This window comes from Piscinibacter sp. HJYY11, assembly GCF_016735515.1.
Taxonomy (GTDB): domain Bacteria; phylum Pseudomonadota; class Gammaproteobacteria; order Burkholderiales; family Burkholderiaceae_C; genus Rhizobacter.
In genome coordinates this window covers 1-113649 of record NZ_JAERQZ010000001.1, presented here as the reverse complement: position 1 = coordinate 113649, position 113649 = coordinate 1, and the positions used below count along the sequence as shown (strand labels likewise).

Annotated in this window: 110 protein-coding genes and 2 pseudogenes (1 of these 112 only partly in view); 49 read left to right on the top strand and 63 right to left on the bottom strand. The window is 64.3% G+C overall.

From position 1 onward, the window contains the following. The 9 genes from JI745_RS00560 to JI745_RS00520 all read right to left on the bottom strand — a co-directional run. Positions 1 to 410: the start of a secretin N-terminal domain-containing protein gene (locus JI745_RS00560; RefSeq protein ID WP_201802948.1), read on the bottom strand. Its footprint begins 1552 nt before the window's first position; 410 of the gene's 1962 nt are visible here — the first part of the coding sequence; its start codon is at positions 408 to 410; the stop codon falls past the left edge of the window. Next, the gene (locus tag JI745_RS00555) at positions 407 to 958 is read right to left on the bottom strand and encodes a hypothetical protein (RefSeq protein WP_201802946.1); all 552 of its coding nucleotides are present in this window, start codon (positions 956 to 958) and stop codon (positions 407 to 409) included. Before JI745_RS00555 ends, JI745_RS00560 begins: the two co-directional genes overlap by 4 nt. 2 nt (positions 959 to 960) lie before the next feature. Continuing rightward, positions 961 to 1512 (bottom strand): hypothetical protein, encoded by a 552-nt coding sequence (locus tag JI745_RS00550; protein ID WP_201802945.1) that lies wholly within the window; start codon positions 1510 to 1512, stop codon positions 961 to 963. After that, positions 1509 to 2051 (bottom strand): hypothetical protein, encoded by a 543-nt coding sequence (locus JI745_RS00545; protein ID WP_201802944.1) that lies wholly within the window; start codon positions 2049 to 2051, stop codon positions 1509 to 1511. Before JI745_RS00545 ends, JI745_RS00550 begins: the two co-directional genes overlap by 4 nt. Beyond that, positions 2048 to 2764, bottom strand: a complete 717-nt coding sequence (locus tag JI745_RS00540; protein WP_201802943.1) for a hypothetical protein — start codon at positions 2762 to 2764, stop codon at positions 2048 to 2050. Before JI745_RS00540 ends, JI745_RS00545 begins: the two co-directional genes overlap by 4 nt. After that, complete coding sequence (locus tag JI745_RS00535) at positions 2745 to 4451, bottom strand: GspE/PulE family protein (RefSeq protein WP_310738432.1); 1707 nt, start codon at positions 4449 to 4451, stop codon at positions 2745 to 2747. Before JI745_RS00535 ends, JI745_RS00540 begins: the two co-directional genes overlap by 20 nt. Next, positions 4448 to 5599 (bottom strand): type II secretion system F family protein, encoded by a 1152-nt coding sequence (locus JI745_RS00530; protein WP_201802942.1) that lies wholly within the window; start codon positions 5597 to 5599, stop codon positions 4448 to 4450. Before JI745_RS00530 ends, JI745_RS00535 begins: the two co-directional genes overlap by 4 nt. 57 nt (positions 5600 to 5656) lie before the next feature. Next, positions 5657 to 6073: a type II secretion system major pseudopilin GspG gene (gene gspG, locus JI745_RS00525; RefSeq protein WP_201802941.1), complete on the bottom strand. Its 417-nt coding sequence runs from the start codon at positions 6071 to 6073 to the stop codon at positions 5657 to 5659. A gap of 84 nt (positions 6074 to 6157) precedes the next feature. Further along, a complete protein-coding gene (locus JI745_RS00520; RefSeq protein WP_201812278.1) occupies positions 6158 to 7438 on the bottom strand; it encodes a glycosyltransferase WbuB in 1281 nt (426 codons plus the stop codon). A 147-nt stretch (positions 7439 to 7585) separates the two neighbouring features. On the opposite strand from JI745_RS00520, the gene JI745_RS00515 reads away from it, so the two are divergent. After that, positions 7586 to 9346, top strand: a complete 1761-nt coding sequence (locus tag JI745_RS00515) for an alkaline phosphatase (RefSeq protein ID WP_201802940.1) — start codon at positions 7586 to 7588, stop codon at positions 9344 to 9346. Positions 9347 to 9361: 15 nt separating this feature from the next. Here JI745_RS00515 and JI745_RS00510 read toward each other — a convergent pair whose 3' ends face one another. Next, positions 9362 to 10363 carry a transporter gene (locus tag JI745_RS00510; RefSeq protein ID WP_201802939.1) on the bottom strand — a complete coding sequence of 334 codons (1002 nt, stop codon included), beginning with the start codon at positions 10361 to 10363 and terminating at the stop codon, positions 9362 to 9364. Between the two features lie 128 nt (positions 10364 to 10491). On the opposite strand from JI745_RS00510, the gene JI745_RS00505 reads away from it, so the two are divergent. Both JI745_RS00505 and JI745_RS00500 read left to right on the top strand, forming a co-directional pair. Continuing rightward, positions 10492 to 12324, top strand: a complete 1833-nt coding sequence (locus JI745_RS00505; RefSeq protein ID WP_201802938.1) for a phosphodiesterase — start codon at positions 10492 to 10494, stop codon at positions 12322 to 12324. 472 nt (positions 12325 to 12796) lie between these two features. Continuing rightward, positions 12797 to 14383 carry a carboxylesterase/lipase family protein gene (locus tag JI745_RS00500; RefSeq protein WP_201802936.1) on the top strand — a complete coding sequence of 529 codons (1587 nt, stop codon included), beginning with the start codon at positions 12797 to 12799 and terminating at the stop codon, positions 14381 to 14383. 337 nt (positions 14384 to 14720) lie between these two features. Here the strand turns inward: JI745_RS00500 and JI745_RS00495 are convergent, their stop codons facing one another. From JI745_RS00495 to imuA, 3 genes are read right to left on the bottom strand one after another with little or no spacing between them, the layout of a single operon-like run. Continuing rightward, positions 14721 to 17840, bottom strand: a complete 3120-nt coding sequence (locus tag JI745_RS00495; protein WP_201802934.1) for an error-prone DNA polymerase — start codon at positions 17838 to 17840, stop codon at positions 14721 to 14723. Beyond that, positions 17837 to 19153 (bottom strand): DNA polymerase Y family protein, encoded by a 1317-nt coding sequence (locus JI745_RS00490; protein ID WP_201812277.1) that lies wholly within the window; start codon positions 19151 to 19153, stop codon positions 17837 to 17839. Before JI745_RS00490 ends, JI745_RS00495 begins: the two co-directional genes overlap by 4 nt. Further along, on the bottom strand, positions 19095 to 19910 hold the full coding sequence (imuA, locus tag JI745_RS00485; RefSeq protein ID WP_201812276.1) for a translesion DNA synthesis-associated protein ImuA: 816 nt from the start codon (positions 19908 to 19910) through the stop codon (positions 19095 to 19097). The genes JI745_RS00490 and imuA overlap by 59 nt, the downstream gene beginning before the upstream one ends. 149 nt (positions 19911 to 20059) lie before the next feature. Here imuA and JI745_RS00480 point away from each other — a divergent pair, with 149 nt between their 5' ends. From JI745_RS00480 to JI745_RS00470, 3 genes are all read left to right on the top strand, one after another. Next, entirely contained in the window at positions 20060 to 21022 is a 963-nt protein-coding gene (locus JI745_RS00480; RefSeq protein ID WP_201802932.1) for an SOS response-associated peptidase family protein, read from the top strand. Then, the gene (locus tag JI745_RS00475; protein WP_201802930.1) at positions 21012 to 21299 is read left to right on the top strand and encodes a DUF3253 domain-containing protein; all 288 of its coding nucleotides are present in this window, start codon (positions 21012 to 21014) and stop codon (positions 21297 to 21299) included. Before JI745_RS00480 ends, JI745_RS00475 begins: the two co-directional genes overlap by 11 nt. A 273-nt stretch (positions 21300 to 21572) precedes the next feature. Continuing rightward, on the top strand, positions 21573 to 21800 hold the full coding sequence (locus JI745_RS00470; protein WP_201802928.1) for a hypothetical protein: 228 nt from the start codon (positions 21573 to 21575) through the stop codon (positions 21798 to 21800). 495 nt (positions 21801 to 22295) lie between these two features. On the opposite strand, the gene JI745_RS26210 is transcribed toward JI745_RS00470, so the two are convergent. Then, on the bottom strand, positions 22296 to 22616 hold the full coding sequence (locus JI745_RS26210; RefSeq protein ID WP_236674859.1) for a DUF3606 domain-containing protein: 321 nt from the start codon (positions 22614 to 22616) through the stop codon (positions 22296 to 22298). 34 nt (positions 22617 to 22650) lie between these two features. Here JI745_RS26210 and JI745_RS00460 point away from each other — a divergent pair, with 34 nt between their 5' ends. After that, complete coding sequence (locus tag JI745_RS00460) at positions 22651 to 22881, top strand: hypothetical protein (RefSeq protein WP_201802927.1); 231 nt, start codon at positions 22651 to 22653, stop codon at positions 22879 to 22881. A gap of 5 nt (positions 22882 to 22886) precedes the next feature. Then, positions 22887 to 25457 (top strand): DNA ligase D, encoded by a 2571-nt coding sequence (gene ligD / locus JI745_RS00455; protein WP_201802925.1) that lies wholly within the window; start codon positions 22887 to 22889, stop codon positions 25455 to 25457. A 272-nt stretch (positions 25458 to 25729) separates the two neighbouring features. On the opposite strand, the gene JI745_RS00450 is transcribed toward ligD, so the two are convergent. Further along, a complete protein-coding gene (locus JI745_RS00450) occupies positions 25730 to 27808 on the bottom strand; it encodes an ATP-binding protein (RefSeq protein WP_201802923.1) in 2079 nt (692 codons plus the stop codon). Between the two features lie 131 nt (positions 27809 to 27939). On the opposite strand from JI745_RS00450, the gene JI745_RS00445 reads away from it, so the two are divergent. The 3 genes from JI745_RS00445 (at position 27940) to JI745_RS00435 (ending at position 31091) form a co-directional block, all read left to right on the top strand. After that, positions 27940 to 28947, top strand: a complete 1008-nt coding sequence (locus tag JI745_RS00445; protein ID WP_201802922.1) for a patatin-like phospholipase family protein — start codon at positions 27940 to 27942, stop codon at positions 28945 to 28947. Between the two features lie 85 nt (positions 28948 to 29032). Further along, entirely contained in the window at positions 29033 to 30193 is a 1161-nt protein-coding gene (locus tag JI745_RS00440) for a DUF3616 domain-containing protein (RefSeq protein ID WP_201802920.1), read from the top strand. A 220-nt stretch (positions 30194 to 30413) separates the two neighbouring features. Beyond that, positions 30414 to 31091: a nitroreductase gene (locus JI745_RS00435; RefSeq protein WP_201802918.1), complete on the top strand. Its 678-nt coding sequence runs from the start codon at positions 30414 to 30416 to the stop codon at positions 31089 to 31091. A 153-nt stretch (positions 31092 to 31244) separates the two neighbouring features. On the opposite strand, the gene JI745_RS00430 is transcribed toward JI745_RS00435, so the two are convergent. Then, positions 31245 to 33176, bottom strand: a complete 1932-nt coding sequence (locus JI745_RS00430; RefSeq protein ID WP_201802916.1) for a PAS domain S-box protein — start codon at positions 33174 to 33176, stop codon at positions 31245 to 31247. Between the two features lie 56 nt (positions 33177 to 33232). After that, the gene (locus JI745_RS00425) at positions 33233 to 34186 is read right to left on the bottom strand and encodes a DUF72 domain-containing protein (RefSeq protein ID WP_201802915.1); all 954 of its coding nucleotides are present in this window, start codon (positions 34184 to 34186) and stop codon (positions 33233 to 33235) included. A gap of 57 nt (positions 34187 to 34243) precedes the next feature. On the opposite strand from JI745_RS00425, the gene JI745_RS00420 reads away from it, so the two are divergent. Next, complete coding sequence (locus JI745_RS00420) at positions 34244 to 36349, top strand: ATP-dependent helicase (protein WP_201802913.1); 2106 nt, start codon at positions 34244 to 34246, stop codon at positions 36347 to 36349. 145 nt (positions 36350 to 36494) lie between these two features. Here the strand turns inward: JI745_RS00420 and JI745_RS00415 are convergent, their stop codons facing one another. Genes JI745_RS00415 through JI745_RS00400 form a run of 4 tightly spaced genes read right to left on the bottom strand, consistent with a single transcriptional unit; the run spans position 36495 to position 42186 of the window. Then, a complete protein-coding gene (locus JI745_RS00415; RefSeq protein ID WP_201802911.1) occupies positions 36495 to 37121 on the bottom strand; it encodes a hypothetical protein in 627 nt (208 codons plus the stop codon). Positions 37122 to 37126: 5 nt separating this feature from the next. Continuing rightward, on the bottom strand, positions 37127 to 37831 hold the full coding sequence (locus JI745_RS00410) for an AHH domain-containing protein (protein ID WP_201802909.1): 705 nt from the start codon (positions 37829 to 37831) through the stop codon (positions 37127 to 37129). 18 nt (positions 37832 to 37849) lie between these two features. Continuing rightward, on the bottom strand, positions 37850 to 39091 hold the full coding sequence (locus tag JI745_RS00405; RefSeq protein ID WP_201802908.1) for a hypothetical protein: 1242 nt from the start codon (positions 39089 to 39091) through the stop codon (positions 37850 to 37852). Then, positions 39091 to 42186, bottom strand: a complete 3096-nt coding sequence (locus JI745_RS00400) for a type VI secretion system Vgr family protein (protein WP_201802906.1) — start codon at positions 42184 to 42186, stop codon at positions 39091 to 39093. Before JI745_RS00400 ends, JI745_RS00405 begins: the two co-directional genes overlap by 1 nt. Before the next feature lie 168 nt (positions 42187 to 42354). Here JI745_RS00400 and JI745_RS00395 point away from each other — a divergent pair, with 168 nt between their 5' ends. Then, a complete protein-coding gene (locus tag JI745_RS00395; protein WP_201802904.1) occupies positions 42355 to 42726 on the top strand; it encodes a hypothetical protein in 372 nt (123 codons plus the stop codon). 219 nt (positions 42727 to 42945) lie between these two features. Further along, on the top strand, positions 42946 to 43212 hold the full coding sequence (locus JI745_RS26680) for an AlpA family transcriptional regulator (protein WP_310738429.1): 267 nt from the start codon (positions 42946 to 42948) through the stop codon (positions 43210 to 43212). Positions 43213 to 43276: 64 nt separating this feature from the next. Here JI745_RS26680 and JI745_RS00385 read toward each other — a convergent pair whose 3' ends face one another. Further along, the gene (locus JI745_RS00385) at positions 43277 to 44305 is read right to left on the bottom strand and encodes a hypothetical protein (protein WP_201802903.1); all 1029 of its coding nucleotides are present in this window, start codon (positions 44303 to 44305) and stop codon (positions 43277 to 43279) included. Between the two features lie 283 nt (positions 44306 to 44588). On the opposite strand from JI745_RS00385, the gene JI745_RS00380 reads away from it, so the two are divergent. Then, the gene (locus JI745_RS00380; protein ID WP_236674858.1) at positions 44589 to 45101 is read left to right on the top strand and encodes a hypothetical protein; all 513 of its coding nucleotides are present in this window, start codon (positions 44589 to 44591) and stop codon (positions 45099 to 45101) included. A gap of 27 nt (positions 45102 to 45128) precedes the next feature. Here JI745_RS00380 and JI745_RS00375 read toward each other — a convergent pair whose 3' ends face one another. Together JI745_RS00375 and JI745_RS00370 are read right to left on the bottom strand one after the other, a co-directional pair. Then, on the bottom strand, positions 45129 to 46316 hold the full coding sequence (locus tag JI745_RS00375; RefSeq protein WP_310738428.1) for a FecR domain-containing protein: 1188 nt from the start codon (positions 46314 to 46316) through the stop codon (positions 45129 to 45131). 1 nt (position 46317) lies between these two features. Further along, positions 46318 to 46791, bottom strand: coding sequence for an RNA polymerase sigma factor (locus JI745_RS00370; protein ID WP_201802899.1), 474 nt, complete (start codon positions 46789 to 46791; stop codon positions 46318 to 46320). Positions 46792 to 47236: 445 nt separating this feature from the next. Between JI745_RS00370 and JI745_RS00365 the strand changes: the two genes are divergently transcribed. From JI745_RS00365 to JI745_RS26870, 27 genes and pseudogenes are all read left to right on the top strand, one after another. Continuing rightward, on the top strand, positions 47237 to 47542 hold the full coding sequence (locus JI745_RS00365; protein WP_201802898.1) for a hypothetical protein: 306 nt from the start codon (positions 47237 to 47239) through the stop codon (positions 47540 to 47542). After that, entirely contained in the window at positions 47539 to 48282 is a 744-nt protein-coding gene (locus JI745_RS00360; RefSeq protein WP_201802896.1) for a sigma-70 region 4 domain-containing protein, read from the top strand. The genes JI745_RS00365 and JI745_RS00360 overlap by 4 nt, the downstream gene beginning before the upstream one ends. Before the next feature lie 849 nt (positions 48283 to 49131). Beyond that, positions 49132 to 49449, top strand: a complete 318-nt coding sequence (locus JI745_RS00355) for a helix-turn-helix transcriptional regulator (protein ID WP_201802894.1) — start codon at positions 49132 to 49134, stop codon at positions 49447 to 49449. A gap of 415 nt (positions 49450 to 49864) precedes the next feature. Continuing rightward, positions 49865 to 52639, top strand: coding sequence for a class I SAM-dependent DNA methyltransferase (locus tag JI745_RS00350; RefSeq protein ID WP_201802892.1), 2775 nt, complete (start codon positions 49865 to 49867; stop codon positions 52637 to 52639). Beyond that, a pseudogene (locus tag JI745_RS00345) lies at positions 52636 to 52890 on the top strand (DUF1016 N-terminal domain-containing protein); the annotation flags it as partial. The gene JI745_RS00350 and the pseudogene JI745_RS00345, both read left to right, overlap by 4 nt. 122 nt (positions 52891 to 53012) lie before the next feature. After that, entirely contained in the window at positions 53013 to 55154 is a 2142-nt protein-coding gene (locus JI745_RS00340; protein ID WP_201802889.1) for a DEAD/DEAH box helicase, read from the top strand. Next, positions 55147 to 56367 carry a GIY-YIG nuclease family protein gene (locus tag JI745_RS00335; RefSeq protein ID WP_201802887.1) on the top strand — a complete coding sequence of 407 codons (1221 nt, stop codon included), beginning with the start codon at positions 55147 to 55149 and terminating at the stop codon, positions 56365 to 56367. The genes JI745_RS00340 and JI745_RS00335 overlap by 8 nt, the downstream gene beginning before the upstream one ends. A 290-nt stretch (positions 56368 to 56657) precedes the next feature. Beyond that, a complete protein-coding gene (locus JI745_RS00330) occupies positions 56658 to 57131 on the top strand; it encodes a lytic transglycosylase domain-containing protein (RefSeq protein ID WP_201802885.1) in 474 nt (157 codons plus the stop codon). 60 nt (positions 57132 to 57191) lie between these two features. Continuing rightward, complete coding sequence (locus JI745_RS00325; protein WP_201802883.1) at positions 57192 to 57488, top strand: TrbC/VirB2 family protein; 297 nt, start codon at positions 57192 to 57194, stop codon at positions 57486 to 57488. Positions 57489 to 57504: 16 nt separating this feature from the next. Continuing rightward, positions 57505 to 57837 (top strand): VirB3 family type IV secretion system protein, encoded by a 333-nt coding sequence (locus JI745_RS00320; protein ID WP_201802882.1) that lies wholly within the window; start codon positions 57505 to 57507, stop codon positions 57835 to 57837. Beyond that, entirely contained in the window at positions 57830 to 60301 is a 2472-nt protein-coding gene (locus tag JI745_RS00315; RefSeq protein ID WP_201802881.1) for a VirB4 family type IV secretion/conjugal transfer ATPase, read from the top strand. The genes JI745_RS00320 and JI745_RS00315 overlap by 8 nt, the downstream gene beginning before the upstream one ends. After that, positions 60298 to 60705: a hypothetical protein gene (locus JI745_RS00310; RefSeq protein ID WP_201802880.1), complete on the top strand. Its 408-nt coding sequence runs from the start codon at positions 60298 to 60300 to the stop codon at positions 60703 to 60705. Before JI745_RS00315 ends, JI745_RS00310 begins: the two co-directional genes overlap by 4 nt. 9 nt (positions 60706 to 60714) lie before the next feature. Further along, entirely contained in the window at positions 60715 to 61776 is a 1062-nt protein-coding gene (locus JI745_RS00305; protein ID WP_201802879.1) for a type IV secretion system protein, read from the top strand. 51 nt (positions 61777 to 61827) lie between these two features. Then, positions 61828 to 62523, top strand: a complete 696-nt coding sequence (locus tag JI745_RS00300) for a type IV secretion system protein (protein ID WP_201802878.1) — start codon at positions 61828 to 61830, stop codon at positions 62521 to 62523. A gap of 14 nt (positions 62524 to 62537) precedes the next feature. Next, on the top strand, positions 62538 to 63314 hold the full coding sequence (locus JI745_RS00295) for a virB8 family protein (protein WP_201802877.1): 777 nt from the start codon (positions 62538 to 62540) through the stop codon (positions 63312 to 63314). After that, on the top strand, positions 63311 to 64240 hold the full coding sequence (locus JI745_RS00290) for a TrbG/VirB9 family P-type conjugative transfer protein (protein ID WP_201802876.1): 930 nt from the start codon (positions 63311 to 63313) through the stop codon (positions 64238 to 64240). Before JI745_RS00295 ends, JI745_RS00290 begins: the two co-directional genes overlap by 4 nt. Then, the gene (locus tag JI745_RS00285; protein ID WP_236674857.1) at positions 64237 to 65601 is read left to right on the top strand and encodes a TrbI/VirB10 family protein; all 1365 of its coding nucleotides are present in this window, start codon (positions 64237 to 64239) and stop codon (positions 65599 to 65601) included. Before JI745_RS00290 ends, JI745_RS00285 begins: the two co-directional genes overlap by 4 nt. After that, positions 65598 to 66734, top strand: a complete 1137-nt coding sequence (virB11, locus tag JI745_RS00280; RefSeq protein WP_201802874.1) for a P-type DNA transfer ATPase VirB11 — start codon at positions 65598 to 65600, stop codon at positions 66732 to 66734. Before JI745_RS00285 ends, virB11 begins: the two co-directional genes overlap by 4 nt. Continuing rightward, complete coding sequence (locus JI745_RS00275) at positions 66731 to 68722, top strand: type IV secretory system conjugative DNA transfer family protein (RefSeq protein ID WP_201802873.1); 1992 nt, start codon at positions 66731 to 66733, stop codon at positions 68720 to 68722. The genes virB11 and JI745_RS00275 overlap by 4 nt, the downstream gene beginning before the upstream one ends. 11 nt (positions 68723 to 68733) lie before the next feature. Then, positions 68734 to 69369 carry an OmpA family protein gene (locus tag JI745_RS00270; protein WP_201802871.1) on the top strand — a complete coding sequence of 212 codons (636 nt, stop codon included), beginning with the start codon at positions 68734 to 68736 and terminating at the stop codon, positions 69367 to 69369. 31 nt (positions 69370 to 69400) lie between these two features. Continuing rightward, a complete protein-coding gene (locus tag JI745_RS00265) occupies positions 69401 to 70465 on the top strand; it encodes an LPD7 domain-containing protein (RefSeq protein WP_201802869.1) in 1065 nt (354 codons plus the stop codon). After that, entirely contained in the window at positions 70380 to 71501 is a 1122-nt protein-coding gene (locus tag JI745_RS00260; RefSeq protein WP_310738427.1) for a DUF1173 family protein, read from the top strand. Before JI745_RS00265 ends, JI745_RS00260 begins: the two co-directional genes overlap by 86 nt. A gap of 206 nt (positions 71502 to 71707) precedes the next feature. Beyond that, positions 71708 to 73327: a phospholipase D-like domain-containing protein gene (locus JI745_RS00255; RefSeq protein ID WP_201802865.1), complete on the top strand. Its 1620-nt coding sequence runs from the start codon at positions 71708 to 71710 to the stop codon at positions 73325 to 73327. Between the two features lie 64 nt (positions 73328 to 73391). Beyond that, the gene (locus JI745_RS00250) at positions 73392 to 74249 is read left to right on the top strand and encodes a phosphate/phosphite/phosphonate ABC transporter substrate-binding protein (protein WP_201802863.1); all 858 of its coding nucleotides are present in this window, start codon (positions 73392 to 73394) and stop codon (positions 74247 to 74249) included. A gap of 20 nt (positions 74250 to 74269) precedes the next feature. Continuing rightward, positions 74270 to 74674 carry a hypothetical protein gene (locus JI745_RS00245; protein WP_201802861.1) on the top strand — a complete coding sequence of 135 codons (405 nt, stop codon included), beginning with the start codon at positions 74270 to 74272 and terminating at the stop codon, positions 74672 to 74674. Between the two features lie 3 nt (positions 74675 to 74677). Next, positions 74678 to 76321 (top strand): GMC family oxidoreductase, encoded by a 1644-nt coding sequence (locus JI745_RS00240; protein WP_201802859.1) that lies wholly within the window; start codon positions 74678 to 74680, stop codon positions 76319 to 76321. Beyond that, positions 76237 to 77007 (top strand): annotated as a pseudogene (locus tag JI745_RS26870) (ferritin-like domain-containing protein); the annotation flags it as partial. The gene JI745_RS00240 and the pseudogene JI745_RS26870, both read left to right, overlap by 85 nt. 713 nt (positions 77008 to 77720) lie before the next feature. On the opposite strand, the gene JI745_RS00230 reads toward JI745_RS26870, so the two are convergent. From JI745_RS00230 to JI745_RS00205, 6 genes are all read right to left on the bottom strand, one after another. After that, on the bottom strand, positions 77721 to 78617 hold the full coding sequence (locus JI745_RS00230) for a dienelactone hydrolase family protein (RefSeq protein WP_201802855.1): 897 nt from the start codon (positions 78615 to 78617) through the stop codon (positions 77721 to 77723). 158 nt (positions 78618 to 78775) lie between these two features. Beyond that, positions 78776 to 79948: a CaiB/BaiF CoA-transferase family protein gene (locus JI745_RS00225; RefSeq protein ID WP_201802853.1), complete on the bottom strand. Its 1173-nt coding sequence runs from the start codon at positions 79946 to 79948 to the stop codon at positions 78776 to 78778. A 96-nt stretch (positions 79949 to 80044) separates the two neighbouring features. Then, positions 80045 to 81199, bottom strand: a complete 1155-nt coding sequence (locus JI745_RS00220) for an ABC transporter substrate-binding protein (protein WP_201802851.1) — start codon at positions 81197 to 81199, stop codon at positions 80045 to 80047. A 188-nt stretch (positions 81200 to 81387) separates the two neighbouring features. Then, on the bottom strand, positions 81388 to 82386 hold the full coding sequence (locus JI745_RS00215; RefSeq protein WP_201802849.1) for a tripartite tricarboxylate transporter substrate binding protein: 999 nt from the start codon (positions 82384 to 82386) through the stop codon (positions 81388 to 81390). A gap of 51 nt (positions 82387 to 82437) precedes the next feature. Next, positions 82438 to 83952, bottom strand: coding sequence for an alpha/beta hydrolase (locus JI745_RS00210; protein ID WP_201802848.1), 1515 nt, complete (start codon positions 83950 to 83952; stop codon positions 82438 to 82440). A 13-nt stretch (positions 83953 to 83965) separates the two neighbouring features. Further along, entirely contained in the window at positions 83966 to 85474 is a 1509-nt protein-coding gene (locus JI745_RS00205) for an alpha/beta hydrolase (protein ID WP_201802846.1), read from the bottom strand. A 159-nt stretch (positions 85475 to 85633) separates the two neighbouring features. On the opposite strand from JI745_RS00205, the gene JI745_RS00200 reads away from it, so the two are divergent. Then, positions 85634 to 86581, top strand: a complete 948-nt coding sequence (locus JI745_RS00200) for a LysR family transcriptional regulator (protein WP_201802845.1) — start codon at positions 85634 to 85636, stop codon at positions 86579 to 86581. Between the two features lie 111 nt (positions 86582 to 86692). Here JI745_RS00200 and JI745_RS00195 read toward each other — a convergent pair whose 3' ends face one another. Further along, positions 86693 to 87610: a relaxase/mobilization nuclease domain-containing protein gene (locus tag JI745_RS00195; protein WP_201802844.1), complete on the bottom strand. Its 918-nt coding sequence runs from the start codon at positions 87608 to 87610 to the stop codon at positions 86693 to 86695. After that, positions 87607 to 88173 (bottom strand): hypothetical protein, encoded by a 567-nt coding sequence (locus JI745_RS00190; protein WP_201802843.1) that lies wholly within the window; start codon positions 88171 to 88173, stop codon positions 87607 to 87609. Before JI745_RS00190 ends, JI745_RS00195 begins: the two co-directional genes overlap by 4 nt. Before the next feature lie 380 nt (positions 88174 to 88553). On the opposite strand from JI745_RS00190, the gene JI745_RS00185 reads away from it, so the two are divergent. From JI745_RS00185 to JI745_RS00175, 3 genes are read left to right on the top strand one after another with little or no spacing between them, the layout of a single operon-like run. After that, positions 88554 to 88928 carry a hypothetical protein gene (locus tag JI745_RS00185; RefSeq protein ID WP_201802842.1) on the top strand — a complete coding sequence of 125 codons (375 nt, stop codon included), beginning with the start codon at positions 88554 to 88556 and terminating at the stop codon, positions 88926 to 88928. Continuing rightward, on the top strand, positions 88925 to 89629 hold the full coding sequence (gene stbB, locus JI745_RS00180; protein ID WP_201802841.1) for a StbB family protein: 705 nt from the start codon (positions 88925 to 88927) through the stop codon (positions 89627 to 89629). Before JI745_RS00185 ends, stbB begins: the two co-directional genes overlap by 4 nt. After that, on the top strand, positions 89629 to 90084 hold the full coding sequence (locus JI745_RS00175) for a hypothetical protein (protein ID WP_201802839.1): 456 nt from the start codon (positions 89629 to 89631) through the stop codon (positions 90082 to 90084). The genes stbB and JI745_RS00175 overlap by 1 nt, the downstream gene beginning before the upstream one ends. Before the next feature lie 6 nt (positions 90085 to 90090). Here the strand turns inward: JI745_RS00175 and JI745_RS00170 are convergent, their stop codons facing one another. From JI745_RS00170 to JI745_RS00145, 6 genes are all read right to left on the bottom strand, one after another. Beyond that, positions 90091 to 90408, bottom strand: coding sequence for a type II toxin-antitoxin system RelE/ParE family toxin (locus JI745_RS00170; RefSeq protein WP_201802838.1), 318 nt, complete (start codon positions 90406 to 90408; stop codon positions 90091 to 90093). Further along, positions 90405 to 90770, bottom strand: a complete 366-nt coding sequence (locus tag JI745_RS00165; protein ID WP_310738425.1) for a YlcI/YnfO family protein — start codon at positions 90768 to 90770, stop codon at positions 90405 to 90407. The genes JI745_RS00170 and JI745_RS00165 overlap by 4 nt, the downstream gene beginning before the upstream one ends. 175 nt (positions 90771 to 90945) lie before the next feature. Continuing rightward, positions 90946 to 91806: a DUF932 domain-containing protein gene (locus JI745_RS00160; RefSeq protein WP_201802837.1), complete on the bottom strand. Its 861-nt coding sequence runs from the start codon at positions 91804 to 91806 to the stop codon at positions 90946 to 90948. A gap of 96 nt (positions 91807 to 91902) precedes the next feature. Continuing rightward, the gene (locus JI745_RS00155) at positions 91903 to 92436 is read right to left on the bottom strand and encodes a single-stranded DNA-binding protein (protein WP_201802836.1); all 534 of its coding nucleotides are present in this window, start codon (positions 92434 to 92436) and stop codon (positions 91903 to 91905) included. A 725-nt stretch (positions 92437 to 93161) separates the two neighbouring features. Beyond that, a complete protein-coding gene (gene radC, locus JI745_RS00150; RefSeq protein WP_201802835.1) occupies positions 93162 to 93689 on the bottom strand; it encodes a DNA repair protein RadC in 528 nt (175 codons plus the stop codon). A 961-nt stretch (positions 93690 to 94650) separates the two neighbouring features. Further along, positions 94651 to 95004, bottom strand: coding sequence for a DUF1801 domain-containing protein (locus tag JI745_RS00145; protein ID WP_236674856.1), 354 nt, complete (start codon positions 95002 to 95004; stop codon positions 94651 to 94653). A gap of 238 nt (positions 95005 to 95242) precedes the next feature. Between JI745_RS00145 and JI745_RS00140 the strand changes: the two genes are divergently transcribed. Both JI745_RS00140 and JI745_RS00135 read left to right on the top strand, forming a co-directional pair. Then, the gene (locus JI745_RS00140; RefSeq protein ID WP_201802832.1) at positions 95243 to 95437 is read left to right on the top strand and encodes a type II toxin-antitoxin system VapB family antitoxin; all 195 of its coding nucleotides are present in this window, start codon (positions 95243 to 95245) and stop codon (positions 95435 to 95437) included. After that, positions 95434 to 95835 (top strand): PIN domain nuclease, encoded by a 402-nt coding sequence (locus JI745_RS00135; protein ID WP_201802830.1) that lies wholly within the window; start codon positions 95434 to 95436, stop codon positions 95833 to 95835. Before JI745_RS00140 ends, JI745_RS00135 begins: the two co-directional genes overlap by 4 nt. Before the next feature lie 64 nt (positions 95836 to 95899). Here JI745_RS00135 and JI745_RS00130 read toward each other — a convergent pair whose 3' ends face one another. The 18 genes from JI745_RS00130 to JI745_RS00045 all read right to left on the bottom strand — a co-directional run bounded on the left by JI745_RS00130 (position 95900) and on the right by JI745_RS00045 (position 107661). Further along, positions 95900 to 96460 (bottom strand): hypothetical protein, encoded by a 561-nt coding sequence (locus JI745_RS00130; RefSeq protein ID WP_201802828.1) that lies wholly within the window; start codon positions 96458 to 96460, stop codon positions 95900 to 95902. A 16-nt stretch (positions 96461 to 96476) separates the two neighbouring features. Then, positions 96477 to 96902: a hypothetical protein gene (locus JI745_RS00125; protein WP_201802827.1), complete on the bottom strand. Its 426-nt coding sequence runs from the start codon at positions 96900 to 96902 to the stop codon at positions 96477 to 96479. Between the two features lie 69 nt (positions 96903 to 96971). Further along, positions 96972 to 97664 (bottom strand): penicillin-insensitive murein endopeptidase, encoded by a 693-nt coding sequence (locus JI745_RS00120; protein ID WP_201802826.1) that lies wholly within the window; start codon positions 97662 to 97664, stop codon positions 96972 to 96974. 509 nt (positions 97665 to 98173) lie between these two features. After that, on the bottom strand, positions 98174 to 98554 hold the full coding sequence (locus JI745_RS00115) for a hypothetical protein (protein ID WP_201802825.1): 381 nt from the start codon (positions 98552 to 98554) through the stop codon (positions 98174 to 98176). Between the two features lie 88 nt (positions 98555 to 98642). Further along, positions 98643 to 99113: a hypothetical protein gene (locus JI745_RS00110; protein ID WP_201802824.1), complete on the bottom strand. Its 471-nt coding sequence runs from the start codon at positions 99111 to 99113 to the stop codon at positions 98643 to 98645. Positions 99114 to 99217: 104 nt separating this feature from the next. Continuing rightward, complete coding sequence (locus JI745_RS00105) at positions 99218 to 99832, bottom strand: DUF4253 domain-containing protein (protein ID WP_201802823.1); 615 nt, start codon at positions 99830 to 99832, stop codon at positions 99218 to 99220. 75 nt (positions 99833 to 99907) lie between these two features. Then, positions 99908 to 100492, bottom strand: a complete 585-nt coding sequence (locus JI745_RS00100) for a hypothetical protein (protein ID WP_201802821.1) — start codon at positions 100490 to 100492, stop codon at positions 99908 to 99910. Between the two features lie 10 nt (positions 100493 to 100502). Then, the gene (locus JI745_RS00095; RefSeq protein ID WP_201802820.1) at positions 100503 to 101066 is read right to left on the bottom strand and encodes an HAD family hydrolase; all 564 of its coding nucleotides are present in this window, start codon (positions 101064 to 101066) and stop codon (positions 100503 to 100505) included. Positions 101067 to 101106: 40 nt separating this feature from the next. After that, positions 101107 to 101346, bottom strand: coding sequence for a protein-tyrosine phosphatase family protein (locus JI745_RS26865; protein WP_201802818.1), 240 nt, complete (start codon positions 101344 to 101346; stop codon positions 101107 to 101109). A 1-nt stretch (position 101347) separates the two neighbouring features. Next, on the bottom strand, positions 101348 to 101587 hold the full coding sequence (locus JI745_RS00085; protein ID WP_201802816.1) for a hypothetical protein: 240 nt from the start codon (positions 101585 to 101587) through the stop codon (positions 101348 to 101350). A 104-nt stretch (positions 101588 to 101691) separates the two neighbouring features. Then, complete coding sequence (locus JI745_RS00080) at positions 101692 to 102636, bottom strand: hypothetical protein (protein ID WP_201802815.1); 945 nt, start codon at positions 102634 to 102636, stop codon at positions 101692 to 101694. Positions 102637 to 102861: 225 nt separating this feature from the next. Next, positions 102862 to 103206 (bottom strand): hypothetical protein, encoded by a 345-nt coding sequence (locus JI745_RS00075; protein WP_201802814.1) that lies wholly within the window; start codon positions 103204 to 103206, stop codon positions 102862 to 102864. Positions 103207 to 103472: 266 nt separating this feature from the next. Further along, positions 103473 to 103844: a hypothetical protein gene (locus tag JI745_RS00070; protein WP_236674855.1), complete on the bottom strand. Its 372-nt coding sequence runs from the start codon at positions 103842 to 103844 to the stop codon at positions 103473 to 103475. A gap of 145 nt (positions 103845 to 103989) precedes the next feature. Continuing rightward, entirely contained in the window at positions 103990 to 104391 is a 402-nt protein-coding gene (locus tag JI745_RS00065) for a GFA family protein (RefSeq protein WP_201802812.1), read from the bottom strand. A 476-nt stretch (positions 104392 to 104867) separates the two neighbouring features. Beyond that, positions 104868 to 105290 (bottom strand): GFA family protein, encoded by a 423-nt coding sequence (locus JI745_RS00060; RefSeq protein ID WP_201802811.1) that lies wholly within the window; start codon positions 105288 to 105290, stop codon positions 104868 to 104870. Positions 105291 to 106193: 903 nt separating this feature from the next. Further along, positions 106194 to 106670, bottom strand: coding sequence for a CYTH domain-containing protein (locus JI745_RS00055; protein ID WP_201802809.1), 477 nt, complete (start codon positions 106668 to 106670; stop codon positions 106194 to 106196). 77 nt (positions 106671 to 106747) lie between these two features. Further along, positions 106748 to 107131 (bottom strand): hypothetical protein, encoded by a 384-nt coding sequence (locus JI745_RS00050; protein WP_201802807.1) that lies wholly within the window; start codon positions 107129 to 107131, stop codon positions 106748 to 106750. Between the two features lie 89 nt (positions 107132 to 107220). Next, positions 107221 to 107661, bottom strand: coding sequence for a hypothetical protein (locus tag JI745_RS00045; protein WP_201802805.1), 441 nt, complete (start codon positions 107659 to 107661; stop codon positions 107221 to 107223). An 18-nt stretch (positions 107662 to 107679) separates the two neighbouring features. On the opposite strand from JI745_RS00045, the gene JI745_RS00040 reads away from it, so the two are divergent. Then, positions 107680 to 107856: a hypothetical protein gene (locus JI745_RS00040; RefSeq protein ID WP_201802803.1), complete on the top strand. Its 177-nt coding sequence runs from the start codon at positions 107680 to 107682 to the stop codon at positions 107854 to 107856. A gap of 269 nt (positions 107857 to 108125) precedes the next feature. Here JI745_RS00040 and JI745_RS00035 read toward each other — a convergent pair whose 3' ends face one another. The 7 genes from JI745_RS00035 to JI745_RS00005 all read right to left on the bottom strand — a co-directional run bounded on the left by JI745_RS00035 (position 108126) and on the right by JI745_RS00005 (position 113480). Beyond that, positions 108126 to 108284 carry a hypothetical protein gene (locus JI745_RS00035; RefSeq protein ID WP_201802801.1) on the bottom strand — a complete coding sequence of 53 codons (159 nt, stop codon included), beginning with the start codon at positions 108282 to 108284 and terminating at the stop codon, positions 108126 to 108128. A gap of 664 nt (positions 108285 to 108948) precedes the next feature. Further along, the gene (locus JI745_RS00030) at positions 108949 to 109578 is read right to left on the bottom strand and encodes a LysE family translocator (RefSeq protein WP_201802799.1); all 630 of its coding nucleotides are present in this window, start codon (positions 109576 to 109578) and stop codon (positions 108949 to 108951) included. Continuing rightward, complete coding sequence (locus JI745_RS26860) at positions 109533 to 109964, bottom strand: DUF3703 domain-containing protein (protein ID WP_201802798.1); 432 nt, start codon at positions 109962 to 109964, stop codon at positions 109533 to 109535. Before JI745_RS26860 ends, JI745_RS00030 begins: the two co-directional genes overlap by 46 nt. 95 nt (positions 109965 to 110059) lie before the next feature. Continuing rightward, positions 110060 to 110404, bottom strand: coding sequence for a multidrug efflux SMR transporter (locus JI745_RS00020; protein ID WP_201802797.1), 345 nt, complete (start codon positions 110402 to 110404; stop codon positions 110060 to 110062). 713 nt (positions 110405 to 111117) lie between these two features. Continuing rightward, complete coding sequence (locus tag JI745_RS00015; protein ID WP_201802796.1) at positions 111118 to 112164, bottom strand: hypothetical protein; 1047 nt, start codon at positions 112162 to 112164, stop codon at positions 111118 to 111120. A gap of 85 nt (positions 112165 to 112249) precedes the next feature. Then, positions 112250 to 112735, bottom strand: coding sequence for a DUF6882 domain-containing protein (locus JI745_RS00010; protein WP_201802795.1), 486 nt, complete (start codon positions 112733 to 112735; stop codon positions 112250 to 112252). A gap of 313 nt (positions 112736 to 113048) precedes the next feature. Beyond that, positions 113049 to 113480, bottom strand: coding sequence for a GNAT family N-acetyltransferase (locus JI745_RS00005; RefSeq protein WP_201802794.1), 432 nt, complete (start codon positions 113478 to 113480; stop codon positions 113049 to 113051). Positions 113481 to 113649 lie beyond the last annotated feature (169 nt).

Below are 113649 nucleotides of genomic sequence, written 5' to 3'. Positions count from 1 at the left end.
TCGGCGTCGTCGTGCTTGCCTTGTGCGATGAGCGCCTGAGCCTCGTCGAGGCGCTGGGCGTGGCGGCGCGCGGTGTCCACCGCGTCAAGGCCCTGTTTCGCCCGTGAGTTCTGTGCGTCGATGCCGAGCACCCGGCGGTAGAGCGCGGCCGCATCGTCCAGCCGGTCGGCGGCGCGCTGCTGGTCGGCGCGCGCCAGGAGCTTGCCGACCTCGACGTCGCGCTGGCGGATGACGAGCATGCGGTACTCGCGGTTCTCGGGCTCGGCAAGCAGGCCCTTCTCCATCTGTGCAAGGCCCTCTTCAAGCCTGCCCTGCTCGATCATCTGCTGGCCGTTGCGAACGAACTCACGCCCCGGCGCGCAGGCGGCCAGCAGCGTCAGCACCATCACCGGAACGAGCCAGCGCCTCATCGCCCACCCTCCAGCGCCACGGTCATGGTTTCGTTGAGGGGCAGGTAGGTCAGGGTCATCTGCTGGTCGTTCATTTCGTCGATGCGGTAGGCGGCATCGACCACATCACCGGCCTTCACGGGCAGCACACGCTCCCCCTTCATGAAGAAGGCAGTGCGCACGCCGTCTTCGGACAGGCCGCCCATGTAGGGATAGGGAAACTGCGGCGCCGTCGGCTTGGGCGGCGGAGGCAACGGTGCCGTCTTGGGCGCGGGCGGCGCCCAGCCCACGATCTCGAAGAGGCCGCCGTGCTCGGCCGCGCGGGCGGCCGAAGCCGGCGGCGCCGCGCGCTGGGACAGCCGGTCGAGCTGCACACGCGCCATGGATGCAGACGCTGGCGCGCGAGGCGCATCGGCCGGCGCACGCTCACGCGTCGGCCTGGTCAGCTCCGGCTCCGGCGTGTCGTCGCCTGACAAGGCCACCACTTTCTGCACCAGCAGCACACTGCCCACCGCGACGACCAGCATCGCGATGCGCTTGCGCGCGGGTGACATTGGTGCAGCGGCCATCGTCATGGGCTCCGGTGGAGGAACAGAACGAAACGCAGCTGGGCCTCGACCTGTGCCGCTCGGGCGTCGCCGCGGCGCAGGCTCACCTCCTCCAGCGCAAGGCCGGGCAGCGTGCGCAGGGCGTCCTGGGTGAAGCGGCGCAGCGCGCGGTAGTCGGTCTTGACGGGCAGCACGATGGCATAGCGCCACAGCGGGTCGCGCGCATCGCCGCTCAGCTTGAACTCGGCCTGGTCGAGCTGAAGCCCGTGCTTGCGCGCGACCGCATGCAATGCGCCCAGCGAGCCGCCCAGGCTTTTTTCATCGCCGAAGCGCGTACGGAACTCCGCCAGCTGCTCACGCACGCCCTGTGTCCCGACCGCCTGGTCGCCAGCCGCGCCGTTCAGCCGGCGCTCGAGGCGCGCACGCTCCTCCTGCAGGCGCTCGGTGTCGTCACGTGCGGGCAACACGAGCGTGAGCCACACCGCGCCGGCCCCCACCAGCATCGCCAGCGCCGCTCCACCCGGCAGGCCGAGCCCGTTCGCCGCGCGGGCCAGCTCCCAGCGCAAGCGCTTCATGGCGCCACCTTCCAGCTGGCCGCGAGCGTGAACGAAATCAGCGGCGTGCCGTCCTTGACCACGGTGCTGTAGCCCAGCAGGTGAACCTGCCCGAGCAGCGGGCGTTCGGCCAGGCGAGCCACGTAGGCGAGCAGTTCGTCCATCTGCCGCGCCTCGCCGGCGAGGCGCAGCGTGTGGTCACGCGCATTCGGCGCCAGGGAGAGCACGGCCACGCCACGCGCATCGGCAGCTTCGAGCGCCCGGAAGAGCTCGTCCCACGGCACCGTCAGCTGGTCGATCACGGCATTGGCGCGTTGGGCGCCAGCCACGTCCTGCGCGTCTGCCATGCTGTCGGCCTTGCCGGGGGGGCGCTTGCGGAGCCTGTCCTGCCGCTCGGCCTGGTCGAAGCGCTCTTGCGCCTGCTCGCGCTGCACCGCGGCATCCTGGTAGGCATCCGACACCGGCACCAGCAGGGTCGCTGCCACGGCCAGCAACGTCCAGCGCCAGCGCGGCGCCGGTTCAGCGCGCACGAAATCGAAGTGGATCGGGGGTGCACTCACGCGGCCTCCTCCGAAGCCATCGGCACGGGCGACGCTGGTCCGAGCGCCGGCAACTCGACGATGTTCCACCCACCTTCATGCGTGGACAGCCGCTGGTGGCCCGCTACGCGCGCCAGGTAGACCGGACAGCGCGGGACGTCGATCGCGGCGAGGAACCACTCGCGGTCGAGCCACGTGGCAAGCGGCACAGGCGCAGACGGCAAGACCTTCAGGTGCAACGGCTCGCCCCGTCGCCACAACAGCAGCGTGGTCACGTCTTCTTCTTCCCAGACGAACCAGAACATGTCCGCCATGAATGCGCGGCGCAGCCTGTTGTGGGCGTAGGGCAGCGAGGGCTGCAGGCCTGCCAGCGTCACCCCCCGCGAAACGGCAGCCTCGCTCAGACGTTGCGCCCAGCTCGCGTCGATCGCGCAGGCCAACCCGGCGGCACCATGGCGTGCCACCCTGTCAAGCACCTGCCAGCCGCGCGAAGCCTCGCCATAGGCCTCGTGAAAGCTGCTGCACGCCAGCACCCGCCGCTGGTGCGGGCTGGTCAGTGCGTCGTTCCACGGCACTACACGGTAGCGCACGAGCGCGCCGCCGAGCACGCAGTTCACTTGCGCACGGCGGCGGGGGGCCAACGCGTCGAGCTCGCGCTCGAAGCAGGTCACGATGTCCTGGTCCTTGTGCGGCGACAGCCACACCGTGATGTGCTCAGGCCACCAGCGTGACACGGTTCACCTCCTCCAGCGTGGTCTCGCCGGCCAGCCACAAGGCTAGAGCCGACTCACGCAACAGGCGCGTGCCGCCCCTGCGCGCCGCCTCCTTGATCTGTCGCACCGGCGCCCGCGCGACGATGAGCTCGCGCAGCGCGTCGTCGAGCAGCAGCAACTCGCCCACCGCCTTGCGGCCCTTGTAGCCCGTGCCCCGACACTTGCCGCAGCCCTTGCCGACGCGCAGCACCCTGCCTTCCACGAGCGCCGGGTCGACGGTCGATTCGCGCAGCAACGACGGATCCACCCTCACCGGCTCGCTGCAGTGCAGGCAGTTCACCCGCAGCAGGCGCTGCGCGAGCACCCCCGAAAGCGCCGAGACGAAGCTGTAGGGGTCGACGTCCATGTGCGTGAAGCGCCCGATCACGTCGAAGGCGTTGTTTGCGTGCACCGTCGACAGCACGAGGTGCCCGGTGAGCGCCGACTGGATGGCGATCTGCGCCGTCTCGGGGTCGCGGATCTCGCCGACCATGATGCGGTCGGGATCGTGGCGCAGGATGGAGCGCAGCCCCCGCGCGAAAGTCAGCCCCTTCTTCTCGTTGACAGGGATCTGCAGGATGCCGGGCAGCTGGTACTCCACCGGGTCTTCGATGGTGATGATCTTGTCGTGCCCGTGGTTGATCTCAGACAGTGCCGCGTAGAGGGTCGTGGTCTTGCCACTGCCGGTGGGGCCGGTCACGAGCAGCAGGCCATAGGGATCGCGCGACAGTCGGCGGAAGGCGTGCAGCGTCGCCGCGTCGAAGCCGAGCACGTCGAGGCGCAGGCCCGCCACCTGGTCGGCGAGCGAGCGCTTGTCGAGCACACGCACCACCGCGTCTTCTCCGTGGATGCTTGGCATGATGGACACACGGAAGTCGATTTCGCGGCCCAGGGCGCGCACGCGGAAACGACCATCTTGCGGGATGCGGCGCTCGGCGATGTCAAGCTCGGACATCACCTTCAGGCGCGACAGAACCTGCTCGGCGAGTTCGCGGCCTTCAATGTGGCCCACCTGTGCAAGCGTGCCGTCGAGTCGGTACTTGACGAACAGGCCGTTCAGGCCCGACTCGATGTGGATGTCGCTCACGCCACTCTTGAGCGCGTCGTACAGCGTGGAGTGCACGAGCTTCACCACCACGCTCGTGCCCTCGCCGATGCTGCGCAACGTGAGCTCTTCGAGGTCTGACTCGCCGCTCGCCGTCGTGTCGGCGGCAGGCAGCGCGGTGTCAATCGCGCGCAGCGACTCCTCGTGCCGTGCAAGGAAAGCGGTGATGTCGGCCGACAGCGCGAGGCGCATCTCGAAGGGGGCACCGATCCGGTCGACACACCACGCATGCAGCGCGTCGTTGAAGGGATCGGCCCACACCACGACCAGCGCGTCGCCGTCGCGGAAGGCGAGGCACTCGCGGCGGGCCGCGTCGCCGTAGCCGATCAGGTCGAACGCTGGCTCCAGGTGCTGCAGCGCCGTGTGATCCGCGGTTGCGAGGCCCAGCGCCTGCGCAAGCGCCGGCAGCAGCGCCTCGGGCGAGAGCGCCAGTTCGTCTTCGAGTGCTGCAACCACGCTGCGCTGCTGGGCCGCGGCCTTCCCGCGCGCCAACCGCAGCAAGGCGGGCGTGAAGAGCAGCGTGGCCACCTCCGCCTGGACGGGCTTCTCGCTGTACGGATTCACTGCAGGCTCCCTGCCAGCTCGAAGATCGGCGCATACATCAGCAGCACGACGACGCCGATGATCATGCCGATCGCGACCATCAGCATGGGCTCGAACAGGCGGATGAACCACTCGATCGCCTGCGAGATGTCTTCTTCGTGGAAGCCGGCGGTGCGCTCGAGCATCTCGCCCATCTGTCCGGTTTGTTCGGCGGCGCGCAGCAGGCGCACAGAGACCGAAGTGGTGAGACCGTTCAACTCGAACGCCGAGGAGATGGACCGGCCTTGTTCGATCTCACGGCGCGCGTTCGACAGTGCCTGCTGCATGTCCGCCGGCAGCAGACCGCGCACCAGCTCCAGCGAGGCCACGATGGGCATGCCGGCCTGCTGCAACATCCCGAGTGCGCGGTAGAAGCGGGCCAGACGGTACACGCGGATGATCTCTCCAAGGTGTGGCAGGCGCTGCAGGGCGCGCGCGATGCGCAGCCGCACAGCAGGGCGCGTGAGTGCGTAGGCGACCGCCGCCAACGTGACGGCTGCTGTGCTGAGCAGCCCAGTTGCGTGCGCGTGTGCGAACTGGCCCCACTCGAGCAGGAGGCGAGAGCTCGCCGGGATGCGGTCGCCCAGGTCCTGGAACACCTGGCTGAACCGCGGCACAACATAGAAAAGCAGGAAGGCGATGACGAGGGCACCAACAGCCAGCACCATCGCTGGGTAGATGGCCGCACCGACGACCCGCTTTCGCACGAGGTCAGCCTGTGCACGGTAGTGGATGAAGCGTTCGATGGCTTCCTTGAGAGCACCGGTGCGCTCGTTGGCACGCACGCTCGCCACATAGAGCGGCGGGAACGCTTCGGGCTGAGCTTCCAGCGCCACCGAGAAGGAGCGTCCTTCTCGCAGCTGTATCAGCAGGGCTTGCAGCACACGGCGTGCTTCGGGCCGCGTCTCCCGTTCGGCCAGGGTCTCGATCGCCTCCACGACGGAAAGCCCGGCTTGCAACAGGATCAGCAGGCTCTGGTTGAAGTGCAGCAAGGGAAGCGCTGCAGCACGCCCGAGGCGCATGCGCGCGCCGGCAGTCCTGACGGCCACCACGGCGTAGCCCAGTGACTCGATCTGGCGACGCGCATCGCGTGCATCCACGGCCTCGACGACAAGGGACGCAGCTTGCATGTGGCGGACTGCCTCGACGGCGTATTGCATGATGAGGGACAACGGGTTCGCAACCGATCACCAGTTGGTGATGTCGGCGTCGGGCCCGTCTCCGCCGGGCCGGCCGTCGCGTCCCGCGGAGCTGATGTCCACCTCGCCGTGCTCACCGGGTGACACGTAGGTGTACGGGTTGCCCCAAGGATCGAGTGGCACGCTTTTTTCGAGGTACGGGCCATCCCAGCGGCTCAGGTTCGCCGGCCGTGTCAGCAGCGCCTGCAGGCCTTGCTCTGTGGTGGGATAGCGTCCGACATCCACGCGAAACTGCTGCAGCGCTTTCTCGAAAGACACGATCTGCGCACGTGCTGTCTTCACCTCGGACTTGCCGATCTGAGAGAAGTACTTGGGACCCACGTAGGCAGCCAACAATCCGATGATGACCATCACGACCAGCAATTCGAGAAGCGTGAATCCGCGAGCGCGGCGAGCGGTGGTCATGACCAGAAATCCGTGCGGTGTTTAACGGATTTGAAGTGTGGGTTGCGAATGTGACGTGGGAGTGAAGTGGCCCGCTCGGACTAGCTAGGTAGCTGAAGTCTCTGCAGCAGGTGACACAGTCGCCGCACCGATGGCGGCGCGTTTCTCCCCGAAACCATGGAGACGGAATTCGAGGCGGTCGAACACTTTGCGCGCGTCGAGCATCTGCGCCGCATACGCACGGCCGGCGTCTCCGAGACGCCTGCGCTCCTGTGCATCACCTGCCAGCTCGACAATGGCACGTGCAAAGCTCTCTGCACATTCGGGCTCGACGACGACGCCGCAGCCGGCCACGATGGAGGCGATCTCGGTGTCGGCCTGCGCCGCAGCCACCACCGGTCGGCCGCTGGCCAGCATGCCGGCCAGCTTGGACGGCATCACCAGATCGGCAGCGCCGCGCAGCTGCGGCAGCATGTGCACGTCGGCCATGTTGAGCAGCTCGTTCAGATGAGAGAGTGGCTGCAGGTCCATGAAGCGCACGTTGTGCATGCCGGCGGCCTGGGCCTCGAGTTCTGCTCGCAGCTCGCCGTTGCCGCACAGCACGAACACGACACGTGCATCGTGCTGCATCAGGCGGGCCGTCTCGAGCAGGACCGACAGGCCCTGCTTGCGGTTCATCGTGCCGGAGAAGAGGCACACCAGCTGGGACGGAGAAATGTCGAGCGACCGGCGCATGTTGCCGCCAAGGGCCCCAGCGTGGATGGTCGAAACATCGATCCAGTTGGGAAGCAACTCCGCCTCGTGCATCGGCACTCCCTTGACGGCCAGCTTGCGCATCATGCGGCTGGAGATCGTCGACACCACGTCGAATCGGCGCAGGATGGACCGCTCGACCGCGAGCGCGATGCGCCGCATCAGCGGCTGCTTGAGCATGCCAAGCTCGAAGGCGGCGTCGACTTCCAGGTCCTGCATGTGCAGCCAGGCGCGGGCACCGGACAGGCGCGCGGCGAGCCAGGCGAAGGGAGCGCATGCGAACGCTGGCGCCACGGCGAACACCACATGCGGCTGCCAAAGAACAAGGCGCAGCAGCACCGGCAACGACGTCAGCGCAAAGGAGGCGAGGTGCAAAAGGCGCGTGAGGCCGCTCAGCCGCTTGGGGATCCACACCGGGCAGCGATGCACCGTCAGGCCGGGCTGCATCTGCTGCGTCTGATAGCGGTCAGCGCGGTAGCCGGGCTGCACCTTCCAGCTCGGGTAATAGGGCGGCGCGCACACCACGTGGACCTCATGCCCGCGGGCCACCAAGTCCTCGGCCATCTCGCCCGAGTACTTGCCGATGCCCGTCATCTCAGGCGCATAGTTCATGCTCAGCAGCACGATACGCATGGTGCTCACTCCCCAGTGTCAGGGATCGGATGTTGTCGACCCGCGATGACTGGTACATGTCGCGCGGACTAGTCCGCCCAGGGCCGTCATGGCCCCGTCACCACGGCTGACAACACTGAAGGCATCCATCAACCTTCAGGACTTTCCATGACACAGAGCGCCCACCCGAACCGCCGTGACTTCATCCGCACCGTGGCCGCAAGCACCATCGTGGTCGGCAGCGCGACCGGACTCTCGGGCTGCGAAGGAGGCTTGTTCGATTTCCTGCACGGCGTGGCCAGCGGCGACCCGCTGCAGGACCGCGTGATGCTGTGGACGCGCATCACGCCCGATGCCGCGATGCTGGACGCGTTGGCCAGACTGGAGCGTGAGGCACGTTCCGACTCACGTGCGCGCGATCAACTCGCGGAGGCAAAGAACGTGCAGGTGCAATGGGAGGTGGCAAGCGACAGCCATTTCAGGCAAGTCGTGGCACGCGGCAAGGCCCACGCCACCGCCGAGCGCGACTACACCGTGAAGGTGGATGCAGCCGGGCTGCGCGCCGGCACGCGCTACTGGTATCGCTTTCAGTGCCTCGGGCACAGCTCACCGGTCGGACGCACCCGCACGCTGCCGCGCGGCGGCGTGGAGCAGGTGAAGTTGGCGGTGTTCTCGTGCTCGAACTACCCAGCCGGCTATTTCAACGTGTACGACGCCGCCGCCAAGCTGTCCGATGTGGACGCCGCGCTCCACCTCGGCGACTACATCTACGAGTATTCCAAGGACGGCTATGCCAGCGCGCTCGCCGAACAGCTCGGCCGCGTGAGCGAGCCCGCCGGTGAGTTGCTGACGCTCGCTGACTACCGCAAGCGTTATGCGCAATACCGTCAGGACGCCGACCTGCAGGCCGTGCACGCCGCCCTGCCCTTCATCGCCGTGTGGGACGACCACGAGATCGCCAACGATGCCTGGCGCGAAGGTGCCGAGAACCACACGCCCCCCATCGAAGGCGACTGGGTCACGCGCCGCGCCGCCGCGCTCCAGGCGTATCACGAGTGGATGCCCACGCGCCTGCCCGAGGTCAAGCGGCCCGAGCGCATCTTCCGCAGCTTCGACTTCGGCGACCTGGTATCCCTCCACATGCTCGACACGCGCGTGATCGGGCGTGACCAGCAGCTCGAACTCACAAGCTACATCGGCGCCAGTGGTTTCGATGGCGCGCGCTTCGCATCCGACCTTGCCAACCCCGCCCGCCAGCTGCTGGGCGCGGAGCAGGCCGCCTGGCTCGGCACGCAGCTGGCCCGCTCCAGTGCCCTGTGGCAGGTGCTGGGTCAACAGGTACTGATGGGCCGGATGAACGTGCCAGCGCCCCTGCTGCTCGGGCAGATCACCGTATCGGGCTACGCCGCCCTGGTGGCGAAGGCCAGCAGCCACCCGGGCTCACTGACGCCGCAGGAACTCGCGATCCTCCAGTCACCTGCCATTCCATACAACCTCGACGCCTGGGACGGCTACCCCGCCGCCCGCGAGACGGTGCTGAGAACCGCCCGTTCGCTCGACAAGAACCTCGTGGTGCTGGCCGGCGACACCCACAACGCCTGGGCAAGCGACCTCACGGATGGCCAAGGAAACGCGGTGGGCGTCGAATTCGCCACGCCGTCGGTGAGCTCGCCGGGCTTCGAGGCCATCTTCCCGAACGAGCCCCCCCTTGCGCTCGCCAGTGCGTTGCAGGAACTCATCGGACCATTGGTCTACGCCGACACCAGCCGGCGAGGCTTCATGCTGATCACCGCGACACGCGATGCCCTTCAAGCGCAGTTGACCTACGTCGACACGGTCACGAGCCGCCAGTACGGCACGACGCAGGGCCCGACCCTGCGCACCCTGCCAGGCGCCACGGGGCGTCGCATTCAAATCGACGCGGTGTGAGCCGGTCGGAGAGCCTCAATCGCGCCGCCGGAACGCCAGCCAGCCGGCGACGGCGGTGAACACAGCCACCAGAAGCACCACCAGCACGAAGCCGGCCGTGTGCTCCGCGAATGGAATGCCGCCGACGTTCATGCCAAAGAAGCCGGTGGTGATGTTGATCGGCAGTGCCAGCACGGTGACCATGGTCAGGGTGAAGAGGCTGCGGTTGGTCTGCTCGCTCACCTGCGCGGCGATTTCTTCCTGCAGGAGCTTGATTCGCTCCTGCAGCGCCGAGAGATCGCGGATGACGAGAGAGAACTCCTCGGTCGCCTGGCGCAGCTCCTCGAGGTCATGCGCCGGCACCCACGGCGGCGGCTGGCGCAGCAGTCGAAAGAGCGCGCCCGGCTCGGGCGCGAGCAGCCGCTGCAGGCGCACCAGCACACGCCGCAGGCTGCCGAGCTGGGAGCGCTGCTGCTGAAGCCGCCCGCGCAACAGGCTGTCTTCAATGCTGTCGACCTTGTTCGTCGCCTCACGCACGATGCGCACCAGCACGTCGCCCTGGTCCTTTAGCAGGTGGTTGAGCAGGTCGACCGAGGAGCTGAAACTCGCGCCCTGCTTCACCGCTTCGCGCAGGCGGTCGATCGAGCGCAGCGGGTGGGCGCGACAGGTCACGGCCAGGCGGGTGTTGACGCTCATCCACAGCGTCGCGATCTCCGACGGGTCGAACGAGAACTCGTAGGCGACGTCGTTGACGACGGCGATGAGCTGGTCCTGCGCATCTTCGATGCGGGTCGAACGCGAGCCCTGGCGCAGCGCTTCGAAGAACTCGCCCGGCAGTGGCAGGTTCGCCTGCATCCATGACTCGGCCGCGGCGGCGGTCAGGTCAAAGTGCAACCAGAGGAAGCCGCCGGCCTCGTCGGCCGGCGCGGCGAGCCACTGCACGGCCTCTTCCAGCGTGACGGGTCGGCCCGCGCCGCTGGCCTCGAAGCTGTAACCGTAGAGCAGGCCGTTCTGTTGTGCGCCGTACGAGATTGCCACGGGAGGGTTCCTTGTCGTCGTGCGGCGGGCGTGTCACACATCACATCCGGGCCCGCCTGTCATGAAGATGTCACATGCCGCCGTCGCGGCTGCGTACGCTGCGAGTATCGGCACAAACGTGCGACCCGATGTCCAACGTGTACTCCTTTCCCGACGCGCCGCATCCGAGCGGCACAGCACCCACCGCCCGCGCCGGCTCGGCCCGCGCGGCCATGCTGCAGCTGCTCTCAAGCCCCGGGTTGACGATGGTGTTCCAGCCCATCGCCGCCACGCGCGACGGCGAGGTGTTCGCCCACGAGGCGCTGGTGCGCGGGCCCGAAGGCACCGCCCTGCACACCCCGGATGCGCTGCTCGCCGCGGCGCGCGAGATGGGGCTGCTCCATGAATTCGAGCTGTGCTGCGCGAGGCTCGCGATCGAGACCTGGGGCCGCCGACAGGAACCCGGCCGCCTCTTCCTCAACCTGAGCGCCGACGCGCTGGTACGCACGCTCGCCGACAACCCCGCCGACACCCTCCGTCGCATGCTGCTTGGCCTGGGCGTGCAGCCGCGCATGCTGGTGCTCGAGCTCACGGAGCATGAGCGGGTGTCCAACATCGAGGGCCTGCTCCACGCCGCGCGTGCCGTGCACGCAGCGGGCGTCGCGCTCGCGCTCGACGATTTCGGAGACGGCCGCTCCAGCCTGCGCCTGTGGTCGGAACTGCAGCCCGACTACGTGAAGATCGACAAGTACTTCACCCGCGACGTGAGCCGCAAGGCGCACAACCTGCTCACGCTCAAGGCCCTGCTGCAGATCGCCGACACCTTCGGCACGGCCCTCGTGGCCGAGGGCCTCGAGACGGCCGACGACGCTCGGGTGATCCGCGACCTCGGCATCCCCTACGGCCAGGGTTACTTCCTGGGCCGGCCGTCGCTGCACACACGCCACCGCATCGAGACCGAAGCGGCCGAGGTGCTGAACGACCGCCGCGTGGCAGTGTTCCCCGAGCGGCGCCGCCCCTTCCCGCTCGCGCAACTGCGCGACGTCGCCATCGTGCCGGCACCGGTGGTGGCCCCCGGCGCGACGAACGACGACGTGGCCGATCTCTTCCTGCAGGCGCCCGAGCTGCATGCCGTCGCCGTGGTGGCCGACGACCGGCCGCAGGCCATCATCAACCGCACAGGATTCCTCAACAGCTACGCCAAGCCCTACTTCAAGGAGCTGCACGGTCGCAAGACCTGCCTGATGCTGGCCAACACCTCGCCGCGCATCATCGAGCGCGCACACGACATCGACGACCTGGTGGGCATCCTCACCTCGCAGGACCAGCGCTACTTGAGCGACGGCTTCATCGTCACCGACAACGGCCGCTACCTCGGCCTCGGAACCGGCGACCAGCTGGTGCGCAAGGTGACCGAGGCGCGCATCGAAGCGGCGCGCCACGCCAACCCGCTGACCTTTCTGCCGGGCAACATCCCGATCACCCAGCATGTGGAACGCCTCGTTGCGCGCGGCACCGACTTTGTCGCGTGTTATGCCGACATGAACCACTTCAAGCCCTTCAACGACCTCTACGGCTACTGGCGCGGCGACGAGATGATCCGACTGGCCGCCGAGCTCGCGGTGGCGCACTGCGACCCACAGCGCGACTTCGTGGGCCACGTGGGCGGCGACGACTTCATCTGGATCTTCCAGAGCGAGGATTGGCAGGCACGGGTGCAGCGCATCCTCGACGATTTCACACCGCGCGCGCGGGCACTGTTCGACCACGAGGCGCAGGCACGAGGTGGCATCGAGACGGAAGACCGGCATGGGGTGATGCGCTTCTTCCCGTGCACCACGCTCTCGGTGGGTGCAGTCAGCGTGAGCGAGGGCATGTACCGCAACGCCGAGCAGGTGGCCAACGCCGCTGCCTTCGCCAAGCAAGATGCCAAGCGACGCCAGTCGCCGCTGACATTCGTGGCGCCGGCACGCCGGAGCTAAGCCGCATACCGTCAGGCGCATCAGGACCGGCTCGCTGCGTGCCCCTGTGGCGAAGGTCGCGCCGCGAGGCGCCTACCCGGGGTTTGGCGTGCGCGGAGCCACCTGCCAATCCGTTCGGAGAAGAACCACTCTGTGCCCTGCATCGATCCGCAGCCGACGGGTCAGCGGACGAATGCGGCGTACGCCTTGCCACGTGGGAGCAGCAGCATCGAAGCCCGCGACCCGCCCACTGCTATCCTGTAAATCCACTCTGCTTGATGAGGAGTCCTCATGAGTCGCACCCACTGCGGTATTGGCACGGCTGAGCGAGCAGCGTCAATGCGCGCATGGCCGCCCACCGAGCGCGATTCACACCCCCGGGTGCGCGGGCACCAAGGCTGATGCTCCGACCTATCCGGCAAGGCTCCGATTCCTCGGCCAGAGTGGGCACCTCGTTGCTGGCCGCGCCCTTTGGGTTCTTCGGGAGGGATTGATGCGGACGCCCGGACTTCCAGGATGGCAGCTCCTCGGGCTGGCCCTGCTCGGGGTGTTGCTGGGCGGGTGTTCGCCAGAAGAGACCGAGCCTTCGCCCGTCGTCGAATCTGCGGTCGTCACCACGCAGGCCGGCAGGGTGCGCGGCGAGCAGGTGGAGGGCGTCGCACGTTTCCTGGGCATTCCCTACGCGGCCCCGCCGGTGGGTGCGCTCCGCTGGCGGCCGCCTCAGCCCCCGCTCCGCTGGGACGCCGTGCGGCCTGCGACGGCGTTCGGTTCACCGTGCGTGCAGTCGGCGATGCTGGAGGGCCCGGGCTCGGAAGATTGCCTGTTCCTCAACGTGTGGACGCCGGAGGTCCGCGCGGCGGCCGGGCGGCCCGTCCTGGTCTACGTCCACGGCGGCGGCTGGGCGCGCGGCGCGGGGAACATGTCGGTCTTCGACGGCATCGCGAACATGCAGGACGGCCATCGCCTCGCCCAGCAGGACGGTGTGGTGGTGGTCACGCTCAACTATCGGCTGGCGAACCTGGGCTTTCTCGCGCACCCGGCGCTCGCGGAAGCAGGCCAAGCCGGCAATTACGGCGTCATGGACGTGATCGCGGCCTTGCAGTGGGTGCAGTCGAACATCCGGGAGTTCGGCGGGGACCCTCGCCGGGTGCTGCTGTTCGGGACTTCAGCGGGAGGGTCGCAGACGTGTGCGGTCGCGGCCTCGCCGCTGGCCCGCGGCCTGTTCTCTACGGTGGCCAGCCACAGCGGTGGCGGCTGCGACTGCTTCCGAAATGACCAGAAGCTCGCCGCGGCACAGCTGGTGACCCAGCGCGTGGGCTGCGCGGGAGCGACCGACGTCGCAGCCTGCCTTCGGCGAGTTCCAGCCGCCGACTTCGTGTCGTTGCCGGGCGTCGGGGCCACGGCGGATGGTGTGGTGCTGCCGTCGTGCCCGCTCGAGATGTTCCGTGCCGGGGGCGGCCCGGCACTGCCGATGGTGTTCGGAACCAACGTTCACGAAGGCCTGGGCTACCTGGACGACGCGGCTCGTGCCCTGACCTGGGAGTCGCTGCGGCGGCTGTTTCAACGCTCCTTTCCCAGCCAGGGCGACGCGCTCGCCGCGCTGTATGGCCCGAGCCGCTACGACGTGGCGCCAGCGGCGTGGGCCGTCTTCATCGGCGATTGGATCTACCACTGCCCGGACCGACGCGTGCTCAGGGCGCTCGAGGGCCGTGCCACACCGGTCTTCCGGTATCTCTACGGCGGCGCGCTGTCAGATCCGCGCCACGCGGCCAGCCTGGCGGGCCATGGCGTTGACGTGCCGTTCGTGTTCCGCAACTTCGGCTCACTGGCAACCACGGCAGCCGAGCGAAACCTCTCCAGCGCCATGGCGAACCGCTGGGCGGGCTTTGCCTCGACCGGCCAACCTTCGCGCGACGGCAGCTGGCGCCCGTGGGACAACCGCGGCGCGCTGCTGGCACTCGGCCTCGACGAGATTCGCATGGGCGAGGGCTTCCGCGACGCGGAGTGCGACCTCCTGGACAGGATCCCTCCTCTCCGTGAGCAGCCCAGCGATCTGCTGCCGTTCCCGGCCGGCACCTAGCTCGAGGTCTCGGCGCCAAGCAGGTCGGAAACTTCGTGCCGACGCGGGTTCGCGTCACGCAACGCTGCAATTTGCTTGGGTGACTGACCATGTTTTGGTGCAGACGCGACAATGAGACGTCGCACAGCGGATGAGTCGCACCCGGGCTTCAATCGCCTCGAACGGGCGGCAGCAACTAGGTGACTGGACCGGCCCTACCCTACCGCCGTGCAGCAGCCATCGCGCATGCGGAAGTGCGTAAGACCGCTTTAGGTCCTTGCAGTCATTCAACGCTGGTCCGCGACCGGCAGCACGCAGTCTGGAGCGGACTGTCCCAATGCAAGCTGCCGATGGCACTTCACCGGAAATCCCGGCTAGAAGTCGCCAGCCGCCCGAGCAGTGCCGTGTGGTCGATCAAGCGCGCCGCGATGAGGTTGCCGCTCTCCTGCATCTGCCAGGTGCCGTAGACGGTGAGCAGCCGAGCTCGCAACAGCGCATCACGGTCACGGTCGCGTAGGCTCCTCCACACGATCACCTGCACCGAGCCGGTCTCGTCTTCCAGCGACAGGAACACCGTCCCGTTGGCGGTCGATGGCTGCTGTTTGACGGTGACGATGCCGCAGGTCTTGGCCAGGCGTCCGTTGGGAAGCTTGAGTAGTTGCTCCGCGGACCGCAGCCCCTGCGCTGCAAGCCGAGGACGTAGAAGAGCGAGCGGATGACGACGCAATGTGAGGCCCACCGCTGAATAGTCGAACACGATTTCCTCACCTTCTCCCGCAGGCTCGAGCTCAAGGAAGTCTTCGTCTACGGGTGCTTCCCTCAGCAGAACCGGCGGCCGCTTCATTGCACTGGCATCCCACACCTGCTGCCGCCGATGCCCGCTCAAACTCGTGAGCGCATCGGCAGCAGCGAGCAACGTCACCTCGTGCTGCTCCAGTTGAGCGCGGATGGCCAGGTCCTCGGTGCTTGCAAACGGCCGCTCACGACGGGCATCAACAACCCGCTGCGCCGATTCAGCCTTGAGCTTGTCGACCAGCCGCAAACCAAGGCGAACGGCGGGTGGATGGGGAAGTCCTTCCAGCGTGCAATCCACGTCGCTGAACATCACATCGATCGGCCTCACCTCCACGCCATGCCGCTTGGCGTCTTGCACGAGCTGGCTTGGCGAATAGAAGCCGAGCGGCTGGCTGTTGATGAGCGCCGCCAGGAACTCTGCGGGGTGGTTGTGCTTGATCCAGCAACTCGCATAGACGAGCAAAGCGAACGATGCGGCATGGCTCTCAGGAAAGCCGTACTCAGCGAATCCTTTGATCTGCTCGAAGATTGATTCGGCGAAGGCCTTGTCATAGCCGCGCTCGACCATGCCATCGACGATCCTGGTGTAGTACTTCTCCAGGCCACCCTTACGGCGCCAAGCCGCCATAGAACGGCGCAAGCCGTCAGCTTCACCTGGCGTGAACCCGGCCGCCAGAATGCTGATCTGCATCACCTGCTCCTGGAAGATCGGCACGCCGAGCGTGCGCCCCAGTGCTTCCTTAAGTGCCTCGCTCGGGTAGACGATGGGCTCCTTGCCCATGCGCCGGTTCAGGTAGGGATGCACCATCCCGCCTTGAATGGGGCCGGGCCGCACGATCGCCACCTCGATCACCAGGTCGTAAAAGCACCGCGGCTTAAGACGCGGCAGCATGCTCTGCTGTGCGCGGCTCTCGATCTGAAAAACACCGACTGTGTCGGCCTTGCAGATCATGTCGTAGGTGCCCGGGTCCTCTGCAGGGATGTCCTGCATCTCGAAGACATAGCCTTTGCGGTCACTGATGAAGGCCAACGCCTTGCGGATGGCCGTGAGCATTCCCAGTGCTAGCACATCGACCTTGAGCAAACCCAGGGCGTCCAGGTCGTCCTTGTCCCACTGCACCACCGTGCGGTCGGGCATCGAGGCGTTCTCGATGGGCACCATCCTGGACAACGGCCCTTTCGTGAGCACGAAGCCCCCCGGATGCTGCGACAGGTGGCGAGGCATGCCGATGAGCTCGCTCGTGAGGCGCTGCAACTGGAGAACGCGCAAGTCCTCGGGCGAGAGGCCCGCTTCGCACAATCGCTCGGCATCCACCTCCTGCTCGTCCCACCATTGGTGGCTCTTGGCCAGCCGGTCGACTTCTTCCAGCTCGAAGCCCAGCGCCTTGCCCACATCACGGATGGCGCTGCGGGGCCGGTAGCGGATCAGGTTGGCGGTCAGCGCAGCCCGCTCACGGCCGTACTTGCGGTACAGGTACTGGATCACCTCTTCACGCCGCTCGTGCTCGAAGTCGACGTCAATGTCGGGCGGCTCGTTTCGCTCACGGCTGATGAACCGCTCGAAGAGCACCGACATCCGAGCCGGATCGACCTCGGTCACGCCCAGGCAGTAGCAGACCACGCTATTCGCCGCCGATCCCCGGCCCTGGCAGAGGATGTGTTGCGAGCGCGCGAAGTTGACGATGTCGGCGACGGTCAGGAAGTAGTGCTCGTACTTCAACTCGCAGATCAAGCTCAGCTCATGCTCGATCTGGGCCTGGACCTTGGCAGTCAAGCCACGAGGCCAGCGCCGGCCGGCACCTTCATAGGTGAGCCGGCGAAGGTAGGACTCTGCGGTCTCACCCTTCGGAACCACCTCGGCTGGGTACTGGTAGCGCAGCTCCTCCATCGAAAAGTCGCAGCGCTCCATGACGTGCAGCGTTTCCGCGAGCAAGTCGGCGGGATAGGTCTGCGACAAGCGAAGCCGCGTCCTCAGATGCCGCTCCGCGTTCATCTGAAGATCGAACCCACACTCGGTCAACGGCTTCCCGACGCGTGTAGCCGTCATGACATCCTGCAAAGGCTTACGAGAGCGCACGTGCATGTGAACGTCGCCACCAGCCACGAGCGGCACGGCTGAGATCTCGCTGACCTCTCGCATGCGGTACAACCACGCCGCATCGTCCAGCTGACGCAGCATCGCGATCACAAACCAACATCGCCCCAGGAATTCGTTCAGCAGCCACTTGCCCGTCTGCAGCATGTGTTCGGGCCGGCTCCCTCGACGCGGCGCAGCCAGCACGACGCAATCGGCCAATGTCTGGCCGTCGATCTCGTCCTGGCTGACGTGATAGGTGCCTTTCCCAGAGCTGCGCCGAAGTCGAGTGATGAACTCGCACAGGTTGCCGTAGCCATTGAGATTGCAGGCCAGCACGACAAGCGTGAACGGCGCTTCGACCTGCCTTCCGGGCGCCACCTCGAATTGCGAACCGACCAGCAGACGCATGCCGTGCTCCTTCGCTTCGACGTGCGCTCGTACGATGCCCGACATCGAGCATTCGTCAGTGAGGGCGATCGCCTTGTAGCCCAGCTGATGCGCTCGCTCGACCAGCTCTTCCGGAAAACTCGCACCCCGCAGGAACGAGAAGTTGCTCAGGCACCAGAGCTCAGCGTAGTCGGGAAGAGTGCTGCGCGTGGCGGTCATGCGAATCGCCCCTGCAGGTACCAGGCGGTCTGGTCGTCGGCGAGCCTTTCCTGGTAGATCCAGAGCGTGCCGGCGTAGGCACTGTTGGCCACCCAGTAGTCGCGCTGGACGTTGAGCGCCGTGGCGCCCTCCTCCGCTGACACACGGTGCCACCAACCCCCTTCGACGCGATGCGGACCGGTGATGAGCTGAAGCGGCCCTTGGAAGCGCGGCCGGTTCTCGTGGGTGTCCAGGCGCAGCGGCTTGTCGAGCAGGAAGTTCGGTTGCGGCAGCTCGTCCTGGCGCGCGAGTTGGCGCGGGTGAGGCAGCGGTGCTGGCTGCCAATGGACGCTCCATTCGGGCCGGTGATCTTCGCCCGTCACCGGCCGCAGGACCTTGTCAGCGCCAAGTCGCGCGGCAATGCGCTCGAGTACCAGGGTCAGCGATTCGTCACCTGCGCGTGGATCTGGGATCAGAGACGCGCTGCGCTCCTCCAGCGGGATGACATCGTCTGCCAGCAGCTCCAGGTCACCGACGGGCGCCTTGAGTTCGACCTTGGCCAGGTGCTCGGCGAGAAGACGGCTCAGGTGCTCCAGGTCGCGCATCGGCTCGGCGGTGCGGATGGTGAGCTCTCCACCATCTCCAGCCGTCTTCGACCGCATGACGTCATGGCACCACTTCAAGGTGCAGGTGGTGACACCGGCATGCCGAGCGGTCAACCAGCCGCACAACTGCATCAACAGCCGACGTGCCCCGAACAGGATGGCCGGTGCGTGCTCGATGCGCGAAGGCAATTCGAGCCGGGAGCGGAAGGTCTCTGGCATCACCACCCGTTCGTGAGCTTCCGGCAGAAGCCCATACGCCTGGTCGAGCTGGCAGAGCAGTTCCTTGTCGAAGCGGCGGCTCAGCCCACCTCGGGGCAGTTTCCGCACGTCGCCCAGGGTGCGGCAGCCAATGCGCGACAGCGTGGCCTCATGGCGCGTAACGCCCACCAGGCATGACATGGGCAGACGATCGAGCAGCCGATCGAGAGGCTCTCGAAAGCCATTGGGCACGCCAGCGCGTGCGAACGCCACGGCGGCCAGGCTCGTCGGAGCCCACGACACCTGCGTGACGCCCAGGTCCTTGGCTTCCTCCTCGACGCGGGCACGCAAGGCCTTGCCGCCGCCGAAGAGGCGCACGCTCGCCTTGAGCTCCATGACGACGGCGGATTCTTCGACGATGGCGACCCGGGGCGTGAACTGCAGGCACCAAAGCGAAAGACCTCGGACCGCATCAATGGGAGGCGACTCGGCGTCGGGTGCGGATGGCAATAGCAGTGCTGCCCACAACATCGGCATGCACCTCGTGACGAGAAGGGGTGAGAAGACTTGGGCGGAGGGTGCGCGGCGTCAGCACCGTTTCCAGGCCACCCGGGACGGCCGCCAGTTCCATGACACCCTCGTGGACCGGCCCGCGGCGCTTCAGCACCTGCACCTGCAGTTGCCAGTCGGTCCCGAGCGAGGCGTGCACGCGCAGTGGTGCCGCCGACGCTTCATGACGCGCCCGCTCCGGTCGGCACAGCACCGCCATGCCTTCAAAGCGCTGTGCGCACACCTGCAGCCTGCGGACCTGCTCCGGCCGCACCTGATCCAGCCATGCCACCAAGGCGCCACAGGCGTTGGCCTTGAGCATCTGCTCCACGGACCAAAGACGGTGAGCGGGGGTTTGCGCATCGATCCAAATCAGGTGCCGCTCGCTCAGGCCCAGCTGCTGCAGCCCTGGCATGTGCGGCCGCATCGGTGATGCAATGACGACGACCGTCTGGTGACGCGCGGTCACGTCCCTCAGTGCCGGCGAGAGCAGCCGCCACTCGAGTACGGAGGGCTGGGCTTGGAGGAGTTCAGTGAGCGCTTGGCAAGGCCACCCGCCACCCGGAAGCTCTTGATCGAGAGCAGCGAAGCCGCTTGACACCACAGCATGCGTTGATGCGCCGAGCTCGTGGCCATGCCAAAGCGCCGCCTCCACGGCGGGCGGCAAAACAGGTCGACGAGAAGGTGGGGCACTGGGCTGGAGCGGCAAGGGCTCCTGCCAAGCTGGCAGCTCTGGCATGGATAAATCGCTATACTGGATGCCCATACAGTACCCGTCCGGCTGCGAAAAAGCCAGCCCGTTACACCGTAGGAAGGGTCGGACAACGCCCAATCACCCTGCGAGCGGTGAATTCGCACAATGGCGACGTTGCAGTCACTGGAGATGCCATGTGCTACTCGGCGCTTGTGTGGTCTGACTATCGAACCTACGTTCGAGACTTCAACGCGCGCATCAGCATCAAGGAGTTCTACGACCTCTTCTATCGGAGACTGTCGGACCCCAAGATCTCCGTGCCGAAGGCCATCGAAGCGTGGTTCTCCAACCCGACCAATGATGATGAGCGCCAGGTCAAGGAGTTGATCGACCGCTTTGCAGCGCAGCAGCAGCTCGAGTTCGAACAGCGCCTGTTCCAGCAGCGCACCCGGCTCGCCAACGCCGAGCGCAAGCTGCAGACGAAAACCACCGACGCGGCGCTCAATGATCAGCGGATCGCCACCAACAAGATCCGGCAGATCATGGGCTGGATCGACGACCTCAAGCGCACGGAACTGCGGGAGGACGATTCACGCATCTACCCGATGCACTACGTCCCCGTCATCGTGCTGGAAGACGGACAGCGCGTCGTGAAGCCGATGCGCTATCAGTGCCTGCCTGCGGGCAAGGCTTTCGAGAACGACAGGAAGTTTCCAGGCACCTACAACGCTCGGCGAGACAGCCTGAATCGGTATTGGAAGACGACCTTCGGCACCTCGCACGGCGTGATGCTGGCCACCAAGTTCTTCGAGAACGTCGAGACCCATCGCATGGAAGGCCGGGAGTTGCGGCCGGGCGAGAAAGTCAGCAACACCGTGCTGGAGTTCCAGCCGCGTGGACTGCCCTTGATGGTGGTGGCCTGTCTCTGGTCGCAATGGACCGGGCCTGAGATTCCCGATGGCTTGCTCTCGTTTGCAGCCATCACCGACGAACCGCCGGCAGAGGTGTCGGCTGCCGGCCATGACCGTTGCATCGTTCCGATCCGGGCTGAGAACCTCGATGCGTGGCTCCAACCAAATGCCGCCGACCTCAATGCGTCATATGCGGTCCTGGATGACCGGGAGCGGCCGTACTACGAACACCGTCTTGCTGCGTGAGTTCGCGATGTCGAAGGGTCAATTCACGAGCGCAACGATCGAGGCGAAGATCTTCGAGTTGCTGGCTGCACGCAGACCCGGCGCCACGATTTGCCCTTCCGAGGTCGCTCGCGCGCTGGAGGCTGAGGCATGGCGCCCTTTGATGCCGCAGATTCGACAAGTGGCGCAAAGTCTTGCGGACGCGAACCGCATCGTTGTGACGCGAAGCGGCGCTCCTGTCGACGCGACGCAGCCAGGCGGACCGATTCGACTACGAAGCGTCTCCAACAACGGCTAGTTAGCGGCGGCTGGTGCGTACGACGACTTGGGTGCCAGGGAGAACCGAGGATCTCTGTGGGCATCTTCTGCTTGAACCATCGTTCGGCCCATTAACTCCTGACGAACACCGGCCTCCACAAGAGCGGTGGTGTTGGATGCGTAAGCGGTCTTCGGGTGATGAGCGTGGCACGTCGGCTGCCAAGAGGTCACCTGAGAGGCGGATATTCCGGTATCTCACTACGGCCCGGTGCTCTCACAGGCCGGCGTTTTGAACACACGACATCGGAGTGCTATGACTCATTTCGCAAGAATCGCCGGCACCGTGACCTATACGCCTGGCGATGGTGTCCCTATGGAGATTCCCCAAGGCCGCGTGGAGGTCGACCTGGCGCCAGACAGTGCAACGCTGAGCTGGGAGGCTGAAAAGGGGATTGTTGGATCGGCAGCGATCCCTCGGACCTCTTACGAAGAGTACGTACGCTCCGGCAAGATCGTGCCCGAGAGCGAGGTCGACAAGTGACGTGTGGCTTCAAAGTCTGAAGGGAAGCGACCCTGGAACCCCTGCTGGGAGTGTCTCGTCCGTGGCCGGGGTGAGCACGACTGAGAAAACGACTCGTCCATCTTGAGAGGCAACGTCGACCGTCCCACCGTGACTTCGCAAAATCTCGCGCGCCACGCAGAGGCCAAGCCAAGGGCAGCGACAGCAAACGCCGCGTGGTTGCACCTGAGCTCCTGCGGCGTGACCACATCGGGCTTCGCCGTCCATTCATGCGAGAAGCAGTGGGAGCCGCTTGCGGATGTCGTTGACGTTCCAGGTCGCAAGGCGTCGGGTCATTCTGCGGATGCCTTGCGTCTTTCGGTCGCAGGTGCGGAATCTTCCGCGCGCCTTGGCGGCTTTCGCTCTTCCACTCGAAGCGTCGTCAACAACGCTTCGATCTCCTTCGCCAGGCACTCGCCGCAGCGAGAGCCCCACTGTGGTGAGACGGCCGCATAGTCGCGGCCGCAGTTCGAACACTTAGCCACGCTCCCCACGCTTCAGGTGGGCTTCCACATCCTTGGCGCGGTCGCCGACCTTGGCCACCGCCTTCTTCAGCTCGTCCGGGCTCACCTGGTACTTCTCGGCCCAGTCGCGAAGCTCGTAGTCCTGGTTGACGTTGATCCGTTCGCGGTCCTGGCCGCCGCTTTGCTGCTTGTTGTCCGACATGGTGGTCTCCGAATACAGGGAGCGATCAAGGTAGAACAAGGAGCCGCAGGCTTCCGTCAGCGCAAGTCGCAAGCTGCCGTAGGAGCGTGCTGCCTTCGTCTCGATGCCGCGCTGCGGGGCCATCTTCGGCATGCACGTTGCTGGTGTTCTCCAGCAGGAGAAGCACATGGAACTTGAGATGCACATCAAGGGCGCCCTCGCCCAACTACCCGGCGACTTCGTCTCCGACGGACAATTCCGAACCGAACTGGAAAGACGCGGCCTGGCACCAGGTGATGCCGAGCAAGCGATCGAGAAGGCCCTGCTCGAGGGCTGGGTGAGCAGGACCGGGGATGGGCTCACCAAACTCGGCCGCGCACGCTCCGGGGCCGTGCCAGGCAACCTGGCCCAGTCCTAGGCACCATGTCCACACGCCCTGCCCGTCCTTCGGCGCGCGCTGAGGCGAGCGAGGATGCGCTGCACCGGTACCGCACCAAGCGCGACTTCACCAAGACGCAGGAGCCGCCAGGCCTTGCCGCACCGCCGCGCAAGGACTTGAGTTTCGTGATCCAGAAGCACGCCGCGAGTCGCCTGCACTACGACTTCCGTCTGGAGCTGGACGGCGTGCTGCTGAGCTGGGCCGTCCCGAAAGGTCCGTGCTACGACCCGAAGGAGAAGCGGATGGCGATCCACGTCGAGGACCATCCCGTGAGCTACGGCGGCTTCGAGGGCACCATCCCGCCAGGCCAATACGGTGCCGGCACCGTCATCGTCTGGGACCGCGGCACCTGGGACCCCGTCAGTGACCCGCGCGACGGCATGCGCAAGGGCAAGCTCGTCTTCCGACTCCACGGCGAGAAGCTCGCAGGCCTGTGGGAGCTGGTCAGGATCCGCAAGCCAGACGACAAGCAGGACCCGTGGATGCTTTTCAAGAAAAGAGATGAATGGGTGCGGCCGCTGGACGAGTACGACGTCGTCAGGGCGCTGCCTGACAGCGTGATCGCCAAGCCGCTGGGGTTGGTGGAGGCGCGAGAAGGCAGCTCGAAGGATGGGACGACGTCGCACCAGACAGGGCAGTCCACCACCCTGACTGGCGCCGTCAAGGCCCGGCTCCCCGCCACACTCGCCCCACAGAAGGCGACATTGATCAAGGGCTCGCCGCCGGCGGGTGACTGGATCTACGAGATCAAGTTCGACGGCTATCGGATCATGGCGCGCATCGACGCCGGCAAGGTCAAGCTCATCACCAGCGGCGGCCATGACTGGACGCACAAGCTGAAGCCCTTGGCTGCGGAACTCGAACAGCTCGGCATCGACTCGGGCTGGCTCGACGGCGAGGCGGTCGTCATCGACGAGGACGGCCGCACCGACTTCAACGCGCTGCAGAACGCCTTCACGACGTCCGGAACTGAATCGATCAGCTACTTCCTGTTCGACATCCCCTTCCTGGGCGGCTACGACCTCCGGGCAGCGCCGCTCTACGCCCGCAAGCAGCTTCTGAAGCAACTGCTCGAGGGCAGGCTCAGCGACCGGGTCCGCTACAGCGACGAGTTCCCCGCCGACGCGGGTGCGGTCGTGCAGGCGGCGTGTGCGCTCAAGCTGGAAGGGGTCATCGCCAAACGGCGGGACGCGCCGTACACGTCGGGCAGCCGCACCGAGACCTGGCTCAAGCTCAAATGCAAGGAGCGGCAGGAGTTCGTCGTGCTCGGCTTCAGCGACCGGTCGGGTGCGCCCGGCGAAGTCGGTGCCTTGCTGCTGGGCTACCACGAAGGCGGCGGGCTCGTCTATGGCGGCAGCGTCGGCACTGGATGGGACCACCCCACCGGGGTCGCGCTGCGCAAGGCCCTCGAGCAGCTCCGCAGCGACAGGCCGTCGGTCGACCCAACGTTGATCACGCCGGGACGGTGGTCGAAGCGCAAGCCCGGCGACGAACACTGGGTCAAACCGCAGATGGTGGTCGAGGTGACGTTCTCGGAATGGACGCCGGATGGAAAGATCCGCCACGCCACCTTCCAGGGGGTGCGCAAGGACAAGCCCTGGACCGCCATCACGAAGGAGCACGCCGTGACCCTGGCGCAGCCCGGTCCGGCGACGACGAAGTCGAAGCCCAAGGCGTCCTCGGTGAAGGTCTCGAACCCGGGACGTGTGATCGATCCCACCACCGGCCTCACCAAGCTGGACCTGGTGCGCTACTACGAAAGCGTTGCCGAGTGGATGCTGCCCCACCTGAAAGGCCGACCTGTGTCGCTGGTACGCGGACCGCAGGGCATCACCGGCCAGCTCTTCTTCCAGAAGCACGATGACAAGCTCAGCATCCCCGGCATGAAGGAGCTGGACCCTGCCCTCTGGCCAGGTCATGCGGCCCTGCTCGAAGTGCCCAACGCGCAGGCACTGGCCAATGCCGCGCAGATGAACGTGATCGAATTCCACACCTGGAACTCGGTGGCAAGGAACATCGACTACCCGGACCGGGTCGTCTTCGACCTCGACCCCGGCGAGGGCGTGAAGTGGAACCGGGTGCAGGAGGCGGCACTGCTCACGCGCACCTTGCTCGAAGAGTTGAAGCTCGAGGCATGGCTCAAGACCAGCGGCGGCAAGGGACTGCACGTCGTCGTGCCGCTCGGCCAGAAGCACGACTACGAGACCGTCAAACGCTTCTCCCATCTGATGGTGCAGCACCTGGCGCGCGTGATCCCGGACCGTTTCGTCGCCAAGAGCGGGCCCGCCAACCGGGTCGGCAAGATCTTCGTGGACTACCTGCGCAACGGGCACGGCCAGACCACGGCGGCCGCGTATTCAGCGCGGTCGAGGCCAGGCCTCGGGGTGTCCGTGCCGGTAGCCTGGGAGCAGTTGAACGAGCTCAAGAGCGGTGCCCACTGGACCATCGCGACACTTCGCGACTACCTGTCGTTCCGCCAGGAAGACCCCTGGAAGGCCTACTTCAAGAAACGCCAGACCATCACCCAGGCTTTGCGGCTGCTGACCTCGGGCTGATGCAATTCACGCCTGCATGGACGCAGTGCCGATTCCAATTGAAGCCGACTCGGCCTCCTCTGATCTTTTGAAGCGAGCTGCTGTAGCGGCCAGTTCATTTCTTGGAACGGCACACGGGGGCGCGAGCCTCTGCTCAACAGGCCTCGTTTGGCGAAACTCGTCGGCGAGCTTCCTCAAGGCAAGCGCACGTCCAGGAAACGCTGGGAAGGCGACCAGCTGACATTCAGCCTCGCCACCCGTGCTACCGCGGTGGCCGGCGATGTCCTCCAAGGTCATCGCCGCCCGCCCTGCCCTGCAAGTCGGGCCAGCAGCGAGAGCAGGGTTTGCGGGTCAGCCGGTTTCACGATGTGCTCATCGAAGCCTGAATCGAGCGCGCGCCTTCGGTCTGACTCCTGGCCGTAGCCAGTGACGGCGACGTATCGCCCCTGCGCTGTATCGGCACGCGCCCGCAGGCGTCGCACGACCTCGTAGCCGTCCATCGACGGCAGGCCGATGTCGATCAAGCCGACCTCCGGAGGGTGCTCGGCCGACACATGCAACGCCCGGTGCGGGTCGTGCTCAACGCGCACACGATGGCCGGCGTCTTCGAGCAGCAACCGCAACGTCTCGGCGGCGTCTTCGTTGTCGTCGACGACCAACACGTCGAGGCTGCGGCTGGGGCTGGGCTCAGGTGCGCCGGCCTCTGAGATGGGCCACGGCTTGCGAGACTTCAGCAGCGGCAGAGAGATGGTGAAACGGCTGCCGGTGCCCGCACCCTCGCTGAACACCGACACCGTGCCCTTGTGCTGCTCGACCAGGCTCTTGACCAGCGCCAGGCCGAGCCCCAAGCCCCCTTGCGACCGGTCGGGTGATCGCTCGGCCTGCGAGAAGAGATCGAAGATGCGCAGCTGCAGGTCCTTGGGGATGCCGATGCCGTCGTCCGTGACACGCACCAACACCTCGTCTCCCTTCATGGTGAGCCCGATGTGGATGTGCCCGCCCGGTGGCGTGAACTTCGCGGCGTTGATGAGCAGGTTGCCGACCACCTGGACGAGCCGTTTGCCGTCTCCGCAGACGAAGGTGGCTTCGGGTGGCAGGTCGAGCGTCACCTGGTGGCGGTTGACCTCCATGAGCGGCCTCACCTGCTCGCTGGCGTTGGCGAGCACGGTCTTCATGTCTTGCGGCGACTCATCGAGCGTGACAACGCCGCGGGTAACGCGAGACACGTCGAGCAGGTCGTCGACCAGGCCGGACATGTGGCGCACCTGCCGCGCGATGATGGCGCTCGTCTTCTGCAGGCGATGCTCGTCGAGCTGGCCGCGCACCAGCAGTTCTGCAGCAACGCGGATCGGCGCGAGCGGGTTGCGCAACTCGTGGGCGAGCATGGCGAGGAACTCGTCCTTGCGGCGGTGACCCTCGCGCAGCTCGACCTGCGCGCGCGCGTTTTCTGCGGACGCCCAGGTGCGCTCGGCCACGTCGATGGCGAGGTCGATCTCGGCGTCGTGCCAGGTCCGAGGCTCGTCGTGCTGCAGGCTCAACACCAGCGTGAGCCGGCCTGCCTTCACGAGCGGTATGGCCAGGTTCGAGCGCACACCAATGTTGGCGTAGGCAGCCGCCTGCTCGCGCGTTCGCGGGTCGGTGCGGACGTCGACGATGACGAGCGGCTCGCCGCGCCGCAGCGTAGCGACGATCTCGGCCCCGAAGTCCTCCAGGTGACGCCTCTCCGAGACGGGCTCGGCACCGGACTCGCCGACCCAGTGCCGCTGGACGAAGGTGCCTGCGACGTCGTCCACCTCGACATAGGTCGCCCGCTTGATGTTGAGCCTGGCCCCGAGCATGGAGGTGGCGGCGGCCGCAATGTCGTCGGGCGATGTGAGGTGGCGCAGCCGGTCCACCAGCCGCAGCTGAAACTCCTGTCGATCGGCGCTGCGCGCAAGGGCCTCCGACACTCGCTGGCTTTCGGTGACGTCTTCGGTGCGGTGGGCAATGCACACCAGTTCGCCCGAGCCGTCGAAGATCGGAATGTTGACGGCGTGCCAATACCGCTCCTCAAAGACCTCGGTGCCATCTGGTTGCGTCACCCGCACGGGGTAGCGCTGCAGCGCCATCGACTGCGACTGACCGGTTGCGATCACGTGGGCGAGCGAGGCGCGCAGGGCGGCCACGCCGGTGTCGCCGGTGTCGTCAGGGTTGCCGGGGAAGGCGACGAACAGGTGTTGTCCGAGCAGGCTTTCGCGCGTGCGCGCCGACGCTTTGAGGAAGGCATCGTTGACCGCCAGGATCACCGGGTCGTCGCTGGGCGACAACAGGTACTCGCCAATCGGCGAGCCATCAAACACAGCCTTGTAGATCGAGGGTGGAAGCAAAGGCAATCGAGAGGCTCCTGGATGTCTCGAAGGTACTCTCAACGACGCTCGGAAGGTCACCCGCTGCGGTGTCGGAACAATCTCACTCGACACGTGCCGCGCGACGTATGGCATGCCGCCTGCCATTGAGAGGCACCATGCCAAAAACCTACACCGATCGGCCTTTATTGCAACTGGCGCTGCAAGGAGGCGGGGCGCACGGCGCCTTCACCTGGGGCGTACTCGATCGTCTGCTCGATGAGCCGCACATCGACATCGGGCACGTCAGCGGAAGCAGCGCAGGCTCACTGAATGGCGCTGCGCTGGTCAGCGGGCTTGCCACCAGCCGCACTGCCGCGAAGGCAAGTCTGCAGTCCCTGTGGACCAAAATCGCAGAGGCGGGCTCTTTGATGACGTTCCTGCTGCTTCCGTTGCGCAAGCCGGGCATGGGCCTGTGGGACGACGCGATGCCCCTGCTCTCCCCGTATCAAACCAACCTCCTGGGGATGGAGCCGCTTCGCTACGTGGTCGAGCAAGTGATCGACTTCGACGCGCTCAATCGCGCTACGGAGCGAACGATGTTTGTGAACGCCATGAACGTGCGCAGCGGTTGCGCCCGGGTGTTTTCGGCTCCACATCTGTCCACCGACGTGCTGTTGGCGTCGTCCTGCGCACCGCTCGTCTTCCAGGCAGTCGAGATTGAAGGAGATGCCTATTGGGATGGAAGTTATGCGGCAAACCCGCATCTCTGGCCGCTGTACCACCGCGAGCCGGATTGCGACATCCTTCTGGTCGAGCTGACGCCGCTCAATAGGCCAGAGAGGCCAACGACGGCCAAGAACATCTTGAATCGCATCAACGAGACCGCTTCCATCAACGGGCTGATCAGTGAGCTGCGCGCCCTCGACATCGTCAATCGCACCGCGCGAGGTGCGGACGTCCGCCTGCATGTCGTGAGTCTCGATGACACTGGGAGCCAAGAGCAGAGCGAACCGTCGGTCAAGCGAACGGTCAGCCGGGTCCTGTTCGAGCGGCTCCGACTGGCCGGCAGCGAGGCATGCGAGCAGTGGTTGAAGAGCCATGGGGCGAAGCTGGGAAACGCCTCGACGGTCGATATCGTCGGCAGGTACCTTGCCCCTTACGCGCAGCCGCCGGTGGCCGACTGACACACCGTCTTGAAATATTGGCCAGCGGCCGCCCATGGGCGGCGTGGACGCCGCACCGACCTCCCGACACGACAAGAACCAACCCATGGAAAAAACCCTCATCCCACATGGTGTGCGCCTCGAATTCGATGCGGACAGCCTGGCCTGCATCAACCTTTCAGGTGCGGCATTCAGCGGCGAATGGCTGTGGGTGGTGGGCGACGAGGCGGCGGCTGTCGAGCTAATGCAGCGCCAAGCCCCGGTCAGCGGGGAGGCGCTGCACTACGTGCGAGCAAGGTCGTTTCCGCTGTCGGCCCTGCTGGAATTGCCGGGTGACGCAGACGACGAAGCCGATCTCGAAGGCATGGCCGTCTGTGACGGGTGGCTCTGGCTCGTCGGCTCGCATGGCTTGAAGCGCAAGAACGCGAAGGCCGCCCGGTCGGACGGTGCCAACGCCAAGCGCCTGGCCTGCGTCGAACTCGACGGCAACCGTCGACTGCTGGCGCGGGTGCCCATCGAGTGGGATGCGTCCGGCATGCCACGCCTCGTGGCCGAAGCCGCCGATGGGCGGCGTGCCATGCGCCTCAAGGGAGACGCCAAGCGCAACGGCCTGGTGGACCTGCTGACGGAAGACCCGCACCTCGCGCCGTTCCTCCACATCCCGGGAAAAGACAACGGCTTCGACATCGAGGGTCTCGCGGTCAACGGCAACCGCCTGCTGCTCGGGCTGCGCGGCCCTGTGCTGCGTGGGTGGACGCTGCTGCTCGAAGTGGCCATCGAGGCAGGCGGCAAGTGGCTGCACCTTGCGCCTCTCGACGACGAAGGCACCCTGCTGCGCAAGCATTTCCTGCAGTTGGGCGGCCTCGGCGTGCGCGACCTCACCTTCGATGGAGACGACCTCTTCCTGCTCGCCGGCCCGACCATGGTGCTGGACGGCGAGGTGCGGCTGTTCCGCTGGAAGCAGGCGCGCCAGACGCTCGACCTGAATGGCCAGCCAATGCGCTTCGAGCACGAGCTGGCCGAGGAAGTCGAGCTGCCACATTCGCCCGGCCACGACAGGGCCGAAGCCTTCTGTGAACTCCCCGAGGGGCTGCTTTCAAGCGGCGCTGGGTGGCTCGTGCTGTACGACTCACCGAGCGCCAGGAGGCGTCCTGACTCGGGCACGGTGTTTGGCGACCTGCTACGCCGCGGAGAGAGCCTCGATGCCAGCGACGACGCGAACAACGAGCGGTCATCGCGTCGCCCGAGCTCGACGCGCAGCACCTGACGGATTCACGGCATCGTCGTCGAGCGCTGCATCGGCGCTGCAGGGCCATTTCGCAAGTCCGGACGAGGCGGAAACGGATGGGTCGACCGACTCGGCGGCGCCAAACCCTGGGAAAGCGATCGGACGGGCCTGAAGCACGGCGTGACGTCCGAGCGACAGCGCCGGCGTAGAGCGGCTCCTACCATCGCACTCCCGCAACATCGCCCGTCATGTGAACAGCATGGAGTTCGACAATGTCATCCTGGGCCGCCGCAGCATTCGCGGCTACAAGCCCGACCCGGTGCCGCGCGTGCTCATCGAGGAAATCATCACGCTCGCCATGCGGGCACCGTCGTCGATGAACACGCAACCCTGGAACTTCTACGTCATCACAGGTGAGCCGCTCGAGCGCATCCGCAAGGGCAATACGGAACGAATGGCCGCCGGCGTGCCGCAGTCGCGCGAGTTCCGCATCGGTCAGCCATTTGCGGCTCAGCATCGCGAGCGTCAGGTCGGTGTGGCCAAGCAACTGTTCACTGCGATGGGCATCGCTCGGGATGATCAGGCAAAGCGCCAGGACTGGGTGATGCGCGGATTCCGCCAGTTCGATGCACCTGTCTGCATCATCGTCACCTATGACGGTGTGCTCGATGGAAGCGACGACACCCCTTTCGACTGCGGTGCCGTGACCACGGCGCTCGTCAACGCGGCCTGGTCGCGCGGCCTGGGCTGTGTCATCAACAGCCAGGGGATCATGCAGTCTCCGGTGGTGCGCGAACACGCGGGCATCGCGGACGACCAGGTGATCATGAAAAGCATTGCGCTCGGGTGGCCCGACGAGACGTTTCCCGCCAACGCGGTGGTGTCCGAACGCAAGAGCGTCGCCGACGCTGCAGTTTTCGTCGGCTTCAACGACTGAGGACCGCGCCCCCTCCTGCGCCGAGGCAGGGGGATGGCCGGTGAGTCACCATAAGATCAAAGACTTCTGCCTTCGTGCCAACGGCCGGGAGTTCCACGCCTGCGCCGCAGGCCCCAAGGACGGCCGATCAGATCTCACACCGTCGCTGCCGAACTACGACGCGTGCGGCACAGAGCATGCAACCACCTGCGACAGCTCTGCCAGATCTGCCGGCTTGACGAAGTAATGATCGAATCCCGCCGCCGCACCACGCTGTCGGTCGACATCGCTTCCGTAGCCCGTGAGCGCGACATAGGTCGCCGGCCTGCCGCCAGCCTGCTTCCTGATCCGCTCGGCGAGTTCGTAGCCGTCGAGGCCCGGGAGCCCGATGTCGAGGACGTAGACGTCGATGTCGTGCCGAGCCGTGGAGATGGCTCGCATGGGATCTTGCTCCACGATGACCGTGTGCCCCAGGCTTTCGAGGAAGAGACTCAGGGTCTCCGCCGCGTCCCGGTTGTCGTCAACGACCAGCACCCGCAGGGCCCGCGCGGCAGCCGCAGGTTCCGCACGGGCTGCGGGTGCGTTTCCAAGCAGGCGGTCCGAGTCCAGAAGCGGGAGCGACACGATGAAGCTGCTCCCCTTCAATGGGCCCGCGCTTTCGGCGCGCACGCTGCCACCGTGGAGCTCGACCAGGGTCTTGACCAGCGCCAACCCGAGCCCCAGGCCGCCCTGCGAGCGGTCTGGCGTGCGCTCGCCCTGCGCGAACAGATCGAACACATGAGGAAGCAGGTGCGCATCGATGCCGATGCCAGAGTCGACGACGCTGATGGTCAGGCGATCGCCCACCTCCAGCGTCACGCGAAGGGCGCCGTTCGATGGCGTGTACTTGGCGGCGTTGTTCAAGAGGTTGGCCACCACCTGAACCAGCCGCGTGCGGTCTCCCAGGATGTGGATGTCACCCGACGCCATGCGCGTGGTCAGCTGATGGCCGCGCGAGTCGACCAACGGACGTACCTGCTCGATGGCGCTCGCCACCACGCCCTTCATTTCCACCGGTAGCTTCTCTAGCTCGACCAACCCGCGCGTGACGCGCGAGACGTCCAGCAGGTCATCCACCAGTGCTCTCATGTGCCGCACCTGGCGGTCGATGATGGCGGCCGAGCGCTCGACCCGTGACGCGTCATGCGGTGCGGTCTTCAGCAGGTGGGCCGCGGTGCTGATCGGCGCGAGCGGATTGCGCAGCTCGTGCGCCAGCATCGCCAGGAAGTCGTCCTTTCGCCGATTGGTCGCCAGGAGCTCGTCTCGCACGCGCTTCTGTTCATCGATGTCCGTGCAGGTGCCCATCCAGCGGATGATCTGCCCGCCGTCGTCGCGAATCGGCAGTGCCCGCCCGAGGACCCACCGGTATTGCCCCGATCGATGTCGCAGTCGGTATTCGATCTCGTAGGTTTCGCCAGTGGACAGGCTGCGCCGCCAGGTTTCCCAGGCCCGATCCTGATCGTCGGGGTGGAACATCCCATTCCAGGATTCGCCGTCCGTCGAATTCCGGGGCACGCCGGTGAATTCGTACCACTGCCGGTTGTAGTAGTCGTGGTAACCATCCGGGCGCGTCGACCAGACCATTTGCGGGATGGCATCGGCAATGGTCCTGAAATGTTCTTCGCTGGCCCGGAGTTCCTGGTCGGCGAGAACGCGACCCGTCACGTCCTCGTGGATGAGCATCACCTCCAGCACGCGACCCTCGTCATTTTTGATGGGACGCGCTGTGGCCTCCACCCACCGCGAGGCGCCCGGCTTGCCGAGCGCTTTCGGGTCATACAGGATCGTTGGCAACCGCACTGCCTCACCAGCAAACGCCCGCCTCAGCAGCGGCGTGACGCCCTTGGCCTCGAGCTGGGGGTCGGTGAGCATGTTGTAGTCGGAGAGCACGAACTCCAGGAGCGGATCGCCTTCCTGGCTCGCCCACAGATCCTTCCATGCCTGGTTGACGCGCAAGGTGCGTCCATCGAGCGAGAGCAGCTGCACGCTGAAGGGTGCCTGCTCGAACAGCGTCTGGAAGCGGTGTTCTGTCTCGAGGTCCGCGGAGGTTCGTTGCTGGGGTGTCATCACCCGCCGATTGTGCGCCCGCCCGCCCGTCTGGCAGGCGAGGCCCGTGCCCTGACCTAGGCGGCGTGACGTTGTGCGGAGGGGATGGAAGACGGCAGCACCACGTCGGCGCCATAGGCCTGCAGCGTCTCGAACAGCTGTCGCCCGTTCGCCTGTGCAAAGTCTTCCGCGTTGTTGTTCATGACCACGTGAAGGTTGAGAGAAGGAGCGTCGAGCTTTGCGATCTGCGCAGCAAGACCTTCGAGCTCTGCATCGTCGTACCGGTAGTTGAACCGTCCTGACGAGCTCGCGCCGTGGTGGTTCCAGGTGTGTTCATTGCGACCGTGCATGCGCACCAGCGCATGCGTGCCATGGGTGACCTCCCAGATGGACGGAACGCAGTTCGCAAACCCCTGCGGCTCGTCGACGATCGTGTGCACCACCCCGAGCGCGCGCTGCAAGGCCATCGTGTCCCGTGCGTTCACGCCATCGAACCAGCTGAAGTTGCGGAACTCCACGCTGACCGTGTGACCCGGCATGCGCTCGACGCAATGCGCAACATGCGCCCGGCCGGCCCGGTTGCGGACGACCCAGGGCGCAAACTGGAAATGCACCAGGCCAAGCCTGCCTGCGTGCCGAAGCGGCGCGATGCCGTCGACGAAGCGCGCCCACAGCACGTCGCGCAGCTCCGGCGGCACATCGCGGTAGTACAGGATGGACTTGTCGCGCAGGGCGACGGGGAGCGCGTCGCGCACATCCGCCGGAAGCGCCTGGGGCGAGGTCTGGTGGCCAGTGAAGAGCCTGAACGCCTTCACGTTCATGACGAAGTCGTTGGGTGTCCTCTGCGCCCATTGATGCGCCATGGAAGGTGGCGTCATCGCATAGAAGCTCGAGTCGACTTCGACCAGCGGGAACTGCATGGCATAGAAGCGCAGCCGCTCTTCGGCGCTCATGTGCTCCGACGGATAGAAGCGCCCGGTGTCGATGAGCGCAGGGTGCGACCAGGAGGCAGTACCGATCCGGATGCTCATAGGAAACGCCATTAGCTGTAGATTCATACAGTATATGATCCGGCCCGAGATCCAGCCATGGGCGAGCCCAACGCATTCCCCGAACCATCGCCGTCAGCCAAACCTGGTACGGCGAAAGACGTGTTCGCGGACCTCAACGACCAGCAACGTGCTGCTGTCGAACACGGATTGCTTGAGGACGCGCCGCGCGGTCCGCTGCTGGTCATTGCCGGCGCAGGGACAGGCAAGACCAAGACGCTGGCCAGCCGGGTCGCGCGGCTTGTGCAGACCGGCGCGGACCCGCACCGCATCCTCTTGCTCACCTTCGCCCGCCGCGCCGCCGGAGAGATGGAGCAGCGCGTCGGTCGGATGCTGCATCGGCTCCTCGGGTATGCGACGACCCAGGCCCCGCCGCATTTCCCGTGGTGCGGCACCTTCCACAGCGTCGGGGCGCGCCTGCTGCGCGACTACGCCGACCGGATCGGCCTCGCGCCCAACTTCACGATCCTCGACCGCTCGGATGCCGAAGACCTGATGGGCATGGTGCGGCAGGAGCTCGGTCTGGCCGAGACCGTCGAGCGATTCCCCCTCAAGGGAAGCTGCCTCGCGATCTACTCGCGGGTTGTGAACAGCCAGTCGCGCCTGGATCAGGTGCTCCAGACCCACTACCCGTGGTGCTTCGCCGCTCACGATGGACTGAAGAAGTTGTTCAAGGCCTATGCGCAGGCCAAGCACCAGCAGCAGGTGCTCGACTACGACGACCTGCTCCTCTACTGGTCACACATGATGGCGGATGCGGGTATCGCGGAAGACGTGCGGAAACGCTTCGACCACGTGCTGATCGACGAGTACCAGGACACGAACCGCCTGCAAGGCTCCATCGTGCTGGGGCTGAAGCCACAGGGCGAGAACCTCACGGTGGTAGGGGATGACGCACAGGCCATCTACTCGTTCCGCGCCGCCGACGTCGGCAACATCCTCGACTTCCCGGACCAGTTTAACCCACCGGCACGCATCGTGGCGCTGGAGCAGAACTACCGCTCCACGCAGCCGATCCTGGCGGCCTCCAATGCCGTCATCGGCCTGGCGAAGAAGCGCCACACCAAGGACCTCTGGTCGAACCAGCCCTCCAGCGAGCTGCCACGCATCACGGCGATGCCCGACGAGGCGAGCCAGGCACAGTGGGTCGCAGATCAGGTACTGCGAAAACGCGAAGAAGGCATCCGCCTGATCAAACAGGCCGTCCTGTTCAGGACCTCGAGCCACAGCGCTCCCCTCGAGCTCGAGCTGACCCGCCGCAACATCCCGTTCCGCAAGTTCGGTGGGCTCAAGTTCCTCGAGAGCACGCACATCAAGGACGTGCTGAGCATCCTGCGGTGGGCTCAGAACCCCCGCGGCCGCCTCGCCGGGTTCCGCGTCTCGCAGTTGCTGCCCGGCTTCGGACCGGTCAGTGCAGGCAAGCTCCTGGACGAGATGGAGCGCCAGGCCGATCCGCTGACGGCCATTGAAGGCTTCACGCCACCAAAGGCTGCCGCGGAGGACTGGTCCAAGCTCGCCGCATTGGTCGCCAGCCTGAGCAGGGAAAGCGAATGGCCGGCCGATCTCGAACGCGCGATCGAGTGGTACCAGCCGCACCTGGAACGCCTCCACGATGACGCGGAAGTGCGCCTGGCCGACCTGGAGCAGATGGCGCGCATCGCGCAGGGTTACGGCAGCCGGGAGCGCTTCCTCACCGAGCTGACGCTGGACCCGCCAGAAGCCAGCAGCGATGAGTCTGGCGCTCCGCACCTCGACGAGGACTACCTGATCCTCTCCACCATCCATTCAGCCAAGGGGCAGGAGTGGAACGCGGTCTACGTGCTCAACGTCGTCGATGGCTGCATGCCTTCGGACATGGCCACCGGCCGCGAGGAAGACATCGAAGAGGAGCGGCGCCTGATGTACGTGGCCATGACGCGTGCCAAGCACCATTTGGCCTTGATCACGCCGCAGCGCTTCTACGTGCGGCAACAGCGCCGAGGCGGTGACAGCTACATCAACGCGACACTGACGCGGTTCATACCCGGCAAGGTAGCCCGACTTTTCGAGCAAGTCACGCCAGTGTCGGTTCGCGGCGACCCTCGCATTCCAGTTGCAGCATCCCCGATCGATGTGGGCGCCAAGCTGAGAGCGATGTGGGACTAGGCGGGCAGATTCCAGACGACCAAGCCCCCATCATCGGCAGACCTTCGCTCAAACCCGATTTGGCTCGTCGCCCGACGGCACGACACTCGCTCCGTCTTCGCAGACACGCATTGCAGGAACCGTCGACGGCCAGGACTGCGCCTCATCAAGGCCGATTGGGATAGTCCCGGATCGGGATGACCAACGCACCGTTGTTGCCATCACCTCTGAAGAATCCCGCAACCGAGCGATGTGCAACCACAACGCTAGGCAAGCTGTCCATCTGGAACAGCAGGCGATCCTTCAAAGGAATTTCGCTTAGACGTTTTTCGTCGAGAGCGAAGTCATAGACGGTCTGCAGCGTGTCGCTGCCGACAGGAACCCCGCGGCCGAGCCGTGACTTGTTCACATCCCAATAGCGATGCGTCTCAAGAAAGGTGAGGAACCAGTAGTCCTCATGCCAAGTGTCCCAGTCGTCAATGAAGATGGCTGGCTGAAGCACAAGGTCTTGAATGTCCAGAGCCAACAGCTTTTCCCGCACAGTGCCACGGACCAGCGGGTTGTCTCCGTCGAAGAGTACAGAGGGTGGTGACTTGACTGTTGTCATGCCCTTTCTTTGCCGCGACTCTTTCAACGCGTTGATAAAGATCAGCGGCTTGTGTCCTAGCGGCAATGCCTCGTCACGGTACTCGAGATCCGCGGTGTCTTCGTCGGGGCCGAGTGTGGGAAGGAGATCGTGCCGCTGATCATCCTGACGCGGACGCGTCACCACATAGTATTCGTCGTCAAGCATGAGCGTTACTGGCTGGGTTTGGGTACGTAGTGTTCGCTGCTTTGATACTTGATGCCTTCGTCTTTCTGACCCGTTGCTCGGCGGCCCTTCAGATGGTTTCTTCCGACTTGGCACGCCGTTGAATGCTTGTGGTCACCCACGCTGTCGGCACCTGAGCATCCGATCTTCACTCCGCGCTTGAAGTACTCGGCGATGCTGGTCAAGCGAAGCTCGGACGGTTCATCGCTGAGCGTCTCGAGAATGCTCTTGCTCAAGCCGTTGATCCCCTTCCGAAACTTGCTGCTCATGTCCGGGTCACCGTCGCACTCTCGCTTCAGCCGGCGAACCGTCGCGGCAAGCAGCTTGGCGACGTGGACGTGATAGCTCTCGGGGTGGTCATCGTCATCGTCGTAATCGTCCTCACTGAGATTGAATACCTTCAATGTGGGTCGATCGCTCTTGGCCGTGTGGTCACCTCGATGCGGCTGTATTCCCAGGTGGCAAGCACCCTGCAACGTGCACGGCAAGAAGGCGAGGTTTTTCACATGGTCGATGTTGTAGCCCATGGAGACAAGCTTGGCGCCCAGGCCGGAGATCCGAACCCCTTCCTGTGACACCAGATGGTGCGCCTGCATCTTGACGCCATGGTGCCGAGGATGGCTCGGGACCTTGAGGATCTCAAGCTTGAGGTCCTTGAGATAGGTGGTTCCCTTGACAACGCTTCCGATCATGAACCGTTCCTCCCTGTGCTACCTGTAGACAACGTTTCCGAGTTCATGGCGGGGTGTCGTGTGTTGTGCGCTTCCGCAGATTTGGCATTGCCGATCGCGTTTGATGGCTTGCTTCCGCGCCGCGACCGTTGTCTTCGTGTTCCCCCGCAAGACGACTCCGCGTTGGCGGGCCCTCCGAAGCTTGTCGCCCAGGGCTCGCAGGTCGGTTGCGGCCTGGTAGAAGTTCTCGACGGCGCGAATCAGAGCGTCAATAGCTTCCTTTGCGCGCTCGATCTTTTTGGCGGCGTTGGCCAGTTTTGCGCTGCTGGCAGCCAGGCGTGCGACCAACGACGCCACGCGTGCCGCAGCTGCTGCCCCTGCGGACAGAATCGCTGTCACGAGTAGCAGCACCAGCTCGATGAGCAGGTAGACACCACCTTTCGCGGCGGCATAGCCCAAGAAGTTCGGCGGGATCGCCTCGATCATCAGACCGACGTAGGCGAGGTAGGCAAGGATGCTGTCGTGATCCGCGATCAGCTCCAGCACCATGTAGAAGTTCGGATCATTCTTGATCTCCTTGGCGAGCTGTGGGTCGATGTCCATCAGCACCGTGTCGACAAACGCCTGCACGGGCTTGGGATCTCCCTTCACCAGGAGCTCAGGCAGGCCAAGGATGGCCTCACGGTGCTTGTACGCCTTTTGCGCCTTCTTGGCCGCCTCGGAGAGCGTGTGCGCCGTGGCCTGAGCAGACTGCACATAACCGTCGACCTTCTGCGTGAGTGCCTTCTGGGCCTCGTCGGCCGCTTCTTCGACGTTGCGCTGCCACCAGCCCCAGTTGTAGATGGTCTTGTCGGGGTTCTCCAGTACCTTGCCGGCACGCCTTGCGGCCGCTTCGGTGCTGGCTGCGATGTCGTTGTAGACGCCCTTGCTGTAGTTGCCCGCCGCATCAAGAGCGCTGCCGGCCAGGTCCTTGATCTTCACGCCGAGGTTGGTCCACATCTCCTTGCTGAACATCTCGGCGAAGTCATCGCCCCACTCAGACGCACCGGCCGCGGCACCGGCGCGCACGCTGGTGATCAAGGCGGTGAGCGGCCCTGCATCCCATTCCTTCTGGAACGGAGCCATGCGATCAGTGAGGTTCAAGTAAGCGGCGTCGAGACGCTGCTTGATCAGTTGACGATCGTCGTGGATTTCTTTTTCACTGACGGTCGGCTGTGCCGTGACCAGCACCGATCCATCATCTGGCGCCAGCACCTGGCGCCCGAACTGAGGCTCAGCCATCAGGCAATCTCCTGCGTCATGTCGACGGTGACTGACTTGGCCACCGTGCTGCCATTGATGTCGACCTTCAGGCCATCGAGCGGCCAAGCGGTGTTCCAGGCATCTTCGTAGCGGCCTTCGAGGTTGACCCACGAGATGTCATCCTTGGGCATCACTGGCAGCACGTAGTCTTCTTTCGCTCCTCCAACGAAGCTCTTGCTCGCTGCCTTGACGGTGATCTTCCCGGGACACTGCACAGTGATCCCCTCACCACTGAGAACAATCTGCGCGCCACCTGACGTGGTCAGGGTGATCTTCTTCGCCGCCGCCCAATCGATGTGGGCATTGGCGGTCTGGATGTTGACGAGATTCTTGGCGGCGACTTCGGCTTGATCGGCCTGCGCCTGCATCTGCACAGGGCCCTTTCCGGCGATCAGGGTCAGGCCGGTGCCTTTGGCGCCCTGGCCTGCCTGCACCGCGCCGGCGAGGATGCCGATGCTCTGGCCGGTGTGTACACGCATCTGCTGGCCACTGCCGAGATGAATGTCCTGTCCCGCCTGCCAGCTGATCACTTCTCCACTGGCCACCTGAATGTCTTGGCCAGCTACGGTCGCAAGCCCGGCCTTTGCCGTGATCGCGACGATCGGGTCGGTGGTGTGCGGCAGTTTGCCGTCGCTGGCCTGCGTCGCCTTGTTGCTGGCATCGGTGATGGCCTGCTCCAGCGACGCAGCGCTCACCATGCCACTCACCGACTGGTGCAAGGCCTTCATCGGTGCGAGCTGGTCTGCCAAGCTGCTTTGATTCGCCCGCATCGCGCCAATGGCGCTCGCCAGCGCAGTGGTCTGATGAGTCTTCGCTGCCTTGCTGAACGTGTCGGCCAGCGTTGCGGCTTGCTTCAGGAGCGCCATGCCGGGGGCGTTGTCGCCGGCGGGGTCGGCCTCGCGGGTGCCGAATGTCGTGATCAGCAAGCCGTTGGTGGCGCGCACGGCGCCATACGCGTCGGTCCTCAGTTCGAAGCCTCGGCCGCGGTAGTGGCCGCGGTGGTTGTCGGCCTGGTGGATCAGGTGGCCGAGGTTGAGCTGGGTGGCGTGCTGCGTGGTGGCGAGCTGCACCCGCAGCTCGCCGGGGGTGTCGTCGAAGACCAGCTGGTTGAAGCCCTCTCCGCCGAACTCCTTGCTCTTGAAGCCGCTGAGCGCAGCGGTGTTGTTCTGCGCGGCCGCGTCCTTGCCGGCCGGGCCGGGGGCGCCGCCGTGCCAGGCCGGGCTATGGCCGCCTGAGCCCCCGCCGACGAGGTTGCCCTGGGCGCTCGGGCCGTGGTTGTGGCTGGACTTGTAGGCGCTGGTGTCGGCTTCAGCCGCCGCACCACCGGGCGTCGGCGGCAGGCCGGCTTCGCCGCGGCCGTTGTAGAGGCTTCCGAGCACGATGGGGCGCTCGATGTCGCCCTCGATGAAGTCGAGCAGCACTTCCTGGCCGATGCGCGGGATGTGCTGCCAGCCCATCCCGGCACCCGCCCAGCGCTGCGCGACGCGCACCCAGCAGCTGCTGCGGTTGTCGGGCCGGGCATCGGCGCCTGGGGCCGATTGCCAATGGAACTGCACCCGGATGCGGCCGAGCGCATCGGTGTAGAGCTCGTCGGCACCGTTCGGGCTGGTGGCGCCGCCGGGGCCGACGACGATCGCGGTCTGGGCCCCGAGGGCAGTGCGGGTGGTGGGCGGCAGCGGCCGCCAGGGGATGAGGCGGCGCAGGGCTTCGAAGCGGTTGGCGTAGCCGAGCTCGGCGGCCTTGCGGCTCAGGGCCGGGTCGTGCTCCAGGCTCTCTGACAGCGTGCTGGCAGGCTCGCCATCGAGTTCGGCGAAGGGGTCGGATGCCGGCTGCTGCATCAGGCGCTTGCTCAGCTCCTTGGGCAGGTTGTTGACGCCCAGGGCATGCACGCTGCGCACACAGAACTCGCGATCGGCGGCGCTTTGCAGCTCCGAGAGCGCATCCAGCGTGCTCTGCGTGAGGCCGAAGTGCTCGCCGGCGCGCAGGCTGCGCACGGTGCTGCGGCCGAGCCAGGTCTTGTGGCGTGCTTCGTGGGCCTGCTGGCGGCAGGTGGCGCGGTGCTGCAGCTCGGCGCTGCTGCAGGTGCCGGTGTCGGCGGTGGCGCCGATGGGCTCGTACTGCTGCAGCCACGGCGCCATGTCGCGCATCGACTCGCTGGTGTAGTCGTAGGCAGTGGGGGACTCGGCGGCGATCGCGCGCTTGGCCTGGTAGTCCCACTGCAGCACGGCACTCGCGGCCGGCGTGAGCTGGCGCCACCCGCCGAAGCTCTGGATGGCGTCTTGCTCTTCGGCGGCCGAGCCGCGGTGGAATCGGATGCCGGCACCACCGAGCGCGCTGCGCGAGGTGGTGTTCTCGGGCCAGCGGGCGCTGTCGGCGAAGAAGACGATGCGGTGGCCGCTTGGTGCGTCGTCGGCTTCTTCCACGCGCCAGCCGAGGCCTTCTTCGGCCAGCAGGCGCTGCAGGAAGGCGAGGTCGCTCTCGCGGTATTGCACGCAGTAGGCGCGCACGCCGCCATTGAGGCCTTGGGCGACGAAGGCGGCGAGGTCTTCGGTGTTGCCCTCGGCATCGGTCTCGCCCCATTGCCAGGCGGCGTGGGCCTTGTAGGCGTCGGCGCCGAGCACGTCGTCGAGGATCTGGACGATGGTCTTGTCTTGCCACACGCGGCTGTTGCGCGTGTGGCCGAGCAGGGCGAGCCACGGCTGGATCAGCAACTGGTGGCGCACGAGGCCACCGTCGGCGCCCGCATCACGGGCCTCGAAGACGAGGCCGCTGCGGCGGTGGCGGCTGCCATCGGCCAGGGTGCTCAGCAGGGTGATGCGCTGGCCGAGCAGCGCTTGCAGCGGAGTGCGGTTGTGCACGCACAGGGTGTGCAGCTGCAGCTGGAAGGGCTCGCTGATGGTGTCGACCACGCTGAAGCGCTCGACCATCAGGTCACTGACCGGGGCCGCACCTTCGAGGTTGTAGAGGCGTTGTGCGCTGGTCCAGCTTGCGAGCAGTGCGCTCAGTGCGCTGTCGAAGCCACTGAGCATGCGTCCTGCGGCGCCGCTCATGGCGTCGCTGAGTCGGTCCATCATGCTTTTTATACGTCCCTTGCTAGGGGCGCGATTTTGGAGGCAGTTGCCCGCGCGGCAAGCGGTTGCAACAGGCGCTTACACCGATCCCCACCTAAGGGGGTGCGGTTGCGAGGGGGTTTCGCGTTCGATTAGCATCGCCCGCGATCCTGACCAGGCACTTTGCAGCAGATGGCACAGCAGACTCCGCACCTGTCTTCGAACTCGTCGGAGATCCTCGAGCGGCAGAAGAGAGCCGAGGCACTTCGGGCGAGCGGGATGACGGTTCGCGAGGTGGCCATCGAGCTGCGCTGTTCCATGCACGTCGCCGGAACGCTGCTGGCCCGATCACATGATCCACGCATCGACACTGGCAACTCTGACTGGCTCAACGGGCTGCCGCATCGAACCGCCAGAGCGTTGCTGGCGCTCGGATTTAGCAGTCAGCATGGAGTGGCAAGCGCGCTGGCCGAAGGATCCCTCAACAGCGGCACGCCGGGCTTGGGCCCTAAGACGGTCGCCGCCATCGAAAAGTGGCTGAGTCGCGTGCGCGTCCCGAACTGAATCGAGGCCAGTGACTCGCGGAGCGAGCCGTCAACGAATCAGAGGCCGGGAGAACCTCCGATTGAAGGCCGTTGCGCTTAGCCTTTCAGGACAGCGACACCGCTCATGTTCCGACTCAGCCTCTGCAAGTCCGAGTCTTAATTCGCCTGGAATTCAGCAGCCCGTGACACCAGAGGACTGCTTCAATGGGCTCTCCTTCTCATCCATTGGAGGCCTTTCGTGAAACACCACGGTCTCGGTTCGCGCCGCGAAGGCGATGGCGTTGCAATTGCCCGGTCCGACGGCCCACCGCGGCCCGTCCCCCACAGCAACATCCTGCGACTGCCGGCGGTCAAGACGAGGACGGGCCTGGGCAAGTCCACCATCTATCTGCTCATCAAGAAAAAGCGCTTCCCGCAGCAGGTCGTGCTGTCCACACGTGCCGTCGGCTGGTACGAGCACGACATCGACGACTGGGCGCGTTCTCGCCGCAACGCCGCCAAGTGAGGGTACGAACGCGTCAAGGCGGGTCGTCAGCCGCCATCGAGCACGGGGGCCTCGGCCCTCGGGGTCAGTCGCCTCGGCCGCCGCCGCGAGTGGTCGAGTCTCGCGCGACCAGCGCGGTCGCTTCGTCCAGGATCCGACGCAGCGGCGTCTCCAGAATCTGACGGTCGACCGATCGCCGCCGGCACGCCGCCATCTGCTCACTGAGCGTGGCCTTGGCCCGGCCGAAGTGGCGCGCGACCGACGACGCCGAACAGACGCGGTGCCGCAACGCCAGCAAGCCGACGAGCGCCCGTCCACGCGCCCCCTCGGAAGATGACAGCTCGCGCAGCGGCGTCCCACGTCCCAGCTGCATTTTTGCAGCGACCCAAACCTCCAGCAACCGCAAGGCGCCTTCGACCTGCGACGAGCCACCTGCGGCAATCAGTGCCGCTGCCGCTCCGGTGACGGCCTTGGCACCGCTCGGGCGTGGACCCAGGGCGCCGGTGGCCAGTTGCAGGCCTCGCCCGAGCTCCCACTCCCGCCATGCCTGTTCGGACGGACGTTCAGCAACCCAACGGCGAAGGGATGCGCGCGCACCCTGCACCGAGTCGCCGAACAACTTCAGCACCGGTCGGGCGTCGAAGCCGCGGGCCGGCGTGAGGCCGAGCAGGATGCGGAAGGCTCCGTGCGGATAGTGCGTTGGCGTCGCACTCAGGCCGAGCTCCACCGGACGCCAGGCGAGTGCCCTGACCTCATGCTTCAGCGCCTCCACCGTCTCGATGCACCGCGCGGAATACCGACCGGCCATCACAGGACTTCGCAGGGGCTGCGCCTCACGGACCCAGCGCGACACCACATTGCCCACCGCACGTGCGACGCTGCCCACGGAGTCGCCGGAAGCGATCGTCGAGATGGCGTGGAGTTCACCGGGCAGAAGCAGGTAATCCACCAGCTCCCTTCCCTCTCGCTCGTGCGCTCCGAGCAGTCGCTCGCGTATGCGTGCTGCCAGCGAGGGGTCGGCAAAGAAGCTGCGCCCCACGGCGGCCTGCCACGTCAAGGCCCAAGTCGTCGATGAACGGTCGTGCCCTTGATCTCCTGATCTTGACTTCGTCATGCAGCAATGACGATCCGGCCGCCGTTTCACTCAGCGCTGCATCAATCTCCATACCGTCGTGCGAACTCGCTCGGCAAAGCTTCAGAAATTCAGGGCGAACCAGCGACAGCACGAGTCCCTCCCACTCGCATGGGTGCCCGTCTTATCCGACCGACGTCGGTGAGCAGTTATGCTGGCGCGATATGGCGGATGCGTTGGAGCAGGTTTCGCCCACTCATCTGCCTCCGCCGTGGAACACGACCTCCGAGAAGTTCCAGCGCATGGCAGCCTTCGCCCCGGCGACATGATTGCCACCGTGACGCCAAGAACCCGCCACGCGCAAGACAGGACTGCGATGGAGATCCGCTTCACCAAGCACGCACGCGCGATGCACAGCATCGAAGAGACGCATCGTGCATCGGGGCCGGACCTCCGCATGCGAGCACGGGAGACGGGCCCGACACTTCCGCATGATCTGGTGCACGCCGCAGTGGAGGCCGCGCTCGGTCTGGAACGCGGCTTCTGGGGAGCGGTCAACCGGGGTGCCACGTTCGCCGGGTTCGAACCGATGTGGCCTACGCGTCACGCGCGAAGCGGGCTGAAGCAACTCCGGCAGGTGGGCGAAGTCGAGATGGCGGTGGAGCACAAGGTGTCCTGGGCACACCGGGTGTGGAGCGGACAACGCACTGAAGGTGCTGGGCTCGGCCCTCCTCCGCTCGCGCCGGTCGAACTCTCCGTGACCTCCCTGGCGCTGGACAGGGCGATGGAGAAATGGCGCCTGACGCCCGAGGACGGCTCGCTCGTGTGGTACTGGTGAAAGCAGGCCGCCTGCTCTGCACGGCGATCAGCCCTTTGTCACGAGACCGCCAGGAGATATCAGCGCACCACAACTGACGAGTCGCGGCTCCGCCGGGGGCTCGAGAACTTGCGCTCCGCAGGCGCCGACACGACGCCACCCGCTGGTTGAGGGGTATGCGTACAACTCCAGTCGTCCTCCCGCTTCCTGCAGGTGCAGATCGTGCAAGTTGGCCATCGCCCGTGCGAAGCCCATCAAGTCCGCGGTCTTGAACTCCCCGCTGACCCGCAACGAAGCCAGCCTCTCGCGATCCACCAGCACGATGGGCGTTCGGCTGTAGCGGTTCATCTCGGCCACCGCATCCGCGAGCGACACGTCGACGAAGCTGGCGAGGCTGCGCTTCCACGCCAGCAGGCTCTCGATGTGGGGGCGGTCGAGCGTCTGTGTCCATCCACCGATGCCGGCGCGGTGGATGAGCTGCAGGCGCTGGCCGGCCTGCAGGGCCAGCGGCGAGGGAAGCGCGTCCTGGCCGGATGCGGTGCCCTCGGCATGCCAAACGATCACCTGGCCCTCCACCAGCGTCACCGACAACGAATTGGCCACGTCGGCACGGCCGCCCTGCAGGCGCACCGCGAAGGTCGTCCCGACCGCAACGACCTCGGCCCCGGCGGCTCGCACGACGAAGGGCCGCCGTCGATCCCTTGCTACTTCGAAGAGGGCTTCGCCCGCTTCGACCGTGACAAGGCGCTGCTGGCTGCCCAGGGACACGCGGACGCGCGAGGCGGTGTTGAGGGACACCCGGCTGCCGTCGTCGAGCACGATCAGCTGCTGCTCGCCCACGTCGGTCACATGCCGTCCCAGCTCGCGCCACTGCTGGATGCCGATGCCCACCGCCGCACACACGACCGCCAGGCCGGCGCCGAGCACCCACCGCGCACGACGCCAAGCCCGCCCGGACACGCGAGCCGCGCCTGATGGGGAAACCGCACGGGCGTAGGCATCGCCCAGCGTCAACCGTGGAACGTCCTGCCACGTGTCAGTGCACTTCTCCAAGGCCCTGCGATGCGCTGCGGAACGTGCCTGCCAGGCCAGGCAGTCGCGCTCCATGCGCGCAGAGCGATCCGGCCCATGCAGGCGCGCCACCCAGACCGCCGCTTCCGCCAGGACCTGCCGCGGAACGACGAGCGGTGCGTCGCCACGGTCGCCTTCTTCCAAGACAGTCTGCGGACGGCTCACGCTACCAGCCCTCCATCCCGCTCGTCAGCAGCAGCGTCGCCTTCGCGATGTGCTTCTCCACCGCACTCACGCTCACCCCGTGATGCCGGGCGATGTCCTGGTAGCGCAGACCGTCGACGCGGTGCGCCAGGAAGATCTCCCGCGTTCGAGGCGGGAGCTGACCCAGGCACTCGCTCAGGCGGACCATCCGCTCGCGGGCCAGCACGATGTCTTCGGTCCCGGGCGAGCCGTCGATCAGCACCACCTCGTCCACCACCAGCTGCTCGCCGCGGTTTCTCGCCACGCGGTGGGCGTCCAGGGACAGGTTCAGCGCAGCACGCATGAGGAACGCCTCCGGTTCGATCACCTCCTGCTCATAGCAGGCCAGCCGGACCCAGGCCTCCTGGACCAGGTCCTCGGCATCTTGTTCGCTGCGACCACGCCGCATCAAGGCAGATCGCACGCGCGCGAAGGCTGAACGCCAGTTGCAGATCATCGACGTAGCATCCTTGCGACGGACTCGGCACTCGAACGACAAGACCGGCAGTACACCGGCTTGAGCGGACCCTCCCAGGACCTGTCTCCGGGCGGGATTGTGCGCGAGCCCCACCGAACGAAAGTGCCGGCATTCCGACGCAAGGTCCAAGTCCCAAGGCGCCCAACCACCGCCCCACACCACCAGCCGGTGCGCATCGTGCGAACCGGCGGTGCCACCTTCAGCGATGTCACCCCGTCGCGTGTTCGGCCGTTCCCGCAAACGGTCGGCACCGACGTCCGATGGACCGCCACGAACGAACGGAACCGCGGACATCGACCGAACGTCCGGGCATCCATTGCCACCCCAACGTTGATGCAAGCCTGCACCGCCGCGAGATTCACGCACCTGCTGCGGACGAACCGCAGCGCCGGGCTCGAAGTCGAGCCCCTACAGGAAGCCCGTCATGCAGCAACGACACACGGTTTCACCTGCACAGATCACCGATGGAAGAGCCTGCGTCCGCGGAGAGCGCTGGCACACCCATCTCGTCCGAGTCGGGTCCGGCGTGGCCGCCCGAGATCGGGAGCGGTTCCGACCCGGACTGCGCGCGGAGTCCTGGGCCCTGTTCCAAACACGCGAACAGATCGACACGTACGTCCAGGAAGACCCGCGCCGCTTCACCGACCCGTTGCCACACGCTCAGCTGCAGTCGGCCTTCGCCCGGGTCTTCGATCGCGCCAACCAACGCATGGCGGGCAACGAGGCGTGACGGCGGAGAACGACTCCGCACGCGCGCTCGACGCGATCACGCGCATCGCGAGCGCCATAGACGCGCCCGAACTCCTGGAATGCCTCCACGTGGCCACAGATGCCCTCGGTGCCAGCGGCAGCCTCTACACCGCTTCCATCCCGGAGAACGAACGCGAGACGCTCAATCTCAGCCTCTATGCCTGCGATCCCACCTTCGCCCAGCAGCAGCGGCAACTGGGCCCCCTGGTGGACCACCCCTGGTTCCGATTCGCGCGCTCCCATTCCATGCCCGGCACGCACCTGGAGGTCGAACTCACCCATGACTCCGATGCCGCCGCAGTGGCACTGGCGGCCCGCTACGGGTTCCGCGCGTGCCTGATCGTGCCCGTGTCCCAGAGCGCGGCGGCGAACCGCGTCGAGATGCTGTGCCTGGGCAGCGACAACTCGACCCTTTTCGAAGACCCCCAGACCGCTCGAATCAGAACACTCGCACGCGCCCTGGCCGGCGAGCTGCACGATTGGCTAAGCCGCTACCTGAGCGCACGCCTGCGCGAAGCTGCCCGCCTGCAACCCTCCGACATCGAGCTGCTGCGCATGGAATACGAGGGCTTGGGAACGAAAGAGATCGCGCAGCGCACCGGCATGACCTCCGCGTCCGTCGACTCCCGCTTCCAGCGCATCAACGTCCGGATGGAGTGCGCCAGCCGCAAGGCATCCGCCCGGCGCGCGGCCGCCTATGGCCTGCTCGAAAAGCGCTGACACACCCAAGAGGGGGCTACCACTCGAGGCCGCGAGCGGCAATGTCGGCTTGGTGATCTGCGGTACGACGTTGTGAACGAAGATCCCACGCCCCCGGGGCGATCACTTCACCGCCCCTCGTCGATCCAACGGCCGCGACGATGCCCCGCGACTTTTCGCGTGCACAACGAGCGCCGTGAGCTCGTCTAGCAGCTAGGCGATCACCCGTGACTCGATTGAAGGCCAGGAACACCCAAGCCGACGCCCGCTCCTCCCAGCCGCCGATCCGCACGTCTCAGTACCGCTTCAACCTTGGTGAGCGCCACCTCAGTACTACTGGCGAACATGCCCCTGCCCTTCAGGCGCCGAGGAACTTTGAACGGGCCAAATGACAACGACTGCCGAGACATATCAGACACGGCCTCATACACCCTCGCCGTCGGGAAGTGCACGCTCAGAGACTTCAGGGCCGCTGCACTGTCGGCTCCAGTCACGCGGCCAAGCAAGTCCACGCCCCGCCGAGCCAAGTCGCGAAAGAGCTCGTCCCAGCCAACCTCTGGCGATACGGCCCAGGGGCCCAGCAGCTCCAGCTGACCGTCCTGGGACTCCGCGACAGCCCATCGAACGCCCTCCTGACCAACTGCGCTTGCGTCAATGGGGCGTATTGGAACCGTGTGGAAGGTGACGTTCCGATACCGACTACAAAGCGGAAGTGCGCGCCAGGCACCGCGGATCATCGTTGGCTGCACATCCATCTGGACCTCCAAGGTGCATTCATATCGCGGACGCGATGTAGAGAAGGAGTGCACAACATCCGCTGAGTTAAATATAACGTGGTTTAAAGCGATCTCAAGTTTGACGCTCCTGTGCATGCAGAAGCGGGCAGTTCGAAGGGGTCGACCAGCAGGCGCGAAGTCATTCGATGGCGTGCTCGCACGCGCGTTTGGTTCAGTTGTTCGCGCCGCCAGAACTGAGGAAGGGGTCGCTCAAGAGACGCTCGCTCACATGGCGGGTGTCGAGCGCTCGCACATGGGAAAGATCGAACGTGGCGAACACATGCCAACACTCGCGATGATCATCAAGATCGCACAGGCACTTGGACGCAGCTCAGGCGAGCTACTGTTGGAGACCGAAGCTCTACTCCCGCCAAATCTGAACGTGTCGCCGAAAGAAATTCACCCGACGTAGGTCGGGCTGCGATCAAGTCAGTTTTCGGAGACTCTAGGCATTGAAGGCCGACTGGCGCAACGCGCTGGCTGCCCTTCGACGGGCAAGTACGGTGAACTTTAGAGCTGCATGCGAGCGCCATGGTCGTCTTCCTCCAAACAAGGCGCACCGTTCGCGGAGAGTCGTGGCGGGCACAACGGTCTCTGAATGCCAGCTCTAGACTGACTGCTGTCGGTCGGCGTTGGAGGCTGAATGACGGCAGTGTCTGAAACAGGTCATTCGACGATCTCTCGTCCTGACAGCCGCTGTACGCAGAGCGGGCGCCGGGCCGCTTTGGGATGATTTCGCGTGATCAGCGCAGGTCCGGGCGCGCTTTCTCAAGGCCTGCTGCGCGGTTGTTACGATGCTGCGGCGCCCGAGGAGCGCCCGCACACCGATGAATGCCGTAGAAATCGAACAAGCCATCTCTGACTTGGCACTCCAGCCGTTTGACGCTGCCGAGTTCCCCTTCGCCTTCCTGGCCGCCTTTGGCAACAAGGAGGTCACGCTCAAGCGCCTGCGCGCGGGCAACAACAATGCGTCGGACGTGCCCGGCGGCGTGCTGCTGCGAAACCACATCCACATCGCCGTCTGCCCGCCCGGCGGCACGGGCGCCGGGTTGCAGGCACTGCGCAGCAGCCCGGCCACCGCCAAGGGCAAAGCTAAGTTCATTCTGGCCACCGATGGCCAGACGCTCGAAGCCGAAGATTTGGTCGGCGGCGACACCATCGCCTGCGACTACCCCGCCTTCAGCGATCACTTCGGCTTCTTCTTGCCCCTGGCCGGCATCACCACCATCCAGGAGATCAAAGACAACCCGGTCGACGTGCGCGCCACCGGCCGCCTGAACAAGCTGTACGTGGAGCTGCTGCGCGAGAACCCCGACTGGGCCACCGACGAGCGCCGGCCCGACATGAACCACTTCATGGCGCGGCTCATCTTCTGCTTCTTTGCCGAAGACACCGACATCTTCAACGGCGAGGGCCTGTTCACCCGCACGCTCGAACAGTTCAGCGAGCGCGACGGCAGCAACCTGCACGAGGTGCTCGAAGCCATCTTTCGCGCCATGAACCTGCGGCCCGCCGAGCGGGCACAAGCTGGCCTGCGGCCCTGGGCCGACCAGTTCCCCTACGTCAACGGCGGCCTGTTTTCAGGCAGCACGAGCGCCCCGCGCTTCACCCGCATGGCGCGCACCTACCTGCTGCACGCCGGCACGCTGAACTGGCAGCAGATCAACCCCGACATCTTCGGCAGCATGATCCAGGCCGTGGCCGACGATGAAGAGCGCGGGGCCCTGGGCATGCACTACACCAGCGTGCCCAACATCTTGAAGGTGTTGAACCCGCTGTTTCTTGACGACCTGCGCGCCCAGCTCGCGGCGGCTGGCGACAACAAGGCCAAGCTCTTGAACCTGCGTCGCCGCATGGCGCGCATTCGCGTGTTCGACCCGGCCTGCGGCTCGGGCAACTTCCTCGTCATTGCCTACAAGCAGATGCGCGAGATCGAGGCCGAGATCAACCGCCGCCGGGGTGAGGAGCATTTGCGCAGCGAGATCCCGCTGACCAACTTTCGTGGCATCGAGCTGCGGCACTTTCCGGCCGAGATTGCGAGGCTCGCCTTGATCATTGCCGAGTTCCAGTGCGATGTGCTGTATCGGGGGCAGAAGGAGGCGCTGGCGGAGTTCTTGCCGTTGGATGCAAAGAACTGGATCGTGTGTGGCAATGCGTTGCGGCTGGATTGGTTGAGCATTTGCCAGCCGACGGGAACAGGCGTGAAGATCATTGCTGACGACCTGTTTGGGTCGCCGTTGGAGCAGGCGGAGATCGACTTTGAGAACGAGGGCGGGGAAACCTACCTCTGTGGTAACCCGCCCTATAAGGGAAGTCAGGATCAGACCCCGAGCCAGAAAGCCGACTTGGCGGCAGCGTTCGGAGGAAGAATCAAGTCCACCAAATCGGCGGACTACGTCGCGGGATGGTTCATTCTTGCGCGTGACTACATCGCGAAGTCTGATGCCGCCTCAGCGTTTGTGACGACAAATAGTATCAATCAGGGGCGGCAGGTTTCGCTCCTCTGGCCAGCGATTCTTTCGAGCGACATCGAGATCACGTTCGCCAGGCCGTCGTTCCCGTGGAGCAACCTTGCTTCCAAGAAAGCCGTTGTCACGGTATCGATTGTTGGACTGGCTAGGAAATCTAGCCGGACCAAGCTGGTCTTTACAGGAGAAACGGTAAAGGAGGCCACCTACATCGGGCCGTACCTCGTTCCCGACCAGGATGTGATCGTTGCACCCTCCAGCCGTCCCCTGTCAGTGCTCTCGCCGATGACCAATGGCTCGATGCCTAACGATGGGGGCGGACTCATCTTTAGCCCAGACGAGGCTCGCGATTTACTGAGCACTAATCCAGAGGCATTCCCCTTCGTGAAGAAGCTATTGGGTTCGAATGAGGCGATCCACGGGGAGCATCGATTTTGCCTTTGGATACCAAATGAGTCGCTCGCTGATGCGGTCTCAATCGAACCCATTCGTCGGCGTGTAGAAGTCGTTCGGAAGCATCGGCTGCAGAGTGATCGGGAGACAACCAACGAATTAGCAGCGACGCCGCACCTTTTCGGTGAGATTCGGCATACCGGGGAACCTGCTCTCGTGATCCCACGGCACAGCGCGGAGGACAGGCCGTACCTGCCATTCGACTGGCTGGACGGGAGCACAGTGATTGGTGACAGTGCGATTTCCCTCCCTAACTACAGGATGTGGGAAATTGCCCTCTACGCCTCTCGACTGCACCTTGTATGGATTGCTACGGTATGCGGGAAGATCGAGATTCGGTTCCGTTACTCAAACACCCTCGGATGGAACACCTTCCCCGTTCCGCGCCTCACCGACCAAAACAAGGCCGACCTGACCCGCTGTGCCGAGAACATCCTGCTCGCGCGCGAGGCACATTTCCCTGCCACCATCGACGAGCTCTATGACCCGGAAAAGATGCCGGAGAACCTGCGCCAGGCTCACGAGCACAACGACGAGGTGCTGGAGCGCATCTACATCGGCCGCCGCTTCAAAAACGACACCGAGCGGCTGGAGAAGCTGTTTGACCTGTACACGAAGATGACCGCAGTGGCAGCCAAGGCCGCGCCCGCGAGGAAGACGGCCAGGAGGGCCAAGGCATGAGCCGGAAGAAGCCCACGAAGCCCGCCCCCGGGCTCGACCTGCCGCCCGGCCTGAGCCTGCAACCCGAGGGCTACGCCGGCTGGCTGCTGGAGCTGAAGGGCCGCATCTACACAGCACAGCAGCGCGCGGCGCTGGCGGTCAACCGCGAGCTGGTGCTGCTGTATTGGCAGATTGGGCGCGACGTCTTGGTGCGCCAGGCCAGGCAGGGCTGGGGCACGAAGTCGATCGACCACCTAGCGCACGACCTGCGAACCAATCAAATGGTGGATTCTTTGCCGCCGGAATTGCAGACCAGCCGGCCGAGCATCGAGCAGATTGAAAGCTAAATGACGGGCAACGACAGCCCCGACGACCATCCCATGGGCGACAAACCATGAACAACCCAACCAACTTCGACACCGTGCCTTCGGTGTCCATCACCACGGCGCGCACGGGCGCGGCTGCGAAGGCCAACGAGCTCGGCATGCGCACGATGCAGGAGCGGGCTTACGCAAAGCGTGGCGAGCAGTACCTGCTGATCAAGTCGCCACCGGCCTCGGGCAAGAGCCGGGCGCTGATGTTCGTCGCGCTGGACAAGCTGCACAACCAGGGGCTGCAACAAGCCCTGGTGGTGGTGCCCGAGCGCTCGATTGGCGGCAGCTTCGCCGACGAGGCCCTGACCCAGCACGGCTTCTACTGGGACTGGCAGGTCGAGCCGCAATGGAACCTGTGCAACGCGCCGGGTGTCGATGAGCCGCGCGTGGCCAAGGGCAAGGTCGAGGCCGTGAAGAAGTTTTTGGCGAGCACCGACAAGGTGCTGGTCTGCACCCACGCGACTTTTCGGTTCGCGGTGGAGGAACTGGGCATCGAGGCCTTTGACAACCGCCTGATCGCCATCGACGAGTTTCACCACGTGTCGGCCAACCCGGACAACAAGCTGGGAAGCCAGCTGGGCGCCTTCATCGCCCGCGACAAGGTGCATGTGGTGGCGATGACGGGCTCTTACTTTCGCGGCGACAGCGAAGCAGTGCTGTCGCCCAGCGACGAGGGCAAGTTTGAGACGGTCACCTACACCTACTACGAGCAGCTCAACGGCTACCGGTGGCTGAAGTCGCTCGACATTGGCTACTTCTTCTACACCGGCCGTTACGTCGATGCCGTGGCCAAGGTGCTGGACCCGGCGCTGAAGACCATCGTCCACATCCCGAGCGTCAACTCGCGCGAGAGCCTGAAAGACAAGGAGCGTGAGGTCAACGAGATCATGCACGCGCTGGGCGACTGGAAGGGCATCGACGAGGCGACCGGCTTCCACCTGATCCTGGGCAAAGATGGCCGCACCCTGAAGGTGGCCGACCTGGTGGACGACAGCGATGCGGCTAAGCGCTCGCGCGTGCTGAGCGCCCTGAAAGACCCGGCCCACAAGGATGACCGCGGCCACGTGGACATCATCATCGCTTTAGGCATGGCCAAGGAGGGCTTCGACTGGATCTGGTGCGAGCATGCCCTGACCATTGGCTACCGCAGCAGCCTGACCGAGGTGGTGCAGATCATCGGCCGTGCCACGCGCGACGCCCAGGGCAAGGAGCGCGCGCGATTCACCAACCTGATTGCCGAGCCCACGGCCGAGCAGTCGGCGGTGGCTGAAGCCGTGAACGACATGCTCAAGGCCATCTCGGCCAGCTTGTTGATGGAACAGGTGCTGGCCCCGCGCTACGAATTCACGCCGCGCAACGCCGGGGCGCAAGAAGGCTTCGACTACGGCCCCGACGGCTACGTGGAAGGTGGCAAGAACCTGGGCGTGAACAAGGAAACCGGCGAGATCCACATCGAGATCAACGGCCTGGCCAAGCCCAAGAGCAAAGAAGGCAAGCGCATCTGCAAGGAAGACTTGAACGAAGTCATCGCCGCCTTCATTCAGGACAAGACGGCGCTGGAGCGCGGCACGCTGGACAAGGAAAACACGATCCCCGAGGAGCTGACCCTCGAGCGCCTGGGCAAGATCGTGCGTGAACGCTACCCCGAGCTGAGCGAAGCCGATCATGAAGCGGTGCGCCAGCACGCCATCGCCGTCATCAACATCACCCAGCAGGCGAAGCTGGCGCTGGACACGCCCGAGCAGGCGCAAGCGCCAACCGGCAGCGAAGGTGGCGCTGAAGACGGCGCGCGCCCGAAGGGCAACACCGACTTGATCGACGGCGTGCGCAAGTTCATCAACGTGCGCGATCTGGACATTGACCTCATCGACCGCATCAACCCGTTCGAGGCGGCGTATGCGGTGTTGGCCAAGACCATGGACGAGAAGTCTTTGCGTCAGATTCAGACGAGCATTGCCGGCAAGAACATCAAGATCACCGAGGACGAGGCGCGGGAGCTGGCCAAGCGCGCTTTGCAGTTCAAGAACGAGCGCGGGCGCGTGCCTGACATCAACTCGGCCGACGCCTGGGAGAAGCGGATGGCCGAGGGCGTGGTCGCTTTCGCGCGATATCGAGCCCAAGCCAAGGCGGCACAGGCGCAGGGGAGTGCGGCCAATGGCTGACCTCGACGACGACGAGCTGCTGGAGGCCTTGGGCGTTGAGGTCGCGCCCATCAAAGCCGGGGGGCGCACGCCGCGAGAAGAACGCATCATCGCGGGCTTCGAGGACATCCTGCGATTTTTCGACGCGCACCAACGTGCGCCGAAGCACGGCGAGGGGCGTGACATCTTCGAGCGGCTGTATGCCGTGCGGCTGGATCAGCTTCGAAAGCTGCCAGAGGCACGCGCCTTGCTCGCCGAGATGGACAGGCCTGGCTTGCTGGCCGAGCCGTCATCGACACCGGCCGATCCAGATGCACTGGACGAAGATGCCTTGTTGGCCGCGCTGGGTGTCAGTAGTGATCCGGCCGACCCGGCGGACATCACGGTGCTGCGGCATGTGCGCCCGCTTGCCGAGCGACAGGCCGCAGAAGAGATCGCCGAGCGAACCCCCTGCGAGGACTTCGAGAAGTTTCAACCGCTGTTCGAGCGCGTGGAGCGCGAACTTAAGGAGGGCATGCGCAAGGCCATCCCGTTCAAGGGAGAAGCCAGCGTTGAGCAGGGCAACTTCTTCATCGTTGGTGGGCAGTTCGCCTACGTCGCGGAGAAGGGCGAAGAGTTCGAGACCAGCAGCCGACAACCCGATGCGCGGCTGCGGCTCATCTACGGCAATGGCACCGAGAGCAATCTGCTGATGCGGTCGCTGCAAAAGGCGCTCACCCAGGACGGCAATGGGCGCAGGCTGAGCGAGCCGGATGCGGGCCCGCTGTTCAGCACACCGGCTGGGCCACAGTTTGGCGATACCGCCGAGGCGGATGACATCGAGACGGGCACGATTTACGTGCTGCGCAGCCTGTCCACGCACCCGTTCGTTTCAGAGCACCGCATGCTGATCCACAAGATCGGTGTCACGGGCGGCAAGGTGGCGACCCGCATCGCCGATGCCGAGAACCAGGCGACCTACCTGCTGGCCCCAGTCGACATCGTGGCCGAGTACACACTTCACAACCTAAACCGAACCAGGATGGAGAACATCTTCCACCGGCTGTTTGGTGCCGTACAGCTGGACCTGACGATCGAGGACCGTTTCGGCAAGCCGGTGAAGCCCCAGGAATGGTTTTTTGTGCCGCTGCAGGTGATTGACGAGGCTGTGGAGCGTATTCGGGACGGGTCGATCACCCAGTATGAGTACGAACCGCGGACGGCCAAGTTAGAGAGAGCCCCCACGCGGAATTGAACACTGTGCGACTGCTCTGCGCCGGTCAGCGTCAGTTCGACCTTCGCCACCTACTGACCGTACCCGCTGCAATGCCGACCTTGGCGATCCCCGTTTGAAGCGAACCCCTGACATTGTTCTGATCCGGGTTCGAGGCGTTTTGGCGATGGAAGGGCCCCGAATTCCGTTCAGATCGCTCGACACGCGTTGCGGCGAGCCGCTGAAAACGCCCTGAACTTCAGCGCCTACGGAGGCACGCCCAGGCCTAGATTCCTATCCATGGAATCAACCGCACAACCTGCCTGAGCAACATGGACGCCACCACGTTCCTGGCACTTGCCGCAACATGCGCCCCGCTGGTGCATGCCACCACCGCGCAGGCGATCGCGATCACTGAGAGCTCGCTCAACCCTTTGGCTATCGGCGTGGCCGCCGATAGCCTCAAGCGCCAGCCAAACAACCTACCTGAGGCGCTCACGACCGTGGCCGTGCTTCGGGTCCAAAGGCGCGACTTCAGCCTCGGCCTCGGCCAGATCAACGCGCGGAACCTTTCGCGTCTCAATCTGTCGGTCGCCGACGCCTTCGACCCCTGCAAGAACCTCGGTGGTATGCAGGCCGTGCTCTCCGAGTGCTACGCACGCGCTCCCGGTCGACCCGATTCACAACGCGCGCTGCGCGAGGCGCTCTCCTGCTACTACAGCGGGAACTTCACCACCGGCTTCCGGCATGGCTATGTGGCCCGCGTGACGCAGCACGCACGAAGACTGGAGCGGGCACCTCCGTGATCTGACGCTTCCAAAGCGCCTCCCCTCGCCTCCCTTTTTCATGTGATTGAGGAATCGATCATGGGCATTGCTTCGCGTCACATTTTCAACACCAGCGCCCCGGCGGTCGCTCTCATCGCGCTGCTCCTAGCACCGCAGGCGTCCTTCGCTCAGGGCTTCGAGCGCATCAACACCACGGTCGTCAACGTCAACGCGATCCTCGTGACCGTCTCAATTGCCGTGGTCACGATCGCCATCATCTGGGCCGGGTTCAAGATGATCTTCCAGGGCGCACGCCTGGTCGACGTCGCCAACATCCTCATCGGCGGTTCGCTGATCGGTGGAGCCGCAGCAATGGCGACGTACATAGCTGGTTAAAAGAGCGGATATCGACATGCAAGCCGAGATCATCTACAAAGGCGCCACCCGACCAGCCATGAAGCTGGGCGTGCCCCTGGTGCCACTGGTCGTGTTGGTGGGCAGTGGACTGCTGCTCGTGGTCTGGGGCGGCACCCTGGTCAGCTGGTGGCTCTCACTGGGCGTGATGCTGGCCAGCGTCCCGGCCTTCGCCTGGATGCGCTGGGTGACCCACCAGGACGACCAGCGCTTCCGGCAGATGTTCATCGCGATGAAGCTCCGCCACCAGGATCGCAACGCGCGGTTCTGGAAGGCACGAAGCTATAGCGCACACGTGCTGCGCGGCGCTCGGGAGGACTGGCATGCTTAGGCCCCACGTCGCCAGCCGCCCGGGCGCCCAACCCGTCCAGCCGCGCCACTGGGCCCGGGCAGCCGCCGAGAACCCCTTGGCGCGTTTCATCCCCTTCTCGTCGCTGCTGACGCAGCACGATGTGATCACCCGCGGCGGTGACTTCATGCGCACGTGGCGCCTGGCCGGCGTGCCGTTCGAATGTGCGGACGAGCAGGTGATCTCGGAACGGCACGAGGCCTTCAGCAGCCTGCTGCGCAACCTTGCGGGTGGCCAGTGGGCGATCTGGACCCATCGCCTCCACCGGGCGGTGCGCGACGCCCTCGCGGATCCCGAAGAAGCCGGCTTCGCCCGAGACCTGTCGCAGGCCTACCAGCACCAGCTGGGCCAGCGACCGATGATGAGCAACGAGCTCTATCTCACACTCGTCTATCGGCCCAACGCATCGCGCATGGCGCGCACGCTGCAATCGCAAGCCCGATCGAAGGACCTCATCGCGGCGGCCCATGCCGACGCCCTGCGGATCATGGAAGAACGCAGCGCGCTCGTCGACCGCGTCCTGAGGGGCTTCGGGCCCGAACTGCTCGGCACACGGTGGGATGGGGCGCGCGCGTACTCGGAAGTGGCTGAGTTCCTGGGCTACCTCGTCAACGGCATCTGGCGGCCTGTACCGCAACAAGCTGGCGCCCTTTACCGAACACTGCCCGTCACCCGTCTGTCCTTTGGCGGAGACAAGCTGGAGCTGCGCAGCCACCGCACCCCGCGCTACGCGGCGCTGGCCGACATCAAGGAATACGCCGACGCCGTCGAACCAGGCATCCTGAACGCCCTCCTCTACGAAGGAAGCGAGTTCATCGAGACGCAGAGCTTCTCGATTCTTCCGCGACGCGAAGCCATGCGCGCGCTGGAGTTGCAGCGCGACCAGCTGATTGCCAGCGACGACGTGGTCGAGACCCAGGTCGCCGCCATGGACGTTGCTCTCAACGAGCTCGGTGACGGCCAGTTCTGCATGGGCGAGTACCACTACAGCCTGGTGGTGTTCGGCGATGACGTGACCGATGCAGGGCGCCGCGCCGCGCAGGCGATCGGCGCCGTCGGCGAGGCCAGCAGCCTGCAGATGGCTCCGGTCGACTTGGTAGCCGACGCGGCCTGGTTCGCGCAATGGCCGGGAAACTGGCAATGGCGGCCCCGTGATGCCAAGCTGTCCTCGCGCGCCTTTGCCGCTCTGGCCAGCGGCCACAACTTCGCGCGCGGAAAGCGGGACGGCAACCCCTGGGGCGAAGCCCTCGCCCTGCTGCGCACACCATCCGGCCAGCCGTTCTACCTGAACCTGCACACCAGTCCGGCGAAGGAAGACTCGTCGGACAAGAAGCTGCCGGGCAACACGCTCATCATCGGCTCGACAGGGGTCGGCAAGACCACGCTCGAGATGTTCTTGCTGACGCTCACCCGCAAGTGGCGCCCTGCGCCGCGCCTGGTGCTGTTCGACCTGGACCGGGGCTGCGAGATCGCGATCCGCGCGCTTGGCGGCAAGTACTTCACGCTGGAGGCGGGCCAGCCGACCGGCTGCAACCCGCTCCAGCGCGATCCGACGCCTGCACGCATCCAGTTCTGGGAGCAGCTGCTGCGCACGTGCCTGTCCACGCCGGCCCTGCCACTGCTGCCGTCGGACGAGCGGGCCATCGCAGACGCGGTCAGGGCGGTGGCGATGATGCCGGCGAACCTGCGCCGCTTCTCCACCGTCCGCCAGAACCTGCCGAAGACCGGCGAGAACAGCCTCTACGAGCGGCTGGGCCGCTGGTGCGAGGGCGGCGCGCTCGGTTGGGTGTTCGACCAGGCCGACGACCGGCTGATGGACCTGCACCAAGCACCGGTGATCGGCTTCGACACCACCGAGTTTCTCGACCTGCCCGAAGTGCGCACGCCGGTGATGCTCTACCTGCTGCAGGTCATGGACGAACTCGTCAACGGCGAGCGTCTGATCTACGTCATCTCGGAGTTCTGGAAGGCACTCGACCACGAGATCTTCAGCGACTTCGCCAAGCAGAAGCAGAAGACCATCCGCAAGCAGAACGGCCTGGGCATCTTCGACACGCAGAGCCCGTCCGACGTGCTGCGACATCCCATCGGCCGCACGATGATCGAGCAGAGCGTCACCAAGATCTTTCTGGCGAACGCAGAAGCGGTCAGGCACGAGTATGTCGAAGGCTTCGGGCTCAGCGAGGCAGAGTTCGACATCGTGCGCAGTCTGGGCGCCCAGGGTGGCCGCCGATTCCTGGTCAAGCAGGGCCACGCCAGCGCGATCTGCGAGCTCGACCTGAGTGGTCTCGAGCACTTCATCACCGTGCTGTCCGCCACGACGGACAACATCGCCCTGCTGGATCAGATCCGCGAACGGCATGGCGACGATCCATTCAATTGGCTGCCGGTCCTGCTTCAAGCGGTGCAGGACCGCAAGGCCCGAAATGCGAGGAAAGACGCATGAATACGTCGCGTCTCCTCCTCGGCATCGTCGTCGCATTCCTTGGCATCGACGTATCGGCCCAGTTCGTCAAGGGCAACGAGGCTGTCTCCGCCTCCAATGCCGGTCAGGCGGAGCTGCCGCCTCCCCGCAAGAACCCTCAGAAGCCGTGTGCCCCTGACAAAGCCTGTCATGCGGGTGCGTGGTACATGGTCGAGACAAATGACGGCCTGCAGGAATGCACAGAGCCCTTCGCGCGGCCGGACTCGTGCCGGCCATCGTCGTACGGGTCGACCAAGCGCTACCGGCTATGGGTGGTGAAGTCCAAGGGCATCTGGTTGCTATGTGAGTACCCGAGGTTGAACAGCCGATGCGTGGACATGTCCGCGCGGCCGCCTGAGAACCTCGCGTTCCCCGCGCTTCAGTAGAGGTGGATCATGTTCCAGTGGGTTGGGGGCCTATTCGATCGAGTGCTGGACAACTACGTCTTGTCCGTAGTGTCGAACCTCATCTCCGCCATCACCCCTCTGGCGCTTTCGGCTCTCACACTTTGGGTGGGCCTGTACGGCTGGGCGGTGATGCGCCAGGACGTGCCCGAATCGATTCCGACGTTCACGTGGAAGGCGTTCAAGATCGGCTTGGTCTTGGCATTCGCGCTGCAGTCGGGCTTCTACATCACCAACGTCTCGGAAGCTGCCAACTCACTTGCACTGGGCGTAGCGACGACCTTCCTGCCAAGGAACGCAGATCCCGCGACGTTGACATCCCCGTTCCAATTGTTGGATCGCTTCAACGACCAAGCCGGAGCTCAGGTCGCAGAGATGATGCGAGAGGCCAGCATGTTCCGGCTCGACCTCGTCCTCGCCGCCACGGTCTTCTCCATCGGCTCGGTCGCCTTCCTGTGCATCGCGCTCTTCGTCGTCACGCTGTCAAAGGTGCTGATGACGTTCGTCATTGCGATCGGCCCCCTCTTCATCCTGTGCCTCGCTTGGCGACCCACCCAGCGCTTCTTCGACAGCTGGCTGTCCATGCTGCTCAACACGGTGGCTTTGACTTGGTTCGCCTTCTTCGCGCTCGGACTGAGCACCTATGTTGGGTCGCAAATGTTCGACGCCATCAACAGTGCCGGCGGACTTGCGGGCGACGCCCTCAACACCTTGGGCGAAGCGACTCGGTATTGCATCCTGATGATCCTGATGGGCGTCATTTGCTTCCAAGCCCCGAGCCTCGCGTCGGCCCTGACCGGCGGTCCTGCCGTGCAGCAGGGCCTGCAGATGGTCCAGAACGCCATGATGATTTCCGGGCTGCGCTCGGTCTCCGCATCACGGGCGACGTCAACGACGCACGCGCCGTTTACTGGTCCGACCCAGGGCGGTGCCATCCGACCCTCAGGCGCTCTGCGCCAAGCAGCCGTCTCCGCCAGCGCTTCGGTTCGCCACGCCGCCGGCGCGGTCCGCACGGCCGCCTATCGACTTGCCGCACAGCGGGGCCGCGTCTGAACGTACATGGCCGTGCCCCTTTCTCCTCCAGCCTCACCAAGGAGCCTACCCATGAAAACTTCCGTCAAGTTCATCGCTGCCGCAGCCATCGCGCTGGGCGGCACACAGGCCCGAGCCCAGGGCATTCCCGTCATCGACATCGCCAACCTCGTCCAGACCATCATGCAGGTGCTGAACGACTACACGGACACGGCCAACCAGATCGAGCAGCTGACCCAGCTCGAAACCCAGGTGCGCAGCATCACCGGCTCGCGCAACCTCGGACAGATCCTCAACAACCCGGCGTTGCGCAACTACATCCCGCCCGAGGCGCACGCGGTGCTGAACACCGTGACGACCGCCGGATACGGCGGGCTAACCGGCACTGCGCGTCAGTTGCGCGACGCCGCCATGGTCTACAACTGCCTGGACCGCCAGGGCACGGACCGCACCACCTGCCAAGCCGGGCTGGCTCAGCCGTACCAGCAGAAGGCATTGCTACAGGACGCCATGGTGGCCGCGGGTGGCCGCCTGCGCCAGATCAACGGCCTCATGGACCAGATCAATGCGACCGACGACCAGAAGGCGGCGCAGGAGATCCAGGCACGGATCGGCGCCGAGAGCGCGTTGCTCGCCCACGAGCTGTCGCAGATCCAGATGCTTCAGGGCATGGCCGACAGCGAGGAGCGCATCGCACGCTCCCGTGACCGCGAGCGTCAGTACCAGAACCTAAGCCGTACCGGTCGGATCGCCGACTTCCTGCGCTGACTTCCGGAGCCACGATGAGCACCGTGTTGAACGACGGTGGCGCCGCCGCATGGCCGCAGCCAGCCGCCGCCACGACCTCGACGCAGGACGACCCGCACCTGGTGAATCTTGCCTGGGAGGTGGACCGAGCGCTGATGCTGGAGCGCTCAGAACGCCGAGCCTGGCACGTCGCCATTGCGGGCCTCTCGATCGGGCTGATCGGCATCGGCGGCGTGTTCATCCAGGGACCGTTGCGCCGCGTCGTCGAGATCCCGATCGTCGTGGACCGGCTCACCGGCGAAACGACGATCCAGCAGCGCCTGTCGGAGGAGACCATCCCTTCGCTGGAAGCCCTGGACAAGCACAACCTCGCCAGCTTCGTGCGCGCACGAGAGGCATACGTCTGGATGTTCCTGCAACGCGACTTCGACCAGGTCGCGCGCATGGCGGTGCCCGCCGTCTTCGCCGACTACAGCCGGCAGTTCGAGGGCGACAACGCTCTGCAGAAGAAGCTGGGGGCCACCGAGGAACGCCGCATCCAGATCGTCAATGTTCGTCTTTCAGCAGCGGGCCGCAGCGGCAACCGGGGGGAAGCCACCGTGACCTACGACAAGGTGGTCCGGCTCACCGAGCGCAACCTGCCGGAGGCCAGCACACGGCACGTGGCCAGCATCGTCTTCGAATACCAGCCCAAGGTCCTGACCAGAGAAGCCGACCGACTGGAGAACCCGTTCGGCTTCGTCGTGACAGCGTACCGGTCCGACCCCGAGATCAACACCCAGGCGCAGCCGGTGCCGGGCGTGAAGCCATGAAGCACCAGTTTTGCATCGGCGTGGCGGTGCTGGTAGCCGGAGGCTCCTCCATTTGCAGCGCAGCGCCGCCCGACCCACGGCTGCGCGAAATTGCCTACGACCCACACGCCGTCGTGTCGGTGCCGGTGCAGCGTGGCGTGGTCACCCTCATCGTTCTGGATGCCGATGAAGCCATCCAGGAGATGGCCACAGGCCTCGGCGCGGAGTGCAGCAAGCCTGACGCCGTGTGGTGCATCGCCGCACAACCGGGCGGGCGAACTCTTTTCGTCAAGCCCAAAGGCCAGGCGACCACCTCCAACACTCTGGCGGTGGTCACCAACCAGCGGCAGCACGCCTTCAGGTTGGACCTCGTGACCGACGGTGGCGGGCGGCCCGCGGTGTACCGCCTCCGAGTCAAGGCACCACAGGTCACGGCGTCGCTTGGGAGTCCTCAGTTGGCGCAGGCCCCGTCCCCGGTGATGGGACCTGAGACTGAATCCGCCTCAGAAAACAACAGTCGACCGGAGCAGCCGACCCGGGACGCGTTGGTCGCCGCGCGACTGCGGTTCAAGCCGCTTGTCGTGAACAGCGACTACACGCTTGCCGAAGGGCGTCACTCGACAGCCATCGTGCCGACCCTTGTGTTCGACGATGGTCGGTTCACCTACTTCCGCTTCCCCGGCAACCTGGAACTTCCGGCAGTGTTCCACGTGCTCGCCGACGGCACTGAAACGCTGGTCAACAGCCGGATGGAAGACGACCTGCTGGTCGTCGACCGTGTGAGCCACCGGTTGATGCTCCGCAGTAGCAACTCCGTGGTCGGGATCTGGAACGAGTCCTTCGATCCAGAGGGTGCGGCGCCCCAAGGCGGCACCACCGTCCCTGGCGTCACGCGCTCAACCTCCGCGTCGCCGACGCGCGGGCCCACATCGGGAGAGCGTCCATGAGCACCGACCACGAACCGCTCAGCCCACGACAGTCGGACAAGATCGCCGATGTCGCCCCACCCCCGATGACGGACACGCTCGAGCCACTGGCCGGCGAACCCGGCATACCGGACATCGCGCAGCGCAGCGGACCCACCCTCTCCCGCAAGGCGCTGATCGCCGGCGTCGTGCTGATCGCCTCTATCGTGTCCGTGCTGGGCATGTCGATCCACCGCTTCACGGCGTCCGTACCTGCCGACCCCGCCTCGAACAAGCGACCCGCACAGCGCCCCTCCGCCGCGGCTGCCGAGGCGAAGCGCCTCGACCTCAGCATCGCGCCGCCGCCGGTGCCCGCAGGAGAGCGTATTCCCGCGCTGGTACCCACCGCCGAAGAGCGGGCTGCTCCGATCGGCCTGCAAGGGGGCAGCCGAGACGCCACACGCACTTCGCCCGAGGACGCACCGATCATGCTTTTGTCCTCGAAGGCCTCCAGTCGCGACGAGACCGGCCATCGCGAAGGAGGAACCGCCGGGTCGCGCGACACATCCCGCTCCCTGCAGGACGCCCAACGCCAGACGCACCAGCTGCTGGACACCCTCATGCGGCGCTCCGGAGCTCCTAACGCCAGTGCTGGCGCGGCGTCCGCGTCCGGCGAAGGGCAAGAAGGGCTGGCAGGACGTGCCGGTGCTCCGGCCGCTCAGGCAGGCACAGGAGCACTCCTCGGCGGGCAGATGCCGAAGTCCTCGACTCCGCGTACCGACGCGACCAGACTCGTGCCGCGCAGTTTGGTCCTCCCGAAGGGCAGCAGCTTCACCTGCGCGCTCAAGACCCGGATCGTCAGCGCTACGGCCGGACTGGCTGGGTGCCAGGTGCAGCGCAACGTCTACAGCGAGGACGGCCGGGTCCTGCTGGTGGAACGGGGCAGTCACCTTGACGGCGAGTACCGCGTCACGTCCGTCAAGCCCGGCACCGTGCGCATCCCGCTGCTGTGGACTCGGCTGCGCACGCCGCAAGGCATCAGCGTCGACCTGGATTCACCCGGCACCGGTCCCCTGGGCGAATCCGGCGTCGATGGCCACGTCGACAACCGTTGGGAGGAACGCATCGGCGCCGCCCTGCTGCTGTCGCTCATCGACGACACCGTGCGCATCACCGTCGCCCACCAGACCGGCCAGCAGACCGATGGCGTGGTGCTGTCCTCGACCACCGACACCGGCAGCGACCTGGCCGGCAAGGTGCTGGAAAGCACGATCGGCATCCCGCCGGTGATCACCCAGCACCAGGGCGCCATCGTCGGGGTTCATGTCGCGCGCGACGTGGACTTTTCCTCCGTGTACGAGCTGATGCCGACCGAGCGGCTCCAGCAAGGCAAAGCGCCATGAAGCGGGATGACGACGGCATCGGCTCGGCAGTGCACGCTAGCGCAGCGACCAGCGCGGTGGACACGCCCGTCCACGCCACCACAACAGGCTGGCAAGGTGCGGCGACCTCGGTGATCGAGTTCCTGCGCCCGCTGCGCGAAGCCCTCGACATGCCGGGCGTGCTGGAGGTGTGCGTCAACCGGCCGGGGCAGTTGATGATCGAGACGCCTGGAGGCTGGCAGGCGCTGGACGCCCCCCTCATGAGCTATGAGCGTTGCCACTCGCTGGCCACCGCCGTCGCCACCTTCTGCGATCAGCAGATCAGCCAGGAGCGCCCGCTGCTCTCGGCCACCCTCCCCACCGGCGAGCGCATCCAGTTCGTCATACCACCCGCGGTCACCCGCGGGACGGTGTCGATCACGGTGCGCAAGCCGTCTCAGCTCACCCGGACGCTCGACGACTTCGAGCGCGAGGGCCTGTTCCAGCGGACCATCGCCGTGAGGGACACGTCCGACCAGCGCCTGCAGCCGTTTGAGCAGGAGCTGGTGGCCCTTAAGGACGCGCGTCGCTATGCCGAGTTCCTGCGACTGGCCGTGCGCAAGCAGCAGACCATCGTGGTCAGCGGCAAGACCGGCTCGGGCAAGACGACCTTCATGAAAGGCCTGGTCGAGGAGGTGCCTCACACGGAGCGTCTCATCACCATCGAGGACACGGCCGAACTCACCCTGCCGAACCATCCCAACGTCGTGCACCTCTTCTACAGCAAGGACGCGCAGGGCACTGCCCGGGTGACGGCCAAGTCGCTGCTGGAAGCATGCCTGCGCATGAAGCCCGATCGCATCTTCCTCGCCGAGGTGCGCGGCGACGAGTGCTTCTACTTCGTGCGCCTGGCCGCCTCCGGCCACCCGGGAAGCATCACCAGCCTGCACGCCGGCAGTTGTGCGCTCGCGCTGGAGCAGATGTCCCTCATGATCCGCGAGACCGGGGCCGGAGGCGGCCTGCGCATGGACGAGATCAAGTCGCTGCTGGGCATGGTGGTCGACGTCATCGTGCAGTTCGACCGGGACGAACGCGGGCGCTTCATCTCCGAGCTGCATTACGAGCCGCGGTCGTATCGCCTTCAGCGACGGGCCGGTGCGAGCGAGGTCACATGAACGCACCCCCTCTCCCCTCGCAACAGTGGAGTCGTGCCCGCAAGCTCGTTGCGGCGACGGCGATCTCGATCCTGTTCGTCCTGCTCTGGGCGACGGCTGCACACCTCTCCGTCGTCTTCTTCCTGCTGATGCACAAATCGAGCCCCACGGCCGTCCGCCCTTTGGACCTCATCGTCTACTGGCAGCACTACGGTCCGGAGCGTCACTTCAGGCCGAGCCTGACCACCGCCACGGTGGGCGCCCATGTGCTGATGCTGGGCGTGGTGCCGCTGCTGCTGATGCACACCGCCAGACCGCGGCGCAAGCTGCACGGCGACGCACGCTTCGCGACCCGTGCCGAGATCGCCCGGGCCGGCCTCTTGCCGAACGTCCTTACTTGGCACCGTCCCCGCAGTCCGGCGATCCTCGTCGGTGCCTACCGCGGCCAGTTCCTCTCCCTGCCCGGCCAGCTGTCCGTCCTCCTCTCCGCTCCGACCCGCAGCGGCAAGGGGGTCGGCGTGGTGATTCCCAATCTGCTGAACTGGCCCGACTCGGTGGTCGTGCTCGACATCAAGGGCGAGAACTACGAGCTGACTGCCGGCTACCGTGCGGAATGCGGTCAGGCAGTCTACGCCTTCCGCCCCTTCGACGAAGAGGCCAGGAGCCACCGCTGGAACCCGCTCGGCGCGGTGAGAACCCATCCGCTGCACCGCGTGGGCGACCTGCTCGCCATCGCGCAGGTGTTCTTCCCCAACGACGGCACGGGCACCTCCTCGGAAGCGTTCTTCAACGACCAGGCGCGCAACCTCTTCCTCGGGCTCGGCCTGGTCCTGCTGGAGACCACTGCCCTGCCGCGCACCATCGGAGAGATGCTGCGCCAGTCCTCCGGCAAGGGGGTGTCCCTGAAGGACCACCTGCAGCGGCTCGTCGATCGCAGGCCACCCGAAGGCCCGCGGCTTTCCACGGAATGCGTCGATGCGCTGCAGCGCCTGCTCTCGAACTCGGAGAACACGCTTTCGAGCATCGTCGCCACCTTCAACGCACCGCTCACCCTGTTCGCCGATCCGATCGTCGACGCCGCCACGAGCGCCGATGATTTCCGGCTGGACGACGTCCGGCGCCGGCAGATGTCCGTCTACGTGTGCGTCCCGCCGCACCGCCTGGCCAGCGCCCGTCCCCTGCTCAATCTCTTCTTCTCGCAGCTCGTCAATTGCAACACCCAGACCTTGCCCGAACAGGACCGCACGCTGCGCCACCAGTGCCTGCTGATCAACGACGAGTTCACCGCCATGGGACGCGTGGGCATCATCGTCTCGGCGGCCGCCTTCCTCGCCGGCTACAACCTGCGGCTGCTGACTATCGTGCAGGCGATGTCCCAGCTGGACGCCGTGTACGGCGACAAGGAGGCCCGGACCTTCGCCACCAACCACGGGCTGCAGATCCTCTATGCGCCTCGCGAGCAGCGGGACGCCGACGAGTACAGCGCCATGCTGGGCCACTTCACCGAGTCGGCGACGTCGAGGGGCACCAGCCGCTCGTTCAGCCAGCATGGCCACCGCTCGGTCAGCCGCAATGAAAGCGAGCAGCGCCGCGCGCTGCTGCTCCCTCAGGAGATCAAGGAGCTCGGCGCCGACCGCCTCGTGATCCTTCACGAGAACTGCAAGCCCATCCTCGCCGACAAGATCCGCTATCACCGGCTGAAGCGGTTCCGCCAACGTCTGCGCCAGTCACCGCAGGTCCGTCCCATTGACATGGCCTGCCACATGGCCCGCGTGCAGCAACGATGGCGGTACATCGATGGGGAGGACCTGCTGCCCGACGACTTCAACGCGGACTCGCTCGCCTTCGACCTGGACGTCGCGACTGAGCGACTCGACGGACCGGCGGACCTGGTGGCCAGCGCCCTGCTGGACATGTTCACCGAGCCGGACGGCCACGCCCAGCGAGAAGTGGCTGGAACGATCGAACCCGTCATCCCAGGCGTCGAAGCCCGGCCGCTCTCTCTCTGAAAAGGACTGCCATGTGTCGGACCCTTTCCATCCTGTTGTGCGCTTCGCTGCTCGGTTCATGCTCCACCACCGCGGAGCCTCCAACGGTCGACGGACAGGACAAGCGCCCCGTCAACAACACCCAGGCGATCGCGCTGCAACGTTGCCAGCATGAACTCCACAACGAGGGACTGCGGGCCGAGGAGTCCAGGGCGGCCCTTGCGTCGATTGCGGCACGGGTCCAGGCCTGCCAGCGCGCCCGAACCAGCAGGACAAGCATGGACGAGACGGTGCCCACCCGAGGCCACCAGATGTTCACCATTCATTTCGGTTTCGCCAGCAGCGAGGTGCGGCTCAGGCCGGACGCGGAACAGACGCTGCTGAAAGCGGCGAAGGACGCTCCGTGGATCGTTCTGCACGGAAGGACCGACGGGGTGGTGGACAACCTGGCCGATGGGCGACTGGCAAAAGCACGCGCCGAGCGTGTGCGCGACCTCCTGACGGCGAATGGCATCGATTCCCGCCGGGTGCGAACCACCTACCAGCCCACCGGCGATGCGGTGGCACCGAACACCGACGCGGCCGCCCGCAGCCTCAACCGCAGGGTGGAGGTCGAGATCCATGACAGGCCGCCAACACCGGCGACGTCCCTCAATGCGGCCGGTTGAGCCGACAAACACCCCACGTCAGGAGCAAGCCATGGACGGCAACCTTGCACCCTCACCAGGTCCGAACCCCTCACCACCGAAGACCGGTGGAAGCATCGAACCTCTGGACCGTGTCAAGGCCGCGCGGAATGCTGAGCGGACTGAACCGAACGGTACGCGGTACGAACTGCGCGACCCCTTCGCCGAAGTGACGTACCGGACCGCCCGCCTGGCCGACATCGTGGCAAAGGCAGAGCAGCTCTGGAGCACGCGCTTCACGGCCGTCGGAGCGGATGGCGCCCGCCACACGGTGTCGAGAAACGGGGAGCGCTGGGAGCGCATCCCGGATCTGGAACAGCGGGACGCGGCACCACGCCCGCAGTCGTCGGCCACGGAAACTTCGGCGAAGAAGCCCTCGCCTTCCACGGTCATCGATGCCGCCGAAGCACAGCTCGCCCTGATCGCACGGGTGGAGTCCACTCTCGCTGAGCGCTATGTCATCAAGCGGCCCGCCATCTCGGTGGGTGAACTCCACTTTGGAGCTATTGAATACCGCTTCAAGGGAGACCCGTCGCGCATCGCCTTCACCGAAACGGGGCTGCGACTGGCAACCGACACCAACAGTCCCTCTGTCGCGCGGTCCATGGTGGACGTCGCCGAAGCACGTGGTTGGCGGGCCTTGCGCGCGTCGGGCACGGAGGACTTCCGGCGAATGGTGTGGCTGGAAGCCGCGTCCCGCGGCCTGCAGACCATGGGCTACGAGCCGATGCCTTCCGACTGGGCCCTCCTCCGGAAGACCTCGGAGGGCCGCAACATCAATCGAGTAGAACCGGCGCAAGCCGAGCCTTCCCAAGGAACCCCGGCCAAGGCGGAGGGGCGAGGCGGCGGACGCAAGGCCGTGCTGGTTGCCATCGAAGCGATCCTGGTCGCGAAAGGCGTGCCCGCTGCGCGCCGGGAAGCAGTCATGCAAGCGACGGAGAAGGAACTGGATGCTCGACGGAGCCGGGGCCAGTCCGTCCGGGTCAAGGTCCATGACGCCGCCGCACCGAGCCACCTCGCTGTCACGCGCACGACCACGCACACACGAACACAGGACAGGCCATCACCGACCCGGTAGCCCGGACATGCCAGTCGCCGCTTCACCCGACCGGTGCCTGCTCGTGGACGGGCAGCATGTCTCCCCGTCGAGCAGTACCTTCCAGGATGCACTGAGGAATAGCTACCTGGCAGACGCGCGCCCGCGCTGCCTGTGTACACCTGCGGCGCCCGCGATGTACGTCGCGCACCTGGGTGACACCTTCGTCCTCAAGCGCATGCCCGGCACCGGCTCGCAACACGCTTCCTGGTGCCGATCATCGCGCGAGGCACGGAACGATGCCGAAAGCGAGAAAGCGCATGGCGTGAGCATCGACCCGGCAACAAGCCGGACTCAACTGCACCTGGCTTTCGCCCTGCACGCGCCCTCGAATCGGTCACGAAGCACTCGTGATCACGCTGCAGCCAATACGGCTGAGGCCGGACATCGGGCCCGCATGTCCTTGCACGAACTCCTCGTGTTCCTGTGGGAACGAGCGGAGCTGACGCATTGGCATCCCTCCTTCGCGGGGCGACGCAACTGGGCGGTGGTGCGCGCCCGGCTGCTGGGTGTCGCACGCACCCTGTGGCTGGGAGACCTCCCGCTCAGCGCTCGGCTGCTCGTGCCGGAAACGTTCAAGCGGAATTCATGGGAGCAAATCCGAAAGCGCCGCGACAGCTGGCTGCAAGGACTGCAGGCATCATCGGGCGCGCGGCACCTCCTGCTGGCCGAACTCAAGACAGCAACGATCGAGGCTCACGCCTGCTGGCTCACCATGCGCCACATGCCCGAAATGCGCCTGCGCGCAGATCCCAGGTCAGATGGCGTGTGGCGGGGGCCGACGGAAGAAGTAGAAGCAACAGCCCCCCGCGCGCACCGGGTGGTCCTCGCCATCGCTTCCGACTGCCGTTCTGCCGTGCCCCAGATCCACCGCGCCGCAGCGATCTGCTGTGACGTCAATTGGCTGCCGCGTCCCCACGTGCTCTCAACTCAAGAATTCACTCCTGACTCGACAAGCACTCCTCGTCTTCCCAAGAACCGAACGTTCACCCAAGGCCGATGCGCGGATCACTCATGACCTGTTGCGACGCGATCGCGAGAGGACCTGCGATGCTCAGTCGAAGTCGTCAACGATTGAGGCCGCCATCCGAGGCGATTCAGAGTATCCTGATCCGGGGCGGAAGAACGAGGGTCGCCGGCTGCCTGGAGCGTTATCCGCTCAATATGCAGACTAGGCATAATTCGCTCCGCTAGCTCAACGTTCGGCCACAGGGAGCACTAATCATGGTGACCAAGGTTCTCGCGGAGTGCACGCAAGGGCTGCCGGCGGCCGTCGACCTTGCGGCGGAATCGCTTGGGCAGCGACCCGATGTTCTGCGCGTGCGCGCGGGCTATCGGGTCAAAGACGGAATGTTGACCAAGGAACCTGCCGTTGTCGTGGTGGTGCGGCAAAAGCTACCGCTTGCCACGCTCCACCAACACGGAACATCGCCTTTACCGATGCACATCGAGGGATTCACCCTCGATGTCGCCAACGCCAGTTTCAAGGACGTGCTGGCCGCTGCCTCGCCGCCCGACACCTGCGAACGTGGGCACAACTACACCGAGAGAACCGCCAAGAAGTTCAGATTGGATCGATTCAGCGAGCCGATGCAGGCTATCGTGCACCTTAGCCCCGATGCAGGATGGCCCAATCTAAAGCAGTTCTTGGCGAGAACCGAGAAGCGTCTGACGGTCGGTATGTACGAGTACAGCGCCCCACACATCATCGAAGCTTCGCTGGAACTCGCGCGCCGCCTGGAAGCCATGTCGCTAGTAGTTCAGAAAGGCTCGAACATTGGCCAAGGCACGAAAGCCGGCGACATCAAGGACGCCGAATCCGTGCGCATGCTTCAGGAGGCTTTTGGCGATCGACTGGAGCATGCGTGGGCCGTGCTGAGGTCGGCGTTTGGGCGATGCGTCAATCCCAGGGGCATCTTCGACAGCTCGTATCACATAAAGGTGGCCGTTAGAGACCGCATCGAAACCTGGCTGTCGTCGGGAAGTTGGCAGTCATCGAACCAGCCGCCGTTCGATCCCCTGAACAACGGAGACCAAACGCCGCCGTTGCTGAGCGAGTACAACCGCGAGTGGCACGTCATCATTAAAAACGAGCGTCTCGCCAACATCTTCGAAGAGCACTTGCTTCAGGATCGCCGTGACGCAGAGGCGGCCGCGGGGCCGGATGCGCTTGTTGATCTTGCGGATCCGGAAATGTGGATTGCAAACACAAGCCTGTTCATGGAGCGTCGGCGGCCAAGGGTCCCAGTACGCTACTTTGAGCCACTGCAGATCAATCGGGCTCTAGATATTCGACCGGTATTGTCCCCTGACAACTACCTTGAGCGTGCGCTCGAACTTATTGAATCTGCGACATCGCGCGACTCAACGATCTACTTTCAGAATCAAACGTTCAAGACCGCCGAGCCGCGAACAGCCGGCTACACCAGACTGCTGGAGGCTTTGCTCACCCACCAGCGGGTTGGTCGCGACGTCAAGATTCTCTTCCGCTATGGTGAGCGTGACGACCTGGAGGCCGCGCAGGACTTCGGCTTTGATATCAACAACATCAGGATCGATAACCTTTGTCATACCAAAGGGATCATCGTGGACGGTCGCGTTGCCTTGCTCGGTAGTCACAACTGGAGCAACGCCGGTGCCAGTTGGAACCGCGACGCAAGCATCATCTTTCACGACGAAGAAGTCGCGGAATACCTGCAACGCGTATTTCTGTATGACTGGAGTCGGGCCCGACAAGCCGAACTTGATGAATACGCGCCGGCTCCCCGCCTCGTCCAGCCTTGGGAGACGAGCGTGCCGGCTGGAATGATCAAGGTCCGGCTGTCCCAACTTGACTTGTTCTAGGAAGAAGAAGCACCAACCCATTCTGGCCACGCATTGAGGAGGATCCGCCGTGCCTACATATCGCATGTCGTACTACCCCTGGATCACGCAGCATCGATCTGCGGCGGAAGTGCACCGCAACGTAGAGGTCTTCGCGTCGGTGGTCGCAAAAGAGATGGGCTCCAATACGACGATCAAGGTGCTGCCCGGCGTGGAGGTCAATAAGCAAATCGACCAGTTGCTTGCCGGCGACAGCGAGCTCGCGCTCATGAATCCGCTGGGCTATGTCTTTGCACGCCGTCGACCCAATGGCAGCGACATCGCGTCCATCGCCATCGCGCTCCGGACCATTGACGGCGTCGTCGGCGACAATTACTTCGCCCAGATATACACGCGGGCAGATACCGCTCTACGCAAGGACGCCCCCCAGCTGCCAGACAAGCTCAAGGGGCGCAGCATCGGCTACGGCGTGCCGTACTCGACGTCCAATTTCCTGGTGAACGCGTTCTCGCTTAAGCAGAAACTCGGCGTGCACCCGTTCACGCACTTCGCCCGTGTCGAGTTCCTTGGCGGCCACGACCTTGTCGCGAAGGCGGTGTACGAGGGGCAAGTCGACATCGGCGCGGGACATGATGGGGTCATCATCGATCTAGCCAATCAAGATGGCTACCGTGACGCCAACCAGAAGCTTGTGCAGCTCGTGCGGTCCGACCCCATTCCCAGCGATCCGGTAGTCGCGCGAGTGGCTGACCACGGCGAGCGTGCTGCGTTGCAAGACGCACTGGTCGCGGCCGGAAAGTCTGCGGAAGGCAAGGCGGCGCTGGAGATCTTCTGGGGCATGGTCCAGGGCCTGAAGGCGATTGAGGCAAACACCTACGACCTGCTCAACGACACCATGACGGCATTGGGGCTGGAGGAGCGCGACCTCTTGCGGCCTTTATGAGCCCCGCACGCAGATCGACGATGGACGCTGCGACCGCAGCAGCCTGCTTTCGCGACCTGTCCAGACATCTGGCAGGAGTGGATGCCCAGGCTGACCTTGCGGCGCCCTACCTGCAGCGGTTGCGCGCCGAACTCTTCGGGGCGCGCATAGATGAGCTGCTCGAATTGTTCGCGCGACTTCGGAGCACCTCTACCGATCTCGAAATGGACATCCGCCAGCAGATTGTGGAGTCGTCAGACTTCGGTGCGCTAGCCCAGCAGATCATCCTGCTTTGGTACACGTCGGCGTTTGCTGACGGCGACAACTGGAAGTTCGGGCCACCGGAGCAGTACTTCCGGTCGCACATCTGGTCAGTCATCGGGGCGCATCCGCCAGCGCTGTCCGGCGGCTACTTCGGCTACTGGAAGTACCCACCGGAAAACTGAACAATGAGCGAGGTTTTCGACATTGTGATCGTCGGTGCGGGAGTTGTCGGAGGCATCCTCGCGAGCAAGCTCAATGAGCGCGCTCGGATCTTAATCCTGGAAGCCGGCGAGGAGGGGCCTTCGAGACTAGATCTGGTGAAGGCCTACGTGTCCGCCCCGAAGAAAAGCATGGGCTCGCCCTATCGCGGCCGCGACGGTGACCACTTCGCACCAAGTCCGGACGACGCGACGGACTACTACGTGCAACCCGGCCAAGACAAGTTTAAGGCGACCTACCAGCGGCGTTACGGTGGTGCCACGTGGCACTGGCGCGGAAACGTGCCGCGCCTCATTCCGAGCGACTTTCGCATGAAGTCGAATTTTGGTGTGGGCATCGATTGGCCGCTGAGTTATGACGATTTGGAGCCTTGGTATGTTCAGGCCGAAGCCGAGCTGGGTGTCTCGGGAAACCATGACGAATGGGCCAACTACCTGGGTGGCTGGCGCTCCGCACCATACCCAATGAGCCAGATCTGGCCGTGCTACGGCGACACGATCCTTAAGCCGCTGCTAGACGGTATCGTCATTCATGAGCGCGAGGTTCGCATCATGTCGACGCCGCAGGCGCGCAACTCCCAGCCCTACGATGGACGGCCCCCTTGCGCCGGAAACTCCACGTGTGACCCCATCTGTCCGATCGGCGCAAAATATGATGCCACCGTGCACCTCGATAAGGCTCGCAAAGCCGGTGTCCAGATTCGCTCACAGTCGGTCGTCACACGCGTGCACATCGGCGCCGATGGCTGTGCCACGGGCGTGACCTACCGCACCTGGGACGGCGCAGATCATGAAGTGTTCGCCCGAGTCGTGGTAGTGGCAGCGCACGCCATCGAGTCGGCGAAGCTGCTACTGATGTCCCGCACGGACGTATTTCCGAATGGCGTGGCCAACTCAAGCGATCAGGTGGGCCGAAACTTGATGGATCACCTGCAAGGGCAAGGCGCGGCGCTGCTTCCGTTTCCTGTGTATCCGTTCCGCGGCCCGCCTACGACCTCGGGCATCGACGCTTTCCGCGACGGTCACTTTCGGGCACACGGCGCGGCGTTTCGAATGTCTGTCGGCAATGACGGATGGGGACTGCTCCAGGGCCCCTACGCCACAGCGTTGAACCTGATCAAGCACGAGAGGCTATTCGGTGACGCATTGCGCGAACGTACGCGGGACGTATTGACCCGGCAATTCAGACTAAGCTACTCCACCGAGACACTACCCGACGCCGACAATCGCGTGGTGCTGTCGTCTGAGTTGGACCGCCTTGGCGTTCCACGGCCAGAACTTCGTTTTCAACTCAGTGACTACAACCGGCGTGGCTTCGCGATGGGGCGAAGTGTTATCCGGACGTTGTTCGAGAAACTGGGGGCGACTGACATCACGATTCCGGCAGACGATCGCTATTCAGCCGCCAACCACATCATGGGAACTTGCCGCATGGGCACCGACCCCACTTCCTCGGTCGTAGATGTGGACAGCCGTGCGCACGATCACCGCAATTTGTTCATCGTCGGCGGCAGTGCGTTTCCCACATGTGGAACTGCCAATCCCACCCTTACCGTGGCCGCCCTGGCGCTGCGGGCGGTCCCAGCCATCGCTCGGGAGCTGGAGGTATGAGCGAGGTGCTCTTCCGCGCCACTGCGGAACCAGTTGCCTCGCGGTCGCAGTTGTTGTCGCTGTTAAGCGATGCCTGCGAATTGGAGCACGGCCTGCTCTGCACGTATCTGTTTGCTGCTTTCAGCCTCAAACAGGACTTGTCCGAGGGTGGCATGACCTGGCAGCAGCAACAGAAGGTGCGGTCATGGGCCAGCCAGCTGTACGCGATCGCGGCAGAGGAGATGTTGCATCTGGCGCAGGTGTGGAATCTGCTTGCAGCCATTGGCGGCATGCCGTACTACCAGCGCCCACGCTTCCCCCAGCCAGCAACCTACTACGCCATGAACTTGCCCTTAAAGCTCGCGCCATTCGGTGCCGACTGCCTGAAGCGCTTCATCATGTACGAACTGCCGGCCCACGTGTCCCCAGAGGACGTGGCGCAAACCTTAGGGCTTCCAAAGGATCAGTCACCTACAAGCCAGGACGTCACGGTTGGGGAACTTTATGGGCAAATCCTGAGCGGCTTTCAGACCATTCCCGAAGCCCAGTTGTTTGTGGGTAATGATGACCGACAGATCGGCCAAGACGTCGTTGACTTCCCCGACCTGATCAAGGTCGCTGACAGGAAAACTGCTGCGGCAGCGATCCAAATGATCGTTGGGCAAGGTGAAGGAACAAGCCGCGAAGATATGAACTGTCACTACGGCTTGTTCCTGCGGGTGCTGGCGGAGTTCGAGGCCGAGGTTGCAGCCTCCGACGACGCGTTCGCACCTGTGCGCATCGTCGCAGAGAATCCAACGACCCGGGTCGAGGGTTTCGAGGCTGAGTACGGCGTGTCCTTGATCGAGGATCCGTATACCCACCGCGTAGCCGCGCACTTCAATGAGGTGTACGGATTGGCGATGCGCATGTTGCAGTTCACCTTTAGTAGCACGGAGGTCGGCGACGTCGCCAAGTCCTTTGCTTCCGTGGCCATCGTAGTTATGGCCACGGTGCTCAAACCGATAGGAGAAGCGCTCATGCTGCTCCCCCTTCGCGCGGGCAGCCGGTTGCGCGCGGGGCCGGAGTTCGGGCTGACGCGGCATGTCGCTTTGCCGACGGACGCTGACGTGGCGATGCAACTTGTCCGCGAACGGCTCGAAGAGTTGACCCAGGCCGCTCGCGCCCTCGCTGCCGAAGAGCACGCGCCATCACAAATGGCAAACGCCGCCCGCAACCTCGAGCGCTATGCGGCAGGACTCAGGCTCGCGCCTGTGCAGCATGGATCTTGAAAGCCCCGGGGCATATAGGCCGCAGTGTTCAAGCGGCGTCTCACGAAACGGGCGACTCAGGCCGCGTTCTACGCCTGCAGGGCGCGAGTAGCTCTGGAAGATGGGAGACTTGCTGCGCGTCTCTCGACGCGCAACTCGCTATTTGCAGATCAGTACGGACAGTTGCCGCGGTAGCCCGACACCCGGGTGCTGCGGATGTCGATGTCTCGCTGAGCGCCGCACAGGAACGGGCTGTAGCGGGTGTCGTTGTCGACGAAGCGCTTGAACCACGTGATCATGTAGCGGCCCACGAACGGATACCACGACGAATTTTGCGGGAAGAGGTGGTCAGCGCCGCGCAGTTCGAGGTAGGCCTTCGGGACACCCGTCGAGATGCTGTCGTAGAACGGAATCGAGTAGCGCGATACGCTCGCGGTGGTGTCGTTCTGGCCGCCGATGATCAGCGTGGGCACGCGAATCGTCGAGAAATTGTTGGTCGAGCTCCACGGGGCCAGGGCGATGGCCGCCTTCAACTGCGGGTTGTCGCGCGCCGCGACCAGCGTGCCGCCGCCGCCCATCGAGTGACCGGCCACAGCCAACCGCGTGGCGTCAACCTTGTTGTAGAGCACGTTGCCGGGGGTGCGGCTCATCGTGACCAGTCGATCAAGCGCAGCCTTGAGCTGGCGTGCACGGCTGTCGGGTTGATCGGACGTGGTGAGGGTGTCGATGGTGATCACCACGAACCCGCGTGAAGCGAGACGTGGCCCCAGCCAGCTAATCGCTGACTGGTAGGCGCTGAAGCCGGGCGTGACGGCGATCGCCCCATAGGAGCCAGTCGTGGTGGGGTAGTACACCGTGCCCCCGCCGAAGCCGGACACGCTGTAACGCGAGATGGTGGTGGAGCGCACGGCGAACGTGCCGGTCGCGGCCTCCAGGTTCGCGACCGTCGGGTCAGGCCCTTTGGCGTAGGGGTTGGTTTGCGCGCCCGCGAGCGCAGAAGCGGTCAAGGTGGCCGCGAGAACGGCTGCCTTGGCAATGTGACGCAAGCTGTCTGTGATGTTGAACATGATGTCTCCTGATTGATGAACAAATGCCGCTGTACCGCGGCTTCAACAAGTCGGAACGGTTGTCTGTTGGGGAGTGCTTGTCCTGTGCGATTCAGCGCAAGGCGACCGTCGGCGGATCGGGCACGCGTCGGTCCAGACGTTGACGGTGCCCAAGCGGGTCAGCCGCGCGTTTTCCAGCCCGATCCGTTGTGCTCGCCAAGACCGGGGGCCACGTGGCGGTACTGCACCGGCGTATCCGACAGCCGGATCGGACTGGCTACCGTCGGCACGTCTTCGCCCGAAGCGGTGCTGATCAACTGGCGCAGGCCGCGGTGCCGGGCCTGAGGCGACGCGAATGCCTGCGCGTAGTCGTTGATCGGCCCGCATGGAATGCCCTGGGCACCCAACGTGTCCAGCCAGTAGGCAACGGTCTGCAGGCGCAGTGCAGCGCCGAGGGCGTCCGAGATGGCGTCGCCGTGCAAGGCGCGGTCACCGCCCGTCGCGTACTGAGGCATTTCGCCAAGATCGCCACGACCTACCGCGCTGCAGAGCCTGCGCCACTGCCCATCGTTGCCGACGCACAGGGTGATGTGACCGTCTGCAACCTCGAAGGTCTGATAGGGCACCACGTCGGGGTGTCGGTTGCCACGCCGACGCGGCACCATGCCCGTCATCAGGTAGGACGCGGACTGGTTGATGCCCATGGCGACCGCGCAGTCCAGCAACGCGATGTCGACGAACTGGCCGCGGTTCGTTCGATGCCGCGCCTGCAGAGCCGCGAGAATCGCGACCGTGGCATACAGGCCGGTGACGAAGTCCACCACCGGAGCACCCACCTTTTGTGGACCGCCACCCAGCTGGTTGTCGGGTTCGCCCGTGACGCTCATCAGGCCGCTCTCGCCCTGGAACACGAAGTCGTACCCCGGCTTGTGTGCCGACGGGCCGTCCTGTCCGTAGCCCGTGATCGAGCAGTAGATGAGCCGCGGGTTGACCTGTCGCAGGTCCTCGTACGCAAGACCGTGGCGCGCCAGATCGCCCACCTTGTAGTTCTCGACCAGAACGTCCGCCTCGGCGGCCAGCCGTCGCACCAGGTCCTGCCCCTCTGCAGTGGCCAGGTCGGCGGTGACGGAGTGCTTGTTGCGGTTGGCACAGTGGAACCAGGCCGACTCCGTGCTGCCATCACTTCGCCAGTACCAGGGTCCCCAGTGGCGGGAGTCGTCCCCCACGCCCGGCCGTTCGACCTTGATGACGTCGGCCCCGAGGTCCCCCAGGGTCTGCGCCGACAGCGGCCCGGCCAGCACGCGTGAAAGGTCCAAGACCCGCACGCCCGCGAGTGCACCAGCGTCATTCATGAAAAGCTTCTCCAGTTGAGGTGAGATGGGTACGGAGGGCGCATCGCGTCACACGCCTCCATCGGAATCTGGGCGACACAGCACCATGCGTCCGCCTCAGGCTCGCAACACACCGTCGTGACCGTAGACGGCGAGCGACACAGGCGTGGGCGACACCCATGGCGGACCCGACCGGAAGTCGACGGACAAGTCCCCGACCCGGAAATTCCGGAGGCTGATGAGCCCGCTTCGCACGGACTCGCGCGAGAAGGACTTGCCCATCGACATGCCGCGCCGAATGCCCTCAATGGCCACTCGTGCGTTGATGTAGCCTTCGACGGAGCTGGTGCCGACGCCAGCCGTCAATCCTGCGGCCCGCATCGACGCCTGGTACTCGCGAATCAGCACGTGCTTGGTCGACCGTGGCGTCGGAAAGATCGATGAACACGCCAGACCTTGGATGTGGGCACCCAGCCGCGGAATGTCCGTGAAGGTGATGGACAACCCAACGATCGACATCGACGGTGCCGCCTTCCTCAAGGCCAGGACGAAGTCGGTCGAAGCAGTGCCGGTGGTGAGCAACAACACCGCGCCCGCCTTGGCGCCCAGGACGGCCCGCGCAGTGCTGTCTGCGTTGGCGCCATCAAGCGACAGCGAAACCGCAATGGGCCAGCGGATTCCGGCCGCGGCAAACGCTCGTTCCGCATCGGCGAACGACTCCTTCCCCAACGCGTTGTCCTGGTAGACGACCGCGATGTCCCGCATGCCCAGGGTCTGCATCTGCTCGACCAGGCGCCTGATCTCGTCGGCATAGGACGGACGAATGTGGAACAACGACTTCACCTCCGCTCGGCGCACCGAACTCGCGCCGGTGACGGGACCCACCAGCGAGGCGCCCGCAGCTTCGAGCGTGGTGATGCATGCGGAGGTGTTGGCGGTGCCCATCAGACTCGCAAACGCAAGTGCACCGTCCTCGAGCAGCTTCTTGATGTTCTCGGCAGAACGCGCAGGCACGAACCCGTCGTCGACGAAGACCGCCTTCAGCTCTCTGCCGTTGAGGCCACCTGCGCGGTTCACGTCATTGACCGCTGCCCGAATGCCTTTGGTGTGTTCGATGCCGCCGCTGGCCACCACGCCGGTCAACGCCAGGGACGAACCAAGGAGCACCGGGGTGCGACTCATGCCGACAAGCTGTGCGGACGCGACGGCATGAAGCGACGCACCAGCAGTGAGTCCGACGGCACTTCTGAGGAAGCTTCGGCGACTTTTCATTGGCAATACTCCTTGGCGTCATGCGGCTACGCGCAGTCGGCATCGACGACAGACGTGCGCGTCCCTCACGCACGCGGACGGCGTGCGATGGCGACGTTTGTCAGGAACAGTGAGGGATGCCGCGATGACTGCGGTTGGGACGAAGCGAGCCGCGGCAACGAGCTGCCGCGGCTCGCGGACTCATGGGGTCATTCGAGCGTGGCCCCGGACTGCTTGATCAGGCGCTCCCAGATCGGAAGCTCCTTCTTGTAGACCGCTGCAAAGGCTTCGGGTGAACTGTCCCGCACCTCGAATCCCATGGCGGCGATCCGGTCCCGCACATCGGGCAGCTGCACGGCCGCGCGCACTTCAGCAGCGATGCGACGAACCACCGCGGGAGGCGTCCCCGATGGAACGGCAATGCCCAGCCACCCGGTGACGCGATACGCCTCGTCCGTCAAACCTTGCTCCCGAAGCGTGGGCACGTTGGGCAGCGTTGCCATGCGGCTTTCGCCGGTGACCCCGATCGCCTTGAGCTTCCCGGCTTCAATATGGGGTTTGGCCTGCAGCGCGCTGGCGTACGCCATGTCGAGCTGTCCGCCAAGGAGATCCTGGATCATCGCCGCCTCGCCCTTGTAGGGGATGTGCGACATCTCGGCCTTCTGCGTGGCGCTCATGTGGGAGCCGGCGAGATGCGCATACGAGCCGATGCCCCATGAGCCGTAGGAGAGCTTCCCCTTCTTCGCGCTGACGTGTTTCAGGAGTTCCTGCGCCGTGTTGGCGGGAATGCTCGGATGCACGAGGAGCACCACCGGCCCGGTCGCGATCTGATAGACGAGAGTCAGGTCGCGTGAGATCTCATAGGGCATCCTCGCGTAGAGGAACTGATTGGTCAGGAGCGAGTTGCTGAGGCTCAGCACCAGGGTGTGGCCATCGGCGGGCGACTTGGCCACGATGTCGGTCCCGAGCACCCCTGAAGAGCCCGCCTTGTTGTCGACGATCACCGGCTTACCGAGCGCAGGCGCCAGCTTGTCGGCCAGGAGACGTGCCAGGATGTCGGTCGCGCCACCTGGCGGGAACGGCACGACGATGCGCACCGGCTTGGTCGGGAACGCGGTCGTTTGGGCCTGCACGGGCAGGCCGAGGGCCAAGACCATGCACGCGACGGCGTGCATCAGATGGCGTCGTGGGTGGGGGCGAAATTGCATCGCGGGTCTCCTTAAACTGCTGGGTCGGGAATCTGTGGGGATGGGCGGCCATCAAGGGCACGTGGCGCCCGATGCGGTCACCAGGCCTCTCAAGGCGATGGTTGAATCTGCATCGACGCCAGCCACGGGCGCACGCGAGAACGTGCAACCGAAGTGCGGCGCTGCCACCACCGAAGGCGTGACGACGTCGTCGCCCGATGGTTTCACGCCGGTCCTCACCCACTGGACCATGGCGTCGAACGCTTCGTTCTGTTCGGCCACCGTGAAATCGCAATGGTGGATGCCGCGAATGGCGCGGGTGACGAGGCGATCGCCGTTCCCTTTCGCGTCGGCGCGCTGGCGGTAGATCTGCATCATGCTGAACGGCACCGTCAGGTCGCCCAGCGTGTGGATGGCCACGACCGGCGCTTGCACCTCGCCGTTCACCCTGGGCATCCAGCGCAATCCGTCGCTGCGGCGCGCATTCGCCTGCGGCTCGGCGCTGACCCGCTGCACCCGCCCGCTGATGGCGGCGCTCACTGCCGGGTTGCCCTCGACGGTGTACGAGAAGCGCGTCGTGTCGGTTCCCCACTTGTTGAGGATGCCGCCGATCGTGCCGTCGTCGCCGAAGACGCCGAATGCCAGAGCCAGCGAGCTGCCCGGAGCGGCCAGTCCCAGGCGAAACAACGGGCGCTCGCCACCCGTCAGGTGCTTGAGGATGGACACATAGTGCTCACCCAGCACCGTCGGTGTGGCGGACGCGGTCGGCGTGGCCGGCGACGGAAAGCTCGACCAGAGGGCTGCATTGACCTGGGGCGAGATCGACGACCAGTTCGGGTTTGGCAGGGGGCGGCTCGCGAACCCGGCAACCGCCTGAGCACCGATCTGCATTGCCGCAAAGGTGTCCCACAGCGCCATGTCCCCGGTCACTCCGCACATCGGCACGGCGCCGGCGTACACGACCCGATGCCTGGCCTGCGCCACCGTCTCCGCTTCGACGGCGGCGGCCGCGATGTGTCCGCCCATCGAATGGCCGATGATGAAGATCTTCGACGGCGTGGCCAGCGCGCGCCCCTTCGCGGCGGCGATGCTGTTGAACGCCAGGGCCAGGGCATTGGTGTCCTCGATGCCGGCCCGCACGTCGTAGTAGTTCCTGCTGTAGCTGGACGCGGCCCAGGCATAGCCCAGTTGCAGCAGGTGATGCCGGATCGAGGGGGTCTCGACCGTCAACACCGCCCCCGTGCCGTGGTAGCCGTGCGTGTACATCACCAGTTCGCCGTTCCAGTTCGACGGCACTTCGATGCGATAGGCAGCACCGTTCAGTTCTCCGCCCCAGCGACTGCTGCCCTCGAAGCCAGGCACGGCCGTGAAGCTGGGCACCCCGCCCGAGCCGGGCTGGTAGTCCGGATAGACAGCCGTCGAATCCAGTGCCGCGACGGTGAAGCTGCGCGCGTCCTGCGGCCGCGTTTCGCCGGAGACGACAGGTTCCGATTCCCCGGCGCTGGAGCTCGCACCGCCCCCACCGCACGCGGTGAGAAGCAGCGCGGGCACCAGCACGCGGAGTGAAAGAACGAAAGGCACTCTCATGCTGGGCCCTCGCTCACGGACAGGTGGCGCCGGCGCCGGTGATCTGACCGCGCAGTCCGACGACGAAGGCCGAGTCCGTGCCGGGAACGGGCGCGCGCGTGAAGGTGCAGCCGAAGTTCGGGGCGGCGACCACCGAAGGTGTGACGATGTCGTCGCCCGCGGGCCTCACCCCCGTCCTCTCCCACTGCACCATCGCGTCAAACGCTTCGCTTTGTTCTGCCTCGGTGAAATCGCAATGGCTGATGCCCCGGATGGCACGGGTCACGAGAAGGTGGCCGCGGCCCTTGGCTTCGGCGCGCTGACGGTAGACCTGCATCATGCTGAAGGGCACGAACAGGTCGCCGAGCGTGTGGATGGCCACCACCGGCACACGCACCTCGCCATTGACCTTGGGAACCCACCGCAGTCCGTCGGGGCGGCGCGCGTTGGACAGGGGTTCCGCCCTCACCCGCTGTGCCGACGCATTGATCGCGGCGCTGGCCGTCGCATTGCCATCGATGGTGTAAGTGAAGCGCGTCGTGTCGGTCGCCCACTTGTTGAGGATGCCGGTGACCGTGCCATTGCCACCAAAGACACCGTAGGAGGAGCCGAAGGAACTACCAGGCATCGTCAGGCCCAGGCGGAACAGGGGACGCTCACCGCCGGTCAGGTGCTTGAGGATGGACACATAGTTCTCACCCAGTGCCGTGGGTGTGAAGGGGGCGGTGGGGCTGGCAGGCGACGGCATGCTCGACCAGAGGGCGGCGTTGACCTGGGGAGCGACAGACGACCAGCCGGGATTCGCCAACGGGCTGCTGGCGAAGCCGGCGACCGCCTGAGCCGTGATCTGCATGGCCGCGAACGTGTCGAACAACGCCAGGTCGCCGGTCACGCCGCACATCGGCACGGCGCCGGCGTAGGCGACCCGGTTCCTGGCCTGCGCCACGGTCTCGGCTTCGACGGCCGCGGCCGCGATGTGCCCGCCCATCGAATGGCCGATGATGAAGATCTTCGTCGGCGTGGCCAGCGTGCGCCCTTTCGCGGTGGCGATGCTGTTGAACGCCAGGGCCAGGGCATTGGTGTCCTCGATGCCGGCGCGCACGTCGTAGTAGTTCTTGCTGTAGCTGGACGCGGCCCAGGCATAGCCCTGTTGCAGCAGGTGACGGCGGATGGAGGGGTTGTCGACTCTCACAGCGGAGCCCGTGCCCCGGTAGCCGTGCGTGTACATCACCAGCTCGCCGTTCCAGTTCGCCGGCACTTCGATGCGGTAGGCGGAACCGTTCAGTTCCCCGGCCCAGCGGCTGCTTCCCTCGAACCCAGTCACCGCGGTGAAGCTGTGTTGCCCCCCGGGGCCGGCAGCGTAGTCCGGATAGACGGCGGTCGAATCCAGCGCGGCGATCGTGAAGGTGCGCGTGTCGTGCGGCCGCGTCTCGCCGGACACGACCGGATCGGTTTCGGCGGCGCTGCCGTCGTCCCCACCGCACGCGGTGAGAAGCACGGCAGCCGGCAGCACGCCAAGGCGCAAGAAGGCGGAAAGGTTCATGGCTGTCTCCATTTATGGGTTTATGTCGTCGTGATTCCGTCCTCTGCTGCGCCGTCACATGGGCGACATGCAGAGCACGGACAGATTGTTCAAACAGCCCACTCTTCTTGACAATTCCAGAGCCATTGAACAGACTGTCAAACACTCTTTGACACTTGCATGGACCTCAGCGCACTGACCTTGCTGGTCGAAATCATCGAAGCGGGCAACCTGAGCCAGGCCGCCCGCAAGCTGAACATGACGCGCGCAAACGTCAGCTACCACCTGAACCAGCTGGAGAAGGCGGCGGGGGTGCAGCTGCTGCGACGGACCACGCGTCGCGTCGAACCGACCGAGGTCGGGCTGCGTCTCTACCAGCACGGCCTGTCGATCCAGAACGAACTGCTCGCGGCCCGCGAGATGGTGGCCAATCTCGGGCGCAGCCTGCATGGCCGAGTGCGTGTGGCCGTGCCCAGCGGCTACGGCCAGATGGTGATGGCCGACTGGCTGATCGAATTCAAGCGGCTCTACCCCGGCATCGTCCTTCACGTTCACTTCCAGCACAGGCTGGACGACCTGTTGAGCGACGAGGTCGACGTCGCGATCCGCGTGCTGAACGAGCCGCCTCAGGCGCTGGTCGCCCGCGAGATGGGTGCAGTGCGATACATCGCGTGCGCCTCGCAGGACTACGCATCGCGTCATGGCCTGCCGAAGACGCTGCAGGAATTGCGATCGGCACCGCTGATAACGCCCATCGTCTACGGACGCGAGACGCGCATGTCCGCGTATCGCGGCGGCGAGCGGCACGAGATCGTGCTGGAACCGACGCTGATCTCCGAGAACTATCCGTTCATGCGACAGGCCATCCTCGCAGGCCTCGGCGTCGGCTTCGTGCCGCAGTACGTGGTGCAGGACGCCGTGGAACGCGGCGAGGTGCTCACCGCGCTCGACGACTACCGGCTGAGCATCTTCGGCAGCCAGCTGTACCTGCTGTACACGCCGCACCGCCACCAGACACGCGCGATGCGCGCCTTCATCGATTTCGTCCTGGAGCGGGCCAGGGCCGGCGCATCAACGCGCGAACCGTCTGAAGAAACCTCCCTGCCATCCTCCAGCCTCGCTCCTTAGGCCTGCTCCGGCGGGCCTCGCGCCGCCCTCTTCATCACGTTCCAGCGCGGCCGCGTTGAGCGCGCATCGCATCTCCGCCGCGCGTCGCGCCGACCACCGGGCCCTCTCCGCTCACCGGCCACCCACCGGTCTGGGGCCGACCTCGCGCGTCTCAGGCCCACGCGCCTTGTCACGCGCTTGCTGAAGACGGGCTCCGAGGCGGCGATCGGCTTCAGACGATGACCCCGACAGCGCCCGAGCCAGTTCGTGCCACGCCTCGAGCACGTGAGCCGGCATGGGCGCCTGAGTCGGCCTGTCGCTCGAGAGGCGGCGCAGCCTCCCTTCTGCCGCCGCCTTGAGGCGCCAAAGCGGAGCCGGCGATGTCGTCGGCCCTCGCACGCCCCGCCGCGACGCCTCGGCCTCGATCCCCCATCCCCGCAGCTTCTCCGCGAAGGTTTCCCGCCATCGCGCCAGATCGGCCTTGCGCGGATTCAAGCGCCTGCCGTGGACCGACTCCGCACGGACGCTCAGGTGCACGTGGGGATTGGCCTGGTGGTCATGCAGCACCATCACGTACTTGTGATCCTCGAACTCGCCCTGTGCGAACTCACGCGCGGCTCGCTGAACGATCGACGGGTCCGTTCCGTTCGGCATCGACAGGATGATGTTGAAGGCCTCGCGTCGGCTCCCCGCCTCCTGGATGTGGCTGCCACCCCACTGCCAGTCCTCCACCATGAGTTTCACGGCCTCCTTCCCGCGAAGCTTGTGGCCCTGCTCGTCCTCTACTTCCAACCGACCGTTCTTGCTGATGTAGCGGAAGTGCGCCGCGATGGCCCGCATGCCCCGCCCTCCTCCGGTCACCTTGACCATGACCTGGGGCGCTCGGCGCACGACGGTCGCGGCGATGCGCTCACGAAAGTGGTTCGCACGCGAGCGGAGTGCCTGACCGGTCAGACGAGGCGCTGAGCTTTCGCGGCTGCGATTGCCGGGATAGAACAGCCGGTCGCCCCACTGGACGAGCAGACCATCGATGCGGGGGTCTCCTCTCATGGGCTTCGCGTCCGGGTGGGCGCGCCGCCGCGTCGGCCGCGCAGGAGCTCGAGCGCCTCCGTCGTGAGCCTGAGGTGCTGACGCAGTTCATCCACGAGTCCTGTCAGTTGCATGCGGTACTGCCTCGCCGCCAATCCATCGCCGTGTTCAAGAAGAAGGCAGAGCCGGGAGACGTGTTTGCCGAGAGCCGCGACCTGCGCGTTGGAACACACGAGCGCTGAGAGAACGTCCGCAGGCCTGGCCATGGACTGCGTCATCGCGGGGACCTCGGTGAGCAGTCCACGGATCAAGGCGCCTCGTGACACGCCGGCGTCCTTTGCACGGGCGGCGAGCAGCTCGACGTCGGTGCGATGTAGGCGGATCGACACCTTCAGGGTCGCATGTCCGTCGCTGGCATCGGGGATCGTGTCGGATGGGGCGAGATGCGCCGCGCCGAGCCATCCGGCCACGGCGGTCCGCACCAGGTCCGACACGCTGCGGCCGCTCTCGCGCGACCGCGTCTGCAGCGCGGCCTTCAGGCCACGCATGTCGACGGAGACGAAGTCGCGCGGAGGGGTGTGCATGAGCCTGCGAATCGAGAAGCGGAGTAGCGTGTGTGAACTCGGCGGCGTGCCGCCTATCCTGCAATCACCATGGATTCAGTATCGAGTCGTGAGGAGGTCCCACGAGCGACGATTCCAGGCAGAAAATCAGCGCACGGCGCGCCGTGACGCGACAAGCCGCCGGCGCAGACGCGACGGCAACGCGACGCTGAGCCGACGGACAAGCGACCGGTACCCGGCAGCCCCGCCGCGAAGCCGCCGAAGATGGGTCCACGACGCGCCGGACGGCGCTGGGCAGCAGGCGAACTTCCGACGGGCAGCCGCTGATTCCCTCCCGCAAATCATCGAGCGAGGCGCTGCACACGGCACCTAGATTGGCGGCATTCCACCGCGAGACCGTCGTGCAACTCCAGCCCAAACGTCCTCCCGGACGTGTCGACCGCAAGGCCGGCGCGTACGCCGCCGAGATCCTGCGCATGCGCGCGGAAGGCTACACCTATGCAGCGATCCTCGAGGCGCTGCAGGACGTGGGCATCACGACGACGGAAGCTTCGCTTCGGCGCGAGGTGCGACGTCCGCAGAAGCGCCCGAGCCTCGAGGAGGCCTTCCATCAAAACGGGCCGGATGTCGTGCCACGCCCGACGGAGAGACCGGACGCCGGTGTACGTGGTCCCGGGCCGGCGATTGCGGCAGGTCCCCGCGGTCGCCGCGTCGCCGAGGCTTTCTTCGCGGCCCACCCCAGCAACCCCCTGTTCCGATCCGAGGAGGCTTCATGAAGATCGCCGTCATCAACTTCTCCGGGAACGTCGGCAAGACCACCGTGGCCCGCCACCTGCTGGCCCCGCGCATCCCCGACTGCCAGCTCGTGGCGGTGGAGAGCATCAACGCCGACGAGGGCCCGTCGGTGACCATCCGCGGCCGGCAATTTGCGCAGCTGCAGGAGTTCCTCCAGGGCCCCGACAACGCCGTGATCGACATCGGCGCGAGCAACGTCGAGGAGCTGCTCAGGCTGATGCTGCGCTACCGCGACAGCCAGGAAGACTTCGATGTCTTCGTCGTGCCGACGGTGCCGGCGCGCAAGCAGCAGCAGGACACGGCCGCCACCCTGGAGGAGCTCGCGCGCATCGGCGTTCCACCGGCCAGGCTGCGGCTGCTGTTCAACCAGGTCGACGACGACGACCCGCTGGAGCGGTCCTTCGAGACGCTGCTGGCGTACTGCGCGGCGTCGCGTGTCGTGCAGCCCGACCCGGCCATCGTGCTGCCGTACAACGAGGTGTATTCGCTTGTCCGCAGCAGCACACGATCGCTCGTCGAGCTGGCCGGCGACGCGACGGACTACAAGGCAGAGATTGCCCGTGCCGCCTCCCGCTCGGAGGTGCTGGCTCTGGCGCAGCGCCTGGCGCTCCATCGCCTCGCACGGGGTGTCGTCCCGCAACTGGACGCCTGCTTCACGGCCCTTCGGCTGGCGCTGGCGTGATGTCGCACCCACCCACCGCCCGCGAGGCCCTGATTGCGGAGATGCTGGGCGACATGGCGCGGGTGCTCGACAGGGTCGAGGTCCTGGTCCCGGCGCTCGAGCGTGCACGCGTCGACCTGGCCGACCAGCTCGCCCACTTCGAAGGACAGATGGTCCTGCTGACCGAAAAGGCCAAGCTGTCAACGGCCGAGTACATCGCCCGCCGCACGCGCGAGAGCACCGCGAACGTGCTGCGTCTCCAGACGCAGGCGATGAGCGAGTCGGCGCGCGCGGCCTTCGGGACGGAGATGGCCGCGGCCCGTCGTCAGCTGCTTCAACCTCTCGAGCAGCTTCGCCACCGGCTGGAACGCCCCTGGCGCCAATGGTTCATGTGCACGATGGCAGCCGGCGTGGCGTCGCTGGCCTCCAGCGCCCTCACCTGGTCGCTGATGACCTGGGGCTTTCCCCTCCGCTGATCCGCCTCAGTGGTAGTCGTCTTCCAGCTGGTGGCGCACCGCCAGGACGACGATCTCGTCCGCGCCGACGATCTCGAAGAGCGCCACGTAGCCGGAACGCCCGAACGAAATCACGAGCTCCCGCAGGAAGGCGGAGTCGCCGGCCTTGCGGCAGGTAAACGGAGAACTGCGCAGCGTGGCGATCCCGGCCTGCACTGCGGCGAGCGCCTGCTCGGGCAGGGACAGGTCGCCTGTCTCGCTGCGCAGTTCACGCTCCAGGATGAAATCGAAGAGGCGATCGAGGTCCCACTGGGCCGCACGCGTGAAGCGGACCCTGAAGCTCACTTCCGGGGCTTGGCCAGCCGCTTGCGCGCCGCGTCCAGCTTGCGCTGCAAGCCGACGACCACCGCATCGGCCGAGACATAGTCACCGGTGCGCCGCGCTTCGTCGCGCGAGCGCAGCCCGCGTGCGATGAACTCGGCCTGGGTCTGCCGCCGCGCGACGCTGGCACGAACGGCAGCTTCCACAAACTGGGAGAGCGTCTCGCCCTCCGCCAGGACGGCTTCCACCTCGTCCCGGAACTCGGGCTCGACGCGGATGGACGGAATGGTGGCGGTCTTCATGGCCCCATCGTATCGCAATTGCGATGCACCGGGACGATCGTTTTCCGCGACGATGGGAAACGGGACGAATAGCGGTTCGGACATGCCTTCGGTCCTCCAGGTTGGCGAATCGGCACGGCGAGGCGATGAAGGCATCGGCCGGTCCTCGATGGCCGGCCGACGCCGTTCAAGTCGACCACACCGCGCGACCAAGTAGATCGTCCCCTGCCCTGCGCCGCGCCGTCCGCTGAATCCTTCCCAGGATTCAGCGGAGAGCAGGTCACGCCTTGAGCTTGCGCATCTCCTCGGCCAGCGTCCACAGCGCGCGGTTCAGGCTCACGCCACGATCGATGCTCCCGACCTCGCGGGTGCGCATGCGCCGGCCCTGCACGGTGCGCCCGCGCAGACCGCCGCGCAGCAAGTTCTCCTGCACGCGCTGGAAGCTGTCCCAGAGGCTCGCCCCGCGGTCTTCCATGCGACGCGGCTCGACAAGCTGTTCGGCCGTGATGGGCACCGGCACGCCCGCCGGATGCTGCGCATAGCGCAGCGCGAGCGCCGCACGCGCGAAGGCCTGCTCCTCTGCGGATTGAAGCGTGACCGACTTCATGCCTTCGGTGGACGCGTCGATGGTCTCGAAGTCCTCCAGCACACGGAACGCCCCTTCGATCACCTCGCCCTGGATGTTGCCCTTGTGGGGGATCCGGATGTCGTGCGCGATGTCGCCCACCACCAGGCTGTTGAGGCACACGAAGCGCAGCACACCGGCGAGCATCTGGTAAGAGCTCGCGCCGTCATGGCTGTTGATCAGGATGATCTCGTGGGCCTCGGGGCGCGCGCGGGCCGCGCCATCTCCGTCCCGCGCGTGGCGCAGGCGGATCAGGTGCTTGGTGAAATCCTCCTTGCCTGGCGCGCGGCACCTGCCCTGGGCCACCATGAAAGGCTCGAAGCCTTCGCAGCGAAGCCCTCGCAGGACGTCGATGGTCGGAATGTAGGTGTATCGCTCGGAGCGGCTCACGTGCTTGCACTCGGCGAAGATCGACGGCGCCACGGCGCGCATCTGCTGCTCGTCCAGAACTGTCTCGCTGCGCAGGCTGCGCGTGGTGCCGGCGAAGCGGGTCGCCAGTCGGGTGTGGGTGTTCATGCGGAACCTCCTGAGGTTGGGCGAAGCGACTGGCACCGTCACCGGCACGCCGCCGCTGCGCTGGATGGGAACGTGTTGTGATCGGGAAGCGCGGGCTCAGAACGGAACGTCCGTGTGGGCGTCCGGCTTGGCGACGTTCGTGACGGACGGCGGACGTGCAACCGAGCGGGACGAAGGACGTGCGGCCTTGCGGTTCGGGGCGACCGGACGTGACCCCGACACATCACCCGCGCTGTGCATCGGGCCGTTCGTCGATTTTCCCGACTGCTCGCGGCCGCGTCGCGCCTCGCCTTCGGCCTTCGTGTCCAGGTAGTCGAGGTCCTCGACGGTGAAGGTCATGCCGTAGACCATCTGGCCGTCTTTTTCGTAGTTGTTGTTGCGCACGCGGCCGACGATGTTGACGCGGCTGCCCTTGCCCAGGTACCCGGCAGCGGACTCCGCCTGCCTGCCCCACAGCGTCCATTGAATCGCCGTGGTCTCCTCCTCGCGCGCCTCGCCACTGCCCCACCGCACATTGCTGATGGCGGTCACGACCCCCTTGGCGACCTGCCCATCACGCCCGCTGACGTATTCGAGGCGCACGGGACCGGCGAAGCGGGCATTGCGTTGGATGACTTGAACATTGGCCATGGAAATCTCCTTGAACGAAAGACACCAGCCGGACCCAGGACCCGGGCCCTTCAAACTGATCCTTTCGGTTGGACTTCCTCGCACCCGCCCTGGGGCGGGCGGGGGGTGGGGTGGCCTTTCGGTTCCTTCAGCAGCGATGACGGTGAGCCGGTCACCCGGCCCACCGTATGAAGATCCCCCCTGCAGTCCCCTCACCCAAGACGGGGGCGAAAGGGGGGTCGCGGTGGGCTGATCCGGCGTTCGCTGCCTCGGCGTTTCAGAGGTCCCCACGACCGCAGACGGTGTGACAGCCTGGCTGGCGCATCGGATGCAGCGAAGGGACCGCCCCGTGTCCTGAGGGCCGGCGGCCCCGCGAACGCCGTGCCAGCTCGCCTGGCGCGGGGGTCGAGCCCGCCCGATCACTTCAGGCCGCCGCGCGCGGCCCGCACGACGATGATCATTTCTCGGGCGATCTGACTCGCCCCACCCGTTTGCTCGTTTCCCCGCGATCAGCGCGCCGCGCTCCACAAGCTTGTCAACAGCAACGGTGGAAACCGTCGCCGCACGGAGCGCAGGCATGTGTCCCGGCCCGGCTCGATGAGGGCGGCTCCCCACCTCGACTCGACCGGCTGACAAACTGCGAGGTCCACCCCGGCGCACGCTGCCACGCACAACGCGCTGCAACGATCCACGCCCGACAGGGGCTCACTTCAGATGCAAAGAAAGGAGGCCGAAGCCCCCTTTGCCTAGAGCAAGCCGCTCTCTGCGAACGACGTCACCTGCCCAGGCGTCACCACCAGGTGATCCAGCACACGCACGTCGATCAGCATCAGCGCCTTGACCAGGGTCTGGGTCAGGCACTCGTCCGCGCGCGACGGTTGCGACAGGCCCGATGGGTGGTTGTGCACCAGGATCACGCCGGCCGCGTTCTTCACCAGCGCCTCGCGGACCACCTCCCTCGGATAGACCGATGTCTGCGTCACCGTGCCCCGGAACAGTTCGACGTACTCGATCAGCCGGTTCTGCGCATCGAGCAGCATGACAGAGAACACCTCATGCTCGAGTGTGCCGAGACGCACGCGCAGGAAGTCGCGCACCGTGCGCGGCGCATCCATCACGCTGCGATCGTGGATCGCCAGCCGCAGCAAGCGCTCCGCCGCCAGCAGCACCTCGTCAGCCTGCGCAGGTCGACATTGGTCCGTGGCGGTGTCACGTACGAGGAGGAAGGTCGATTCGACGGAAGAACCGCGAGGAACATTGCGATCGGTCGCCATGGTCAGCTCCTGAAGCGGGCGGAATTGCCCGTGACGGACGCCTCACGGCGCAGCGCATCCGTCCAGGTTCGCCAGACGGCCGAAGGCCGCAAGCGCACAGCGAAGCGGCGCGCGCAGACCTTGACGGAGAGAACGCCGTGAGACGATGGAGGAGCCGCAAAGCCACACCCCTACCTTGTCCATGTTGAACTAGCCAGCACCGAGATGAGCTGGTCCGTCGCAAGCTGACGTCCAGCGAATGACCGTCCGGAACGCAGCGAGACCTGACTCTTAAATGACCGCTTTCGCGGTCATCACCTCAAGGCAACTAGAAGAGCCGGAGAAGGAAGAGAACTAACGTTTGACATGAGAGGCTCGACCCGGCTTGCCGGGGCGAGTTCTCTCGATGGAAGGGTTAGGCCTCACTGCCCACCCGGGGAACCACATAGTAGATGGCGTCACCTTGACCGCTATAGCGGCGGACTTCGTACTGCTTTGTGTCAACTCTGGCGGCGAGAAGAGGCGGCGCTGGAACTGGAACGGATACTGATTCGATTGGATTTGGGAACTCTGTTCCATTCGGATTCGGCGTATGGACGTACAGCGCATCGTCTGCCGAGTTCTCCAGATCTATGTATGCGAAGACTTGATGAGGTTGACCATAGGCTGCGAGTTCGGCCCGCGCTCTTCTGAGGGCTCTAAGAAGCGCATTCAGATGCTTGATTCGATGGGCTCTGCTTGCGTTACCTCGACCGTCCCAGTCGAAGTGCTCGTGGTGGAGATCGCACCACCCCTTTTGATCCATTCGTACGGTGAACTCGCGAGTCTTCTTCAGGAGCTTTGCGTAGTACCTTCGATCGGCGGGCAGCATTGGTCAGGCCTAACGTTTGACATGAGAGGCCCGCCCCGGCTTGACGGGGCGGGTCCTCTCGGTGGAAGGGTTAGGCCGCTGCGTGCTCACGATAGAAATACCTCCTTGCCTTCAGACGTATGCGATCCAGCTACGGACGACATCCACGAAGGCCAACTTCTTGGCATCGAGATCGTGCATGTCTTTGAACACGATCGTCGCCCTGTCCTTTGCTAACCACCGCAACAGACCTTTGGCATCGCCGATCGGCATGCCTCCGGGCGCTACTTCTCTGACTTTCGCTCCGAGGTGAAGAATGATTCCGATCCCATTCTTCTCTCGCAGGTTCGTCGTCGCGAAGTACTCTGTGGTCCGGAAGCTTGGAGCGTTCCATTTAATGCCTTCAGCGACGCTGGGGCTTGCCGACAAGATCAGCTCTCGGATCGCCTGAACTTCATCCTTGTGGGCGTGCTCGAGAGTCTCCATGAACTTGTCCACGGCTTCCGTGGTGTCAGCGGCAGTCGCATGCGCGGGAGGTTTTGGTTTTGTAGGCGCCACGACGCGTTCTCCGTTCGTAATTTCAGTGGGCTAACGTTTTATATGAGCGGCGGCCACCGGCTTGCCGGGCGACGTCCTCTCGATGGAAGGGTTAGACGGCGGTGTGCCTTGCCCTAACCGCGCGGCCAAAGTATAGTGTGTATGCCGAAATGAAAGTATGCACATCATGCGAACCAACATCGTGATTGACGACAAGCTCATGGCTGACACCCTGCGTGCCACTGGCTTGCGCACCAAGCGCGAAGCCGTGGAGCTTGGATTGAAGACTTTGCTTCGGCTTAAGCAGCAAGCTGAAATTAGGAAGCTGCGCGGCAAGATTACCTGGGAAGGTGATCTCGATGCCATGAGGCGTGACAAGTGATTCTTGTGGATTCGAGCGTTTGGATCGACTACTTCAGAGGGCGACCAACGGCGCAGACTGACCTGCTTGAAGGACTTCTTGACTCCCAAGAGCTCGCAATTGGTGACCTCATATTCATGGAGGTTCTCCAGGGGTGCAAGTTCGACAAGGAGTTCAACGAAGTTCGGCGTCTTTTGGGCCGCTTGGATCTCGTGGTTCTTGGTGGCGAAGATGTGATCGTGGAGGCAGCGAAGAACTACAGAAAGCTGCGCCATCTCGGTTTGACCGTGCGAGGCACCATTGATGTGGTGCTCGCCACTAGGTGCATCGTCAGTGGTCATCAACTGCTTCACAGCGATCGTGACTTCGATGCCTTTGAGCAGCACCTTGGGCTGCGCTGCGTGGGTTCCGCCGTCTAACGTTTGACATGAGAGGCATGCCCCGGCTTGCCGGGGCATGTCCTCTCGATGGAATGGTTACGCGTCATTGAGTCGGGCGGCGAATTACTTCGCCTAGCCTTGCAGGCGGCACCCCAAAACCTCCTACGACGGATCTTTGAACGGCTTGCATTGCATCGATCATGGACTTGTCGTAGTTTGCGGGATTGTTCGGAAGAGCTGGCCAAGCGAAGCGTATTGACACAGTCACGTCGGCTGCTTTGCGAACTGCATCAACAACGTTGTACCTGGCGCCTTGCTGCTCTGTGGTCTGCGAATGGGTCGTCCAGCCGTCTTGAGTGCGAACGGTCGGTACGGCGGGGCCGTATTGCTTGCCAACCTCTGACATGGCAGCTTTTCCTTGCTCGGTATCCATGGCAAACAGGGAGACTATGACGTTCGTGGAATGAGGCGTTCCGCTATCAGCGGGATTGGCTATCTGGAAAACGATGGCTGCGACCGGTGGTTTCGTTTGGGCTTTGAGCACCTGCCAATCGTCTGGCACGTTGAACCGGACGTAGCCACCTGCTGTGACGACTGTGAGTTCAACTGCGTGAGCGAGGTGGCCGCATAGGAGAAGTGCGATCGTAGTGGCGAGCTTGCGCATTTTGGACTTCTGGCGCCTAGCGTTTGACATGAGAGGCGGCACCTGGCACACCCCGTACTACCAAACCTTCTAGGACTCTCAGCGGAGCTAAGAGGTACGACTGGTCAAGCTCTAGCACGAAAGACAGCCTGTTTTCGTAGGTCGCAAGTGACCACGCTTCTCCGGTGATTTGAATATGGCCGCCTGTATTGGCGACGAGCTTCATGGTGAATTGCTGCTCAATGGGTGTGAACTCGGCTTCGCCTTGCAGTGACTCATATAGGCTTCGCAGTTGCTTGGTGAAGAGTTCGAAATCAACTGTCTCGACCCAAGGGCTGATCTCTCCACGAAAGCAATGCACTGCAATTTCGACGCTTGCCTGTGCCCAACCTTCTCTTGAGTAGGAGCCAGGAAGCGTTAGCTTGATGTATTCGGAGTCGGTGCCGAAGTGAATGACGTTCATGTGACGCCTAACGGTTTGACATGAGAGGCGGCGCCCGGCTTGCCAGGTGACGTCCTCTCGATGGAAGGGTTAAGCCGCATTGGGCTTGCACGGAACACTGAAGTCAACGTGGTAGTGCTCATCATGGCGAACCCAGGGCTTGCCCTTCATGAAGGGGAGTGTCTTCTGAAGATGCGGACCGCGCGCCGTAGCGAACAGCTTCGGAAGGTAAGCTGAATCAAGGATGACCAGCGAGATGCCCACGCCCCTCGCTTGGGCCACCCGTTGTAGTTGGTACAGGTGCTCTGCTAGCGCAGGAAAGTCGATCGTGTATTCGTTGTATTTGCCAGCTTGATCGAACTCAATGTCATAGCCCAACTTGTTCGTGACGCCTGCCGGCAGTGGGACTGACTTCCCCTTAGCGTTGCGAACTGGGACGAAGAAATCTACAGAGAGGCCGTTCTGGTGAGTTCGGTGCGGTCGCAGGCGACCACCGGCAGGCCAACCGGTTTCTCCGTACACATAGACAGTTGAAGGCTGGTTCTTCGCCAACTCTCCATACGCGGTAACGATGATCTCCGCGACCTTGGAGTGAACGTGAGTTCGACCGGCGGTTGTACCTAGAGAGCTGTAGGCGCTGAAGTTTTTTCCGCTCCCTGGCAACTTGACGCTGTTTTCGATGCGCCCGTTGCTGACTGTGCCGTAGCACTGGCTCTGCGCGCCTACCGCTTGAACCGATAGCCCGCTGAGCGTGGCAAAGAGAAGGAAAGCGTATCGAAGCATCGAACTAAACGCGGCCTAACGTTAGACATAAGAGGCCCGACCCGGCTTGCCGGGGCGGGTCCTCTCGATGGAAGGGCTAGGCGTCACTTTGCCGCCCTGTGATTCGCTGCACGAGAACACGCCAACCTGAACGAATGAGCGTGCATAGCAAGAGCACAGCATCTATGGGGTTCAATGCTGCGAAGCCGACAAAGAGAAGCGCCGCTGCTGCGAGAGGTCCCGATAGAGGGTAAACGAGCCGTTCCCACCAAACTAGCTTCTCCCAGTTAAGCAGCGTGGCAGTCAGGCTGATCGCAGAAGGGGTTGCTACCAGGAATAGGAGCCAGGTGTTCCGTTCGCCTATGCGTTTCGAAACTGCCTCGACAAGCCAAAGGATTGCTGCCGACACGCCGACTAGCAGCCCGAGACTGGCGATCAACTGGAGCGCAATGCTCATGCTTAGTGACGCCTAACGTTTGACATGAGAGGCGACGCCCGGCTTGCCGGGCGACGTCCTCTCGATGGAAGGGTTAGGCCGCAGCGCTGACTTGCTCAAGAGTTGCATGAAATTCATTTCCTCCTCCGAAGACAACCAACTCGATGAGAACACCGTGTCCGCCTGTGGTGGCCAACACGCACTCAACTACGGCGTAGAGATTGTTGTCGTTTGGTTTGAAGTACTTGACCCGTGTTGCTGGCTCTGCGCCGTAGTCGAGTTGCGTGTCTCCTAGCTCAGCAAGGCTCGATCTGAGATCTTCTTGAATCGCCGTGGCCGGATTTCGCCCCAGCGCAACTGCATACCCCAGTCTTTCAGCAAGGTCTGAGAACTTGCCGGCCGCGAGCAACTTGCCAGCCTCGACGGTCAACGCTGTAAGTGGCTCGGGCTCAATCTGCAATGAGGACAGCTTCATTCCGCGGCCTAACGTTTGATATGAGAGGCTCGACCCGGCTTGCCGGGGCGGGTCCTCTCGATGGAAGGGTTAGGCGCCGCGAACTGCCTCATGGCCGCGGAACCTGCTCGAAGAGCCGAACAACAATGGCTTTGTCTTCTGGATCGGCGATTGCAGCCATAGCGCTCTGAGCCAAGGCATAGGAGCTTTGGTGATGCTCACGCTTGCCGGCGGCGTGCGCAGCATTGGCATGGATCGCATGAGTGAGGGCGACCTCCCAATCGGGCGTGGAGGGCTCACCCAGAAAGTAGGCTCGCATTTCCTCTGCGAAGAGCAACGCAGATTGTCCAAGTCCAGCCACAGCATGCGCCTGAGACAGGAGCATGAGTGCGCGTTTGTGGTTCAGTTCGTTTCCGGCGGCTTGCCAGTGCCAAGCTGAAGCGTGCGCAGCGTTAAGAAGCGCAAGCTTGTCGACTTGAGCGCTTGGCAGCTCTGCCACGTCCCATGCTTGGTTATTCGCCGTTACAGCGAAGAACCGTTGCCAGCTTTCTGGCTTTGTGTCTTCAGGTGCCTTTGCCATAGCGCTTTCTCTCCCTTACGGCGCCTAACGTTTGAGATGAGAGGCGGCGCCCGGCTTGCCGGGCGACGTCCTCTCGATGGAAGGGTTAGGCGTCGCGCTCAATCTCACCACAGAAGCACCGCCTTCTCTTGCGCAATCAACTTCTCTAGCTTCCTAACGTCACCGGTACCTTGGTCAACGATGTCTGGGCAGAACTTGTACACGCGGTTGGCGAACGCACGAAGGTTCTTTGGCAGTGTCTTGGGTCTCAGTTGGACAACATCGGTTTCAGCTTGCCAAATGTCGATTCCGAACTCATCGTTCCACCTCACAAGCTCCTTGATGAAATCTTCGGTACTTAGCCCATGGTTCACCCCATCTGTAGCTGCGACGCGAAGGATGTCGAACTGGTCTTTCCCGGCTGCCACGACAAGCTCGACCCCGTTCGGCTTTGGCGTTGCATGGCTGTTGGTTACGCCGACGAAGGCCACTAGCCCTGCTGGAAGCTTGGTTCTGACTAGATTGAGTAGGCGCTCCGCTTGCTTCTCAGGGACTAGAACGGATGGCCCGTCCGAATACACCCCTCGCCCAAAGTCTTGGGTAGAGAACTCGCGAACGGGCTGACCTGTCACGTCCTGCAGTATCTGACTTCCCTGAGCGAGCAATGAAGACGGCTGAGCCCCTACGAGGTAGCCAGGCAGCAGACCAATCGAAAGCAGGAGGGTGCGGCGATGAATCATTTCTGGGACGCCTAACGTTTGACATGAGAGGCGGCGCAAGGGCGTAGCCCTTGTGACGTCCTCTCGATGGAAGGGTTAGCGCGCATCTTTCGGCGGCTCCACTGCATTGCTCCGTAGCTCACCTTCTCGACGCTGTTCTCTTGCAATAAGGTCTGCTGAGACTAAGCCAAGCAAGGAACATGAGTACGTAAAGAGTGCTGCGTTTGCCATGTCGAACGCAGAGTAGCGTGGAATCTCTTCTTCTGGCAGTTCGATCCCTTCTTCACGCTGCTTAGGTTCTGGCAAAGACACACCGAGCTTGCCGATAACTGACTCTGTGTAGCTTTCGATCTTGCCTCGCAGCTCGGCGGGTTGAAGATTGTGTGCAAGCAGGTTTCGTAGTTTGTTCAGATCTGCGATTGCGACCCAATGCCAATTGTCCGGAGATACATGGGTTGAAATCGCCCGAGCGACTGCTAGGCGCTGCGCGAACGTGAGGCGAGCGCCATCAAGTGCTTGTGGATGCGGCAGACGACTTTGTATGTAGTCCCGCAGCACTTCTTCGAAGACCAGATGCGTCTTTAGCAACGAGTACGTGGGATCGGCTTCCCGCTGCGTGATGCTGCCTAGGAACAGCTCGAGGCTTCCGTACTTGACGTGATAGGGCGACTCGATAGTCATTTGATGCGCGCTAACGTTTGCCGACCCGCTCTGCGGCTCGGCATGTAGCGCACCACCCTCCCTGAAGAACATTGCCGGCGCGCGCCTCCCACTCATGGCCCTCGGCACACCGGAACCGGTAGTAGGTGCGGCTGGTGATGTACGCCTCGGTGAGGCACTCGCCACCGTGGGTGCGGGCATGCTCTTGAAGACGCGACAGGTTCACATGCTTGCGTCGAGCCAATCCCACCTCGGCTCGCGCGCATTGCTGATTGCTTGCGACGTGGCAGCGCACGCCTCGCCTGCGGAGGGCCTGCACGGTGCTCATCACGTCGTCGAAGACCTCGATCGCGTGGATCACATCCAGCGTCTGCGACAGAAGGCCTGGTCGATTCCACTTGGCCAGGACGCGCTCCAGCCGTTCTGCGAAACCACCCTCGGTTTCGAGCACCTCGGTTTCGGCCTGGAAGATGTCGTCGAGGACGGCCTTCGCCTGTGCCTCATCGCTGAGGCCGAGGACCGACTGCAACGCAGGTTGCCAGTGCTGGGTGGCGTGCTGGAGAACTCCATCGGCATCGAAGAGGATGTGCTTCACAGGCGACAGCTCTCCGACCTGCGTCGACGTGTTGAAACCCTCAGGACCCACGCCGCACCTTCCAGAACTGCTCGACCCAGTCGGCTTGGGAACTTGTCGCGGGCATCGACACGCCGCGGCTTCGACTCAGCCGGTGAAAGATGTCCTTGCAGGGGATGCCAAGCAGATGGAGGAGACTGCCGGCGACCACGCCCGTGCGTCCGATGCCGGCCCGACAGTGGATGGCCACCGCCCGGCCGTGCTGAAGCTGGTCGCGCAGAGCGTCCGCATTCTGCTGCACCTTAGAGTGTCGACGTGTCTTTCCTCGCGTTCGCACCCGCAATCGCAGAGGCCAAGGATTCCATGGCCGCTGCGTGGACGAAGACCGCCAGCAACTCCGGTTTCTCCAGCACGGTACCCGGCCCGAATTCTTCGTCGAAGTGCTCGATCGCCGCCGCAAAGTGCTTCTTCACCGTATCGTGCGCCAGTGCCAGTCGGTACTGGTCATCGAGCGAGATTTCCTGAACGTCAACCCCTGTCATGGATCCCTCCCTGTTGTGGAGAGCATCATGGCGGAGATGATGCCGGGTCGACAACCCTCCTGAGCGTGAGCCCCCAATGGAGGGAATGCTGGTGACGAGGCGTCCTATCGATTGGCTGCTCGGAAGGCCTTCCTGAACTCCCTGCCAGTTCGGTTGCGGAATTGGGCTTTCACCACGACCGCGCCGTCAAACGTTCGGTGGAACCAGTTTGCCGCGTTCTCGTCGTCCGCGATGAGTCGCATGGCCTTCTGGATCTCCCGCGACGTTCGCCCTCCCAGGTCATCAAACATGGCGTCGCAGGCGGGTTGCACCGACTCCTTGAAGAGGTCGTCGATGCTGACGAGCTCAGCGGGCCCGTCGGTAGCTTCTTGTGCCCTCCTCCCAAGTTCTTCAGCGAGCGCGTCTCGCTGGGCCGGCCCGCCATGAAACCCGAGCTCATTCAGCACCCCATCGACGATCTGCCCCAACGTCACGTCGGGATGAAACACACGACCGATCTCCAGTCCATACGACCGGGAGTCCACATCGTCCTCAACGACAATCACTCCCGGGCAGACGCGAATCGGCAGCGTCAACAGCTCGCGCACCGGTGTGAGCGAGATCGACCACGCAATCCGCTCGCCCTTCTTCCGGCCGTACGCAGGAGCATCGTCTTCCAGTTCGGCGCCGAGTCCGTGAAGCTGCAATCGCTGCGTTGGGAGATAGGTTCGCCGGCTGCTGTCGTAGCCCCATTGCTGGTACAGCTCAAGGTACTCCATCCGCTCGTTCAATGACGGCTCGCGGCTGGAAAGCGGAAACGCGCCCAGCTGCGCCTCCGCACAGATCTCTTCCGACCAGTCGCGATGAAACACCTGGCGCAGCGTGGCGTCCTTTGCCAGCAGACCCAGAACGTCTGCCAAGGTCACGCAAGCGTCCAGCTCGACCGTCTCGAAGAGGTGTTGATGCGCTCGCATCGACACATCGACCCGTTCGCTCAGGTCCTCGTCGCCATCTTTCACCCAACGCTGCGCCATCAGCGCCGGCCCCGGTCTCAGAATGAAGTTTTGCATTTGCTCGAGCCGTTGGCCGTGGAGGGTCGGCCTCAATGCTGGAGACGATACGTGGCACAACTCATTCCATCAACGTCGGCATCCCACTTGGGAGAGACGTCGGGTTCGTCGAGTTCAACAGCCACCTTCAGGATCTCAGCGATCTTCCTGCCGCTTCAGGTTTGACATGACAAGCCGACCGGACCTTCCCCCGGGGCCCGTCCCCTCGGAGCACCTGGTGCGGCTTTACCGAACACGAGGAACGCCGGGCCTGCGATCGTTGCAGCCTTCTCCGATGACGATTTGCCCGAGGAGCATGAAGAACTCGTCGGCCATGGCGACATGATCCCTGGCCTCTGGCAGGTATTCCGCGCGACTTTGAATGACCTGAACCGCTGAAAGCAGGCAATCCAGGATTTGCTTCGAGACGACGTGCTCCGACTTGAGAAGCTCCGCCTTCTCGCACAGGTGGGATCTGAGCGCGTCGAAAGCATCCTTGTCAAACACTTCGGTCGCAAGAAGTCTGCCCACGGAGCGGGCGTGAAGCCCTTGCAGCTCAAGGTCGAAATTGTTCGGTGACATCTGGTCCATTCTGTCAGCGGTCGTGTGGTGGTGAGGCAGTGCCCCGCCCGCAGCGCCTCAGTTCGACATAGGAGGTCAGGCCCGGTTCGCCGGGACCGGTGGTCTGGATCGGAAGCGTAACGCGCCGCTGTCCGAGCTATCTCGAATGAAGTCGTCAGGCTGCAAGGTGTTCTTTGCGCGAAGCTGAAGAAGTGACAAGAAACCAGCCAAGAGAAGCAGGTCGTCCAAGTCTCACACAGCCGGTTTCCAGTTCCCGGTGGAAACGGCATGGACCGCTAGTGGCCCACTCGAAGACCAAGAAATGTGAAGAACGCGACCCAAAGAAGCTCCAGGTAGCAAGCGGCATTGATGGTCTGAAGGACAGGAACTCGCCAGCTCCCGCGATACACCTTGATGGCGAGAGCCATCAGGATGGGCGGGACGACCAGTGAGACGAGGAACAGTGGAACGCCAACCTGCGGTTGGAGTGGCCTGCCTTCCGTGGTCAGCAGACCCAGGGTCGTGAGGGATGCCAAGGCCAGCCCAGGCAGGGCGCCCAGCAGCACGTCACCCGACGCAGCATCCTTTGGAGCTGAAAAGAAGTAGACGACGCTGACCCACACCGATGCGAGGGGAACGATGAAGAGAAGAAATAGAACGCCGTCCACAGCTGCGCCGGCTAGCGATTGAGATGACACGCGTGGCCCGGCTTGCCGGGGAACGTTCCCTCCATTGAAGGGTTGTGCGTCATGCTGGCATGGGAGCTCTCGACGAATTGCGGCGGCAGCATGATGACCCACAGCCGCCCTGCTCTCATGACTTTCGATCAAGAAGGTGGTTGGCGCCATCACTGACGCGGACAGGCTCCAGGTCAAAGGGATCCACGCCTTCAAGACACCCAACGTTGTAGCCGCATTCATCCGGGTTCGAGCGGCGCTGGTGGTGTGTGTAGACGCCGCAGTTGGAACAGAAGTAGTGACGGGCGACCTTCGTGTTGAACTGGTATTCCTTCAACGACGACTCGCCTTGCACGACCCTGAGACCAGACCTCGCCACTGAGCCCATGATGGCGCCTTTCCGACGGCACATCGAGCAGTTGCATCGCAGTGGATTGACGATTCCGTCAGGGAGATCGAGCTCCAGGACGACGGCACCGCAATGACAGGAGGCCCGGTGCTTCTCCTTGATCTGAACTCCTCCAACACTCTTGAACATGGCGATCCTCCAGTGACGAGCCTGCGCGTCCTACAGATGACATGAATGGCGCGCCCTGGCTTGGCGGGCGCCCTCCCCGTCGATGGAAGAGCCAGGCCGCATCCTGAGCGTACGTGTTCACGGGGTCGCTATTCTCGTCAAGCAAAAGGTGGCGGCTCTTGCCCGTGCGGCCCGCACAGGATGCCAAAGCAAGGTTCGGTGAGCTACTGATGGGTGCGCGGCTGAAGTCCCTCAGGGCTTGGGTCCGGCTGAAGGCACAAGGCCTCGGACGCGCCGCGAGATTGCGGCCACCGCCAAGCCAAGGTGCACAAACCACCCTTGGTCCACGGAAACCTCAGGCACTTCCGTGTGACTGCAATGAAGCCGTTCGTCGCAGCTGGCAGAAGGGTCCGAGATTCTTTGAGGCGGCCCGACATTCGACATGAGAGACCGTGCCCGGATCGCCGCGACTGGTCCTCTTGGTGCTCGGACTGGCATCACTTTTTGTGGGGCACGGAAGGCGGTGGACCTTTGAAGACCTCCAGCGCCCCGTCGATGCAGGCCCAGCTCGGCGCGCTGGCGCTCCAGATGGTGGCTGTCGGCTTGATGGACGACGGGTCATCGAGTGTGCCCAAACGAACGACGGTCAAGCCCTGGCGACCGGTCGAATCAGAGAACAGCTGGGTGCCGCACTTGGGACAGAAGCGGCGGGTCACCGTGTTTCCGCTGTCAGCAGTCTTCTCATGTTGACCCGTCGTGCCAGTCACTTTGAGTGCCGCACTTGGAAACACGACATTCGCGGTCCCATTGGATGCGATGCGTTGACAGTCTCGACACCAGCAGATTCGCGAAGGGCCGGGATCGGCCGTGACTTCATAGCGAATCTCCCCGCAGAGGCAGCCACCGGAGTAGGTCTTCATGAATTACCTCGCCATTCGAATGAGATGCAGCCTCGTATTCTGCTGCCAGTGATGCCTACCGTTTGACACGAGAGGCGGCGCCAGCGCGCGCCCCTGGTGACGACCTCTCGACCGAAGGATCAGGCGCCGCCGCTCTGCCGATGAACCTCCGCACTTCGCTGTCGAGCCTGGACCTCAAAGTGGTTGTCCCAGTAGGGATCTCGAGCCTGGAGCAACTGCCAGAGGCTTGACGCTCCATACGCGAGAAAGAAGAAGGGACCCCAGCGCTCATACTGCTCGACGTGCACTCGCTCGTGCGGTCCGATGCGAACAAGCTCTTCCTCCGTGACAGCGAGGATGACATGGCCAAGGACGATGCCACGAAACGACAGGCTGCTTGCGAGCCTGCCGCAGTCCGCTGGGCACCGGCGATAGGTGACCTCCAGGGCGCCCGCCGAATACTTTGCCTTGCCACCCATGGCAAGCAGCACGACCGCCAATAGAAGCCCGACCAGGGAGCACGGAAGGGCCCAAAGATGCTTCGCCAACCTGAGCCAATGCATTTCAGCGGCGTTCAATGTATGACATCAGGGGCCCGATCCGGGTTGCCAAGGCTGGACCTCTCGGAGGAAGGGTAGGCAGTTCTACTTCAGAGAAGAACTCCATGAGCCTATTCATGAGCTCGATCGATGCCGATGCGTAGTCTGGGACAACATCCCGCCAGCGTGTTTCGACTGCCGCACTTGCAGAAGGATCCAGCTGAAGAACGCAACCGCGAGAAGCAGGCGCATGACGCTCGCCAAACGACAAGCTAACACCGGCCAGCGCAAGCAACGACGGCGCTCCCGGGACGTGGCTAGCGTGATTCGCTGATCGAACAGCGGCCACAGATCGCCGCGATCAGCAGCGCCAAAGCCACTTGGGTCAGTCGGCCGGCTTCGCATGCCAACGGCCAAAGGGGTGCTTAGACAGACTGGAGTTGAAATAGCGCGCGTCGTGAGTGACCTCTTCTCCAAGCCACTCCGGACGCGAAAACGACTGCTCCTCCGACTGCAACTCAATCTCTGCAACGACGAGACCAGCGTTCTCCCCCAGGAACTCATCGACTTCCCAGGTGCTTTGCTCGTGCCGGACGACCCTGCGAATCTTCTCGATCAGAGGACGCTCGCAGAGCAGCAGGAGTTCTTGGCCATCGGCGAGGGGAATCTCGTACTCGAACTCGCTCCTTGAAGCACCTTCATTCCGACCTTTGATCGTCAGGTAGGCCTGCTCTCCCGCAATCCGAACGCGCACGGTTCGGTCTTTGGCCCGGTTGAGGTAGCCCTGACTGAAGCGAATGCCGCCGCCTTGGCGCCGTGCGGAGCCTACAACCAAGAATTTTCGTTCGATTTCAACGCCCACCTGCTCTCCTCGACCGCCTAACGTGCGACATGAGAAGCCTCACCCGGCTTGCCGGGCAGCCCCTCGCGATGGAAGGATTAGCCGACACCTCGGGGACCAATTCCCTTGGTGGCGCGGTCAATGTCATTGGCCATGCAGGACAAGGCACCGACAAGAAATCGACCAAACACATAGGCGTTCAACTTCTTTGACTCCGCCTGTGTGAGGCCACCCCCATTCAGACGCTGGAATGTGGAGAGCAACTGAACATCCGCTGAAACCCGAGAGTGGACGCACTTGCACGTCGTCGAAACGGCATCTGGAACAGACGGGAAAAGTGGTTCGATCTCCGGATCGGAGTACAGCTCATCGACCGCCTTGGTGCACAGGTCCGTGAAATGCCTGTCTGCGTTGGGCTGTTGCTCAACTGACAGGCAGACTGTCGGCAGCAAGAAAAACGAGAAGAGAACGTAGTCCCGCATTTGCATCTTCTGACTACTCGCTTGTGGCGGCCAACGTTTGACATGAAAGGCGACCCGGCTCGCCGCAACGGGTCCTCTCGATGGAAGGGCTAGAGCGCATTCTCACCGCCGTTGACGAACCATCTGACTGCCACCACGACACCGCCAACGGCGCCAAGGACCAGACAGGCCAGGTGGAGCGTGCTCAGGGGAACGACGCCAAGCAGCAAATTGCCGAGCGCAAAGGGCGAAAGTGGCCGCATGTCGCTGTGCATGGCGCTGTCTAGCACCACGTGCGAGTACGCACCCAGCGCAGCACCAATACCGACTTGCTTTGAACTGAGTTCCCGCCAGCGAAACAGATTGGGAAACCAGTAGCGCGATGCGAACGCGCGCAGGCCCAAGAACAGCAGGACGGCTGCGACGACGACCAGCGTCGCACCCACATACGTGTGGAAGAACGCATGTACCGGATGCCGCTGGTGGATGAGGTTGTAGAGCGACTCCAGATCAATGAGCACATTGGCTGCGCAGAAAGACAGGAAGCTCACATGCTTCGGAGCCACCGCATGCAGAAGCGCTCCAGGCCCGAAGTGAAATGGTGTGATTGGCATGCCGCTCAAATTCTCTCCGACGTGACCAATGAGCCCAGCCCTGGCCTGCCGCGGCTGGTCAACGTGATGGACGGGTTAGCCACCTCGGCGACTGCGAATTCACGCATTTCTTTTCGCTTTCTGGCAGCTTGATGCTGTTTTCGATCCGCCCGTTGCTGACCAAGCCGCAGCACCGGCTCTCGCGCCTACCGCTTGTCCCGATAGCCCTCTGAGGGAGGCAACGCGAAGGAATGCGTATCGAAGCATCGATCCAAATGCGGCCTACCGTTTGACATGAGAGGCCGCGCCCGGCTTGCCGGGCGACGTCCTCTCGATGGGAGGGTTAGGCGCTCCGGCCGAGAGGCGGCCTGACGGCTTTGCCAGGAGTGCTGACATCACCATCACCAGCAGCCGCCTCACGCCTACTTCCCTGTTTCGGCGTATGCCAATCGTGCGGCGAGGTGCGCCTTCAGACGCTCCTTCGCTCCCGGCAGTCCTGCCTTTACCGCGCGTTTCGCACGGTGAACGTTATCTCGCAGGACATGACGTCGCGCGCGGTTGCGCTGGGCTTTGATGATCATCACTTCTCCAGTAGTGAGTGCGCAGAGTAACCCATGCGGCTTTCCTCAATCCGACCTCGAAGAAGCTGAGCGACGAACTCGCCGAGCACCCCGGTTGCAGTACTTCCGGCAACCCCCGGGCTCAGCTTCAAGCTTCAGGGCGCCTAATGTTGGACAAGAGGCGCCCGATCCGGCGTGCAGGGACGCGTCCTCTCGATGGAGTGGTCAGAGCGCTGCAGCAGCACTGCAATGCACTGAGGCGCGCCAGCAGTCGGGAATGCACACGGAAACGAATGAAACGAGGAAATTGGCATCTGAAGCACCGTTGAAACAGCCGGCAGTAAGACTCAAAGGAACTCTTTGAGTACTGCCATGAGCAACCGGCCGAAAATTCTGAAGCATGTCTCGTCGTCAAAGCGAGGTGCTCCGATCGACCTGCCACAGAAATCTTCTCAGCGCTGCGAGACAGCGCCGGACTTGGCCAACCTGGAAAGACAAATCGTGAGAAGAAAAGTGGCTGTCGTTCTGGAGTCAGAGCTTCGGCTGAAGATCATGGCCCGGGCTCGTGGCTAGAGGTTTTGAGCAGTTGCGGCTGCGGCGAACCAGCACGCGAACTTTTGACATGAGAGGCCCCACCCGGCTTGCCGGGGCGGGTCCTCGATTGAAGGGTTAGGCCGCACCCGCGTCAGCGCTCGCTGGTGGCCACCCGAACGCCCATGCCTACCAGGGTGAAGCCGGCTACTCCGTCGACGGCTCGCCGCACCTTCGAGTGGCTTAGCCATGCGCCGGCAAATGCGACAAGGGACACATAGATGGCAAGCCATGCAAACGTGAGCAACGAGAAGACGAGGCCCAAAAGGATGAGGTGGGAAAGCATTCCCTGGCCTTGCGGGGCGAACTGTGGCAAGACACTCGCAAAAAACACTGCCATCTTTGGATTGGCCAAGTCGTTGAGGATTCCCTGAAAGAAGGCCTTTCGAGGTGACAGTGTGCTGGGTGCCTGCTGTTTGAGGCTGGGGAACGCGGACTTGGAAAGAGCCGATCGAAGCGATTGCACCCCCAAGTAGACAAGGTACGCTGCGCCGGCCAAACGTAGAGCATGAAAGATTGGCTCGGATGCCAGAAGAACGGCAACCAAGCCAAGACTGGTTGCAATGGCCCAGATGAGTTGGCCCACCGACACACCGAGCGCGGTGGCCAACCCTGCGGGTCTACCGCCCGCGACAACGTTGCGTATTGTCAATGCTGTGTCAGGGCCAGGCGTGGCTATCACGACAGCAGAGATGACCAAGAAGGCAAGGAAGGACGAATCCATGAGTCTCCTGTGCGGCCAAACAATTTGACATGGGAGGCGGCGCAAGGGCACAGCCCTTGGACGTCCTCTCGATGGAAGGGTTGGGCGTCATCTTTGCGATGAGCGAGCTTCTCCGATTCTTGCTGCGAGCTCGGGCTCGACAGGCATCGGCTTGAATGGACTGACGTAATCTGTCCAAGAATCTCTCCTGGCTTCCGATGCCGGGCTGCCCACATGAGCATGTGCCAATGCACTCTGACGTGGTGTGCCGTCGATGCCTGGCCGAGGACGTGAGCTCTCTCCAGATGAGAGAACGCCTTGTCGGTTTGGCCCGTTCGCTCTGCGTTTAGCGAAGCAACTATCTCGGCATCAACATGCGGCCGGATCTTCGTGCTGAACGTACTCATGATGCGCCTCCTCGTGACGCCTAACGTTTGACATGAAAGGCCCGACCCTGCCTGCCGGGGCGGGTCCTCTTGACGGAAGGGTTGGGCCGCACCATTCAGGCAGGAGCCAAAAGCTGCAACCCGACAATGCCAGCGATGACCAGACCGATGCAACAAATACGGGCGAGTACTGCGGGCTCTTGGAAGAGCACCATGCCTACGACTGCCGTACCCGCAGCGCCAATGCCGGCCCAGACCGCATACGCCGTACCAACTGGAATGACCTTGAGCGTGAGGCTCATGAGCCAAACGCTCAGGATGGCAGTTCCGATAGAGATGAGGGAAGGAACCAGCTTTGTATAGCCGTCAGAAAGCTTCATGCTGACGGAGAAGGCGATCTCCAGAAGTCCAGAGGCGGCGATGAGCAGCCAGGCCGAGGTTGTGTTCGTGATGGCGAGCATAGGCGTGACGTTGGAGCACAAGTGCGACTCTGCCAGTCCGAGCTTTCTGCGTCCAGAACACCCTTGCCATGCTGGTCACCGTCACGCGGTAGTGCACGGCGCCTTGCCAGTGCACCTCACGTTTGACAGGAGAGGCGGCACCCGGCTTGCGACGCCTTACGTTTGACATGAGAGTCGGCGCCCGGCTTGCCGGGAGACGTCCTCTCGACGGAAGGGTTGGGCGCCGGTTTTCGAACAGCCTCGTATGGCGCCGCAACAAAATGGATCATTGCGCGAAGCTGAAGATGATGGCAAGAAACCAGCCCAGACCTTCGGCCACACGTGCCTGAGCTACCTCGTGAGAAGTCAGGCTCCAGGATCGCCGCAGATGCACGCGGGCAAGCCATATGGCCACTGCGATACTGCGCCTGCGACTAGCGGAAGAGGCGACTGCCAATAGGCCGAAGCCAGACCCGCGGCAGCGAGAAGCAGGGTGTTTAGTACCAGCGTTGCACTACCGGCGGAGCCGGGCGTGAAGCTCAAGCTCCCGCATTGTTTGCCGGCTGCGGGGAAGACACGCGAAGACAGCAACTTGGCCGCAAAACCGAAGGACTCTGCTTCGCAATGTGGGCATGCGTACATGCGGCGCCTCACGTTTGCCATCAGAGGCGTTCCCCGGCTGGCCGAGGGGCGTCGTCTCGATGGAAGGGCTAGCGGGCACACAGCGCTTCACGTCAGAACCCTCCCCGCTCTGGGCTTGTATGCCATTCGGCCGGGCCAGGCGCATAGCTACCCGGTGGTTCGCGTTCCAGGATCGCGCTGACGGCAGCGCCAAGGTCCAGCTTCAGATGCTCCTTTGCAGATGCCGATCCTGCATCCGCTAGGTCTGCATTGAGGACGAACACGCGAAACGCCTGCCAGTCTTTGCTGAGCTGGGAAACGAGGATACGTGCGAGATCGTAGGAGAGCATGTTTCCGTCGTCGGGGCGAAGGAATGACTTGCCTGACCAGAATTCCTGGATTTCCGTCTTACCCCAGAACGCGAGGTGTTTCGCGTGCATCTGTTGCGGTGTGAAGGGCGGCGGTCCCTGTGGGCTTAGACGATGCTCCGTACTCACAGCGAGGCCCTCGTTGAGCCAGGCGGGAATTGGCAGGTGACTCACGCAGCCGTGCGTGAGCTCGTGTGCAACAACCGGCTCGATCGTTCTTAGATCAGATTTGATTGTGACGAAGTGGCCGCAGCCTGCGCTGATGAACATGCCGCTGCTGGCAGCGAACTCTCCATCTGCGGCGTAGTAGTGGGCCACGTACTGATAGTAGGGTTCGTCGTCTTCGAACACGATGAGGATGTCTTTTCCCCACTCAGGCACCTTCGCGATCCCGTCTAGAACGCGAACCACCCGTTTCAGCGTCTTTGATACATAGGCCAAGGTGGCGTTGGCAACGTTCGGCTCCAAGGTTGAGAGGAGGAAGGCTTCTTCTGTCTCCCGAAGGTCGTATGAGGGACCGAGCGCTGCCTGCATATGCCGGAGCCACGCACGTTCCAGATCGGACAAGGCGAGACCCCGCTCCTTCGCAGTAGGGATGGAGTTGACCCATGCAAGAGCAGCCTCCCAATCTAGGATGGGAAAGCCGCCCTCGTTTGAGAGGTGTGACAGCAAGTCGAACGAGTTGGCTCCGGGCGCCTCGATCTCTGCAGGAGGTTTGACTTCCGCTGGGGACGTTGCTGCCTCGGTGTCGCGGGAGTTTCCCGGAAGCAGCGATCTGAGAAGCTTGAGCATGGAGCGAAGGTGATCTCGTGACAGCTAGCGTTTGACACGAGCGGCCCGACCCGGCTTGCCGGGGCGGGTCCTCGCGATAGAAGGCTTAGACCTCACCTTGTGCCTTGCGAACGGACATGATTGCCAGGAATGAAGCAAGCGGACTCTGAGACGATGGCGCGCGATAGACGCCGAGCGCTCCAAGGTGACGAACGCTCATTGCTGCCAGCTCCCAGGCCATAGGCATGCCATCAATCTCAAAGGCATCCTCGTTTGCAAAGATCTCCATTCCAGTTAGATCTGCCAGGGCTCGCAGAGAGCTTGCTTTTTCCCGCAAAGGCTCAAGAACGGAATCGTTGGCCCACGCCCATTTCCACGTATTGGAATCGGACGCGTAACTACCGATGTCAATCACCGAAGCTTCCAAAGCCTTCGCGTCTTTGATGTCGAAGAACTCCAGGGTCTCCGTCTCTTGGTCGAACCACCACCGACTGAACTTTCCAAGGCCGTGATCGTCCGTCAGTTGTTGTTGCTTTACTCGTAGCTCAGCCACTGCTGAGTCCAGGAAGCTGGAAAACTCATCGTCAGTCATAGGCGTTGGTGAGTTCTGACGTTTGACATGGGAGACGTCGCTGTTGACCAACCGACGAGCCATAGAGGACCGAGTTTAGTTTTCATCTCGATCCTTCACTCCCATGACTTCTCTCCATCTCTTGAATCGATTTTCAGGAAGCCGTGGTATTCGTCCTGGCCATCGGCAAACTGGGCACTCCGACCGGATCCCACACGTAGTGCAGAACTTCGTCTGTTCGTTGGTACAACTCCAGTTCGGCTGGACTGAGTCTCATGCCCATTGGCATCTGAGGCAGGATCGCTTGCCGGGGCGGATCCTCTCGATGGAAGGGTTAGGCTTCACTGAGATAGCCTCGCTCCACCTCTAGCTGCTGATTCTCGAATATGGCCATGGCCGTCTTCATGCGCAAGAAGCCGAACTTCCGATAGAAGGACTCTTTGCCCGGAACCGCGTACAAGATGATCTTCTTGTGGCCACGCGAGGCCTCGATAAGATGAGCCACGATCTGCTTGCCAAGCCCACTGCCTTGGTGACTTGGCATGACGGCGATATCGCAGATGTACGAGCAGTCGGCTCCGTCTGCGAGCGCTCTTCCGGCACCAACTAGCTTGGAGTCTTCATAGACGAAGCACTTGAACAGGCTGTTCGATAAGACCTTCTGCAAATGCATGGGCTTCTTGTCGCCTAGCGGTGCAGCCTTGTAGAGCGCCGATAGCTCGGCCCAGTCAATCGAGTCTTCGGTGTATCTCCATTCAAGCGCCACGCGAGCACTCCTCGTTGAAGCCTAACGTTTGACATGAGAGGCCCGACCCGGCTTGCCGGGGCGGGTCCTCTCGATGGAAGGGTTAGGCCGCATTGGGCTTGCAAGGAACACTGAAGTCAACGTGGTAGTGCTCATCATGGCGAACCCAGGGCTTGCCCTTCATAAAGGG

What these genes read in the sequence shown, in the direction of transcription:
- JI745_RS00555 (WP_201802946.1), bottom strand. Translation starts at nt 958, where the DNA reads ATGGCCGCTGCACCAATGTCACCCGCGCGCAAGCGCATCGCGATGCTG.
- JI745_RS00550 (WP_201802945.1), bottom strand. Translation starts at nt 1,512, where the DNA reads ATGAAGCGCTTGCGCTGGGAGCTGGCCCGCGCGGCGAACGGGCTCGGC.
- JI745_RS00530 (WP_201802942.1), bottom strand. Translation starts at nt 5,599, where the DNA reads ATGCAAGCTGCGTCCCTTGTCGTCGAGGCCGTGGATGCACGCGATGCG.
- gspG (WP_201802941.1), bottom strand. Translation starts at nt 6,073, where the DNA reads ATGACCACCGCTCGCCGCGCTCGCGGATTCACGCTTCTCGAATTGCTG.
- JI745_RS00520 (WP_201812278.1), bottom strand. Translation starts at nt 7,438, where the DNA reads ATGCGTATCGTGCTGCTGAGCATGAACTATGCGCCTGAGATGACGGGC.
- JI745_RS00515 (WP_201802940.1), top strand. Translation starts at nt 7,586, where the DNA reads ATGACACAGAGCGCCCACCCGAACCGCCGTGACTTCATCCGCACCGTG.
- JI745_RS00505 (WP_201802938.1), top strand. Translation starts at nt 10,492, where the DNA reads ATGTCCAACGTGTACTCCTTTCCCGACGCGCCGCATCCGAGCGGCACA.
- JI745_RS00500 (WP_201802936.1), top strand. Translation starts at nt 12,797, where the DNA reads ATGCGGACGCCCGGACTTCCAGGATGGCAGCTCCTCGGGCTGGCCCTG.
- JI745_RS00495 (WP_201802934.1), bottom strand. Translation starts at nt 17,840, where the DNA reads ATGACCGCCACGCGCAGCACTCTTCCCGACTACGCTGAGCTCTGGTGC.
- JI745_RS00490 (WP_201812277.1), bottom strand. Translation starts at nt 19,153, where the DNA reads ATGTTGTGGGCAGCACTGCTATTGCCATCCGCACCCGACGCCGAGTCG.
- imuA (WP_201812276.1), bottom strand. Translation starts at nt 19,910, where the DNA reads ATGCCAGAGCTGCCAGCTTGGCAGGAGCCCTTGCCGCTCCAGCCCAGT.
- JI745_RS00480 (WP_201802932.1), top strand. Translation starts at nt 20,060, where the DNA reads ATGTGCTACTCGGCGCTTGTGTGGTCTGACTATCGAACCTACGTTCGA.
- JI745_RS00470 (WP_201802928.1), top strand. Translation starts at nt 21,573, where the DNA reads ATGACTCATTTCGCAAGAATCGCCGGCACCGTGACCTATACGCCTGGC.
- JI745_RS26210 (WP_236674859.1), bottom strand. Translation starts at nt 22,616, where the DNA reads ATGCCGAAGATGGCCCCGCAGCGCGGCATCGAGACGAAGGCAGCACGC.
- JI745_RS00460 (WP_201802927.1), top strand. Translation starts at nt 22,651, where the DNA reads ATGGAACTTGAGATGCACATCAAGGGCGCCCTCGCCCAACTACCCGGC.
- ligD (WP_201802925.1), top strand. Translation starts at nt 22,887, where the DNA reads ATGTCCACACGCCCTGCCCGTCCTTCGGCGCGCGCTGAGGCGAGCGAG.
- JI745_RS00445 (WP_201802922.1), top strand. Translation starts at nt 27,940, where the DNA reads ATGCCAAAAACCTACACCGATCGGCCTTTATTGCAACTGGCGCTGCAA.
- JI745_RS00440 (WP_201802920.1), top strand. Translation starts at nt 29,033, where the DNA reads ATGGAAAAAACCCTCATCCCACATGGTGTGCGCCTCGAATTCGATGCG.
- JI745_RS00435 (WP_201802918.1), top strand. Translation starts at nt 30,414, where the DNA reads ATGGAGTTCGACAATGTCATCCTGGGCCGCCGCAGCATTCGCGGCTAC.
- JI745_RS00430 (WP_201802916.1), bottom strand. Translation starts at nt 33,176, where the DNA reads ATGACACCCCAGCAACGAACCTCCGCGGACCTCGAGACAGAACACCGC.
- JI745_RS00425 (WP_201802915.1), bottom strand. Translation starts at nt 34,186, where the DNA reads ATGAGCATCCGGATCGGTACTGCCTCCTGGTCGCACCCTGCGCTCATC.
- JI745_RS00420 (WP_201802913.1), top strand. Translation starts at nt 34,244, where the DNA reads ATGGGCGAGCCCAACGCATTCCCCGAACCATCGCCGTCAGCCAAACCT.
- JI745_RS00415 (WP_201802911.1), bottom strand. Translation starts at nt 37,121, where the DNA reads ATGCTTGACGACGAATACTATGTGGTGACGCGTCCGCGTCAGGATGAT.
- JI745_RS00410 (WP_201802909.1), bottom strand. Translation starts at nt 37,831, where the DNA reads ATGATCGGAAGCGTTGTCAAGGGAACCACCTATCTCAAGGACCTCAAG.
- JI745_RS00405 (WP_201802908.1), bottom strand. Translation starts at nt 39,091, where the DNA reads ATGGCTGAGCCTCAGTTCGGGCGCCAGGTGCTGGCGCCAGATGATGGA.
- JI745_RS00400 (WP_201802906.1), bottom strand. Translation starts at nt 42,186, where the DNA reads ATGATGGACCGACTCAGCGACGCCATGAGCGGCGCCGCAGGACGCATG.
- JI745_RS00395 (WP_201802904.1), top strand. Translation starts at nt 42,355, where the DNA reads ATGGCACAGCAGACTCCGCACCTGTCTTCGAACTCGTCGGAGATCCTC.
- JI745_RS00385 (WP_201802903.1), bottom strand. Translation starts at nt 44,305, where the DNA reads ATGACGAAGTCAAGATCAGGAGATCAAGGGCACGACCGTTCATCGACG.
- JI745_RS00380 (WP_236674858.1), top strand. Translation starts at nt 44,589, where the DNA reads ATGATTGCCACCGTGACGCCAAGAACCCGCCACGCGCAAGACAGGACT.
- JI745_RS00370 (WP_201802899.1), bottom strand. Translation starts at nt 46,791, where the DNA reads ATGATCTGCAACTGGCGTTCAGCCTTCGCGCGCGTGCGATCTGCCTTG.
- JI745_RS00365 (WP_201802898.1), top strand. Translation starts at nt 47,237, where the DNA reads ATGCAGCAACGACACACGGTTTCACCTGCACAGATCACCGATGGAAGA.
- JI745_RS00355 (WP_201802894.1), top strand. Translation starts at nt 49,132, where the DNA reads ATGCAGAAGCGGGCAGTTCGAAGGGGTCGACCAGCAGGCGCGAAGTCA.
- JI745_RS00350 (WP_201802892.1), top strand. Translation starts at nt 49,865, where the DNA reads ATGAATGCCGTAGAAATCGAACAAGCCATCTCTGACTTGGCACTCCAG.
- JI745_RS00340 (WP_201802889.1), top strand. Translation starts at nt 53,013, where the DNA reads ATGAACAACCCAACCAACTTCGACACCGTGCCTTCGGTGTCCATCACC.
- JI745_RS00335 (WP_201802887.1), top strand. Translation starts at nt 55,147, where the DNA reads ATGGCTGACCTCGACGACGACGAGCTGCTGGAGGCCTTGGGCGTTGAG.
- JI745_RS00330 (WP_201802885.1), top strand. Translation starts at nt 56,658, where the DNA reads ATGGACGCCACCACGTTCCTGGCACTTGCCGCAACATGCGCCCCGCTG.
- JI745_RS00325 (WP_201802883.1), top strand. Translation starts at nt 57,192, where the DNA reads ATGGGCATTGCTTCGCGTCACATTTTCAACACCAGCGCCCCGGCGGTC.
- JI745_RS00320 (WP_201802882.1), top strand. Translation starts at nt 57,505, where the DNA reads ATGCAAGCCGAGATCATCTACAAAGGCGCCACCCGACCAGCCATGAAG.
- JI745_RS00315 (WP_201802881.1), top strand. Translation starts at nt 57,830, where the DNA reads ATGCTTAGGCCCCACGTCGCCAGCCGCCCGGGCGCCCAACCCGTCCAG.
- JI745_RS00310 (WP_201802880.1), top strand. Translation starts at nt 60,298, where the DNA reads ATGAATACGTCGCGTCTCCTCCTCGGCATCGTCGTCGCATTCCTTGGC.
- JI745_RS00305 (WP_201802879.1), top strand. Translation starts at nt 60,715, where the DNA reads ATGTTCCAGTGGGTTGGGGGCCTATTCGATCGAGTGCTGGACAACTAC.
- JI745_RS00300 (WP_201802878.1), top strand. Translation starts at nt 61,828, where the DNA reads ATGAAAACTTCCGTCAAGTTCATCGCTGCCGCAGCCATCGCGCTGGGC.
- JI745_RS00295 (WP_201802877.1), top strand. Translation starts at nt 62,538, where the DNA reads ATGAGCACCGTGTTGAACGACGGTGGCGCCGCCGCATGGCCGCAGCCA.
- JI745_RS00290 (WP_201802876.1), top strand. Translation starts at nt 63,311, where the DNA reads ATGAAGCACCAGTTTTGCATCGGCGTGGCGGTGCTGGTAGCCGGAGGC.
- JI745_RS00285 (WP_236674857.1), top strand. Translation starts at nt 64,237, where the DNA reads ATGAGCACCGACCACGAACCGCTCAGCCCACGACAGTCGGACAAGATC.
- virB11 (WP_201802874.1), top strand. Translation starts at nt 65,598, where the DNA reads ATGAAGCGGGATGACGACGGCATCGGCTCGGCAGTGCACGCTAGCGCA.
- JI745_RS00275 (WP_201802873.1), top strand. Translation starts at nt 66,731, where the DNA reads ATGAACGCACCCCCTCTCCCCTCGCAACAGTGGAGTCGTGCCCGCAAG.
- JI745_RS00270 (WP_201802871.1), top strand. Translation starts at nt 68,734, where the DNA reads ATGTGTCGGACCCTTTCCATCCTGTTGTGCGCTTCGCTGCTCGGTTCA.
- JI745_RS00265 (WP_201802869.1), top strand. Translation starts at nt 69,401, where the DNA reads ATGGACGGCAACCTTGCACCCTCACCAGGTCCGAACCCCTCACCACCG.
- JI745_RS00260 (WP_310738427.1), top strand. Translation starts at nt 70,380, where the DNA reads ATGACGCCGCCGCACCGAGCCACCTCGCTGTCACGCGCACGACCACGC.
- JI745_RS00255 (WP_201802865.1), top strand. Translation starts at nt 71,708, where the DNA reads ATGGTGACCAAGGTTCTCGCGGAGTGCACGCAAGGGCTGCCGGCGGCC.
- JI745_RS00250 (WP_201802863.1), top strand. Translation starts at nt 73,392, where the DNA reads ATGTCGTACTACCCCTGGATCACGCAGCATCGATCTGCGGCGGAAGTG.
- JI745_RS00245 (WP_201802861.1), top strand. Translation starts at nt 74,270, where the DNA reads ATGGACGCTGCGACCGCAGCAGCCTGCTTTCGCGACCTGTCCAGACAT.
- JI745_RS00240 (WP_201802859.1), top strand. Translation starts at nt 74,678, where the DNA reads ATGAGCGAGGTTTTCGACATTGTGATCGTCGGTGCGGGAGTTGTCGGA.
- JI745_RS00230 (WP_201802855.1), bottom strand. Translation starts at nt 78,617, where the DNA reads ATGTTCAACATCACAGACAGCTTGCGTCACATTGCCAAGGCAGCCGTT.
- JI745_RS00225 (WP_201802853.1), bottom strand. Translation starts at nt 79,948, where the DNA reads ATGAATGACGCTGGTGCACTCGCGGGCGTGCGGGTCTTGGACCTTTCA.
- JI745_RS00220 (WP_201802851.1), bottom strand. Translation starts at nt 81,199, where the DNA reads ATGAAAAGTCGCCGAAGCTTCCTCAGAAGTGCCGTCGGACTCACTGCT.
- JI745_RS00215 (WP_201802849.1), bottom strand. Translation starts at nt 82,386, where the DNA reads ATGCAATTTCGCCCCCACCCACGACGCCATCTGATGCACGCCGTCGCG.
- JI745_RS00210 (WP_201802848.1), bottom strand. Translation starts at nt 83,952, where the DNA reads ATGAGAGTGCCTTTCGTTCTTTCACTCCGCGTGCTGGTGCCCGCGCTG.
- JI745_RS00205 (WP_201802846.1), bottom strand. Translation starts at nt 85,474, where the DNA reads ATGAACCTTTCCGCCTTCTTGCGCCTTGGCGTGCTGCCGGCTGCCGTG.
- JI745_RS00200 (WP_201802845.1), top strand. Translation starts at nt 85,634, where the DNA reads ATGGACCTCAGCGCACTGACCTTGCTGGTCGAAATCATCGAAGCGGGC.
- JI745_RS00195 (WP_201802844.1), bottom strand. Translation starts at nt 87,610, where the DNA reads ATGAGAGGAGACCCCCGCATCGATGGTCTGCTCGTCCAGTGGGGCGAC.
- JI745_RS00190 (WP_201802843.1), bottom strand. Translation starts at nt 88,173, where the DNA reads ATGCACACCCCTCCGCGCGACTTCGTCTCCGTCGACATGCGTGGCCTG.
- stbB (WP_201802841.1), top strand. Translation starts at nt 88,925, where the DNA reads ATGAAGATCGCCGTCATCAACTTCTCCGGGAACGTCGGCAAGACCACC.
- JI745_RS00175 (WP_201802839.1), top strand. Translation starts at nt 89,629, where the DNA reads ATGTCGCACCCACCCACCGCCCGCGAGGCCCTGATTGCGGAGATGCTG.
- JI745_RS00165 (WP_310738425.1), bottom strand. Translation starts at nt 90,770, where the DNA reads ATGTCCGAACCGCTATTCGTCCCGTTTCCCATCGTCGCGGAAAACGAT.
- JI745_RS00160 (WP_201802837.1), bottom strand. Translation starts at nt 91,806, where the DNA reads ATGAACACCCACACCCGACTGGCGACCCGCTTCGCCGGCACCACGCGC.
- JI745_RS00155 (WP_201802836.1), bottom strand. Translation starts at nt 92,436, where the DNA reads ATGGCCAATGTTCAAGTCATCCAACGCAATGCCCGCTTCGCCGGTCCC.
- radC (WP_201802835.1), bottom strand. Translation starts at nt 93,689, where the DNA reads ATGGCGACCGATCGCAATGTTCCTCGCGGTTCTTCCGTCGAATCGACC.
- JI745_RS00145 (WP_236674856.1), bottom strand. Translation starts at nt 95,004, where the DNA reads ATGGAGACTCTCGAGCACGCCCACAAGGATGAAGTTCAGGCGATCCGA.
- JI745_RS00140 (WP_201802832.1), top strand. Translation starts at nt 95,243, where the DNA reads ATGCGAACCAACATCGTGATTGACGACAAGCTCATGGCTGACACCCTG.
- JI745_RS00130 (WP_201802828.1), bottom strand. Translation starts at nt 96,460, where the DNA reads ATGCGCAAGCTCGCCACTACGATCGCACTTCTCCTATGCGGCCACCTC.
- JI745_RS00125 (WP_201802827.1), bottom strand. Translation starts at nt 96,902, where the DNA reads ATGAACGTCATTCACTTCGGCACCGACTCCGAATACATCAAGCTAACG.
- JI745_RS00120 (WP_201802826.1), bottom strand. Translation starts at nt 97,664, where the DNA reads ATGCTTCGATACGCTTTCCTTCTCTTTGCCACGCTCAGCGGGCTATCG.
- JI745_RS00115 (WP_201802825.1), bottom strand. Translation starts at nt 98,554, where the DNA reads ATGAAGCTGTCCTCATTGCAGATTGAGCCCGAGCCACTTACAGCGTTG.
- JI745_RS00110 (WP_201802824.1), bottom strand. Translation starts at nt 99,113, where the DNA reads ATGGCAAAGGCACCTGAAGACACAAAGCCAGAAAGCTGGCAACGGTTC.
- JI745_RS00105 (WP_201802823.1), bottom strand. Translation starts at nt 99,832, where the DNA reads ATGATTCATCGCCGCACCCTCCTGCTTTCGATTGGTCTGCTGCCTGGC.
- JI745_RS00100 (WP_201802821.1), bottom strand. Translation starts at nt 100,492, where the DNA reads ATGACTATCGAGTCGCCCTATCACGTCAAGTACGGAAGCCTCGAGCTG.
- JI745_RS00085 (WP_201802816.1), bottom strand. Translation starts at nt 101,587, where the DNA reads ATGACAGGGGTTGACGTTCAGGAAATCTCGCTCGATGACCAGTACCGA.
- JI745_RS00080 (WP_201802815.1), bottom strand. Translation starts at nt 102,636, where the DNA reads ATGCAAAACTTCATTCTGAGACCGGGGCCGGCGCTGATGGCGCAGCGT.
- JI745_RS00075 (WP_201802814.1), bottom strand. Translation starts at nt 103,206, where the DNA reads ATGGACCAGATGTCACCGAACAATTTCGACCTTGAGCTGCAAGGGCTT.
- JI745_RS00065 (WP_201802812.1), bottom strand. Translation starts at nt 104,391, where the DNA reads ATGTTCAAGAGTGTTGGAGGAGTTCAGATCAAGGAGAAGCACCGGGCC.
- JI745_RS00060 (WP_201802811.1), bottom strand. Translation starts at nt 105,290, where the DNA reads ATGAAGACCTACTCCGGTGGCTGCCTCTGCGGGGAGATTCGCTATGAA.
- JI745_RS00050 (WP_201802807.1), bottom strand. Translation starts at nt 107,131, where the DNA reads ATGCGGGACTACGTTCTCTTCTCGTTTTTCTTGCTGCCGACAGTCTGC.
- JI745_RS00040 (WP_201802803.1), top strand. Translation starts at nt 107,680, where the DNA reads ATGCAGAAGCGCTCCAGGCCCGAAGTGAAATGGTGTGATTGGCATGCC.
- JI745_RS00035 (WP_201802801.1), bottom strand. Translation starts at nt 108,284, where the DNA reads ATGATCATCAAAGCCCAGCGCAACCGCGCGCGACGTCATGTCCTGCGA.
- JI745_RS00030 (WP_201802799.1), bottom strand. Translation starts at nt 109,578, where the DNA reads ATGGATTCGTCCTTCCTTGCCTTCTTGGTCATCTCTGCTGTCGTGATA.
- JI745_RS26860 (WP_201802798.1), bottom strand. Translation starts at nt 109,964, where the DNA reads ATGAGTACGTTCAGCACGAAGATCCGGCCGCATGTTGATGCCGAGATA.
- JI745_RS00020 (WP_201802797.1), bottom strand. Translation starts at nt 110,404, where the DNA reads ATGCTCGCCATCACGAACACAACCTCGGCCTGGCTGCTCATCGCCGCC.
- JI745_RS00015 (WP_201802796.1), bottom strand. Translation starts at nt 112,164, where the DNA reads ATGCTCAAGCTTCTCAGATCGCTGCTTCCGGGAAACTCCCGCGACACC.
- JI745_RS00010 (WP_201802795.1), bottom strand. Translation starts at nt 112,735, where the DNA reads ATGACTGACGATGAGTTTTCCAGCTTCCTGGACTCAGCAGTGGCTGAG.